The following is a 114,047-nucleotide window of genomic DNA, read 5'->3' as shown; positions in this document are numbered from 1 at the left end:
CCGCTGGCCATCGTCGACGCCGAGCCCCTGCCCCGGCAGGAGGAGGTCCTCTCCGACGCGGCGCTCGCCTTCGTGGCGGAGCTGCACCGGCGGTTCACGCCGCGCCGCGACGAACTGCTCGCCCGCCGCGCCGAGCGCCGCGCCGAGATCGCCCGTACCTCCACCCTCGACTTCCTCCCGGAGACGGCCGCGATCCGCGCGGACGACTCCTGGAAGGTCGCTCCCGCCCCCGCGGCCCTGGACGACCGCCGGGTCGAGATCACCGGTCCCACCGACCGGAAGATGACCATCAACGCCCTCAACTCGGGCGCGAGGGTCTGGCTCGCCGACTTCGAGGACGCCTCTGCCCCCACCTGGGAGAACGTCGTCCTCGGCCAGCTCAATCTGATCGACGCCTACACCCGCAGCATCGACTTCACCGACCCGAGGTCCGGCAAGTCGTACGCGCTGCGCCCGGCCGCCGAACTCGCCACCGTCGTCACCCGCCCGCGCGGCTGGCACCTGGACGAGCGCCACCTCGTCGACGCCGACGGCAGGCCGGTCCCCGGCGCCCTCGTCGACTTCGGCCTGTACTTCTTCCACAACGCGCAGCGCCTGATCGACCTCGGCAAGGGCCCGTACTTCTACCTGCCCAAGACGGAGTCGCACCTGGAGGCCCGCCTCTGGAACGAGATCTTCGTCTTCGCCCAGGACGCGCTCGGCATCCCGCAGGGCACCGTGCGCGCCACCGTGCTGATCGAGACGATCACGGCCGCGTACGAGATGGAGGAGATCCTCTACGAACTGCGCGACCACGCCTCCGGGTTGAACGCCGGCCGCTGGGACTACCTGTTCTCCATCGTCAAGAACTTCCGTGACGGCGGCGAGAAGTTCGTCCTGCCCGACCGCAACGCGGTGACGATGACGGCCCCGTTCATGCGCGCGTACACCGAACTGCTGGTGCGCACCTGCCACAAGCGCGGTGCGCACGCCGTCGGCGGCATGGCGGCGTTCATCCCGTCCCGCAAGGACCCCGAGGTCAACAAGGTCGCCTTCGAGAAGGTCCGCGCCGACAAGGACCGCGAGGCCGGCGACGGCTTCGACGGCTCCTGGGTCGCCCACCCCGATCTGGTGCCGATCGCCATGGAGTCCTTCGACAAGGTGCTCGGCGACCGGCCGAACCAGAAGGACCGGCTGCGTGAGGACGTGCACGTCGAGGCGGCCGACCTGATCGCGGTCGACTCCCTCGACGCCAAGCCGACCTACCCGGGCCTGGTCAACGCCGTGCAGGTGGGCATCCGTTACATCGAGGCATGGCTGCGCGGCCTCGGCGCGGTGGCCATCTTCAACCTGATGGAGGACGCGGCCACCGCCGAGATCTCCCGCTCGCAGATCTGGCAGTGGATCAACGCGGGCGTCGAGTTCGAGAACGGCGAGAAGGCCACGCCCGAACTGGCCCGCAAGGTCGCCGCCGAGGAGCTGGAGAACATCCGCGCCGAGATCGGCGACGACGCCTTCGCCGCCGGTCACTGGAAGCAGGCCCACGACCTGCTGCTCCAGGTCTCCCTCGACGAGGACTACGCGGACTTCCTGACCCTGCCCGCCTACCAGCAGCTCAAGGGCTGACCGGCGGCGGCGTCACGGCCGGACGGTCCGGGGGCATCGCCTCCGGGCCGTCCGGCCGTTCGCCTCTCCTCGCGCCCCTCTCCTCAGTCCTCAGTCCTCGCGCCCCAGGTGCACGGACCAGTCCTGCTCCGCGGCCGGCTTGCCGTGCAGATCCGGGACCCGCTTGAGCCAGTCCGGCCGCCCCCGCTGCGCACGCGCCGCGCGCCGCGCCTCCTCGGCGGCCAGCTCGTCGTGCCCCGGGAAGTCCGTGGGCAGCCAGGAAGCGGAGGCCCGCACGCGCGCGTGCAGATGCCGGACGTAGGTCTCGCGCACCTCCTCGGGCGTGTGGAACCCCGGCTCGTCGCGCAGCCAGCCGTCCGGCACCTGGGCGACGACCTCGCGCAGCAGCGCCTCGGTCACCCGCGGGGCCAGCTCGGCGTCGGCCGCGCGCACATCGGGCGCGTACCGGCCGAGCGCGTGGTGCCGGAAGTCGTACGCCTTGCCCGGTGCCGTCAGGTCCCAGCGGTGGTGGAAGACCAGCGCGGCGCCGTGGTCGATGAGCCACAGGCGCGGCGGCGCGACCCCGAGGGTCGGCCAGACCATCAGATTGGAGCTGTGGACCGTCCGGTCGACGTTCGCGGTCAGCGCGTCCAGCCAGACGATCCGCCCCGCCTCCAGCGGATCCACCCGGAACGTCCGCGCCACCTCCGGGGTGAAGTCCCGCGCCCCCGGCAGATAGTCCATCCCCAGGTTGACCCCCGCGCTCGCCCCGTGCAGCTCCCGCACCTCCTGGTACGGCTCGTGCGCGGCGATGGCCGGGTCGAAGTGCACCAGCACCAGCTCCGGGAACCGCAGCCCGAGCGCACGCGCCAGCTCCCCGACGATCACCTCGGCGACCAGCGCCTTGCGCCCCTGCGCGGACCCGGTGAACTTCACGACGTACGTCCCGAGATCGTCGGCCTCGACGATCCCCGGCACCGACCCGCCCGAGCGCAGCGGTGCGAGATAGCGGGTGGCGGTGACCTCGGTCAGCATGGCGGTACACCCCTCGTCCCCGGTCCCCGGCGTGCAGTGCGCATAGTGACCGAGCGTAACAGCCGGGGAGGACGCCTCGGGTACGGGCGCTTGACCTTACCCTCAAGGGCAAGGTCTAGCGTTCTTCGAGGTGAGAGGCATGCGGATCGGTGAGCTGGCCCGGCGAGCGGGTGTGACGACCAAGGCGGTGCGCTACTACGAATCGCTGGGGCTGCTCGCGCCGGTGCGGCTGGCCAACGGCTACCGGGACTACGACGAGCACGACGTACGGCTCACGCGGGAGATCCGGGCGCTGAGTCTCCTCGGCATCCCCGTCGAGGCGACACGGCCGTTCCTGGAATGCCTGGCCCTGGGGCACCGGCACGCGGACGACTGCCCGGCCGCGCTGGCCGGGTACCGGGACGCCATCGACGAGCTCACGCGGCGGATCGAGGGTCTCACCGCCCGCCGGGCGGCGCTGGTGACGCACCTGCACCGGGCCGCCCACCGCAGCAGCCGCCTCTCACCGGCCGAAGGAGAGGAACCGATGACCGACCACACGAGCCTGCCTGCCGGACTGCCCGTTCCCGAGGACGACGGCGCTGCCGCCCATCTGCGCGGGGCGCGGATGCCGCGGCTGGAACTCCGTGCCACCGACGGCGCCACCGTCAGCCTCGACGCGCTGGGGGCGGGGCGCACGGTGCTCTACGTCTACCCGCTGACGGGCCGCCCCGGCACCGATCTGCCCGAGGGCTGGAACTCCATCCCCGGCGCGCGTGGCTGCACCGTCGAGGCATGCGGCTTCCGTGACCACCACCAGGACCTGCTCGCGGCGGGCGCGGCCCGGGTGTACGGCCTCTCCGGTCAGGACGGCGACTACCAGCGCGAGGTCACCGAGCGGCTCCGTCTGCCGTTCCGGATGCTGTCCGATCCCGCACGGAGCCTGGGCCGGGCGCTGGGCCTGCCCACCTTCACCACCGGCGGGCTGACGCTGTACAAGCGGCTCACCCTGATCGTCAAGGACAGCCTGATCGAGCACGTCTTCTACCCGATCTTCCCTCCGGACAGGCATGCCGCCCAGGTCCTGGCCTGGCTCGGCGACAACGCGCACCGGCCCTGATGCGCCGGGACAGCTGTCCCCGACGGTTCACCGCCGGACCCGGCCGACGCGTGAGCCTTCGGGGGTGAGTGGCCGCCGTGCAGTCGGGCGGCACTCGCCTGATGTTCCGTCAATCTTGCGCTCGGGCTTGGCTGTTGTCTCTGTCGGTGGCGGCGTTCCCGCCTTCCGGGCCGCCGGGTGCTCCGGTCCCGGCCGGCTCCTCGGCCACAGGAGAACCGTCCAGACTGATCTTGCGCAGGACTGCCACCGCGGCCAGGGCCCCGCCGCAGACCACCGCCATGTCGGCGATGTTGAAGACCGGCCAGTGCGGCAGCTGGATCCAGTCGATGACCGCCCCCTGCAACGGGGCGGGCGGCCGGAAGACGCGGTCCACGAGGTTGCCCGTCGCACCGCCGATCAGCAGACCGAAGACCACGCCCCACAGGGGGACGCGGACCCGGCGCGCTCCCCAGAGCATGACGGTGATCACGACGAGTTTGGCCGCGCTGAACAACCATGTCGCGCCCTCGCCGATGGAGAACGCGGCGCCGGAGTTCGTCACCAGGGTGAACTTCAGGAGACCGCCGAGCGTGCTCACCGGGTCCGTCGGCGAGAACTCGGCCAGGGCGATCTGTTTGGTCGCCAGGTCCGCGGCCAGCGGCAGGGCGGCCATGACGGCGATGAGGCCGAATCGTCGACGGCTCCTCGCTTCGTTCGACTCACTCACCTGGTCCCCCCGCTCTCGACGTTGTCACGGTCGAGGCCGCGGGCCTCGTCGTGGTGATGCGCCTCCCGGCGCCCGGGGGCGAGGCCGGCGGAGGCATCGGCGAGGCGCGGCTCGTCGGGCCTCTCGCCACCACCCTCGTCCGGTGGGCGTGCCACGTCCTCGATGCCCGGGTGGCGGCGGGCCGACACGACGAGGCAGACCACGGCGCCGAGGAAGACCAGGACGGAGGTCCAGTCGTTCAGGCGCAGGCCGAGGAACGTGTGGGCCTCGTCGATACGCAGGTACTCGGTCCAGAACCGGCCGAGCGTGTAGGCGGCGACGTAGAGGGCGAAGGCCCTGCCGTGACCGAGCCGGAACCGGGCCGTCGCCCAGAGGACCAGGGCGGCGACGCCGATGTTCCACAGGGACTCGTAGAGGAAGGTGGGGTGATAGGTCGCGATGCCGGGCATGCCGGGCGGACGGTGGGCGCGGTCGATCTCCAGGCCCCAGGGGAGTGTGGTGGGGCGGCCGTAGAGTTCTTGGTTGAACCAGTTGCCCCAGCGGCCGATCGCCTGGGCCAGGGCGAGGCCCGGGGCGACCGCGTCCGCGAAGGCGGGGAAGGGGACGCGGTGGCGACGGCAGCCGATCCACGCGCCGACCCCGCCCAGGGCGACGGCGCCCCAGATGCCGAGGCCGCCCTCCCACACGTACAAGGCCCGGACGGGCTCGCCCTGGTCGCCGAAGTACGCGTCGGGGCTGGTGAGCACGTGGTACAGCCGGCCGCCGACGAGGCCGAACGGCACGGCCCAGACGGCGACATCCGCGATGACACCCTGTTGGCCGCCGCGTGCCACCCACCGCCGGTTGCCGAGCCAGACCGCCACGAAGACGCCCAGGATGATGCAGAAGGCGTACGCCCGCAACGGGATGGGGCCGAGGTGGAGCACTCCCGTCGAAGGGCTGGGAAGGTGGGCTAGATCCATGGTCACTCCGTAGGGGGCTCGGTCAGGCGGACCGGCGAACCAGGCATACGTCGTACGGCGTGCTGCGCTCCTCGATCAGCAGCCCGTCAGGTCGGGCGAACGCCCGGACCGGCTTCCGAGGGCCGCGCCGAGTGCGGCGATCCAGATCAGCAGCAGGGGCAGTGAGATGAAGGCCGCCGGGGTCAGGGCGGTGTGCAGAAGCAGGTAGCCGACACCGGAAGCGGTGATCGTGGCGGCGAGGAACCAGCCGATGACGACTTCCCAGCGCCGCAGCAGTGTGCCGTGCCGGTCGCGCGAGGCTACGCAGGTGGCGGCGGCGAGCACGGCGAGGGCGAGCATCTTGGCCCCGTCCGCACGCTGGACCACCTCGAACAGTGCACCGGTCCTGCCCGGTGACGCCGCATCAGCTCCGGACACCGCGATCAGTTCCAGGACCAGTTGCCCGCCTGCGAGCGCCCCCGCGGCCCTCGCCGCCCATCCCGCCGCACCGGCCGCGGTGCTGCCGGTGCGGCGGCCCCGGCCGGCCAGTCCCGATCCGACGACCAGCAGGGCGACAGCCGCCACGCCGTGGACCGACAGCGCCTGGACCACCGCCTGGACCGGCCGGCCGGCGTACGCGGCCGTGATCCCGGCATCCGTGTCACCGATGCCGGGGGTGGCTCCCCATCCGACGGCGAGCCCGAGGATCCAGGCCGCGGCGTGTACGTATCCGGCGGCGCGGACGGCGGAAGCGGGCGCGGGTCCCCTGGCCGAGATGGTCATGCGGTGTCATTTCGGGGCTTGTTCCGGATCATCCGGGCGAACGCCTCGCAGCCGGTACGCCATGCGGCGTCCAGATCAGCGCCGGGCGGGAAGCGGCCGTCGAGTTCGAGCACGACCATGCCGTGGGCGAACGCCCAGAACGAACGCGCGATGTCGATGTCGCCGTGCACCGCGCGGGCCAGCGGCATCGCCGCGCGGTCTTCGAGCCCTTCGGGCAGTGCGGTGCGGGCGAGCGGCCGGCTGTGGGTGATGCGGTAGAGGTGCGGGCTGGTGAGCGCATGCCGCCGGTAGGCGCGGGCGAGCACGAGCAGGGACACGTCGGCGCCGGTCCGGGCCTCGACGGCCTCCATGTCCTCTGCCAGGCGGGTCATCCCCTGCGCCTGGAGCCCGGCCTCGACAGCGGCCTTGTCGGGAAAGTGCTTGTACAGGGAAGGCGCCCGGATGCCGACGTGCTCGGCGATGCGCCGCATGGACAACGCGTCCGGCCCTTCGGCGTCGAGCAGTTCCCGGGCGGCGGCCATGATCTGCCGCGCGCGGTCAGCCACGGCGGGCCGAACGCGCGCTCACGACGCGGTACTCGCTTCGGCTCTCTCGCATGACGCCCCCTCCCTGCGGCTAACAGCGTTAGCCGCAGGCGCCAACATAGGGCCGCCGGTGGTGATCGTCAAGGAGAAGGCCGCCCGGGACAGGGGGCACCGTCGGCCTCGGTCACAGCGTCAGACGTGGAGTTCCGGCGGGAAGCCCGTCCAGCGCAGCTCGGCGGGGAGATGGCCGGTGTCGTTGAAGAGAAGAACCGCCGGGGGCCGCTCGGGCGTGTAGCGGATGACGGTGAGGGCCGCGTTGGCGTGGTTGATGCCCAGCCAGCGCCACTTCGGCGCCTCGAAGGCGGCCCGGACGAGCCAGCCGACGAGGAAGTTGTGGGTGACGACGAGTTCGTGGCGCGGTTCGTCCCCGGCGACGGGCCCGGTGAACTCCGCGAGCGCCTGCGCCGCCAGCCCGGGACCCTGTTCGCGTTCCTCGGCCGTGAACTGGTCCAGGAACGCGACCCAGTCGTCGGCGGCCTCCGGCGGCAGTTCCGCCCGTGTCGGCAGGTAAGGGACGTAGTCACCGGCCACTTCGGAACGGCGGCAGGGAACTGTGTCGAGCTGCTCACCGACCAGCCGGGCGGTCTGTTCGGCACGGGCGAGGGGCCCGTGGTGGATCGCCGCCAGCGGGATCCCGCGGAGCCGCTGCCCCAGCAGGGCGGCCTGGCGGCGGCCCGCGTCCGTCAGTTCGCTCTCGTCCGGCGACGCCTCGCCGTGACGCGCGAGATAGAGGTAGCGGGCGGCCGTACCGGTCATGGATGCGTCCTTCGGTGACGTGGATCTTGCGGACCCACGGAAGGACGCCGCCCCGTGCGCGCCGGTTCCACGAAGGCCGGCGCCGCCTCCGGCCAGGTGTGCCCGCCCCCGGGGACGGACGCTGGATCTTCGGGCGCGTCGCGCCTTACGGTGGCGCCATGACCAGTGACCGGACAGCCACCGCCGTGCCCGTCCCGGCTTTCGAACCCCCTTACTACGTCGCTGTCTTCACCACGGTGCGGACCCCGGAGCAGGACGGCTACCGGGAGACCGACGACCGTATGGAGGAACTGGTGCGGGAGATCCCCGGGTACCTGGGGGCGGACCATGCGCAGACCCCCGGCGGGCTGGGCATCACCGTCGCGTACTTCCGCGACGCCGACGCCCTCGCGCGGTGGCGGGGCGATGCCGAGCACCGCGCGGCGCAGCAGCGCGGGCGGGCCCAGTGGTACGAGCGCTACACGCTGCACGTGGCGAAGGTCGAGCGCAGCCACGGCTTCACGCGGGCCCAGGCGCCGGACGTGCGCGCGGACGGGGGGACCGCGTGACGGCGGACCGGTTCCCGGATCCCGGTGATCCGGAACGCGACCTCGACTGCGGGGGGGGCGGCCTGCCCGACGACGACTTCATCGGCCGGCCCTCCGTCCTGGTCTGCGAGCCGGTCGACGGCCCACCGGCCGACGGCGGCGCGCGGTACTGCCGCCCGCCTTGGCCGCCGACGGCCCCGCCCGCCCCTCCGAATCTCTGAGTCCCTGGGTCTTGGGGTCTTTGGGTCTCCGGGTCTCCGCCTCTCTGAGTCTCTGGGGCTTCGAGGCCCTTCGGGCGGCGCCCGTCTATGTGCCGGCCAGCGGGTTGGGCAGCGGGCGGTAGCGGGCGTCGGCGCCGTCCGCGCCCGTCCAGCGCAGCAGCAGGTTCGTCTTGCCGGGCAGGGTCGGCGCGGTCAGCAGGGCGGGCACCTCGGGCAGGGCGTGCCGGGACAGTTCGTGCCGGACGGCGGGCCACGGGTCGAAGCCGGGACGGCGTTCGGCGAGGGCGGCGGCGATCTCGGCGAGGTGGTTGACGACCAGGCAGTACACCAGGCGTTCCCAGCCGGCCGCCCGGTCCACCTCGGACAGCAGCTTGACGCCCTCCGCGTCCCGGAACAGCGCCTGCACGGGCAGCCCGGCGCCGTCGAGGGCGACCAGCGAGTTCTGTAGATGCGCCTCCAGCACCACCCCGTGCCGTGCGAAGGCGGTGAGGACCGGGGGCACCATCCGGCGCAGATACGCCGCCCACCACACCGCCGGATCCAGCGGGCCGTCCAGCGGGTTGCCGGTGAACTCCTCGGTCAGGGCGGCGGCGAGCAGCGGGGTCGCGCCGGGCAGCAGATGCCGCCGCAGCCCGTCGCGGACGACGACCGCGAGTTCCTCGAAGGCGAAGGCGGCGGTGCGGTGGCCGCGGTCGCTCAGCCAGGCGGCCGGTCCGCCGAGCCGGGCGAAGGCGGCCGTGACCGCCGTGTCGGTGCGGCGCAGCTTCAGCAGGTCGTGCCGCCACAGCCGCCGTACGTCGTTGGTGATGCGCACGTCCAGGCTGAACTTCAGGAACAGGTCGGCCTCCGGCGCGTGGACGGTGCGGATCGCGGCGGTGGGCCGCACGTCGAAGGCGGTCGTGCCCAGCCGCAGCAGCCGTCCGTCGGCGAACGCCCCGGCCAGGGCCTCGCCCGCCAGGTCGAGCTGCCAGGGGTGGGCGGGCAGCAGCCGGTAGCCGGGCGGGGCCTGGCCGAGGGCGTCCAGCGCCGAGGTGTCGCCCTCCTCCACGACCTGGTCCTCGCGCAGCCCGAGCAGCACCAGCGGGAAGCGGGCGTACGCCTCGGGCGCGTACGGCAGCCAGGAGGCGACCGGGCCGCCGCCGCGCGCCTTGGGCGCCGGGTGGCAGGGGTGCCCGGTGACGAGGGACTGCTCGGAGCGCGTGTAGAGATCGCCGGGCGGCGCGGTCCGCTCCCGGGCGGCGAGCAGTGCCGCCACCGCCTCCCGGCTGTCGATCATCTCGGCGGACAGTTCGTCGTTGGTGAGGCCGGTGTGGCGGCGCAGTTCGTCGGCGACCAGTTTGACCAGTTCGGTGTGGCCGAGGCGCTGCCAGCGGCCGTCCGCGGACACCTCGGGCGCGGCGGGCCGCCGCCCGGCGCGCACCCGCAGCAGCCGCCCGGTGCCCGGCAGCCGGTAGAGGGCGTGCCCGGCCGGTCCGCGCCGTCCGGCCGGTCCGGCCTGCCCGTTCCCGGGCTCCGGGCAGGGCCGGGCCACCTCGCGGATCAGGCAGTTCAGCAGGGGCGCGACGGCGTAGGCGTCGGCGCGCGCGCCGGTGTCGGCCGCGGCGGGTGCGCCGGTGCCGTCGGTGGGGGGCGTCAGCTCCATGCGTTCCATTCGTTCCATACGTCCACACGGTGCGAAGGTGATCAGTATGTCTGCCCGCGCGCTACCGTGGCGCCCGCGCGTCCGATCCGTACCCGAGGAGCCCGACCGTGCACCGTCTCCCGACCGCAGAGGCCGAGATCGGCGAGGAACTGGCCGTGGTGCGTCCCGGCCTCGTCCCACGGTACGCGCGCGAGCTGCCCGGCGCGCGAGCGGCCGTGCTCACCCGGCTGTGGCGGGCGCTGGCGCACGAGCCGCTGCCGTGGATCGGCGGCCGGGAGCGGGCGCGGGACGCCCTGGTGCTGCGGCTGTCCGACGGCCGGGTGCTGGAGGGGCCGCCGACCGACCCGTACGCGACGGACGCGTACGTCACGGCCGTGCGCCTGGACGGCGGGGTCCACGACGATCCGGCGCGGCTGACGGCCGCCCTCGCGGTGCCGCACGGCGGCGCGCTGGCCGCCGAACTCGCGCACAGCGCGGCGTCGTTGGCGCTGTCCCGGGCGGACCGGCCGACGTCCGGCGGGGGGCCGGTCCCGCCGGAGGAGTGGCCCGGCCGGGACTGGGAGTGGGAACAGCGGGTGGTCGACGGGCATCCCTTCCACCCCAACTGCCGTTCCCGGCCCGGTTTCTCGGTGGCCGAGCAGTTGGCGTACGGCCCGGAGCACCGGCCCGTGGTGGAGCTGCGGCTGCTGCCGGTCGCGGCCCGGGAGTGCCTGGTGACCGGGGAGTGGCCGCGGGAACTGCGGGACGGGGAGCGCCTGTTGATGCCGGTGCACCCGTGGCAGGCGGAGCATGTGCTCAAGCGGCCCGGCGAGGGCGACCGGCTCGCCGCGCATCCGCTGATGTCGCTGCGCACCCTGGCCCTGCCGGACGGCCCGCACGTCAAGACGGCGCTGTCGGCGCGGCTGACGTCGTCGGTGCGGGACATCTCGGTCGGTTCGGTGGCCGCCTCGGCGGTGCTGTCGGCGTTCGCGCAGGACCTGGCGGCCCGCACCGGCGGTCTGCTGCACCTCACCCGCACCCTCGGCGCGGCCACCGCGCACTCCCCCGATCTGGCGGCCCTGTGGCGGGAGTCGCCGCAGGAGTACGTCCGTCCCGGCGAGCGCGTCCTGCCGGTGGCGGCCCTGCCGGGCACCGGGCTGCCGGACTCCCCCGCCTGGCTGGCCGGCTTCACCCGGCTCGCGCTCACCGCCGGTCTCGGCCTGCTGGAGCTGGGCGTGGCGCTGGAGGCGCACGGCCAGAACCTGCTGGTGGTGCTCTCCCCCTCCGGTGCGCCGCTGCGCCTGGTCTACCGCGACCTGGCCGACATCCGGGTCAGCCCCGCCCGGCTGGCCCGGCACGGCATCGCGGTTCCCGCGCTGCCCGAGCGCAACCTCACCGACGACCCCACCGCACTGCGGCGCAAGCTGTTCGGCTCGCTGGTGGCGGGCGCGCTGGCCGGTGCGGCGGGCTCCGGTCCGGCGCTGGGCGCGGCCCTGGAGGCGGCCCTGCCGGATCTGCCGCGCACGGCGGACGTCCGCGCCCTGCGCGAGGAGCCGCTGCCCGTCAAGGCGTTGACGCTGATGCGGCTCTCCCCCGGCCGCAGCGGCGACATCTGGACCGAGCTGCCCCGGCCGGGCGCGACCGGACTGTGACCTTCCGTCCGGCTATGAGACAACTTTCCGGCCAAACAACGGCGTTGTGGTCCTCATCACGCCGCGGCGGTGTAGCTGTGGGGCGTTCGTCGGACACCCACGGCCCCGAGAGCGGAAGATGACTGACGTCGACAGCAGTGACGGTCTGATGAAGCCGATCCGTCCCGAACAGCTCGACCCGGGTGCGGTGATCGCGCAGTCGCTGGACAACCAATGGGTCCCGGCGCAGCTCACACGGCAGATGATCGAGCGGGGCGAGTCCCTCGACCAGGTCGGCCTGCTGCGCCGCCAGGAGGTGCGGGCCGAGTACTTCCGCAGCCTGATCAACGCCGGCCAGGTCGTGATCAACCGCGCGTACTTCTACAACAACGACGCGATCAACTGCGACCTCGTGGAGCAGGGCGAGTCCCGCACGGCGCACCAGCGGCTGCTCGCCTCGGGGGCGATCGTGCCCTTCCTGCTCGGTGAGCGGCATCCGGCCGAGGAGCCGCCGGACCGTCTGCATGTGCGGCGCGACGGGTTCACGGCCTGGCAGGAGACCCTGGAGGGGCTGCCCGCCACGGACCGGGTGCGCTGTGTGCGCATGTCCTGGGACGACTCGGCGGACGACCACGAGAACCGGGAGAGCACCCGGCTACGGCTGTTCCAGCCGTTCGCCGAGAAGGTGCAGGGCCTGACCGCCAAGGACATCGACGTCCTGGCCGCCCAGACGGGGGTGGCCCGCGAGGACGCGGACCGGTTCGGGCGGCGGCTCGGCGAGGTGGTCGCCTTCAGCAACGACCTCAGGGTCAGCCGGCGGCCCGTGGTGCGCAACGCCCTGTACGAGGAGTTCGTGACGGTCCCCGGGACCAATGTCGCCGAGGGCAGGTACGACCGGAGCAAGCCCTTCGCGGCGCAGATCAAGCAGCTCCTCGACCTCGTCTACAACGTCAACCTGGCGGACGCGCTGGGCCGTTACCCGCTCACGCCCGGCGACAGCCTGCGGCGCGTGGTGCTCCAGGAGGCCCGGGAGGCGCGGGCCGCCACCGGTTTCGTCGAGGACCCCGAGCATCTGCTGACGTTCCTGCGGCGGCACGCCTTCGCCGCGGTCCAGGACCGGCTGACGCCCGCCGCGGTCAACGCGCTCACCCTCCAGGACATCTGGCGGCTGCGGCAGACCTCCGTGTGGAACGAGTACGTGCGGGCGTTCGGCGCGCTCACCGCCGCTCCCGACACCTTCGACGAGCGGGTGGGGCAGGTCTTCGACCGCTACGTCGGGCTCAACTCGGAGATCCTCAGGCTGGCCAGGGAGCGCGAGCGGGCCAGACCCGCCCCGTGGCGGCCGGTCGTGGAGGTCGTCGTCACCGTGGGGGCGGCCGTGTTCACCGCCGTCAGCGGCAGCGACCTGTGGGAGGTGGCGGGTTCGGTCCTGCCGCTCACGGTCAGCGGTTCGCTGACGGGTTCGGTGCAGCTGGTGCTGCGCAACCGGATCGCCGGGCGGCAGGAACAGAGGTTCGCCCGGGAGATCGCCTCCGTGCGGCTGGCGAGTGAACGAGAATGGACCCAGTTCCACGATCTGGTGCGGCGCCTGCCCGGCTACCGGGACGCGTCGGGCCCCGCCCCGACCGGCACGGCGTCCGCCACCACCCAGGACAACGAAGACCTGCCCGAGTACTGAGAAGGCCGGAGTCAGCCCTTGCACTGCCCGCGGAGCATCCCATGAACCGGTACGAGGCCCTGCGGCGGGCCGTTCCGCGGTGGTTCCGCGACGAACCGGGAGGCATCGGCATCCTCACGGACCGCGCCCTGGTCCGCCGGGCCCGGCGCCAGGTCACGGCGGCCGCACGGCAGCCGACGAGCGGTTTCCCGGCGTCCCTGCGGGCCCGGCTCGCGGTGCTGCTGCGGCCGGTTCCCGCGGGCGTGGTGTCGGCCAACCGCCATCTGTGGTATCTGCGCGACCCGGTACGTTTCCCGGACGGGCGGCTGGGCCTGTACGACCGTCTGCTGCCGCCGCCGGACGCCTCCCCGGGCGTGGTGGTCCTGCCGCTGCTCGGCCCGGAGAGCGATGTCGTGCTGATCGAGCACTTCCGGCACGCCACGCGGACCCGGCACTGGGAGGTGGTGCGCGGCTTCGGGGACCCGGGGGCCACCGGCGAGGAGAACGTCGCGCGGGAGCTCCGGGAGGAGATCGCGGCGGTGCCCACGGCGGTGGTCCCGCTCGGCGAACTCCATCCGGACACCGGGCTGCTGGCCCACCGCGTCGAACTGTACGCCGCCCGGGTGGACGGCTTCGGCGACCCGGAGCGGGGCGAGGCGATCGACCGGATCCGCACGGTGCCGTGGACCGAGGCCGAGGCGATGGTGGCGGGCGGGCGGATCACCGACGGGTTCACGGTCGCGGTGCTCTACCGGGCGCGGCTGGCGGGCCTGTTCGGCAAGGAGCCGGGGCCGGGGGCGGAGTAGGCCGCCGCCGCTCGTTTTGGAGCAACCACCGTCGGGTCAATAGGATCCGCCGATGATCACAAGACAACGGCTGGCGGCAGGAGTCTGTGCTCTGCTCGCCGCCCTGACGGCCGGGATCGCCTTTCCCGCCGGCGCGGTCGCCGACGAACCGGACGGCCGGGCAGCGCCGAAGGTCGAACTCGTCCTGGACGTCAGCGGTTCCATGCGCGCACGGGACATCGACGGCGGGACGCGGATGGCCGCGGCCAAGCAGGCCTTCAACGAGGTGCTGGACGCGACCCCCGAGGAGGTCCAGCTCGGCATCCGCACCCTCGGCGCCAACTACCGCGGCGACGACCGCAAGACGGGCTGCAAGGACACCGCGCAGCTCTACCCGGTCGGCCCGCTGAACCGCACCGAGGCGAAGGCGGCGGTGGCCACCCTGGCGCCGACCGGCTGGACCCCGATCGGGCCCGCGCTGCTGAAGGCGGCGACCGATCTGGAGGGCGGCGACGGCGCCCGCCGTATCGTGCTGATCAGCGACGGCGAGGACACCTGCCAGCCGCTGGACCCGTGCGAGGTGGCCCGCGAGATAGCCGCCAAGGGCATCGGCCTGACCATCGACACCCTGGGCCTGGTGCCGGACGCCAAGACCCGTGACCAGCTCAGCTGCATCGCCGACGCGACCGGCGGCACCTACACCTCCGTCCGGCACAAGGAGGAACTGTCCGACCGGGTCGGCCAGTTGGTGGACCGCGCCGCCGATCCGGTGGTGACCCCGGTCGCCGCCCAGGGCGCCGCCGACTGCACCAGGGCGCCCGCGCTCAAGTCGGGCCTGTACACCGACCGCGAGGAGTTCGGGCAGCAGCGCTGGTACCGGGTGGACGTCGAGCCCGGCCAGGAGCTGCGGGCCTCGGTCAGCATCGCCGACGACCGCGCCGTGCGCCCCGACCACGGGATGCTGCTGCGGGCGGTGACCGTGCACGGGCGGGAGATCGTGCGCGGCGAGGCGGCCGGCACCGGCCGCACCGACGTGGTCTCCACGGGCCTGCGCTATCCGAAGCCGAAGAGCGACGACGACAACGCCCCGGCGGAGACGGTGTGTCTCCAGGTCACCAACTCCTTCGCGCCGACCGCCGGGGTGAAGACCACGCCGGGTCTGCCGCTGGAGCTGACCGTGGACGTGGTGGGCGCCCCCGACCCGTCGGGCGACGTGGCGGCGTTCGGACTCGGCCGCGGCTGGTGGCTGCTCGGCCTCCTGGTGCTGACCGGCTTCCTCGCCGGAGTGATCTGGGGCTGGCTCTCGCGCTGGCGCGTGGCGATCTGGAGGACCAACTGATGCGTCTCACCCGTGCGTTCGGCGCCGCACTGCTCGCCCTGGGGCTTGCGGCGGCCCCCGCGGTGGCCGACTCCTCGCCCTCGGCGAGCCCGTCCGGCGACAGCAAGGCCCCCTCGCAGGCGGGCACCTCCTTCCGTACGGCGACGGAGATCGAGCAGGGGCAGCGGGCCACCGCGAGCGCCTCCACCGGCGACTACCTGTACTGGTCGTTCCCCGCGGACGCCGGTCAGCGCCCCACCGTGCACGCGACGGTGAAGCTGCCCGAGCAGCACACCACGCAGACCTGGCAGGTCGACGTCTACGACGGGCTGCGCCGCCGCCAGTCGTGCCAGTACGGCGCCCAGACCCGCACCGCCGCCGCGGGCACCGCCTCGGTGGAGCTGGCCTGCGTCCTGCGCACGGTCCGCGCCTGGTCGGAGCCGTGGGCCAACGACCCGCTGCCCGGCACGTACTACATCCGGCTCACCGCGGTCGGCCTCCAGGCGTCCGACCTGGGCCTGCCGGTGAGCACGGAGGTCCGGGCGGAGTCCAAGCACATCGGCGGTCCCGCGGCCGTGGACGGTTCGCTGTCCCAGCCGCTGGTCCCCGGGATCGCGGTCACCTCGCAGCACGACGGCGGTGACAGCGGCGACGGCAAGAAGAAGACGGCGGTGCTGTCGAGCATCGAGCCGGACGGCGGCTGGTCGTCGGGCTGGTGGTCCGACCGGTGGGTGTGGTCCGGGATCGGCGCCGTGCTGGCCGCGCTCGCGGGCATCGGCGGCTACGCGCTGACCCGGGGGTCCGGGCGTCCCTCGCGGGTACCTCCGAATGCCTGACGCTACGTCATGTCACTGATGCGACAGGCCCGTTCCGCTCCGGCGGGGCGGGCCTTCGCCGTGCCTCCCGCAGGGACCGTCGCACCTCCCGCGGCGACCGTCATCCCTCCCGCAGGGACTTGGCGAGCGGGCCGTCCCCGGTGACGGTCACCCGGCCCTCGCGCACCGCGTCCGCGAGGTCCAGCTCCCCGCGCGCGAGCTCCGCGCAGGTGGCGGAGTCGAGGGACAGGCGGGCGTCGGGCTCCCGGGGGGCGGGCCCGTCGCCGTACACGGCACCTGCCTCGTCCCGCGGGTACAGATGGAAGACGCCTTTCTCCAGGCGTACTTCGACGAGGCCGTCGCCCGCCAGCGGGCCCAGCAGGGGCAGCGCGAACCAGTGCGCGCGCACCGCGTCGGTGGGGCGCGGCTCGCCCAGCTCCGCCCGCCCCCACTCCCCCAGCGTCCGCAGCACGGGCAGCAACGCGCGCCCGCGCGGGGTGAGTTCGTAGACATGGGCGGCCCCGGGCGGCGGCAGCCGGCGCCTGCTCGTCAGCCCGTCGCGCTCCATGTCCTTCAGCCGGGAGGCGAGGACGTCGGTGCTCACCCCGGGCAGATCGGCGTGCAGGTCCGTGTAGCGGCGGGGACCGGCGAGCAGTTCCCGGACGATCAGCAGGGTCCAGCGGTCGCCGACCGCGTCGAGCGCGCGGGCCGCTGAGCAGTACTGGTCGTAGCTTCGGCGAGGTGACATGCGACGCAGTCTAGACATGTTGTTGGACTTTCCAAGCTCGCACTTGGTAAAACCAAGCAACACCACGAACCGGAGGGGCGCATGGAGTTCCGGCAGTCGAGCAAGCTCAACGAGGTCTGTTACGAGATCCGCGGCCCGGTGATCGAGCACGCCAACGCGCTGGAGGAGGCGGGGCACAGCGTGCTGCGCCTGAACACCGGCAACCCGGCGCTCTTCGGTTTCGAGGCGCCCGAGGAGATCGTCCAGGACATGATCCGGATGCTTCCGCGGGCGCACGGCTACACCGACTCGCGCGGGGTCCTCTCCGCCCGCCGCGCGGTCGCCCAGCGCTACCAGGCACGCGGCCTGGAGGTCGGCGTCGACGACGTCTTCCTCGGCAACGGCGTCTCGGAGCTGGTCTCCATGGCCGTACAGGCGCTGCTGGAGGACGGCGACGAGGTCCTGGTCCCCGCCCCGGACTACCCGCTGTGGACGGCCGTGACCACCCTGGCCGGCGGCAAGGCGGTCCACTACCGGTGCGACGAGCGGGCCGACTGGTACCCGGACCTGGACGACATGGCGTCGAAGATCACCGGCCGGACCCGGGCCGTCGTGATCATCAACCCCAACAACCCGACGGGCGCGGTCTATCCGAAGGAGATCCTGGAGGGCATCCTCGACCTCGCCCGCAGGCACGGCCTGATGGTGTTCGCCGACGAGATCTACGACCAGATCCTCTACGACGACGCCGTGCACCACTCGACGGCCGCGCTCGCCCCCGACCTGGTGGTCCTGACCTTCTGCGGCCTGTCCAAGACGTACCGCGTGGCCGGGTTCCGCTCCGGCTGGCTGGTCGTGACCGGACCCCGGCAGCACGCCAGGGACTATCTGGAGGGCCTGACCATGCTGGCCTCCATGCGCCTGTGCCCCAACGCGCCCGCGCAGTACGCCATCCAGGCCGCGCTCGGCGGCCGCCAGTCCATCGGCGAACTGACCGTGCCCGGCGGCAGGCTGTACGAGCAGCGGAACATCGCCTGGGAGAAGCTCAACGAGATCCCGGGCGTCTCCTGCGTCAAGCCCCGGGGCGCCCTGTACGCGTTCGCCCGGCTCGACCCCGCCGTCCACAAGATCCACGACGACGAGCGGTTCGTCCTGGACCTGCTGCTCCGCGAGAAGATCCAGATCGTGCAGGGCACCGGCTTCAACTGGCCCACGCCCGACCACTTCCGCATCCTGACGCTCCCGCACGCGGACGTGCTGGAGACGGCGATCAGCAGGATCGGGCGGTTCCTCGACGGCTACCGGCAGTAGTGCCGGTGATCGCTCGGCGAGATCCCGTAGGCCGCCTTGAACGCCCGGGTGAAGGCGGAGGGACGGGGCATTCCGCACCGCGCGGCGACGGCGTGGATCGGCAGGGCGCCGAGGGCCGGATCGACGAGATCGCGGTACGCCTTCGCCAGCCGCTGCCGGCGGATGTACGCGGCGAGGGTCATGCCCTGCGAGCCGCTGGTGAAGAGCCGGTGCAGATAGCTGACGGAGACATGGTGCGCCGCGGCGACCTTCGCCGGGGTCAGGCCGGGGTCGTGCAGGTGCCGCCGGACGAAGGCGCGCACGTCGTGGAGCATGGCCCGGTGCCGCGTCTGTTCCGGCAGCGCGTCCTCGGCGTCCAGCTCCCGCGCCAGGCAGGCGGACAGCAGGTCGGCCGCCACGGCGCCGAGCCGGGTCGCCTCGGCGGGCCGGAGCGCGGGCAGCTGGCGGTCCAGGGTGAGCAGGAACGCCGCCAGCACCGCGCCCGTGCCCTGCTGTCCCGACAGCACCCGGCCGAGCAGGTGGCGGACCCGGTGCGCGGGGATGGGCAGGGCCGACACCGGCAGGTCGATGCCGATGCCCTCGGCGCGCGGGTGCCCCACTCCGGTGCCGGGGGTTCCGGCGAACCAGGAATCGTACGGCTGTGAGCTGGTCACCAGATGGAAATGGCCCGGCGTGAGCCGCTGTGTCCCTCCCGGACCGGCCGAGGCCACGGTTCCGTGGCCGGCCGTCAGCATCGTCAGGTGGTACAGCTCGTCGTCGCACCGGCGGATCATCCGCTCGGTCCGCCTGACCCGGATCGAGGGGAACGCCGTCCGCAGGACGGCCACGGGGCCGAGCCGCGCCTGCCGCACGGTCGCGCTGAAGGTGGTGACATGGTCACTGGTCATCTCGGCGGCCCGGGTCCGCCCCATCACCTCGCGCCAGTGCTCGAAGCACTCGACCCCGTCCAGGACGTCGCTCCCGGCCGTCTCGGGTGTCACCGGCATCTCGTTCTCCCATCGCCTCGCCCCTGCTCCTGGCGGCCGCGAGGAAAGAAGTAGTTCACAGGTGAACAAGCGTATCGGCTCGAATCCGCGTGTCCCGTGACGCGGAAGGTGGCCGTATCGGCTCCGGTGTGGACGCGATGGCAACAAGAGTCGACTCTGTGTCAACTCGGCGGAGCGGCTCCTTGGCATGCTTCCCCGTGCGGCCGCCGGTCCCGTACGGCTCGGGCCGTCGGGGGTCCACCTGTACGGGGGACAGGTGGACCCCCGGCCGGAATCGCGGTGAACGGCCCCGTACCGGCCGGACGGCGCACTCCCGGCTGCGAGCCCTCCCAGGCCGTGTCAGGGTGTCGTCGGCGGCGACGCGGCGACAGGGAAGGTACGGCCGGGCATGGGTGACCTCTTTCTCGTCCGGCACGGGGAGACCGAGTGGTCGCGCTCCGGGCGGCACACCGGCCGTACGGACGTACCGCTCACCGAGCACGGGCGCGAGGAGGCGCGACGGCTGGTGCCGCTGATCCGGTCGCACCGCATCGGCGCCGCGTTCGTCAGCCCGCTCCAGCGGGCCCGGGAGACGGCCGAACTGATCGGGGTGCCGGACGCCCGCGTCGACGCGGATCTGCGGGAGTGGGACTACGGGGGCTACGAAGGGGTGACGACGCCCGAGATCCAGCGGACCCGGCCCGGCTGGTTCCTGTTCACCGACGGGGTCGCGCCGGGCCCGCCGGAACACCCCGGCGAGACGGTGGAGCAGGTCGGCGAGCGCGCCGACCGGATGCTGGCCAAGGTGGACGCCGCGTTCGCGAACACCGAGGGCGTCGTGCTGCTCGTCGCGCACGGGCACTTCCTGCGGGTGCTGACGGCCCGGCGGCTGGGTCTGCCCCCGGCGTCGGGCGCGCTGTTCCAGCTCGCCACCGGCACGGTGTGCCGACTGGGCACCGAGCACGACCGGCCGGTGGTCGCGGGCTGGAACATCCGGCCGCCCGCACCGGCCGGATCATCGCACTGACGGCCCGTTCGGAAGGCCACGGCGCGTTGTCAGACCCGGGCCGTAGCCTTCTGAACGGGCCGGGGACTCCTTCCCGGCCCGCTCGTCCATACCGGGGCCCCGGGGAGGGAGCACGCCGTGACACAACCGCCGACCGCCGCGCAGCGCCGGGTCGTCGACGCCGCCGATCCGGTCACCGGGCGGCTGCGGGGCACCGAGGCGCAGCTCGCGGCCCTGGTGGCCCGCGGGCTGGCCTTCCGGCACCCGCGCCCGCCGCACGACCACTTCCTGACCCCGGCGGGCCACCGGATACGCGAGGCGGGACCCGCACCGGCGGTCCCCGCTCCCCCACCGGCGGCCCCCGGTCCCCCGGCGGACGTCCCGCCGCCCACCGGTGTGTTCGCCGCCCGGGTCGGCGGCGAGGAGGACCAGGAAGCGGCGGGGGCGTACGACGGGGCCGCGCGGGCGCGTGAGGTGCACAGCGCCTGGCAGGGGCTGCTGGAGCTGCGCCGGATGACCAACCCGGACGGCGCGGTGGAGCGGCCGTGCGGCTGGGAGCGCGCGCATCTGGTGCGGGCCGCCGCGCTGGCCCTGGAGGCGGCCGGGCTCCGTCCGGCGGGGGCGGCGGCGGACGGCTACCGGGTGCGGGCGACCCCGCAGCCCGAGGCGGTCGCGGTGTACGCGCCGGACGCGGAGCCGCTGGCGGCCTGCGCGGCGGCGCTGGAGCGGGCGGGCTGGCAGCCCGGCGTGTGCACGGAGCCGCGGACCCGGGTGCGCTACCTGCTGGCCTCCCCGCGCCGGGTGTGAGGGGCGTGCCAGGATCGGGGCGGTCGGAGGAGGACCGACGTCACAGGCGTGACGTGCGAGAAGGGGATGCAGTGAGCGAGCCGTTTTCCGTCCCGGTGACCGTCCGGGGATACGAGACCGATGTGCAGGGACACCTCAACCAGGCCGTGTACCTCAACTACGCGGAGCACGCCCGCTGGTCGCTGCTCCAGGCGGCCGGCATCAGCCAGCGCGACCTGATCGCCACGGGCGTGGGACCGGTGGCGCTGGAGACGACCATCGGCTTCCGGCGGGAGCTGCTCGCCGGTGACGAGGCCGTGGTGAGCTGTGTGTTCGAGTGGGGCGAGGGCAAGACGTTCCGGATACGCCAGACCGTCCGCAAGGCCGACGGCACGGTGGCCGCGGAGATCACCGCGGTCGGCGGGCTGCTGGACCTGACGGCACGCAGACTGGTGACCGCTCCCCGGGAGCGGTTCCGGGACCTCGCGAAGGATCCGGCGCTGCTGGGCCTGTGAGCCCGCCGCGCGGCGCCGCGCCGCGGGGGTGCGGCACCGGGCGGTGCCGTACCCCCGCGGGCGGGTGCGGTCAGTGCGTGGGGGCCGGCTGGGCGGCCTCCGCGATCTCCGTGCCGCTCTCCATCGGATGGGTGACGTCCTCCGCGTCCCGGCCCTTGCCGATGTGGTTGAAGAGCAGATTCAGCGCGACGGCCACGACGCAGCCGGTGGAGATGCCCGAGTCCAGGACGATCCGGGCGGTCTCGGGGAAGGCGTGGTAGAACTCCGGCGCGGTGATCGGGATGATGCCGGCGGCGAGCGAGACGGCGACGATCAGGACGTTGTTGTCCTTGTCCAGGCCCGCCCTGACCAGCGTCTGGATACCGCTGGCGGCCACCGAGCCGAACAGCACCACGCCCGCGCCGCCCAGCACCGGCCGCGGTACGACGGCGATGAGGGAGGCGGCGGCCGGGCACAGGCCCATCAGCACCAGGAAGCCGCCGCCCGCGGCGACCACGTAGCGGCTGCGGATGCGGGTCATCGCGACCAGGCCGATGTTCTGGGCGAAGGCGCTGCACATGAAGCCGTTGAACAGGGGGCTGAGCGCGGAGCCGAGGGTGTCGGCGCGCAGGCCCGCCGCGATGGTCCGCTCGTCCGCCGGGCGTTCGACGATCTCGCCGAGGGCGAGCATGTCGGCGGTGGACTCGGTCATGCATACCACCATGACGACGCACATCGACAGGATCGCGGCGACCTGGAACTGCGGGGCGCCGAAGTGGAAGGGCGTCGGGAAGCCGACCACGGCGGCGTCGGCGACCGGGCCGAAGTCCGTGGCGCCGAAGGGGATGGCGACCAGGGTGCCCAGGACCAGGCCGATCAGGACGGCGATCTGCTTGACGAAGCCGCGGGTGAAGCGGCGCAGCAGCAGGACCAGCAGGAGGGTGATGCCGGCCAGGGTCAGATTGGTGGCCGAGCCGTAGTCGTGCGCGGCCGGGTTCGGGCCCTGGGCCCAGCCGAAGGCGACCGGCAGCAGGGAGACACCGATGAGGGTGATCACGCTGCCGGTGACGACCGGCGGGAAGAAGCGGATGGCCTTGCAGAACAGCGGGGCGCAGAGGAAGCCGAGGAGTCCGGCGACGATGACCGCGCCGAAGATGACGGGCAGCGCGTCGGACTTGTCCTTGGTGGAGGCGACGATCGCGGTCATCGGGGCGACCCCGGCGAAGGTGACGCCGTTGACGAAGGGCAGCCGGGCGCCGATCTTCCAGATGCCGAGCGTCTGGAGGAACGTGGCGAGGCCCGCGGTGAACAGGCAGGCGCCGGTGAGGAAGGTGAGGTCACGGGCGCTCAGGCCGATGGCCGCGCCGACGATCAGGGGCGGGGCGACGACCCCCGCGTACATGGCGGCCACGTGCTGGAGGCCGCTGGTCGCCATCTTCAGGGCGGGGAGCTTCTCGTCGACGGGGTGGACGGGGGACTTGGCTGGCGCGGCCGGCGCGTCGGCGGTCGGTGCGGGCACGGCGGTTCCTCCGGTCGGTTGTCACGTCGGCTTTGACGTGGGTATCAAGGAGGTGATGCGTGGGCGTGGGGGGCCTCCCGCACGGGCGGGACCGGGAAGCTCACGAGCGGGACCGAGAGCTGGGGAGGGAGCGGCCGGCGGACGGGCCGCTCCGGGTGACGGTGACCGTCCCGGGGCGCGCGTGTGCACGCGCGCCCCGGGGGCGGCCGCCGTGGACCCCGCTCGGGTCCACGGCCACCGGCCGGGAGCCGTCCCTCCTGGCCGGAGTTCTTCGTCCGGCGGTCCGCGTCGTGCTGTGCGGACGGCCGGGGGGCGGGTCAGTGCTGCGCGGCGATCCGCGCCAGGCGGCGGGCCTCTTCGCGGGTGGCGTGCGCGATGGCGTCCTCGTCGGCGTGCAGCAGGCGGCCGTTCTCGACGATCTGCCGGCCGTTGACGAAGGAGGCGGTGACCGGGGCGGCGGCGCCGAAGACCAGGGCGGTCACGGGGTCCGCGATGGAGGCGTGGGCCAGGGTGTCCAGCTTCCACAGCACGAGGTCGGCGAGCTTGCCGGCCTCCAGGGAGCCGGTCTGCGCGGCCCGGCCCAGCACCTGGGCGCCGCCGTAGGTGCCCAGGCGCAGCGCCTGCCGGGCGTTCAGGGCCGCCTCGCGGTGCGCGCCGAGGCGGTTGATCAGCAGGGCGTTGCGCAGTTCGGTGTGGAGTTCGCCGGACTCGTTGGAGGCGGTGCCGTCGACACCGAGGCCGACCGGGACGCCCGCGGCGAGCATGTCGGGGACCCGGGCGATACCGGCCGCGAGGCGGGCGTTGGAGGACGGGCAGTGCGCCACACCGGTCTTCGTGCGGCCGAAGGCGGCGATGTCGGAGTCGGTCATGTGGACGCAGTGCGCCATCCACACGTCCTCGCCGAGCCAGCCCGTCGACTCGAAGTAGTCGGTGGGGCCCATGCCGAACAGCTCGTGGCAGAACTTCTCCTCCTCCACGGTCTCCGAACCGTGGGTGTGCAGGCGCACGCCGAGCCGCCGGGCGAGTTCGGCGCCCTGGCGCATCAGTTCGGTGGAGACGGAGAAGGGCGAGCAGGGGGCGACGGCCACCTGGGTCATGGCGTCGAAGGAGGCGTCGTGGTGCTTCTTGACGGTCTCCTCGGTGGCGGCGAGGGCGCCCTCCAGCGTCTCCACGGCGAAGTCGGGCGGCAGGCCGCCGTCCTTCTCGCTGCGGTCCATCGAACCGCGGGCCAGCGTGAACCGGACGCCCATCTCGGAGGCGGCCCGGATGATCGCGCCGGACAGGTCGCCGGAGCCCTGCGGGAAGACGTAGTGGTGGTCCATGGCGGTGGTGACGCCGCCGCGGGCCATCATGGCGAGCGACCCCTGCGCCGCCGCGTACACCATCTCCTCGTCGATGCGGGCCCAGGTGGGGTAGAGCGCGACGAGCCAGTTGAACAGGTTGTGGTCGGTGGCCAGGCCCCGGGTGATCCACTGGTAGAAGTGGTGGTGGGTGTTGACCAGGCCGGGGGTGACGAGGTGGCCGCCGGCGTCGATGCGCCGCGCCACGTCCGCCAGGCCCGCGGGGGCCGGTCCGGCGCCGACGGACTCGATCCTGTTCCCGGCGATGACGAGGTGTCCGGAGGCGTACTCGGTGTCGTTCGCGTCGACGGTCGCGATGGCGGCGTTCTCGATGACGATGCGCGGGGCTGCCGATGGTGCCATGGCGCTTCCTTGTCTTTCAGTGGCGGCCCGTGGGCGGGGATGGCCCACGGGGAGGGCACGGCAGGACCCTAGGAGGATTTGAGTGCCGGGGCCGTGCGGCTCCGGGTGCCGAGATGGTGGAAGAAGAGGTTGAGCAGGACGGCGACGAGTGCGCCGGCGCTGATCCCGGAGCCCAGGACGGTCTGCGCCCAGGCCGGGAACTCGGCGTAGAAGGTGGGCGCGGCCAGCGGGATGATGCCCGCGCCCAGGGCGACGGCGACCAGGATGATGTTGGAGCTGTCGTCGAGTCCGGCCTCGGAGAGCGTACGGATGCCGCTGACCGCGATGGAGCCGAACAGGACGATGCCCGCGCCGCCCAGCACCGGCATGGGCACCAGGGAGACCACCGCGCCGAGCACGGGGAAGGCGCCGAGGACGAGCAGGGCGGCGCCGGCGGTGGCGACGACGTAGCGGCTGCGCACCCGGGTCAGCGAGACCACGCCGACGTTCTGGGCGAAGGCCGAGGTGGGGAAGCCGCCGAAGACGGGGCCGAGCAGGGTGGCGATGCCGTCGGTGCGCAGTCCGCGGGTGATGGTGCGGGCGTCGGCGCGGCGGTCGCAGATCTCGCCGAGGGCGAGCATCCCGGCGCTGGACTCGGTCATCAGCACCAGCATCACGATGCACAGGGAGAGGATCGCGGCGGGCTCGAAGACGGGGGCGCCGAAGGCGAAGGGGGTGGGCAGCGCGGCGACGGGTGCGGAGCGGATGCCGCTGAAGTCGGCCATCCCGAAGGGCATGGCGGCCAGCGTGCCGATCAACAGGCCGAAGAGCAGCGCGACTTGCTTGACGAAGCCGCGGCCGAAGCGCTGGATCAGCAGGATGACGACCAGGGTGAAGGCGGCCAGCGCGAGGTTCCTCATGGAGCCGAAGCCGGCGGCGGTCTTGTCGCCGCCCTGGGCCCAGCCGACCGGTACGGGCATCAGGGTGACCCCGATGAGGGTGATCACCACACCGGTGACCAGCGGCGGGAAGTAGCGCAGCAGGCGTCCGAAGAACGGTCCGACGGCCAGGCAGAAGACACCGGCGACCATCACCGCCCCGTAGATGGCGGGGAGTTGGCGGCCCGGGGAGTTGGTCTCGGCGATCGCGAGGATGGGGGCGATGCCCGCGGAGGAGGCGGCGTTGACGAAGGGCAGGCGGTTGCCGACGAGGCCCTTGACGCCGATGGTCTGGAGGATGGTGGCCACACCGGCGATGAGCAGGGAGGCGGCGATCAGCCGGGTGCGGGCCGCGATGTCGAGCCCGCAGGCCTGGCCGATGATGAGCGGAGGAGTGACAACGCCCGCGTACATCGCGGCGATGTGCTGGAGCGCGGCGGGGACGAGCCGCGAGGGGTGGAGTTTCTCGTCCACCGGGTGCACGGACGTGACGGCGTCCTCGGTGTGCACCGGCGGGGTGGAACAGGAGCCTTTCGCCGGCTCCGTTGCAGGCTGTGCCATGGTGTTCCCTCCGGTGTGGCGTGCCGCCGGCCCGGTGGGGCCGGGCCGGCGGCACGCGTCCCGCGTCAGAGGTTGGTCATGTCGACCGGGATGAGTTGCTCGGCTCCGTCGCGCAGGATGGTGGCCTCGATCAGGCCGTAGGGGCGGTCGGCGGCGTAGTACACGGCGCCGTCCTTGGCCTCGTTGTCGATCCCGAACGGCGAGAGGTCCGAACGGAAGTGGTGCTTGTTGGGCATCGAGAAGCGGATCTCGTCGACCTCGTCACGGGAGTTCAGCACCCGTACGCCCATCTCGAACAGGGTCTGCTGGAGGGAGTACGAGTAGGTCTCGGCGAACGCCTGGAGGGCGTGCTTGCGCACCCCGCCGTAGGAGCGGTCCCAGTCCGGGGCGTGCGAGTCGACGCCGTCCCAGTTGTGCCGCCACCAGGTGGCGACGGTGGTGGCGAGGATGCGGTCGTGGTCCTCGGGCAGGGTGGTGTACTTGTCCTTCAGGAAGCCGAAGAACTCGGAGTTGGTCGAGTTCAGGACGGTGAGGTCCTTGAACCCGGAGAGCACCTGGATGCCGTGGCCGTCGTAGGTGATCTGCGCGACGCGGGTCTCCTGGCCCTTGCGGACGAAGGAGTGGGCGATCTCGTCGGCGCCGACGAAGCGGGCGCCGCCCTTGGAGGTCTCGATCCGCTCCCAGGAGTACTCCTCGATGCGGATGCGGGCCCGGTGGATGGGCTCGTTGTCGTCCACGAAGTGGCGGGCGAGCCTGACACCGAGGTCCTCGGCGCTCTGGATCCCGTGCTCCTTGGCGAAGGCGAACACCGTGTTCTTGGTGGTGTCGGTCGGCAGGACGTTCGCGTTGGAACCGCTGCGGTGGACCTCCTCCATGTCGCCGGAGAGGGCGACGGAGACGTTCAGGTCCTTGATGTGGTGCGTGTCGCCGTCCCGCGTGATCTTGACGACGCGGTTCTCTGCCTTGCCGTACTGGTTCTGTCCCAGGACGAAACGGGTCATGTGTCGGTCAGCTCCCTCGGTAAACGGAGTAGCCGAACGGGTTGAGCAGCAGCGGAACGTGGTAGTGCTCACCGGGCACCACCGCGAAGGCGATGGTCACCTCGGGGAAGAACACCGGCCGGCCGTTCTCGCTGTCCCGGAGCGCGGGGGCGTCCTGCTGGGCCGCGGCTTGTTTCTTGGCGAAGTACGTCTCGGTGTCGAAGCCGAGCCGCACGTGTGTGGTCCCCTCCGGCAGGGCCGGCAGGTCCTTGCACCGCCCGTCCGCGTCGGTCGCGGAACCGCCGAGCGTCTGCCAGTCGGCGTCCCGGCCCGAGCGGGCGGAGAGCTGGACGGCGACGCCCCCGGCGGGGCGGCCGACGCTGGTGTCCAGGATGTGGGTGGACACGGAGGCGGTGGTCTCGGTGCTCATGGTTTCCTCTTCGGGCGTCTTCGAGCAGGTGCTCAGGCGTCTTCGAGCAGGCGCGCGAGCCGGATGCGGTTGATCTTCCCCAGCTCGGTGCGGACGATCTCCCGTTCCTGCTCCGGCGCGTTGCCGATCCGCTCCTTCACCGCGTCCCGCATCTGCTCACCGGTCCGGCCGGTGGCGCAGATGAGGAACACATGGCCGAACTTCTCCTGGTAGGCCAGGTTCAGTTCGAGCATCTCCTCCTTGAGGGCCTCGGAGGCGCCGGCCATACCGCTCTGTTCGCGGGCCGAGGTCGGGTCGCCGGGCTTGGGGCGGCCGATCGGCGGGTGGCCGGACATGGCCTGTGCGAGGTCCGCCGCCGTCAGCTCGGCCATGGCGGCGTCACTGGCGGTGTACAGGTCCTCGGCACTGGCGTGGGGGCGGGCGGCGAGCAGCCGCTCGGCCCATGCCGTGGAGGCGCACGCCTCCAGGAGCGCGGCACGGGCCGCGGCATCCGGGAGAGTGTTGAAGCGGGCGAGGCCCGACGGCGTGGAAGTCGTAGTCACGGGAGCCTCCGTGGCCGCGAACGGCCTGTGTGCTGAACGGGCTGCGGATAGCTAACGCTCTCCGAAACACTGCGTCAACAGTTTGTTGAAAATTCCGCGCAAAGCCCGGAGCGGCCCCGCTGCACTCCTCCCGGTCGGGGCGGCTCAGCCCTCCTTGTCCCGGTTGAGGTAGTTGTAGACGGTGAAGCGGCTGACCCCGAGCGCGCTCGCCACGGTCTCCACCCCGTGCCGCACGGAGAAGGCGCCGCGCGCCTCCAGGACCCGTACGACCTCCTGCTTGGACCTGCGGTCCAGATCGGCGAGCGGCATGCCCTCACGGCGCTCCATGGCGGCCAGGATGTGGTCGAGGGAGTCGGCCAGCTGGGGCAGGCGCACACCGACGGCGTCCACCCCCTCCCAGGCGAGCACGACGTCGTCGGGTCCGGCCTGCTCCGGCGGGAGCAGCTCGCCGCCGATCGCGTCGATCAGCGGTTTCACGGCCGCGATGAACGGCTCCTGCCCGGTCACCTATCGCCCTCCCCGATCACGTTGACCTGGAGCGAGATCCGGGTGGCGCCCGCCGCGAGGCTCCTGCGCAGCAGGGTGTCCACGGCGCTCAGCACGGCGTCGGCGCCGCCTTCCGCGGTGTTGCCGAAGGGGCCGACGTCCACGGCGTCCAGGGCGGCGCCCTCCACGACCTCGCGGGCCACCACCGCGTGCGCGGGGGCCTGGTCCAGGTCGAAGGGTTCGGTCGTGAACTCCACTCTCAATCGCACGCGCTCAACCTAACGCGCAAGGCCGGTTTCCGGGCGGGTCCGGGCGATCCGGGGACCGTCCGCCGCCGGTGCCCTCTTGACAAGCCGCGACACCCGACGGCAGTCTTCCATTAAGCAGAAACGAACTTCCGTCATACGGAATAACGACACGGAAGGGAGCGCGGCCCCGATGGGATTCGCAGACCAGCGCTTCAACGTCAACCTGTCGATCCTCTTCACGGAACTCCCGCTCCTGGAGCGCCCCGCGGCCGCCGCCGCGGCCGGCTTCACCGCGGTCGAGCTGTGGTGGCCCTGGATCGACACCCCCACCCCCGAGCAGTCCGAGCTGGACGCCCTCAGGAAGGCGATCGAGGACGCGGGCGTCCGGCTCACCGGCCTGAACTTCTACGCGGGCAGGCTCCCCGGCCCCGACCGCGGCGCCCTGTCGGTGCCCGGCGAGGAGTCGGAGCGGTTCCGCGCCAACATCGACGTGGCCGTGGAATTCGCCCGCTCCCTGGGCTGCACGGCGCTCAACGCGCTGTACGGCAACCGGGTCGAGGGCGTGGACCCGGCCGAGCAGGACGCGCTCGCCCTGGAGAACCTGGTCCTGGCGGCCCGCGCCGCCGACCGGATCGGCGCGATCGTCCTGATCGAGGCGCTGAACAAGCCCGAGTCGCCGCTGTGCCCGCTGGTGAGCGCGCCCGCCGCCGTCGAGGTCGTGGACCGGGTGAACGCCGCGACCGGCCTGGGCAACGCCCGCTTCCTGATGGACCTGTACCACCTGTCGATGAACGGCGAGGACCTGCCCGCGGTGATCGACCGGTACGCCGCGAAGACCGGGCATGTGCAGATCGCCGACAACCCCGGGCGCGGCGCCCCCGGCACCGGTTCGCTGCCCCTGGAGGACCTGCTCGACCGGCTCGCCAAGGCCGGATACGACGGGTGGGTCGGCCTGGAGTACAAGCCCGGCGACCGGCCGAGCGCCGAGGCCTTCGACTGGCTGCCCGCCGGCGCCCGCGCGGCCCGCTGACCCTCCACAACACCAGAGCTTTTCAGAGAGGCACCCCCGTCATGAGCACTCTTCCCAAGGTTTCCTGGATCGGCCTCGGCATCATGGGCTCCCCCATGTCCGAGAACCTGATCAAGGCGGGCTACCAGGTCACCGGCTTCACCCTGGAGCAGGAGAAGCTGGACCGGCTGACCGCCGCCGGCGGCACCGCGGCCGGTTCGATCGCCGAGGCGGTCGCGGACGCCGACGTGATCATCACGATGGTGCCCGCCTCCCCGCAGGTCGAGGCGATCGCCTACGGTCCGGACGGCATCCTGGAGAACGCGCGCTCCGGCGCGCTCCTGATCGACATGTCCTCGATCACCCCGCAGACCTCGATCGACCTGGCGAAGGCCGCGCAGGACAAGGGCATCCGCGTGCTGGACGCCCCTGTCTCCGGCGGCGAGGCGGGCGCGATCGAGGCGGTGCTGTCCATCATGGTCGGCGGCGGTCAGGCCGACTTCGACGAGGCCAAGCCGCTCTTCGACGCCCTGGGCCGGACCATCGTGCTGTGCGGTCCGCACGGCTCGGGCCAGACCGTGAAGGCGGCCAACCAGCTGATCGTCGCGGTGAACATCCAGGCGTGCGCCGAGGCCGTGGTCTTCCTGGAGAAGTCCGGCGTGGACCTCGCGGCGGCCCTGGACGTGCTGAACGGCGGCCTGGCCGGCTCCACCGTGCTGACCCGCAAGAAGGACAACTTCCTCGACCGGGACTTCAAGCCGGGCTTCCGCATCGACCTGCACCACAAGGACATGGGCATCGTCACCGACGCCGCCCGCAGCGTCGGCGCCGCCCTGCCGGTCGGCGCCGTGGTCGCCCAGCTGGTCGCCTCGCTGCGCGCCCAGGGTGACGGCGGCCTGGACCACTCGGCCCTGCTGCGGGCCGTGGAGCGCCTGTCCGGCGCCCGGGTCTGACCGGCGCCCCCGCAGGCCGGTCCCACAGCTCCGGGGGGCGCCGCCGCCGACATCTGTCCTGTCGCGCCCAGGCGGCGGCGTCCACCCGGTCAGCCTCCGGCAGCAGCCCCGCGAGCGGGAATTCAACAAACTGTTGACGTCCCGAACGCCCAAATCTAGGCTCCACGAAGCGGAAACAAGTTTCCGCTGCCCCTCGCATGGAAGGTCCACGATGTCGCAGCGCGTGCTCACGACCGAGTCCGGCGCCCCGGTCGCCGACAACCAGAACTCCGCCTCCGCCGGCATCGGCGGCCCGCTCCTCCTCCAGGACCAGCACCTTCTGGAGAAGCTGGCGCGCTTCAACCGCGAGCGCATCCCGGAGCGCGTGGTGCACGCCCGCGGCTCGGGCGCCTACGGCCACTTCGAGGTGACCGACGACGTCACCGGGTTCACCCACGCCGCCTTCCTGGACACGATCGGCAAGCGCACCGAGGTGTTCGCGCGCTTCTCCACGGTGGCCGACAGCCTCGGCGGCGCGGACGCGGTGCGCGACCCGCGCGGCTTCGCGCTGAAGTTCTACACCGAGGAGGGCAACTACGACCTCGTCGGCAACAACACCCCGGTGTTCTTCATCAAGGACCCGATCAAGTTCCCCGACTTCATCCACTCGCAGAAGCGCGACCCGTTCACCGGCCGCCAGGAGCCGGACAACGTCTGGGACTTCTGGGCGCACGCCCCCGAGGCCACGCACCAGGTGACCTGGCTGATGGGCGACCGCGGCATCCCGGCGTCGTACCGCCACATGAACGGCTACGGCTCGCACACCTACCAGTGGACGAACGCCGAGGGCGAGGCGTTCTTCGTCAAGTACCACTTCAAGACGGACCAGGGCATCCGCAGCCTGACCGCCGAGCAGGCCCAGGAACTCGCCGGCAAGGACGGCAGCTCCCACCAGACCGACCTGCTCCAGGCCATCGAGCGCGGGGTGCACCCGTCCTGGACGCTGTACGTCCAGCTCATGCCCGCGGCCCAGGCGGACGGCTACCGCTTCAACCCGTTCGACCTGACCAAGGTGTGGCCGCACCGGGACTACCCGCTCCAGCGGGTGGGCCGCCTGGTCCTGGACCGCAACCCGGACAATGTGTTCGCCGAGGTCGAGCAGGCCGCGTTCTCCCCGAACAACTTCGTGCCCGGCATCGGCCCGTCCCCGGACAAGATGCTCCAGGGCCGGCTGTTCGCCTACGCCGACGCGCACCGCTACCGCCTGGGCGTCAACCACACCCAGCTCGCGGTGAACGCCCCCAGGGCCGTGCCCGGCGGCGCCGCCAACTACGGCCGGGACGGTCTGATGGCGGCCAACTCCCAGGGCCGGCACGCCAAGAACTACGAGCCGAACTCCTACGACGGCCCGGTGGAGACCGGCCGGCCGCTCGCGGCGCCGCTGGCCGTCAGCGGCCACACCGGCACCCACGAGGCACCGGCGCACACCAAGGACGACGACTTCGTGCAGGCGGGCGAGCTGTACCGGCTGATGTCCGAGGCCGAGAAGGAGCGCCTGGTCGCGAACATCGCGGGCGGTCTCTCGCAGGTCTCCCGCCAGGACGTCGTCGAGAAGAACCTCGCGCACTTCCACGCCGCCGACCCCGAGTACGGCAAGCGCGTGGAGGCGGCGGTCCGCGCCCTGCGCGAGGACTGACCCACCAGCCGCGTCCGGCCGCCCGACGGGGAGGTCGGGAGCCGGACGCGTACGCCCCGCGCGGGCGCCGGGCGACCCGGATGAGGGGTGGCCGCCCGGCGCCCCGCGGTCAGGGCGAGGACCGCGGCGGAATCCCCGTGGCCCGGCTTCCAGCGAAGCCGGGGACCCACGGGAGATGCGAGCCAGTGCGGTGGTGAAGGCAACGGACCCGTCTTCTCGACCAGAGGGAAGCGCTTCCGGAGCCGTCGCGCCCGCCGCGGTCCCAGCCCCTCCTCCCCCATCTCTCCCCTCCCCCTCTTTCTTTTCCTTCTCTGCTCTCCCCTGTTTCTCCTGCCCCCTGTTCTTCCGCCCCGCGCCCGCGCGAGGCGGTCCCGACTCCGTCCGGCGGCGCGAATGTCCTGTCGCGCCCAGTCTCGCGCCGCCGGGCGGGTTCCACCGCCGGAGAGCTCGCCGGGCCGGGCGGCTGCCGGATGCGGACGGTCCCGCATCCGGCGCCACCCGGCCCGGCGTCGTGCGTCCCGGGGTCCCGGGGTGCGGACCGGCCCGTCCGGCGGGAGTCTGGGGGCATGGCACACCCCACGCAGCATCCGCACATCGTGGTGCACTCCCCCGCGCTGGACGGCTCCCGCCGGGTCACCGAGGACGACGTGACCCTCGGGCTCGCCTCCCACCTGGACGACGTCATCGAGATCCTCCGGCTGGCGGACCTGGACCGCATCGAGGTCGAGGAGAGCGACCTCATCGAGTGGCAGGGCGGCGGCCCCGACGACTGGCCCGGCATGGCAGAGCACCCGGAGGACTGACCCGGCGCGTACGGCAGGGGGCGTAGGCCGGCTACGTCATGCTCAAATCAAGCTCTGAACCGGCCCCGGACAGGCTTCGGACACCCCCCGACCGGGGCACTCACTCAGGAGACGGGGCCCGCCGACACGGGGGCGGCGGGCCCCCGATCCCGTTGTCCGGCGCCCGATTTCACGGTGAACGTGTGGACAACGTATGTTGATCGAGCAGGGTGATCTCCGATTCGTCTCCATAGTGTGACTAATATGCACGCGTCGTAGCACGGATCAGAAATGACCGGCCGTCAGGCCGGCCCTCGTCAAGGAGCATCGCCCTGCGCACGCGCGCGTCACGGCGGACGAGCTCGAAGTCCCTCTCCCTGCGGACCGCTCTGCTCATCCTCGCCTTCGTCCCAGGTGTCGCCCTGGCCGCCCTCTGGGCGGTCACCAGCGGCCAGACCTTCTTCGACTTCCAGCGCCAGGCGGCCCAGGGGCGGCTGGCGGAGAAAGCCGGCCAGCCCTCCAACGCCGTCTACTACAACCTCCAGGAGGAACGGCGGCTCAGCGCCGAGCGGCTGGCCGGGCAGACCGGCGCCGCCGAGGCGCTCACCCGGCAACGGCACTCGACCGACGGCGCGGTGGCGACGTTCCTGTCGCTCTCCGACGACTCGGCCGTGGGCGACGCCCCCGCCGAGGTGCGGGACGCCGTCGCCGACGCCCGGCAGGCGATCGGGAAGCTGTCCGCGCAGCGGTCCCTCGTCGACGACGGCGACGCCGACCAGCAGGAGGCGGTGTACCGCTACTACACGGACCTGATCTCCGTGGACCTCAAGCTGTTCACGGCGCTGAGCCATGTCGACAACGGCCGGATCACCACCGCCTCGCAGCCGCTCGTCGACCTCTTCTGGACGAAGGAGATGGTCTCCCGCTCCGACGCGCTGCTGGCCCGCGGCTGGAGCCGGGGCAGGCTGAGCGCCAAGGACTACCAGCAGGTGCAACAGGCCGTCCTGGACCAGTCGTTCCTCCAGAACGCGAAGCTCACCCCCTATCTGCCCGCCGACCTGGTGGCGGTCTGGCAGAAGATGACCTCCGGGGCCGCCTGGCAGAGCAAGACCCGCGTCGAGCAGACCCTGCTGCACCCCGCGGCGCCCGACGCGTCGGGGAACGTCCGCCTGCCCGCCGACCGGCAGAAGCCCTGGCGGCTCGCGATGGACGCCCTCAAGCCGCAGCTCGAAGGAGTCATCGAGGAGCGCACCGACCAGGTCGTCGCCGAGGGCAAGGACAGCGTGCTCTCCCTGCTGCGCCGCCTGGTGCTGACCTCGCTGATCGGCCTGGCCGCCGTGGTCGCGGTCATCCTCACCACCTGGCGCCTGACCCGTAGCCTGCGGCTGCGCATCCGCCGCCTCCAGGAACAGGCCGAGGCGCTGGAGAAGGCGCTCCCCGAGGTCGTGGAACGGCTGGGCCGGGGCGAGGAGATCGACGTCGAGACCGAGGCACGGGCCATCCGGCCGCAGGCCGAGGACGGCGCGGCCGACGAGCTGACCCGGCTCGGACAGGCGCTCAACCTCGCGCGCACCAGCGCCCTCCAGGCCGCGGTCAACCAGGCCGACCAGCACCGCGGCTTCGAGCGGCTGCTCCAGCGCATCGCCCGCCGCACCCAGCAGCTCATCGGACAGCAGCTGAAGAAGCTGGACGAGATGGAGCGCCGCCACGAGGACTCCGAGGTGCTGGACGGCCTCTTCGACCTGGACCACCTCACCGCCCGGCTGCGGCGCTACGAGGAGAACCTCGTCATCCTCTCCGGCGGTACGCCGCACCGGCGCTGGCGCAAGCCGGTCGCCCTGCTCGACGTGATGCGCTCGGCCCAGGGCGAGGTGCAGGACTACCAGCGGGTCGTCCTCGATCTCGACGGCAGCCCATGGCTGGCGGCCCGCGCGGTGGGACCCGTCTCGCACGTGCTGGCGGAACTGATCGAGAACGCCCTCGCCTTCTCCCGTCCGCCGAGCCCCGTCGAGGTGCGGGCGGCGACGGTCAGCCGCGGCCTCGCCATCGAGGTCGAGGACCGCGGCCTGGGCATGGACGAGGAGCAACTGGCCGAGGCCAACGCCCTGATGCTCCGGCCGCCCCGGCTCGACATCCTGGCCCACGCCGAGGACATCCGGCTCGGCCTGCACGTGGTCGCCCGGCTCGCGGCGCAGTACGGCCTCGGCGTGGAGTTCCGCGCCTCCGCCTACGGCGGCACCCGCGTCGTCGTCCTGGTCCCGGGCGAGCTGACCGTCGCCGAACCGGCGCCGCGCGGCCCGGTGGGCGTACCCGCCCCGGAGCCGGTGCCCGCGACGGCGACGGCGACGGCGACGGCGACGGCCGGACCCCAGGACCCGCTGCCCTCGCGGCGCCAGGGCCAGGCCCTGGCCGCCGTCACGCCGCTCGTCCCGCACACCGCGGCGGCGCCCGCACCGGGCGAGCCGGCCGAACCGCCGTACGCCGCTCCCGGCCGGGACGACGACGCCTACGCCGGTGCCGGTACCGCCCACGGCCGGGACGACGTCCACGCCGGTCCGGGCGGGGAAGCCCCGTACCCCGGCGCGGAGCAGCCCCCCACCGGGCCCTCCGACCTCTTCACCCCGCCTGACGCGCCCTTCCCCGGCGCCCCGGACCACGCGCGGCACGAGATCCCGGCCCCGCTCCCGGCACCGGACGGCGGCCAAGCCGGGTACGGCCAGGCGGCGCACCTGCCCGCGGGCGGGTACGGCGACCCGGGCGCGTACGGCGACACGCATGCCTACGGCGCTCCGGGTGGGTACGGCGACCAGGGCCGGTACGCCGACCCGGCTCCGTACCCGCAGGGAGCGAACCCGTACCCCGTGCCGGGGCAGCCTGCGCACACCACGCCGCCCGCACCGGCGGAGCAGCCGGGATACCCGGTGCGGTACGTGACACCGCTGCCCTCCCACACGGGCACCAGCGCGCCGCTGCCGCCGCTCCCCGGTGCCGAGCCGCCGCTGCCGCGCCGCGTCCGGCAGGCCAGCCTGGTCGACGAACTCCGGCTGGACCCCGGCGCCCAGAACGACGCGGCACAGCCGCCGCGCTGGCAGGACGACCCGATGCTCCGGCCCGTACCGCGCCGTGCCGGAGCCACGATCGGCGCCTTCCAGCGCCGCTCGCGCGCGGCGCGGGCGAACGCCGAGCCGCCGGCCCCCGCGCCCGGCACGCCCGGCCACCCCACGAGAGATGAGGACGGATCATGACACGTACCACCGCAACCCACCAGGACCTCGACTGGCTGCTCGACGGTCTGGTCGACTCGGTCGCCGAGACCAGGAACGCGGTCCTGCTCTCCGACGACGGCCTGGTCGTCAGCCACTCGCGGAGCATCGGCCGGTCGGACGCGGAGCGGCTGGCCGCCATCTGCACCGGCCAGCAGAGCCTGGCCCGCGGCGTCGGCCAGCTCTTCCGCGGCGGTGCGGTGCACCAGGTGATCGTCGAACTGTCCGACCTGTGGCTGTTCATCATCTCCGCCGGACAGGGCACGCACCTGGCGGTGGTCGCCTCCCAGGACGTCGACGCCGAGGTGATGTCCCTGGCCATGCACAACCTCGTCCAGCAGGTCGGGCAGAAGCTGGGGACCGCGGTCCGCGGGGAGTTCGACGCCTTCGGGACCGGACCGCGCCCGTGAACACGCACTGGGAGCACGAGGACACGGGGGACGACGCCGAGGAGAGCATGGTGCGCCCCTACACCATCACCCGCGGCCGGACCGCTCCCGAACGCGACGACCTGACCCTGATCACGGTGCTCACCACGCTGGACGAACCCCTCGACGCACGGGGCGCCCCGCTGCGTCCGGGCAGGCTCCAGCCGGAGCACCGGCTCATCCTGGCCCGCTGCCGCCGCCCCGTCGCCGTGGCGGAGGTCGCCGCCGGGCTCGACCTGCCCGTGTCGGTGACCAAGATCCTGGTGGGCGATCTGATCAGCCAGGGCCTGCTGGGCGCCCGCGCACCGATCTCGGTGGCGTGGGCGGCGGGCGGCGCAGACCGGCGGCTGCTGGCCGCCGTCCGTGACGGACTTCGGAGACTGTAGAACACCATGAGCAACAGACAGGCGGACCCCGCCGCCGTCAAGATCCTTGTCGCCGGCGGGTTCGGCGTCGGCAAGACCACCCTGGTGGGCGCGGTCAGCGAGGTCACTCCGCTGCGCACCGAGGAGTACATGACGCAGGCCAGCGTCGGCGTCGACGACCTCGCGGGCATCCGCGAGAAGGAGACGACGACCGTCGCCCTGGACTTCGGGCGCATCACGATCAGCGACGAGGTGGTCGTCTACCTCTTCGGCACCCCGGGCCAGGAACGCTTCTGGTTCATGTGGAACGACCTCGTCAACGGCGCCCTCGGCGGTGTCGTCATCGCGGACACCCGGCGCCTGGAGACCAGCTTCGCCTCGATCGACTTCTTCGAGAGCCGGGGCATCCCGTTCGTGGTCGCCATCAACTGCTTCCACGGCCACAACACCCGTACAGCGGAGGAGATCAGGACGGCGCTCGACCTCGATCCGCAGGTCCCGCTGCTGATCGGCGACGTCAGGCAGCGCGAGTTCGCCAAGGAGACGCTGCTCGCCCTGGTCGACCACCTGATGAGCCTGCCGGTCCCGGCCGGCTGAACCGCCCCTGCGTTCCTTCTCTCTTCCCCACTTCCCCGCTTCCCCACTTCCCCTCTTTCTCGTTCTGGAGACACCCGAGATGACGACACCCCTGCACGTACTGATCCACGGTGGTGGCATCGGCGGACTCACTCTGGCCACGGCGCTGGCCCGGCGCGGTCACACCGTGGAGGTGGTCGAGGCCCGGCACGAACTGGACGCACTCGGGGTCGGCATCATCCAGCCGTCCAACGCGCTGCACGCCATGGACGAGATCGGGGTGCTCGACGACTGCCTGCGGGCCGGCTTCGAGTGGGAGGTGCTCACCATCGCCGACCCGACGGGCGCCACCCTGGCCGAGATACCGCAGCCGCGCATGGGCGACACCCCGTCCAACAACGGCATCCCGCGCCCGGCGCTGGCCCGGGTGCTCGGCGCCGCGGCGACGGCGGCCGGGGCCACGATCCGGTTCTCGGCCACCATCACCGAACTCACCGACGACGGCGCGGGCGTCGACGTCACCCTCTCGGACGGCTCGTCGGGCCGCTGGGACCTGGTGGTCGGCTTCGACGGCATCGGCTCGCCGCTGCGCTCCCGGCTCTACGGCGACCGGTACACCCCGCAGTACACCGGGTTCGCCAACTGGCGCGTGACCGTGCCGCGGCTGCCCGAGGTGCGGGGTGTGGTGATGGGGGTCGCCGGACAGGAGGCGAAGGCGCTGCTCACCCCGATCACGGACGAACTGATGTACCTGGGCGCGGTGTTCGCCGAGGCCGAGGACTTCCGGCCGGACCCGGAGCGCGCCCTGGAGCAGCTGCGGGAGCGGCTGGCCGCCTTCTCGGGCCCCGTGGCCCAGGCGCTCGCCTCGGTCACCGACCCCGCCGGTGTGGTCTACTCCCGCATCTCCCAGGTGACGGTCGAGGAGGCGTGGCACGTGGGCCGCGTCGTGCTGGCCGGTGACGCGGCGCACGCGAGCACCCCGCACCTGGCCCAGGGCGCGGCCATGGCGGTCGAGGACGCGGTGGTGCTGGCCCACGCGCTGGACGCGCAGGCCGATGTGCCCGGCGCGCTCAAGGCATGGGAGGAGCGGCGCCGGCCCCGGGCCATGTGGGTGCAGGCGCTCTCGCGCGCGGTGCTCAAGCAGGAGATGGGCGGCGCGACGACGCCCGAGGAGGACGAGCTGCTGGAGGTGGGCATCCCGGGCGCCGCGCACGTCCTGGTCAAGCCCTACTGACCGCCCGGCCGGGTACGGCCGACGGCCCGCCGCCCCGCACGGGGGCGGCGGGCCGTCGCCGTCTCACGGGCCCTTCGGCACCGCCCGGACATCGCCCGGACATCGCCCGGACGTCGCCCGGTCGACGGCCGTGCTCAGACCTTCAGCGGCTTGAGGGCCGTGGGCGCGTGCTGCGGCTCGGTGGCCAGTTCCTCGAACTCCACGACGTTGCTGATGTCGTTGGTGCCCGACATGGAGATGTTGGTGACGCGCTCCAGGATCGCCTCGACGACGACCGGCACGCGGTGCTCGGCGGCGAGCTTCTTGGCCTCCTCGAAGGCGGCGCCCAGTTCGTTCGGGTCGGTGACCCGGATCGCCTTGCAGCCCAGGCCCTCGGCGACCCGGACGTGGTCGACGCCGTAGACGCCCAGCTCGGGCGCGTTGATGTTCTCGAACTCCAGCTTGACCTGGAAGTCGATGTCGAACGCCCGCTGCGCCTGCCGGATCAGGCCCAGGTAGGAGTTGTTCACCAGGACGTGGATGTAGGGGATCTTGTGCTGCGCGCCCACGGCCAGTTCCTCCAGCATGAACTGGAAGTCGTAGTCGCCGGAGAGGGCCACGACCGGGGACTCCGGGTCGGCCTTGGCGACGCCGAGGGCGGCCGGGACGGTCCAGCCGAGCGGTCCGGCCTGACCGCAGTTGATCCAGTGCCGCGGCCGGTAGACGTGCAGCATCTGGGCACCGGCGATCTGGGAGAGGCCGATGGTGGAGACGTAGCGCGTCTCCGGGCCGAAGGCCTTGTTCATCTCCTCGTAGACGCGCTGCGGCTTGATCGGGATGTCGTCGAAGTGCGTACGGCGCTGGAGGGTGGCCTTGCGCTCCTGCGCGGCGGCGGCCCAGGCGGAGCGGTCGGGCAGCTTCCCGGCCGCCTTCAGCTCCCGGGCCACCTCGACGAACAGCTTCAGCGCGGCCTTGGCGTCGGAGGCGATGCCGTAGTCCGGGGCGAAGATCTTGCCGATCTGGGTCGGTTCGACGTCGACGTGGACGAAGGTGCGCCCGGCGGTGTAGACGTCGAGCTTGCCGGTGTGGCGGTTGGCCCAGCGGTTGCCGATGCCGAGGACGAAGTCGGACTCCAGGAAGGTCGCGTTGCCGTAGCGGTGCGAGGTCTGGAGGCCGACCATACCGGCGTTCAGCTCGTGGTCGTCGGGGAGGATGCCCCAGCCCATCAGGGTCGGCACGACCGGGGTGCCGGTCAGCTCGGCGAACTCGACCAGGAGGTCGGTGGCGTCGGCGTTGATGATGCCGCCGCCGGCCACGATCAGCGGCCGCTCGGCGGCGGTCAGCATGCCGATCGCCTTCTCGATCTGGGCGCGGCTGGCGGCCGGCTTGTAGACGGGCAGCGGCTCGTAGGTGTCCGGGTCGAACTCGATCTCGGTGAGCTGGACGTCGATCGGCAGGTCGATGAGGACCGGGCCGGGGCGGCCGGAGCGCATCAGGTGGAAGGCCTGCTGGAAGACGCCGGGGACCTGGGCGGCCTCCAGGACGGTGACGGCCATCTTGGTCACCGGCTTGGCGATGGAGGCGATGTCGACGGCCTGGAAGTCCTCCTTGTGGATCACGGCGGTCGGGGCCTGGCCCGTGATGCACAGGATCGGGATGGAGTCCCCGATGGCCGAGTAGAGGCCGGTGATCATGTCGGTGCCGGCCGGTCCCGAGGTGCCGATGCAGACGCCGATGTTGCCCGGGTGGGTGCGGGTGTAGCCCTCGGCCATGTGCGAGGCGCCCTCCACATGGCGGGCGAGGGTGTGGCCGATGCCTCCGGAGGCCTTGAGCGCCGCGTAGAAGGGGTTGATCGCCGCGCCCGGCACACCGAACGCGTCCGTGACGCCCTCGCGCTTGAGGATCTCAACTGCCGCGCGGGCAGCGGTCATTCGAGCCATCGAGTACTCCTGCTTCGGCTGTCTTCTGCTGTCTCGGCTGCCGGATTCGCACTCCGTCGCGCCCCGCGGTGAGCTTCTTCCGTACTTCCGTATAGCGGAAAGTAGTTTCTACGATCTGGAAGCAATGTAAGCGGGCGCCCGAAGGGCGTCAAGGGAGAAGGCGGCGGACCGGCCGCGGCAGGGCAGGCGTGAGCGCCCGCCGGGCGGCTGCCCGGCGGGGCCGAGACGCGCGGACGCGCGCGAAGAGAAGGGAGGAGCGGGGAGGAAGAGGGGAAGGGAGGAAGAGAGAAGGCGGGAGGAGCGGCGGCGGCGCGGAACGGTGCGGTGCGTCGTGGTGCGCGGGGCAGGCCGGGGCGACGGTCGCCACGCGCCCAGCCTGCCCGCTCTCCCGCCCCCACACGGCGGGATCCACGGTCGGGCCCGGAGGGTTCCGGGTGTCAGGAAACTTTCCTAACAGAAGAGGGATACTGAAACCGGACCCACCCCGTCAAGGGATACGACCGGATGCCCGCGGGATCCGCCGGGACCGTTGACAGGCGCGCGCCACAGGGCGTACCTATTCCGTCGGCGGCCTGGCGCGGACGTTCCGAACCCGACGCGCTCACCCGTCCGCACCCGTGCGGACAGCGGTGCCCCGGCCGTCCGCGGTCCCATGCCGCTTTCCTTGCCTGTTGCTGCACGCGCACGTCCCGCGACGCACCCCCACACCGCGCCGCACCGGACCCCGGCCTGCCGCAAGTCGCCCAGGCGCTGCTCACCTCTGTTGTCCGGGGGCCCCTCGCCCCTCCTCAAGGAGATCAGCATGACGCCTACCCCACCCCTGAGGCCGCCCGTGCGCCCCGGCCGCCGTGCCCGGCGCACCGCCGTCGCGGCCGGCACGAGCATGGCGCTGGCCCTGCTCGGCCTGACCGCCGCCGCCGGCGCCCCCACCGCGCAGGCCGAACCGTCCGCAGCGTCCGCCGCCGTGCCCGCGACGTTCACCGCGAGCGGTGTCCCCAAGCTCGACCACGTCGTGGTGGTCATGGAGGAGAACAAGTTCTACGAGGACGTGATCGGCAGCTCCCAGGCGCCGTACATCAACTCCCTCGCCAAGCAGGGGGCTTCGTTCTCCGACTTCCACGGCGTCGTCCACCCCAGCCAGGGCAACTACGTGGCGCTCTTCTCGGGTTCCACGCACGGCATCAAGGACGACGACTGCCCGCACGACTACTCCTCCGACAACCTCGGCAACCAACTCCTCACCCACAGCAAGACGTTCGTGGGCTACTCCGAGGACCTGCCGTCCGACGGGTCGAAGGACTGCGGTGACGACGGCGACAGCGGCTACGCGCGCAAGCACAACGGCTGGGTCGACTTCAAGAACGTCCCGGCCTCCTCCAACCTGCGCATGAGCCGCTTCCCCTCGGACTACAGCAAGCTGCCCGACGTCTCGTTCGTGACGCCGAACCTCACCAACGACATGCACGACGGCACCGTGCGCGAGGGTGACGACTGGCTGCGCAAGAACCTGGACGGGTACGTCCAGTGGGCCAAGACGCACAACAGCGCGCTGGTGCTGACCTGGGACGAGGACGACAGCGACGACGACGTCAACCACATCCCGACGCTGGTGGTCGGCGCCCATGTCAAGCAGGGCTACAAGGGCAAGAGCCGCGGCGACCTCTACTCGCTGCTGCGCACCCTGGAGGACATGCACGGGCTGCCCGCGCTGGGCGAGGCGGCCTCGCGCCAGCCGCTCACCGACATCTGGGACGACGGCGGCACCACCCCGCCCGGCTCCTCGGACGACCTGGCGCTGAACCGGCCCACCAAGACCTCCTCCACCGAGAGCACCTCCTACTCCGGCGCCAAGGCGGTGGACGGCGACCCGGCCACCCGCTGGGCCAGCAAGGAGGGTTCGGACCCGCAGTGGATCCAGGTCGACCTGGGCGCGGACACCGACATCAACCGGGTGAAGCTCACCTGGGAGGACGCCTACGCCAAGGCGTACACGGTGCAGACCTCGAAGGACGGCTCCTCCTGGTCGACGGTGTACTCCACGACCAGCGGCGACGGCGGCACCGACGACCTCACGGTCAGCGGGAAGGGCCGGTACGTGCGCGTGAACGGCACCAAGCGCGCTACGTCGTACGGGTATTCGCTGTACGGCTTCGAGGTGTACGGCAAGGCGGGCTCCGCCACCACGCCGCCGGTGGAGTCCGGGGCCGACCTGACCGACCCGGCCAAGAAGGAGATCGCGATGGAGCTGGTCTCCAGCGCGGAGAACTCCTCCCTGGACTGGAAGGCCCAGTACACCTACATCGAGGACATCGACGACGGCCGCGGCTACACCGGGGGCATCGTCGGCTTCTGCTCGGGCACCGGCGACATGCTCGACCTGGTCGAGCACTACACCGACCTGAAGCCGGACAACGCGCTGGCGAAGTACCTGCCCGCGCTGCGCAAGGTCAACGGCAGCGACTCGCACTCCGGTCTGGGCTCGGCGTTCGTCTCGGCCTGGCACACCGCGGCCAAGGACGCCGTGTTCCGGCAGGCGCAGGACGACGAGCGCGACCGGGTCTACTTCGACCCGGCCGTCCAGCAGGCCAAGGCCGACGGGCTCCAGGCGCTGGGGCAGTTCGCGTACTACGACGCGATCGTGATGCACGGTCCCGGCGACGACGCCACCAGCTTCGGCGGCATCCGCGCGACCGCGCTGCGGCACGCCAAGCCGCCGTCCCAGGGCGGTGACGAGACGGCGTACCTGAACGCGTTCCTGGACGCGCGGGTGGCCGCGATGAAGACCGAGGAGGCGCACAGCGACACCAGCAGGGTCGACACCGAGCAGCGTGTCTTCCTCAAGGCCGGCAACCTCCGGCTGAACCCGCCGCTGAAGTGGAAGGTCTACGGCGACCCGTACGAGATCGACGGCTGACCCGACCGCACGCCCCGGGCCCGCCGGCCGCCGCGCCGGCGGGCCCCTGTCCGGGCGACACCCCCCACGACGGGACAGGCACGAGAGGACACGTCAGCCATGTACATCTCATCGAGCCGGGCGACCGCGACCCCCTGGTCCCCCGGAACCGGCACCGAAACCGACCCGGCCACCGCCACCGCCACCGGCACTGGCACCGCCACCGGCGCCGCAGGTCCGGAAGGCCCGGCCGGTCCGGCCGGTCCGGCCGGGCCGGGAGCACCGGCGGAACCGGGTGCCCCGCCGAAGGCCACGGCCCGGACCCGTGCCACCGCCCGGGTCTCCCCCAATGTGCTCGCGCTCGGCTCGGTCAGCCTGGTCACCGACATCTCCTCCGAGATGATCACCGCGGTGCTGCCCATGTACGTCATCTTCACCCTGGGCCTCAGCCCCCTCCAGTTCGGCGCGCTCAACGGCATGTACGTCGGGGTGACCGCGCTGGTGCGGGTGGCAGGCGGGCACGCGGCCGACCGCTGGCAGCGCCGCAAACTGGTCGCGGGCGGCGGCTACGCGCTCTCCGCGGTGTGCAAACTGGGCCTGCTGGCGGCGGGTTCCTCGGTGCCGGTGCTCGGTGCCGTGATCGCCGCCGACCGCACCGGCAAGGGCCTGCGCACCGGCCCGCGCGACGCGCTGATCTCGCTGAGCAGCACCCCGCAGACCCTGGGCCGCTCCTTCGGCGTGCACCGGGCGCTGGACACCGTGGGCGCCTTCCTCGGTCCGCTGGTGGCCTTCGCGCTGCTGCTGGCCACACCCGGCCGCTACGACACCGTGTTCGTGGTGAGCTTCGGCATCGCCGCGCTCGGTGTGCTGATGCTGGTCCTGCTGGTCCGCGAGCGGCGCACCCCGGCACCGGCCGGAGGGCCCGCCGAACGGGCGGGCCTGCGCGATGTGCTGGCCCTGCTGCGCCACCGCGCCTATCTGCGGGTGGGCCTGGCCGCGGTGCTCCTGTCCGCGGTGGTCATCGGCGACTCGTTCGTCTATCTGCTCCTCCAGGAGCGGCTGGGCGTGCCCGAGCAGTACTTCCCGCTGCTGCCGCTCGGCACGGCGGGCGGCTATCTGCTGCTCGCGGTGCCGATGGGGCGGCTGGCCGACCGGGTGGGACGGCTGCGGGTGTTCGCGGCCGGCCATGTCGCGCTGCTGGCGGGCTGTCTGCTGCTGTTCCTGCCGTGGGGCGGGATCGCGCCGATCGTCGCGGTGCTGGCCCTGCACGGCGTGTTCTACGCCTCGACGGACGGGGTGCTGATGGCCGCGGTCGGCCCGATGGTGCCGGAGCGGCTGCGCGCGGGCGGCCTGTCCCTGATCCAGACCGCCCAGTCGGTGGCCGCGCTGGCCGCCTCGGTGCTGTTCGGGGCCTGCTGGTCGCTGTGGGGGCTGCGCACCGCGCTGGCCGCCGCGCTGGTCGCGCTGGCCGTGGCGAGCGCGCTCGCGGTGTGGATCCTGCCCTGGCGCACCGAGCGGCGAGGTCTCGACGGAACGGCCGGGAACGCCGAGGGCACCGGAACCGGAACCGGCACCGAGGCCGTGGCCGGAGCCGTGGCCGGGGACCGGGAGAACAGCGAGGGGAACGCCGAGTGAGCGGCAAGGCAAGGCTGTTGACGGTCGTCGCGGCCGTCCTGCTGGTGGTGGGCGCCAGCACCGGATATGTGTGGCACGTACGCGGCGGCACGAAGGCGGACACCGGGAGCGGGACGGTCCGGCTGGACGCGCGGGGGCGGATCCTGTTCCGCGACACCGCCCCGGGGTCCGGGTTCGGCAAGGTGGCGACCGTGCCGCTGGACCGGCCCGGTGCCGCCCGCACGGTCGGCGGCACCCGCTGCGACCGGGTCTACGCGGCCCGGGGCACCGGCGTGTGCCTCCAGCGCACCGGCCCGGTGCCGGGCACCTATGTCACGGTGCTGGACCGCGAGCTGAACCGGGTCCGCCGGGTGCGCACCGAGGGCTTCCCCAACCGGGCCCGGGTCTCCGGGGACGGCCGGATGCTGTCGTGGACGATGTTCGTGCGCGGCGACTCCTATCTGCGCGACGACTTCTCCACCCGCACCGGCATCCTGGACACCCGGACCGGCAGGCTGACCGGGAACATCGAGCGGATCCCGCTCACCCTGGACGGCCGCCCCTACGAGGCCGCCGACGTCAACTACTGGGGCGTGACGTTCGCGTCCGACGACAACACCTTCTACGCCACGGTGCGCACCGCGGGCCGCACCTATCTGGTCCGCGGCGACTACCGCGCGTGGACGGCGCGGACCCTGCGGCAGAACGCCGAGTGCCCGTCGCTGTCGCCGGACGGGACGCGTCTGGTGTTCAAGAAGCGGGTCGGCGCGGGCGGGCGGCCGTGGCGGCTGTACTCGCTGGACCTGGCGACCATGCGGGAGACACCGCTGGCCGAGGCGCGCAGCGTGGACGACCAGGCGGCCTGGCTGGACGGGCACACGGTGATGTACGGGCTGCCCCGCCACGGCGGCGGCTGGGACGTGTGGTCCGTCCCGGCCGACGGGAGCGGGGCGCCGCGGCTGCTCATCCGTGACGCGAGTTCTCCGGCGGTGCTGCCGCGATGACGGCGCCGGGCACGGCGGTGGTGGCGGCCCCGCCGTGCCCGGCGCGCAGTTCGACCTTGCGCACCTTGCCGGACACCGTCATCGGGAAGGACTCCAGGACGCTCAGCCGGCTGGGCACCTTGTAGTGCGCGAGCCGGCCCCGGCAGAAGGACCGCACCTCCTCCAGGGTCGGCGGGTCGGCCGCGTCGAGCGGGATCACACAGGCGAGGACCTCCTCGCCGTACTCCTCGTGCGGTACGCCGACGACCTGGACGTCGCGGATCTTGGGGTGGCCGTACAGGAACTCCTCGATCTCGCGCGGGTAGATGTTCTCGCCACCGCGGATGATCATGTCCTTGATGCGGCCGACGATCTCCACATAGCCGTCCTCGCGCAGCACGGCGAGATCGCCGGTGTGCATCCAGCGGCCGGGGTCGACGACCTCGTCGGTGCGCACCGGGTCCTCCCAGTAGCCGAGCATCACGCTGTAGCCGCGGGTGCACAGTTCGCCCGCCGTGCCGCGCGGCACGGTGGCCCCGGACGGATCGACGACCTTGACCTCCAGGTGCGGCAGCACCCGGCCGACGGTGGCGGTGCGGTGTTCGAGGTCGTCGTCGGCGCGGGTCTGGAGGGACACCGGGGAGGTCTCGGTCATGCCATAGCAGATGGAGACCTCGGCCATGTGCATCTCGGCGACCACCCGCTTCATCACCTCCACCGGGCAGGGGGAGCCCGCCATGATGCCGGTGCGCAGGGTGGACAGGTCGAAGGAGGCGAAGCCGGGGAGGTTCAGCTCGGCGATGAACATGGTCGGGACGCCGTAGAGCGAGGTGCAGCGCTCGCGCTGGACCGCCTCCAGGGTGGCCTCGGCGTCGAAGGACGGGGCGGGGACGACGACGCACGCGCCGTGCGAGGTGGCCGCCAGGTTGCCCATCACCATGCCGAAGCAGTGGTAGAACGGCACCGGGACGCAGATCCGGTCCTGCTCGGTGTAGTTGACCAACTCCCCCACGAAATAGCCGTTGTTGAGGATGTTGTGGTGGGAGAGGGTGGCGCCCTTGGGGAAGCCGGTGGTGCCCGAGGTGTACTGGATGTTGATGGGGTCGTCGCAGGACAACTCGGCTGCGCGCTCGTCGAGTTCGTCCGCGTGCTCGGGTGTGCCGCGGGCGATCAGCTCGTCCCAGGTGGGGTCGCCGATGTAGACGGTCCGGGTCAGCCGGGGGCAGGCGCCGCGCACCTCCTCGACCATCGCCCGGTAGTCGCTGCTCTTGTACCGCAGCGAGGCGAAGAGCAGGGAGATGCCCGCCTGCTTCAGGACGTACTCGACCTCGTGGGTGCGGTAGGCCGGGTTGATGTTGACCATGACGGCGCCGATGCGGGCGGTGGCGTACTGGACGAGCATCCACTCGGCGCAGTTGACGGCCCAGATGCCCACCCGGTCGCCCTTGGCGACGCCGGTGGCCAGCAGCGCGAGCGCCAGCCGGTCGACGTCGGCGGCGAACTCGGCGTAGGTCCAGCGCCGCCCGGAGGGGACGTCGACCAGGGCCTCCCTGCCGGGCCAGGCGGCGACGGCCCGGTCCAGGTTCTCGCCGATGGTGTCGCCGAGCAGGGCCGTGCCGCCGGTCCCGTGGCTGTACGACAGTGCGGAAGTCACCGGAAGTCCTCCTCGCGGTACTCGTGGTCGGAGCCCTGGGCCGTGGCCTCGCGCAGCTCGATCCGGCGGATCTTGCCGGAGACCGTCTTGGGCAGGTCCCCGAACTCCAGGCGGCGCAGCCGCTTGTAGGGGGCGAGGACCTTGCGGGAGTGCTCGAAGAGCACCTTGGCGGTGTCCGGGCCCGGCTCCCAGCCCTCGGCCAGCACCACGTACGCCTTGGGCACGGCCAGGCGCACCGCGTCGGGGGCGGGCACCACGGCCGCCTCCGCCACCGCCTCGTGCTCCAGCAGGGCGCTCTCCAGCTCGAACGGGCTGATCTTGTAGTCGGACGCCTTGAACACGTCGTCGGAGCGGCCGATGTAGGTCAGATAGCCGTCCGCGTCGCGGGAGGCGACGTCCCCGGTGCGGTAGTAGCCGCCGGCCATGGACGCGGCGGTGAGGTCGGCGTCGCCGTGGTAGCCGGCCATCAGGCCGACCGGGCGGGCGGACAGGTCGAGCGCGATCTCGCCCTCGGCGGCGCCCGGCGCCCCGGAGACCGGGTCGAGCAGTTCGACGCGGAAGCCGGGGCTGGGCCGTCCCATGGAACCCGTCTTCAGCACCTGGCCGGGGCTGTTGGAGACCTGCACGGCCGTCTCGGTCTGCCCGAACCCGTCCCGGACGGTGACGCCCCAGGCCCGCCTGACCTGCTCGATGACCTCCGGGTTGAGCGGTTCACCGGCCGCGGCGACCTCGCGCGGCGGGGTGGCGAGACGGCCCAGGTCGGCCTGGATCAGCATGCGCCACACGGTCGGCGGGGCGCAGAAGGTGGTGACGCCGACGCGGTCCATCTCGGACATCAGCCGGCCCGCGTCGAAGCGCGTGTAGTTGTGGATGAAGACGGTCGCCTCGGCGTTCCACGGCGCGAACAGGTTGGACCAGGCGTGCTTGGCCCAGCCGGGCGAGGAGATGTTCAGATGCACGTCGCCGGGTTTCAGGCCGATCCAGTACATGGTCGCCAGATGCCCGATCGGGTACGAGGTGTGGGTGTGCTCGACCAGCTTGGGGCGGGCGGTGGTGCCCGAGGTGAAGTAGAGCATCAGCGGGTCGTCGGCGAGGGTCGGGCCGTCCGGCAGGAACCCGGCCGGTGACGCGTACGCGTCCTCGTACGGCTCCCAGCCCTCCTCGGGCAGCCCGCCGACCGCGATCCGGGTGTAGGCGCCGGGCACCTCGGCGAACTTGGCGGTGTCCTCGGCGCGCGCGATCACGTGCCGGACCCGGCCGCGCTCGACGCGGTCACGCAGGTCGGCGGGGCCGAGCAGCGGGGTGGCCGGGATGACGACCGCGCGCAGCTTCATCGCGGCGAGCGCGGTCTCCCACAGCTCGGCCTGGTTGCCCAGCATCACCAGGATGCGGTCCTCGGCGCCGACGCCCCGCGCGCGCAGCCGGTTCGCGACCCGGTCGGAGCGCTCGGACAGCTCGGCGAAGGAGAGCCGGACCTCGGTGCCGTCCTCCTCGGCGATGTGCAGGGCGGTGCGGTCGTTGCCCTCGGCGATGACGTCGAACCAGTCCAGCGCCCAGTTGAACTGCTGGGGCCGGGGCCACTCGAAACCGGCGCAGGCCGTGGTGTAGTCCTCTCGGTGCGCCAGCAGGAAGTCCCGTGCCCCGCGGAAGGTCTCCGTCGCCGTCGTCATCTGTCCTCCATGTGCGGTCCAGCATCCGGACCATTGCCGTGCGGCTCGGCTCCATCGTGTAATCCGTGATGCAGGTCTCACTACCCCCGAACGGGGGTGTGGTGGGCGCGGGACCGTGACGAAGGGGCGAGCGGGTGACGGCGGACGGGTCCGGGGCGGCGGAGATCCGGGGTGCGCTGGTACGGCTGCGGCATGCGACGGGCCTTCCGGTCGCCTTCGGCGGCCTGGTCGAGCCGGGCCGGCCACGGGTGCGCATCAGCGAGCTGACGGGGACCTCGACGCTCGCGCTGAGCGCGCTCGCGGTGGTCTCGGGCAACGGTCTCGGCGGGCGGGCGGTGGCGCTGGCCCGCCCGTGCGCGGTGACGGACTACTCGCTGTCCCGGCAGATCAGCCACGAGTACGACGGGCCGGTGGCCGCCGAGGGCCTGCGGTCGATCCTGGCGGTGCCGGTGGTGGTACGGCGCCGGGTGCGGGGCGTGCTGTACGGCGCCCTGCGCACGGCCCACCCGCTGGGCGACCGCACGCTGAGCGCGGCGGTGGCGGCGGCCCGGGACGTGGAACAGGCGCTGGTGGTGCGCGAGGAGGCGCAGGGGCTGCTGGCCGCCGCCGCGCCGGAGCCGGGGGCCGGGTCCGGGACCGGGGAGAGCGGGGCCGTCTGGGAGCAGGTCCGCGAGGCCCACGCGGCGCTGCGCGCCCTGGCCCCGCGGATCGGCGACCCCGCCCTGCGCGCCGAACTGCTCGCGGCGTGCGGGCTGCTGACCGTGGCGGAGGAGCCGGAGTCCGGGGTGCGGCTGGCGCCCCGGGAGGTCGACGTGCTCGCCTGTGTGGCCGCCGGTGCGACCAACGCGGGCGCCGCCGCCCGGCTGGGCCTGGGCGCCGAGACGGTGAAGGGCTATCTCCGCTCGGCCATGCGCAAACTGGGCGCGCACACGCGTGGCGAGGCGGTCGCCGCGGCCCGCCGGGCGGGGGTGCTGCCGTAGCCGGCGGGCGCCGCCACGGGCGCGGAACCGTGCCCCGCGGGCGCCGCGGCGGGCGGGGAGCGGTGACCCGTGAGCGCCGCGGCGGGCGGAAATGCGCGGCACCGGGAGTACCGTCGGCCAGATGGTCGCGGTACGGTCGGGGGACCGTGCGGAGGGCGAGCGTATTCCCTCGGCACGGCCCCGAATTACGCCGTGCCGCCGCCGCTGTTATTTCCCTCACCACCCCGGGAGTCCGGAATTCACCGGCTCGATGCCTAGAATTTGGCCCGGACACGACACGAGGGGAGCGGTGACCGTGCGACGGGACTCCAGGGATCCTGCGGGCTGCCGCTCCGACCTGGTCATCGGCCGGGCCGAACCGTCCGCCGCCGCCCGTGAGCAGCTCGGACGCGGCGGGAGTGTGCTGCTGCACGGACCGGCCGGAATAGGAAAGTCGACGGTGCTGCGGGCATTGGCGACGGAATACTCCGCCGCGGCCCGCACCGTTCTGCGCTGCTCCGCCACCGAGTCCGAATCCCATCTGCCGTTCCTGGCCCTCGCCGATCTCTTTGGTCTGGTCCTTCCGGAGGTGGCCGGGGAACTGCCCGCGGCCCAGCGCACCGCACTGGAGTCGGCGCTCACCGGACGCGGCGAGTCCACCCTCCAGCGCGACGGGCTCGCGCTGCGCCTGGCGGTGCTCTCCACCCTGCGCGCGCTCGCCGCGCGCGGCCCGGTCCTGATCGTCGCCGACGACCTCCAGTGGCTGGACCCGGCCAGCGCGGAACTCCTCGGGTTCGCCGCCCGCCGGCTGGGCGGCACCCCCGTACGCATGCTGTGCGCGGTGCGCACCGAGGACCAGGACTACGCCCGCCAGCTGCGCGCCTGCCCGCCCGACACCCTCTCCGTGCGGCTGGGCCCGCTCTCCCGCGCCCAGGTCTCCGCGCTGCTCGACCACCGCGGCTACACCGGGCTGCCCCGCTCCACGGTCCGCGAGATCCACCGCACCAGCGGCGGCAACCCGCTGTTCGCGCTGGAGCTGGGCCGGGCGCTCGCCGAGAGCCCCGCCTCGCCCCGGCCCGGCGAACCGCTGCCGGTGCCGACCTCGCTGCGCGCCCTGGTGCTCAGCCGGCTGGAGATGCTGTCCGAGGAGGCCCGCCGCACCCTCCTGGTGGCCAGCGCGGGCGCCCGCCCCACCCCGGCGCTGCTGCACGCGGCCGGCCGGGAGAACGCCGAGGCCGAGTGCGCCCAGGCCGCCGGGCTCGGACTGCTGGCCACCGAACCGGAGGGCCCCGCCGTCCGGTTCGCGCATCCGCTGATCTCCGCCGCGCTGTACGCCGAGGCGCCCGCCCAGGAGCGGCGGGCCGTGCACGCGGCGCTGTCCACCGCGGCCTCCGACCCGATCGAACGCGCCCGCCATCTGGCCCTGGCCACCACCGGCACCGACCCGGACGTGGCCGCCCGGCTGGCCGAGGCCGCCGCGCTGGCCCGCGACCGCGGCGCCCCCTCGGTGGCCGCCTCGCTCGGGCTGCTCGCCGCCCGGCACACCCCGGCCGACGGTGAACCGGGCCCCGACGAACGGCGGTTGGCGGCCGCCGAGGACGCCATCACGGCCGGTGAGGTGGACCTCGCCCGGGACATCGCCCGGGAGGTGCTGACCCGGGCCGCCGTGCCCGCCCAGCGGGTGCGGGCCTGGATGGTGGTGGTCGAGGCCGCCGGGCAGGCCCTCGGGGACGTGGACGCGGTCTTCCCGCAGGCGCTCGCCGACGCCGGTGACGACCCCGGACTGCTCGCCCAGGTCCACTACCAGCTCGCCTGGCGGGCCCTGGTCGTCGAGGGCGACTTCGCCGAGGCCCGCCAGGAGGCCGCGCACGCCGCCGAACTGGCCGCGCGCGGCCGGGACCGGCGCACCGAGCTGATGGCGCTGGCCTTCCAGGCGTCCACCGAGACCCTGATGGGCCATCCCGACGCATCGGAGACCATCGCCCGCGCCACCCAGGAGCCCCAGGACCCCTACGTGGCCTGCCACCACAACGGCGTCGGCTCGGCCCGCTACCGCTGGCTGCTGATGAGCGACCGGCTCACCGAGGCGCGGGCCACCATCACCGCGCTGCTCGGCGAGGTGCGGCGGCGCGGCATGGTGGAGAGCGAGGTGCACTACCTGCGGCTGCTCGCCGAGACCGAACTGCGCGCCGGGCACTGCGGGCGCGCCCTCGACCTGGCCCGCGAGAGCCTGCGGCTGGCCCGGGACACCGGGATCGGCGAGGGCGCCTCCGCCATGCTGGCCTGCTTCGCCGAGGCGTCCGGCGGGGACACCGAACGGGCGCTGGGCCTGGCCCGGGACGCGGTCAGGCTCGCCGAGGAGGACGGCGACCAGATGTACCTCTCGCGCGCGCTGGCGGCCCTCGGCTACGCCCAGTTCGTCGCGGGCGACGCGCGGGCGTGCGCGGCGACGCTGCGCCGGGTGCGGGAGCTGGAGCAGGGCCTCGGCATCACCGACCCGGCCCGGGGCCGCTGGCACGGCGACCTGGCGGAGGCGCTGGTGCTGGCCGGCGAACCGGCCGAGGCCCAGCAGGTCATCGACACGGCCCGCACCCACGCGCTGCGGCTGGGCCGCGAGAGCGTGCTCGCCGTGCTGGACCGGGCGGAGGCGCTGGTCCGCGCGGCCCACGGCGAGACCGAGGCGGCCGTGGCCCGGCTGACGTCCGCGCAGGACCGGCTGGCCAAGCTGGGCAACGGCCTGGAGGAGGCGCGGGCCGCCTTCGCGCTCGCCGGGCTGCACACCGTCCCGCGCGCGCCCGGTGCCGCCCGCGCGCCGGGCCCCGCGGCCCCGGGCCCGGCCGCGTACGACGAGGCGGCGCGCCTGTTCCGGCGCTGCCGGGCCCGGCCGTGGCTGCGCCGGGTGGACACCGCCGCCTCGGCCCGTCCGGCCCGGCCGGAGCCCGAGGCGGTGCCGCCGGTGCTGGACGGACTGGCCTCGATGGAGCGTCAGGTCGCCTCCCTCGTCATGGAGGGCGCGACCAACCGGGAGATCGCCGGGCGGCTCTTCATCAGCGTCAAGACGGTGGAGGCGACCCTGACCCGGGTCTACCGCAAGCTGGGCATCCGTTCGCGCGTCGACATCGTCCGTTTGGCGGCAGGCCGGCGCGCGAAGTGAGCACGGCCCGGGTTGACTGACCGGGTGGAACACAGTGCGGACGGCCGCGGTCACCGGTGCGGGGCCATCGAGGGTTTTCCCTGTGGGGGCGGGCTAGGGGGTTCCCTCATTGGGGCCGTGCGGGACGGGCCCTAGCGTGAAGGACGTGCCGCTCGCCCGGATCCACGGGAGTCCGGACCGGGTCCCTCGGCCCGCCCGGTCCCCCGCACCTGTGCGACCCCCCACCGGCCAGCCCACGAGGAGACGCATGTTCGGCCTCACCCGCGTCCGACCCAGGCGACTGGGACGCGCCGCCGCCGCACTGTCGGCCGGTGCCGCCACCGCGCTGCTCACCGCGCCCGGAGCGGCCGCCGCCGTACCGGAGTCCGTCGTCGGCGGCACACCGACCACGACCTCGGCGTACCCCTTCGTCATGCAGGTCACGGACGCGTCCGGCAAGCAGTTCTGCGGGGGCACGCTGGTGGCGGCCAGGAAGGTGGTCACCGCGGCGCACTGCGTGGCCGGGGAGAGCGCGGGCGGGGTACGGGTGGTCGGGGGCCGCACGAACCTGCACGGCAGCGACGGCAGGGTCGGCAAGGTCAGCGGCATCTGGGTCGACCCGGACTTCACGGACGCCGCGAGCGGTTCCGACGTGGCCGTGCTGACGCTGGCGGCGGCGATGCCGTACACCCCGGCGCCGTACGTCTCGGCCGCGGACACCTCGGTGTACGCGCCCGGCAGCACCGGACGGGTGCTGGGCTGGGGCACCACCGCCGAAGGCGGCGGCGCCTCCGAGCAGTTGCGGACGGCGACCGTCCCGGTGATGTCCGACACCGGGTGCGCGGACGCCTACGGCTCCGACTTCGTCGCGAGCGACATGGTTTGCGCCGGGTACGACTCCGGCGGCACAGACACCTGCCAGGGCGACAGCGGCGGTCCCCTGCTAGTCGGGGGCGTCCTGGCAGGGATCACTTCATGGGGCGACGGCTGCGCCCAGGCGGGCCGGCCGGGTGTCTACACCCGGCTGGCCACGTTCTCGGACCTGGTCACCGCGCAGCTCGGCTCCTGAGGTCTCCCGGGGCTGGTCCCCCGGGGTGCGACCAGGGGGCGCTGCGGGCCTCCACGAGCGGCCCGCAGCGCCCCCTCTCCAACACCCGGCGCCCCGGCTGCGGCACGGTTGTGCGGCCGCTCGCCGTCCAGGCGGCGGTGTTCATACCGCCCGGCCCGTCCAGCCGGTTCAGCCCGTCCAGCCCGTCCAGCCCGTCCAGCCCGTCCAGCGCCGGACGGTGATCTCGACGACCGGGCCGTCCGGCGGGCGGGCCGCGTACTGCGGGTAGGTGTGCCGCAGGAGTTCCAGCGCGCGCCGACGGGGAGCCGACGTACCGTCAGGGCTGTCCGGCGGCAGGATCCGGGCGTGGCCGTCGGCGCGGGCCCACCACAGGCGGGTCCAGTCCTCGTCGTAGGCGTCGGCGAGCAGGCAGACGGCCGGGTGGGCGGCGATGTTACGCAGGCGTCGCAGGGCGGTGGTGGTCTTCGGCTTGTGGTCGACCGCCGTCACGATCGTGTCGCCCCGCACGGCGAACACCACCGGCACCAGGTGCGGGCGGCCGGCCGGGTCCACCGTGGCCAGGTGCGCCACCCGCGCGGCCGCGAATCGCCGCCGGGCCTCCCGCGCGTCCAGACGTGGCACGTCGGGGCCTCCTTCACCGCCGGGTGAGCGCGTCCCGCCCCCGGGTACCCCCTCGGAGCCGTACGGGGCGGACAATGAGGTCCGGACGCCGAGACGAGGGCGACGAAGGGAGACGCATGCCGGGGCTCGCGGTTCCGTTGTGGGACGTGGCCAATGGACAGGGGCTGCGCCAGCTCGCCGAGCTGGGGCTCGCGCTGCTGCTGTCGAGCCTGATCGGCTGGGAGCGGGAGGCGCACCAGAAGAGCGCGGGGCTGCGTACCCACACCCTGGTCGGGGTCGCCAGCGCGCTGATGATGGAGGTGTCGCAGCACGGCTTCACCAATGTGCTGGGCCTGGACCACGTGTCCTTCGACCCGTCCCGGGTGGCGGCCCAGATCGTCTCCGGCATCGGCTTCATCGGCGGCGGTCTGATCTTCGTACGGCGGGACGCGGTGCGCGGGCTGACGACCGCCGCCACCATCTGGCTGACCTGTGCCGTGGGCATGGCCTGCGGGGGCGGTCTGCCGGTCCTGGCGCTGGCCACGACGGTGCTGCACTTCCTGGTGGTGCGCGGCTATCCCCGGCTCTCCGGCCGGCTCACCCGCCGCGGTGTGCCGGGCACCGTCGAGGTGCGGCTGACGTATCTGACGGGCCGGGCGCTGCTGCCGCGGCTGATGGAGCGGTGCACCGGCCGGGGCTTTCGCATCCTGGAGTTCAAGGCCGACCGGCTGCCCGGCCGCACCGACGCCGCCGCCCGGGTCCTGCTGCGCCTGGAGGGCACCGCCGACACCGGGCTGCTGGCGTCCGAGCTGTTCCAGGAGGACGGCGTCGTCGACGTGGAACTGGACCTCGGGGCGGAGGACGAGCAGGACGCCTAGCCCCCGGCTCCCCCGGCTCCCCTCCGGCTCACTCGCTCCCCGGCTCCCCGGCCGAGCTGTCGCCCGCGCGGGCCGGACGGGGCCGAGGCGCCGACCGCGCTGCCGGGGGTGCGCGAGAGGGGTCCGCGGCGGGTCCGTCACGGTTAGCCGCAGGACGGTACGGGCACCCGGAACGGGACGCGGCAGGCAGCTCGGTCCCCGTAGGAGCAACAGTGTCGACATACCGACTTCCCGATCACGAGCAGCGGATCCTGGACGAGATAGAACGCGCCCTGAGCCGTGACCGCAGACTGGCCCGGCGGCTGAGCGCCACGCACCGGCGCCGGGGCCCCGACCCGGCCCGGGTGGCGGCCTACGCGCCGCGGCCCGTGACCGTGATCGCGCTGCTCGCGGTGGCCGTGGCCCTCCTCGCGGCCGGGGTCGCCACCGGCGAGCCGGGGGTGGTCTGGGCGTTCGCCGCGGTGTGGCCGGCCGCGCTGTTCGCGGCCCTGCGTCTGTGGTGCCATCGGGCACGGATCCGCTGAGGGGTGCCGCCCCGGGTACGTCCGGCCGGACGGCCTCAGGGGGCGGTGGCCCCCGCCCCGGCCGTCAGCAGGCGCAGCGCCTCGTGGGACGGGCTGCCGGGCTCCGCGGTGAGCACCATCAGGCGCTGGCCCGAGCCGTCCGGGCTGTTCCAGGTGTCGCAGTCGAGCGTGAGGTCCCCGGCCACGGGGTGCCGGTACAGCTTGGTGCCGTGGCTGGAGGTGGTGACGCGGCGTTCGGTCCACCAGGTGCGGAAGTCGGGGTCCGCGGCGGAGAGTTCGGCCACGAGCCGCCCGAGGCCGGGGTCGTCGGGGTCGGCCGCGCCGCCCATGCGCAGGGCGGCGACGGCGTCGCGCGCGTCGTGCCGCCAGTCGCGGTGCAGTGCGCGCACCACCGGGTCGGTGAACATCAGGCGCACATAGTTGCGCCGGTCCCCCGGTATCTCCGCGAAGTCGGTGTAGAGGGCCACCGCCGCCGCGTTCCAGGCCAGGACGTCCAGCCGCTGGCCCAGGATGATCGCCGGGGCACCGGGGAGCTGGGCGAGCAGGCGCCGCAGCGCGGGCCGTACGCGCTGGGCGGGGCGCCGCCGGTCCGGGCGGGCGTCGGTCTTGCCCGCCAGCCGGTACAGATACGTCTCCTGGTCCTCGTCCAGGCGCAGCGCGCGGGCCAGGACGGCGAGCACGGACGCCGAGGCGGCGACCCGGCCCTGTTCCAGCCGGGTGTAGTAGTCGACGCTGATCGCGGCGATCCGCGCGACCTCCTCGCGGCGCAGCCCGGCGACCCTGCGGCGCGACTCGGCCGGGGGCAGCCCGCACTCGTCCGGTGCCAGCGCGGCCCGGCGGGTCTTGAGGAAGGCCCCGAGTTCGCGGGGGTCGGCCGCCGTGTTCATGGCTCCATTGTCACCCGGCGCGGGCGATGCCCGGCCGCCCCGGCCCGTCCCGGCGGCACGGTCAGTCGGCGGGCGAGGCAACCGGCCATGCGTCGGCTCAGGGCGATCCCGTGACGTAACGGCACACATCACCCCATCGACGTCCGGTCATACGTGCGGCGCTCAACTATTCGACCCCGCTATACACTGCGTCTATAGCGCCTCTGTAAAGTCCCCGGCATGCCTTCCTTGACCAAGAAGACCAGCACGAACGGGAGAACCGCGCAATCGGGGACGAGGTTCCGCGCGATCGTCGCCCTGGCCGCCGCGGCCGGCCTGACCCTGGCGCTGAGCGGCTGCACCACCGTGGACGCCACCAGTCCGAGCACGGCCAGGACCCAGGCGGCGGCCGGCGCGCCGGGCCGGTTCGGCACCGTGGACTGTCGTCAGGCCAAGTGCATCGCCCTGACCTTCGACGCGGGGCCCAGCGAGAACTCCGCGCGGCTGCTCGACATCCTGAAGGAGAAGAAGGTGCCCGCCACCTTCTTCCTGCTCGGGGCGCGGCACATCGACACGTACCCGGAACTGGTCAAGCGGATGGCGGCCGAGGGCCACGAGGTGGCCAGCCACACCTGGGACCACAAGATCCTCACCGAGATATCCGAGGCCCAGATACGCGACGAGCTGAAGCGGCCCAACGACGCGATCGAGCGCCTCATCGGGCACAAGCCCACCCTGATGCGCCCGCCGCAGGGCCGGACCGACGACACCGTGCAGCGGATCTCCAAGGAGATGGGCATGTCGGAGGTCCTGTGGAGCGTGACCGCCAAGGACTACACGACGACCGACTCCGAGCTGATCAAGAAGCGGGTGCTGGACCAGTCGTCCCGTGACGGGATCATCCTGCTGCACGACATCTACAAGGGGACGGTGCCCGCCGTCCCCGGCATCATCGACGCGCTGAAGGAGCGCGGGTACGTGTTCGTCACCGTGCCCCAGCTCCTGGCCCCGGGCAAACCGGTGCCGGGCAAGGTCTACCGGCCCTGACCGTCCGCATCCGGGGCCGGGGCCGCGTCGCGGGGGCCGAGCACGCGCAGGAACCGCAGCCCCGGCCGGCCGGTGACGCTCACCTCGCCCGTCACGGCGAAGCCGTTGCGGGCGAGCACGGTCCTGGACGCCGGGTTGTCCAGCGTGGTGACCGCGGTGAGCTGCCGCAGCCCGTACGCGGCGGCGGCCAGTCGGCACACCTCCCGTACGGCGGCCGTCGCGACACCCCGGCCCGCGGCCCGCTCGCCGACGCGGTACCCCAGTTCGGCGCTTCCGTCGGCGACGTCGACGAGGTTCACCCGGCCGAGGATCGTGCCCCCGGTGTCCAGGACCAGATGGAAGTGGCAGGCACCGGCGTCCTGTTCGGCGAGCCGGGCCCGGTGCACCTCGGCGAACCCGGCGAAGTACGCGTCCCCGCGGTCCGAGATCGTGCGGGTGAACCACTGCCGGTTCTCCCGCTCGAAGGCGAGCAGCGCGTCGGCGTGGCCGGGGCGCAGCCGCTCCAGTGTCAGCATGGGCCCAGCGTACGGCCGCCCGGGTGGCCCGGCCGCGGACAGGTGGCCGCGGGGCCGCGGCTGTCTACGATCGTCTGGTGGTCACCTTCTGCCTGGAACGCACGCCGCCGCTGTCCCCGGGCGAGACCTGGCGGCGGCTCACCGAGTGGCCGCGGCACGGCGGCGCGGTCCCGCTGACCCGCGTCACCGTGCTCACCCCGGCGCCCACCGGTGCGGGCACCCGCTTCGTGGCCCGGACCGGCCTCGGCCCGCTGGGCTTCGACGACCCCATGGAGGTCACCCTCTGGCGCCCGCCCGCCGGTGGTGAGCCGGGCCTGTGCCGACTGGAGAAACGGGGCCGGGTGATCCTCGGCCGGGCGGAGATCGAGGTGCGGCAGGACCCCGGCGGCCGTACGCGCGTGCGCTGGCGGGAGGAGCTGCGGGTGCGGTTCCTGCCCGCCCTCTTCGATCCGCTGCTGGACCGTGCGGCGCGGGCGGTGTTCGGCCGGGCGGTGGACGGGCTGCTGCGCCGCCCCTGAACGCGCCTGCCGTCCGGGGCGCTACGGCCGCCCGTCCACCGCCTCTTCCCGCTCCGGCAGCGGCGCCCACGGTCCGCGGGCGGCGGTCGCCAGGAGCAGCCGCTCCCGGGGCGGTTCGGGGCCGACGGGGCGCCAGAGGAGGTCGGTGTCGGTGGCGGCACCGGCGCGGGTGCGCAGCGCGACCACGTCGTCGTGGCCGAGCAGCGCGTGCCGGAACAGACCGTGGCTGCCGGTGTCCTCGACGAGGAGGCCGGGATGCCAGCCGTGCCGCGCGAGCCGCTCGCGGACGGCCGAGGCGTAGCCGGGGGCCCGCCGCCCGGGGAACCAGAGCAGCCGCTGCCCCGCCAGATCGTCCCAGGTCAGCTCGGTGTGTCCGGCCAGCGGATGGCGGTGGCCCAGCAGCACGCCGAGGGGCTCGTCGGCGAGGGTGCGCAGATCGAGGCCCGCCGTGTCGTCCACCGGTGCGCGCAGGATGCCGTAGGCCAGGGCTCCGGTGCGCAGCAGTTCGCCCTGGCGGGCGGAGTCGGCCTGTTCGTGGACCAGCCGCAGGGGCCGGGCACCGGTCAGGATCCACTCTGCGCGGCGCAGCACCTCCCCCGGTACGCCCCGGCACACGCCGAGCGCCGCGGTCACCGGGACGGCGCGGGCCGCGGCGACCGAGGAGCCCAGCGCGTCCAGCGCCCGGCGGACCCCGGTCAGCAGCAGCCGGCCCGCCTCGGTGAGCTCCATGCCCCGGGGCAGCCGCCGGAACAGCGGTGCGCCCACGCGCCGTTCGAGCTGCTTGATCTGCTGGCTCAGGCTGGGCTGGGCGATCCGCAGCCGCCGCGCGGCCTCCGTGACGGTGCCCGCCTCGGCGACGGCGGCGAAGTACCGCAGCGCGCGTAGCTCCAGTTCGGGGATCTCCTCCGGCGGACCCATAGGTTCCAGCCTATAGGTGCCTCGGTGACCGGTCCTGGTGCGGGGCGGCCCGGGTGCCCTTGAGTGGAGCCATGTACGTCATCGTGTTCCGATACCAGGCCCCGCTGGAGACCGTCGACTCCCTCAAGGAGGCGCACTACACCCACCCCGAGGGGGTGTTCGCACAGGGCCTGGCCCAGATCGCCGGGCCGCTGGAGCCGCGCCGGGGCGGGGTGGTCCTGGCCGAGGGCCCGCGCGCGGCGGTCGAGGCCGCCGTCGCCGCGGACCCGTTCGTCACCAGCGGCGCGGCCACCGCGGAGATCCTCTGCTTCCGCCCGGTGTGGCGACGCGAGGGCGCGGACGCCGGTTCCTCCTGACCGGACGGCACCGCGCTGCGCAGGGTGGCGCGCGCCCGCGATCGGCCGGTGTCCGGCCGGTTCTGCGACCGGACACCGGCGGGGGCACACGCTTCGGTGCGCCGCCCTTGCCCACGAGGCGGCAGCCGACAGGTCCGCGCGCTCCCCTCGGTGCAGCCGATGTGCCTGGTCATCGCGGCGACGCCACCGGTGACGGGCTCGATCGCCCAGGAGGGCGCCGAGGCGATCCCGCTGGAGCGGGTCGCGGTCGGCCCGGTGGGCGCTGCTTCTCCGCTGCGGCTCTGCTGCGGTCGGCTCAGCGGACCGTCGGAGCCGGCAGCGCGACCACTTCGCGCAGCTCGGCGGTGGCCTGGGCCATGAGCTGGGCGAGGGTGGTGTCCGGCTCGGCGAGCCAGCGGGGCATGGCGCGCCGGTGGATCGCCAGCACCACGTCGATGACGAAGCGTGCGGAGCCGGGCTCGACGCCGCGGCGCTCGAGCGCCGGTGCCAGCGCGTCGGCGATGTCGGCGAGCTTGATCAGATCGCGCTCGGCCAGTGCCGGGTTGGCGGCGATCACTCTTCCCCGGCGCAGCAGGAACTCGCGCGGGCGGAAGATCTCCTCGGCGGTCCCCAGCGCGGTCAGCAGCGCCTCGATGGAGGTGACCAGATCCAGGAAGCGGCCGAGTTCAGCCGGTCCCGCCGCCCCGGCGGCAAGCTCCTGCTCCTCCCGTGATCGCACGGCCGGCCTGGTCGGGCGAGAGGAGTCCGCGCACCCCCGGTGATCACGCGGTGACCGCGCCCGTTCCCGGCCAGGGTTCCCCACAAGATCGCGGCGTCACACCGGAGGACGACATGGCACCGGAGTACTAGGCGACCGAGCCGATGCGGGCGGCGGGCCGGGTCGCCGGGTCGTGGTGGATGGGGGTGTGCGCGCCGGTCAGCGAGACGCCGCTGCCGCCGCGGCGGCCGGCCACGATCTCGGCGGCGATGGACAGCGCGGTCTCCTCGGGGGTGCGGGCGCCGAGGTCGAGGCCGATGGGGGACCTGAGCCGGGCGAGTTCCAGTTCGCCGACGCCGACCTCGCGCAGGCGCGCGTTGCGGTCCAGGTGGGTGCGCCGGGAGCCCATGGCGCCGACGTAGGCGACCGGCAGCCGCAGGGCGAGTTCCAGCAGGGGTACGTCGAACTTGGCGTCGTGGGTGAGGACGCACAGCACGGTGCGGCCGTCGACCTGGGTGTCCGCCAGGTAGCGGTGGGGCCACTCGACGACGATCTCGTCGGCCTCCGGGAAGCGGGCGCGGGTGGCGAAGACGGGGCGGGCGTCGCAGACGGTGACGCGGTAGCCGAGGAAGCGGCCGATCCGCACCAGCGCGGACGCGAAGTCGATCGCGCCGAAGACGATCATGCGGGGCGGCGGTACGGAGGACTCGACGAGGAGGGTGAGCGGGGAGCCGCAGCGCGATCCCCGCTCGCCGATCTCCACGGTGCCGGTGCGCCCGGCGTCGAGCAGGGCGGCGGTCTCGGCGGCCGCCGTGCGGTCCAGTTCGGGGTGGCCGCCGAAGCCGCCCTCGTGGCTGCCGTCCGGGCGCACCAGCAGGGCGCGGCCCATCAGTTCGGCCGGTCCGGACACGATCCGGGCCAGTGCCGCCGCCCGGCCGCGGGCTGCGGCGGTCAGCGCGGCGGCGAGCACCGGACGGACCGGGTCGCCGGCCCGTACCGGTGTGACCAGGATGTCGATGACTCCGCCGCAGGTCAGGCCGACGGCGAAGGCGTCCTCGTCGCTGTAGCCGAACCGCTCCAGGACGCTCTCGCCGTCCTGGAGGGCCTGTCGGCACAGCTCGTAGACCGCGCCCTCCACACAGCCGCCGGAGACCGAGCCGATCGCGGTGCCTTCGGCGTCCACCGCGAGGGCGGCGCCGGGCTGGCGCGGGGCACTGCCGCCGACGGCCACCACGGTGGCGACGGCGAAGTCACGGCCCTGCTCGACCCACCGGTCCAACTCCTCGGCGATGTCCAGCATCTGTCGTTCTCCTTACAGCGATCGGGTGGAGGGCGCGGGGCTCGGTCAGTGGACGCCGAGCCAGCCCTCGATCGGGTTGAGGGCGAAGTACACGAGGAAGACCGCCGTCAGGACCCACATGAAGGCCCCGATCTCCCGGGCCTTGCCCTGGGCGACCTTGATGACCGTGTACGAGACCACACCGGCGGCGACGCCGGGCGTGATGGAGTACGTGAACGGCATGATGACCACGGTCAGGAAGACCGGGATCGCGGTGGCGCGGTCGCCCCAGTCGACGTGCCGGGCGTTCATCATCATCATCGCGCCGATGACGACGAGGGCGGCGGAGGCGACCTCGGAGGGGACGATCGCGGTGATCGGGGTGAAGAAGAGGCAGGCCGCGAAGAAGAGGCCGGTGATCACGGAGGAGAAGCCCGTGCGGGCGCCCTCCCCCACGCCGGTGGCGGACTCGACGAAGACGGACTGTCCCGAGCCGCCCGCGACACCGCCGACCACGCCGCCGGCGCCGTCGATGAACAGCGCCTTGGACAGGCCGGGCATCCGGCCCTTGTCGTCGGCGAGGTTCGCCTCGGTGCCGACGCCGATGATGGTGGCCATCGCGTCGAAGAAACCGGCCAGGACCAGCGTGAAGACGATCACGGTGACCGTCATGACGCCGACGTCGCCCCAGCCGCTGAAGGACACATGCCCGAAGAGCGAGAAGTCGGGCATGGACACGGGGCTGCCGTGGAGTTCGGGGGCGCCGTTCACCCACTGCTTGGCGTCGATGACGCCGGTCGCGTTCAGGACCGCCGCCACGGCGGTGCCGCCCACGATGCCGATGAGGATGGCGCCGGGGATGTTGCGGGCCTGGAGCGCGAAGATCAGCAGCAGGGTGGCGGCGAAGAGCAGCACCGGCCAGCCGGACAGCTCACCGCCGGGTCCGAGGACGACGGGGCCGCCGCCGGGCGACGGGTTGCGGCCGACGAAGCCGGCCTTCACCAGGCCGATGAAGGCGATGAACAGGCCGATGCCCATGGTGATGCCGTGTTTGAGCGGCAGCGGGATCGCGTTCATGATCATCTCGCGCAGGCCGGTGACGACCAGCAGCATGATGACCACGCCGTAGGCCACGCACATGCCCATGGCCTGCGGCCAGGTCATGTTCGGCGCCACCTGGGTGGAGATCACCCCGGACACCGAGAGTCCGGCGGCCAGGGCGAGCGGCACCTTGCCGACGAAGCCCATGAGCAGCGTGGTGAACGCCGCGCCGAGCGCCGTCGCGGTGATCAGGGCCTTCTGGCCCAGGGTGTCTCCGGCGACGTCCTTGCCGGAGAGGATGACAGGGTTGAGCAGCAGGATGTACGCCATCGCCATGAAGGTGGTGACGCCGCCGCGCACTTCACGCGCGATCGTGGAACCCCGCCGGGTGATGTGGAAGTACCGGTCGAGCCAGGACCGCCCTGCCGGGACGCGGCTGCCCGCGCCCGCGTCTTCGGCGGCGGTCCTCGGCTCCACAGACTGCTGGGTCATGGGGCCAACTCCCAAGGTTCATAGGTGCACCCGTGAAAGCCCTTCCTGGGCACGGGATTTGGGAATGGACGGCCCGGGGGACGGCCCGAGACGAACTGGTGCTGGTACTTCAAGGGCCGCGAGCGGAGCGGAACTCGAAGGGTGTGCGGGGGGAGTGCTCCGGGCGGCGCGGAAGTGTGACGTTCCGGTGCGCCGCCCGGAGGGTCTGCCGGTTCTCCGGTCCGGGCCGGCCGGAACCCGTGGGCCCGGCCGGTCCGTGCTGGAGTCCTACGCCCTGCCGGTCAGGTGCTCCGGACGGACGGGGGTGCGGGGGAGTTCGAGACCGGTCGCGTTCCGGATCGCCGCGAGGACGGCCGGGGTGGACGACAGGGTGGGGGCCTCGCCGATGCCGCGCAGCCCGTACGGGGCGTGCTCGTCGGCGAGTTCGAGCACATCGACCGGGATGGTCGGCGTGTCGAGGATGGTGGGGAGCAGATAGTCCGTGAAGGAGGGGTTGCGGACCTTCGCCGTCTTCGGGTCGACGATGATCTCCTCCATGATGGCGATGCCCAGGCCCTGGGTGGTGCCGCCCTGGATCTGCCCGATGACGGAGAGCGGGTTGAGCGCCTTGCCGACGTCCTGCGCGCAGGCCAGTTCGACGACCTTGACCAGGCCGAGTTCGGTGTCGACCTCGACGACGGCGCGGTGCGCGGCGAAGGAGTACTGCACATGGCCGTTGCCCTGGCCGGTGCGCAGGTCGAAGGCTTCGGTGGGCCGGTGGCGCCACTCCGCCTCGATCTCCACGGCCTCGTCCTCCAGGACGTCGGCCAGACCGGCGAGGACCTCGCCGCCGTCGGTCACCACCTTGCCGCCCTCCAGCAGGAGTTCGGCGGTGGCCCAGGCGGGGTGGTAGGAGCCGAACTTGCGCCGGCCGATCTCCAGGACCCGTTCGCGCACCAGCTCGCAGGAGTTCTTGACGGCGCCGCCGGTGACGTACGTCTGCCGGGAGGCCGAGGTGGAGCCCGCCGAGCCGACCTGGGTGTCGGCCGGGTGGATGGTGACCTGGGTGACGCCCAGCTCGGTGCGGGCGATCTGGGCGTGCACGGTGACGCCGCCCTGGCCGACCTCCGCCATGGCCGTGTGCACGGTGGCGACGGCCTCGCCGCCCACCACCTCCATGCGCACCTTGGCGGTGGAGTAGTCGTCGAAGCCCTCGGAGAAGCCGACGTTCTTGATGCCGACCGCGTAGCCGACACCCCGGACGACGCCCTCGCCGTGCGTGGTGTTGGACAGTCCGCCGGGCAGCTGGCGCACGTCGGCGCCCTCGCTGGACTCCCACTGCCGCTCGGGCGGCAGCGGCATCGCCTTGACGCGGCGCAGGAGTTCGGCGACCGGGGCCGGGGAGTCGACCGGCTGCCCGGTCGGCATGAGGGTCCCCTGCTCCATGGCGTTGAGCCGGCGGAACTCCACCCGGTCCATGCCCACCTTGTCGGCGAGCTTGTCCATCTGCGCCTCGTAGGCGAAGCACGCCTGGACCGCGCCGAAGCCGCGCATGGCGCCGCAGGGCGGGTTGTTGGAGTAGAGGGCGATGGCCTCGATGTCCACGTCGTCGATGACGTACGGTCCCGCCGCCAGCGAGGAGGCGTTGCCGACGACCGCCGGGGAGGCGGAGGCGTAGGCGCCGCCGTCCAGCACGATCCGGCACTTCATGTGGGTGAGCTTGCCGTCCTTGGTGGCGCCGTGCTCGTAGTGCAGCCGGGCCGGGTGACGGTGGACGTGCCCGAAGAAGGACTCGAACCGGTTGTAGACGATCTTGACGGGCTTGCCGGTGCGCAGCGCCAGCAGACAGGCGTGGATCTGCATCGACAGGTCCTCGCGACCGCCGAAGGCGCCGCCGACGCCGGCCAGGGTCATGCGGACCTTGTCCTCGGGCAGGCCGAGGACGGGCGCGATCTGGCGCAGGTCGGAGTGGAGCCACTGGGTGGCGACGTAGAGGTGGACGCCGCCGTCCTCCTCGGGCACGGCGAGACCGGACTCGGGGCCGAGGAACGCCTGGTCCTGCATGCCGAAGTAGTAGTCGCCCTCGACGATGAAGTCGGCCTTCTTCGCGGCCTCGTCGGCATTGCCGCGCACGATCGGCTGGCGGTGCACGATGTTGGGGTGCGGGACGTGGCCGATGTGGTGGTCGTCGCGCATCTCGTGGATGAGGACGGCGTCCGGCGCGGTCGCGGAGGCCTCGTCGGTGATGACGGGCAGCTCCTTGTACTCCACCTTGATCTTGGCGGCGGCGCGCCGCGCGGTCTCGGGGTGGTCGGCGGCCACGATGGCGACCGGCTCGCCGTGGTGGCGCACCTTGCCGTGGGCGAGCACCGGGGTGTCCTGGATCTCCAGGCCGTAGTGCTTCATCTCGGCGGGCAGGTCGTCGTAGGTCAGGACGGCGTACACGCCGGCCAGGGCGAGCGCCTCGGAGATGTCGATGGAGACGATCTCGGCGTGCGCGACGGTGGAGCGCAGGATCTGGCCCCAGAGCATGTCCTCGTGCCACATGTCGGACGAGTACGCGAACTCGCCGGTGACCTTGAGGATGCCGTCGGGCCGGAGCGTGGACTCGCCGACACCGCCCTTGGTGCGGTAGCCCTGGGTGAGTTTGGTGGGAGCACCGTTGGCCGTGGTCATGTCAGACCCCCTCGGACTGGCGGGCGGCCGCCAGGCGCACCGCGTCCATGATCTTCTCGTAGCCCGTGCAGCGGCACAGGTTGCCCGACAGTGCCTCGCGGATGTCCGCGTCGGTCGGGTTGGCGTTGCGTTCGAGCATCTCGTCGGCGGCGACCAGCAGGCCGGGCGTGCAGAAGCCGCACTGGACGGCGCCCGCGTCGATGAACGCCTGCTGCACCGGGGACAGTTCGGTGCCCTCGCCGGTCTGCGAGTCGGTGCCCTGGGCGCGCCAGCCCTTGGCCTCGTCCAGCGAGGTGCCGCAGGCGCCGCTCGCGCAGCCGGCGCCCTCGGCGCGCTGCCGGGCGAAGTCCGCCAGGCCCTCGACGGTCACGACCTCGCGGCCCTGCACCTGTCCGGCCGCGACCAGGCAGGAGCAGACCGGCACGCCGTCCAGGCGCACCGTGCACGAGCCGCACTCGCCCTGCTCGCAGGCGTTCTTGGAGCCGGGCAGGCCCAGGCGCTCGCGCAGCACGTAGAGCAGGGACTCGCCCTCCCAGACGTCGTCGGCCTCCTGCGGGCGTCCGTTGACGGTGAAGTTGACGCGCATCACGCAGCTCCCTCGGTGGCGCGGCGGGTGCCGCGGTACGACTCCCAGGTCCAGGTGAGTGTCCGGCGGGCCATCACGCCGACCGCGTGGCGGCGGTAGCTCGCGGTGCCCCGGACGTCGTCGATCGGGTTGCAGGCGGCGGAGCACAGCTCGGCGAACTGCTTGGCCACCGACGGCGTGATGATCTTCCCGTTGTCCCAGAAGCCGCCCTCCTCCAGGGCCGCGGCCAGGAACTCCTCGGCGGCGGCGGCGCGCACCGGGGTGGGGGCGGCCGAGCCGATGCCGGTGCGGACGGTGCGGGTCTCGGGGTGCAGGGCGATGCCGAAGGCGCAGACCGCGATGACCATGGCGTTGCGGGTGCCGACCTTGGAGTACTGCTGCGGGCCGTCCGCCTTCTTGATGTGCACGGCGCGGATCAGCTCGTCCGGCGCGAGGGCGTTGCGCTTGACGCCGGTGTAGAACTCGTCGATCGGGATGCGGCGGGTGCCGCGCACCGACTCGGCCTCGACCTCGGCGCCCGCGGCGAGCAGGGCGGGGTGGGCGTCACCGGCGGGAGAGGCCGTGCCGAGGTTGCCGCCGACGCCGCCGCGGTTGCGGATCTGCGGGGAGGCCACCGTGTGCGAGGCGAGCGCCAGGCCGGGCAGCTCGGCACGGAGAGCGTCCATGATGCTGGTGTAGGGCACCGAGGCGCCCAGCCGCACGCTGTCCTCGCCGACCTCCCACTCGTAGAGGTCTCCGATGCGGTTGAGGTCGAGGAGGTACTCGGGCCGGCGGTGGTCGAAGTTGATCTCGACCATCACGTCGGTGCCGCCCGCGATCGGTACAGCGGTGGGGTGCTCGGCCTTCGCGGCGAGCGCCTCCTCCCAGCTGGCGGGGCGAAGGAAGTCCATGACCGGCTCTCTTCTTCGTCTCGGAAGGTCGTACAGATTGAGCCAATCCGTGTGCGGCGGGCCAGGCTCGTTCATGTGCTGTTCACGTGGAGTGGAGTCAGTACACAACCGAGTACTCCGGCGGGGTCAGTCACCGAAACCATGAAGGGTTTGGCTGGCCGCGGGATGCATCTTGTAGATTCGTATGAACGAAGGCCGTCACCCGCATCTTCGTTTCCCCCGGGAAACAGAGGTCACGGCCCGGCGGGGCCCCACCAGCGGCCCAGTCGCCGGCCGGCCATCGGGCGGACCCCGCGCCCACAAGATCCATCATAGTTTTCGAGACAAGAGAACGGCGGCGACGAGACATGCGGCTGCGCGCACTGCTGGACACCGACGCGCTGGGCCTGAAACTGCTCGGCGGCGAGGAGGAGCTGGACCGCACCGTCCGCGGTGTGATGACCACCGACCTGCGCGACCCGAGCCGCTACCTCGCCGGCGGCGAGCTGGTGCTGACGGGCCTGGCCTGGCGCCGGGACGCGGCCGACGCCGAGCCGTTCGTCCGCACGCTGGTGCAGGCCCAGGTCGCCGCGCTGGCCGCGGGCGAGGCCGAGCTGGGCGAGGTGCCCGAGGACCTGGTGCTGGCCTGCGCCCGGCACCGGCTGCCGCTGTTCGCGGTGCACGAGTCGGTGGCGTTCGCGACGATCACCGAGCACGTGGTGCGGCAGGTCTCCGGCGAGCGGGCGGGCGATCTCGCGGCCGTGGTGGACCGGCACCGCCGGATGATGACCGCGGGACCGGCGGGCGGCGGCCCGGACGTGGTCCTGGACCTGCTCGGCTCCGACCTGGACCTGCGGGCCTGGCTGCTCTCCCCCGCCGGACGGCTGATCGCCGGGCCCAGGCTGGGCGGGCCCGCGCTGCCCCCGCAGACCTGCCGGACGCTGGCCGCCGAGCAGCTGGCGGCCGCCCGCACCGGACGGCGCGGACCGCACCGGGTCACGCTGGAGGGCACGACGTACTCACTGTTCCCCATCCGCGGCGGCGGGCGCTCCCCGCAGGCCGGGCGGGACGTGCGCGAGACGGTGCTGTCGGACTGGCTGCTGGCCGTCGAGGCGGACGCCGGTGACTGGGCCGAGGAGCGGCTCGACCTGCTCCAGGGCGTCACCCAGCTGATCGTGGTCGAGCGGGACCGGCGGGACGCGGCGCGCACGGTGCGCAGACGGCTCGCGCAGGAGGTGCTGGAGCTGGTGCAGAGCGGCGCGCCGCCCGCCGAGATCGCGGCGCGGCTGCGGGTGGCCGCGCCGGTGCTGCTGCCCGGCCTCGGCTCGGCCCCGCACTGGCAGGTGGTGGTGGCCCGCGTCGAGTGGGACGGCCGCGGCGAGGAGAGCGGCCCCATCGCCCAGTCGCTGCTGGAGGAGATCCTGGTCGACCCGCACAGCACCGGCCCCGAGCCGTCCGACCGGATAGCCGTCGCGCACAGCGGCGGCGAGGCCATCGCCCTGGTGCCGCTCCCGGCCGTCCCCGCCGAGCAGGAAGGCCCGGGGGCCGGGATCCTCGCCGACGCGCTGCTGCGCTCCGTACGGGACCCGCTGGCCGCCGGTCTGGACGACGACGGGCGGCTCACCCTCGGCGTCAGCGCGGCCGTGCACTCCGCCGAGGGGCTGCGCGGCGCCCTGGAGGAGGCCCGGCACGCCCGCCGGGTCGCGGCGGCCCGCCCCGGCCGGGTCTGCGCGGCCGGGCACCAGGAGCTGGCCTCGCACGTGCTGCTGCTGCCGTTCGTCCCGGACGACGTGCGCCGCGCCTTCACCGCGCGGCTGCTGGACCCGCTGCGCGACTACGACCGCAGGCACCGCGCGGAGCTGATCCCGACCCTGGAGGCGTTCCTCGACTGCGACGGCTCCTGGACGCGCTGCGCGACCCGGCTCCACCTGCACGTCAACACGCTGCGCTACCGGGTGGGGAGGATCGAGCAGTTGACGGGTCGTGACCTGTCGCGCCTGGAGGACAAGCTGGACTTCTTCCTGGCCCTGCGCATGAGCTGAGGCCGGTGCGCGGGCGGCCGTCGGCGGCGCGTACCGGCCACCGTCCCACGACTTTGTGAAATCCTTCACCCGCCCCCTTGGCCGGGCCGCCGGATCCATGCTGAGATGCGGCCACCACTCAAGGCTCGAAGGCGTGCTCGGGGAGGGCAACGTGGCGCATACCGCCATGTCTGGTAACGGAACGACCGCTGGTGACGATCCACTCCAGACCGCGGTATGGCGGCTGCGCTCACGCGCGTGCTGGGCCGACGCGGCCGCGCTGCTGCCGGTGGGCACCGCCGCCGCCGCGCTCCAGCGCACCGTGCTGCTGGTGGAGCGCTGTCTGTACACCGAGGCGGGCTGGGAGGAGGCCGAGGACGCGCTGCGCACCGCGGAGGCGCTGGCCCACTCCGACGAGGAGCGCGGCGCCGCCGCTTGTGAACGCGGGTACTTGGCCTACTCCGCGACGCTGCACGGCGTGCGGGACCGGGCCGACGAGGCGCGCTCGGCGCTCGGCCGGGCCGCCGCGCTGATCGAGCCGGGCGGGGCGGGGCGGGCGCTGCTGGACTTCCGGCGCGGGCTGGTCGCGGAGAACCTGACCCGCTCCGCGCAGGCCGCGCTCGCCGCCTACCGCCGCGCCCACGCGGGCGCCACCGCCCGCCCCGACCCGCTGCTGCTCTCCTTCACCTGGCGCCATCTGGCCGGACTCGCCCTGCGCGAGGGCGAGTTGGCCGAGGCCCGGCACGGGTTCGCCGAGTCCCTGCGGATCCGCGAGGAACTGGGCTATCTGGTCGGCACCGCCCCCGCCCTGGTCTCCCTGGCCGACACCGAGGAGGAGCCCGAGGCGTCCCGGCTGCGCGAGGAGGCCCGCCGGCTGTTCCGCCTGCTGGGCGGCGTGCCCACCTGGCTGTCCCGGCAGCTCGCCCCGCCACCGGGCGCGGCCACGGCCTGACCCCCGGGACCACGGCCCGGTCCGCCGGGCGCGGGCCCGTCCGGCGGGCGCGGGCCGATCCGGCGGCGCGGGCCGATCCGGCGGCGCGGGCGCCCGGTCCGCGCCGGTCAGCCCGGAGCGGCGAAGTGGGCGTCCACCAGGGCGCGCACCGTGGCGCCGTCGCGGGCGATCAGGGCGTCCAGGAGGGCGCCGTGCTCGGCGGCGTCGGCGATCAGGCCGGCGCGGGCGATGCGCGCGCGGGCGCCGGGCGGCGGCCACTGCGCCCGCCGGTGCAGATCACCGGCGACCCGGACGAGCTGCTCGTTGCCGGACAGGGCCAGCACGGCGCCGTGGAAGGCGCGGTCGGCCTCGGCGTAGGCGGCCGGGCTGCCCGAGGACGCGGCCCGGACGGTGGCCTCGGCCAGCGGGCGCAGCCCGGCCCAGCGTCCGGCGGGCACGGTGCCGGCCAGCCGGAGCAGCACGGGCACCTCGACCAGGGCCCGCACCTCGGCCAGCTCGGCGGCCTCGCGGGCGTCGCGCTCCACGACGCGGAAGCCCCGGTTGGGCACCACCTCGACGGCGCCCTCCAGCGTGAGCTGCTGCATCGCCTCGCGCACCGGGGTCGCCGACACCCCGAGCCGTTCGCCGAGCGCGGGCGCCGAGTACAGCCCGCCGGGCCGCAGCTCCCCCGTCACCAGGGCCGTGCGCAGCGCGTCGAGGACCTGCCCGCGCACGGAGGCGCGCCGCACCTCCCGGGGCGCCGGTACCGCCGGTGCCGCCGGTGCCGCCGGTGCCGCCGGCGCCGCCGGTGCACTGCGCGGAATTCCCGCCCCGGCGGGGGCCGGTATGCCCTGCTCCACGGTCCTCCTCCGGGTCCGCTCGCCTGTTCCGCCCTGGCATGAGGCCATATGACGCCATTCAGGGGGACGAGTTGTCACTCGTCCGTCAAGGCACCCTAGGCGCAAGGGGCCGAGGGTTCACATTCCGGAGAAGTTGAGTAAGGTAAGGCTTACCTCTCACCCAGCAGCCCTTCGAACGCTGATCGGCGGTCCCGCATGCCTGCGCACCCTTCGGCCGTGGCGGACGCCTACGCCCGCCTCACCGAGGCCCTGCCCCACTTCACGGTCGTGGAGACCGGACCGGCGGGCGAGGCCCCGGCCGGGGGCGCCTGGGTGTCGGCCGCGGCCCTCGCGGCGGGCGGCGACGCCCTGGACGCGTATCTGGCCTGGGACGACGCACAGGTCCTGCGGGACTACGGCGCCCCGGCCCGCCCGGACGTGGTGGCGAGCTTCGGACTGCACCGGTACGCCTGGCCGGCCTGCCTGCTGTTCACCGTCCCGTGGTTCCTGCACCGCCGCGTGCCGTACCTGCCCCCGGAGTGCGTCTGGTACGACCGCACCGCCGGCCGCATGGCCGTACGCCCCGGCTCCTTCGCCTGCCTGCCGGACGACCCGGCGGCAGCCCTGCCCGGCGCCCGCGTGGTGCCCGACGAGGACGCCCTGCGGGCCGAGGTGCGGGCGGCCGTCGCCGAGCACCTGGAACCGGTGTTCGCCGGATTCGGGCCGCGCACGCGGCGGCGCGGCCGGGCCATGTGGGGCATGGCGACCGACGAGGTCGTCGAGGGCCTGCACTACGTCGCCCAGTTGCTCGGCGAGCAGGAGCGGGCCCGGCGGGAGCTGGAGCTGCTGCTGCCCGGCACCACCCGCCCCTTCGTCGGCTCGACGGCCTTCCGCGAGCCGGCCGCCCCCGGCGACACGGCCTCGCCCGCCCGGGACCGGGTCAGCTGCTGCATGTTCTACACCGTGCGCCCCGAGGAGATCTGCGCCGGCTGCCCGCGCACCTGCGGCACGGCCCGGACCCCCGAACTCGCCGCCACCGCAGCCGCTTGAGCCTTCTGACGGACCGTCAGGCGGTACGGAGCACCGCCGTGCGTCCCGTAAGATCATCCGCGAACAGGGCACCTTTGCGGGCGCCGCGGTCACGGGAGATTCACGCTTTCCCCACCCGGCACGGGAACTTTCCGCGGAACCATCCGTACGGGTAGTCTTATTCGAACTCAACTCCCGCCCCTCATGCGGCAGTTCGAGCAGAACGCCGTCCTCGGGCAGCCCCTTGCACCCCCTTGGCGGTCTCTTGCCCCGAAACCCCCTGAGGGCCGGTGGGATTGGGACACTATGGCGGGCGTTACGCCCTATCCCCATGCAAGGGACCCCAGATGAGACTGACCGACATATCGCTGAACTGGCTGCTTCCGGGCGCCGTACTGCTCCTGGGCGTGCTGGCGGCGGTGGCGGTGCTCGCGCGCGGCAAGCGGTCCGAAGGGAAGACGAACACGGACGACTCGTGGGAGCGCAGCGAGGAGCGCCGCAGGCGCAAGGAGGCCGTCTACGGCACCGCCTCCTACGTCCTGCTGTTCTGCTGCGCGGCGGTCGCCGCGGCCCTCTCCTTCCACGGCCTGGTCGGCTTCGGCGAGCAGAACCTCGGCCTGACCGAAGGCTGGCAGTACCTGGTGCCGTTCGGCCTGGACGGCGCCGCGATGTTCTGCTCCGTGCTCGCGGTGCGCGAGGCCAGCCACGGTGACGCGGCGCTCGGCTCCCGGCTGCTGGTGTGGCTCTTCGCCGCTGCCGCCGCCTGGTTCAACTGGGTGCACGCGCCCCGGGGCGTCGACCACGCGGGCGCGCCCCAGTTCTTCGCCGGCATGTCGCTGTCCGCGGCGGTCCTCTTCGACCGCGCGCTGAAGCAGACCCGCCGGGCCGCCCTGCGCGAGCAGGGCCTGGTTCCGCGGCCGCTGCCGCAGATCCGTATCGTCCGCTGGCTGCGGGCCCCCCGGGAGACCTACCGCGCCTGGTCGCTGATGCTCCTGGAGAACGTGCGCAGCCTGGACGAGGCGGTCGAGGAGGTCCGCGAGGACGCCCGGCAGAAGGAGGAGAACCGGCGGCTGCGGCGCGAGCACGACCGGGTGGAGCGCGCCCAGCTCAAGGCGATCAGCCGGGGCCACCGCGGCTTTCCCGGCCGGGGCGGCCGGCAGGGCGAGGCACAGGCCCTGGAGCGCGGCTCCTCCCAGGCCGTCACGGAGCCTGCCATAGCGGCGGAACCGCTCCCGGTGCGCGCCCGGCCCTCGCTCCAGCCCGTCCGCAAGGGCGGTGACGCCATCACCGTCGACCTCACCGCGGAGGACGACACACAGGCGCTGCCGCGTCTGGACTCGCTGGAGCGCAAGCTCAAGGACCTTGAGCAGCAGTTCGGCTGACGGGCCGTACGGTCGCTGACGGACCGTGGAGGAAGGGGGCGCGGACCACGGGGTCCGGGCCCCCTCCCCGTTGTCGGGGTTGTCGGGGTCGTCGGTGTGGTCGGTGCTGCCCGCGCCGCCCCGCCGTCCGGCTCCCGTCTCCCGTCCCGGGTCAGGCAGCCCGCGCGCCCAGCTCGAACCAGACGGACTTGCCGACCTCGTGCGGGCACACGCCCCAGTCGTCCGCGAGGGACTCGACCAGCACCAGCCCCCTGCCGTTGGTGTCCTCGGCGGCGACCGGCACCCGTGGCCGCGGTCCCCGGGCCACGAAGTCCCGTACCTCCACGCGCAGTCCGTCCGGGGACACGGTGGCCGTCAGGATCGCGTCGTCGTCGGTGTGCACCAGCGCGTTGGTCACCAGTTCGCTGGTGAGCAGTTCGGCGACCTCCGACCGCTCCGGCGGCCCCCAGCGGTGCAGCAGCTCGCGCAGCGCCCGTCTGGCCTCGGGCACCGCCCGCAGATCCGCCCGGCCCAGCCGTCGTCTCAGCTGCGACGCCGCCGCCCGGTCGACCGCCCGGTCCGCCTCTCGTTCCGCCGCACGGTCCGCCTCTCCGAATGCCTCGTCCCCCGCCGTCCTCACCGGGGAGGCCCCCGCCGTCATGGGCCCGCCCCCTCGTGCCTGACTCGTCATCTCCCCCGCCCGCGTGCCGATGTCGGTTCCCCTCCAGCTCGAACACGTTCACGGGAATCCATGCCCCGTGAGGTCCGGGCCAGTCATGTCGAATCGTCAACGACCGTGTGTTCGGCCAAGTCCGGGCACTCCGGACACCGCCCCCCAGGGGTGTTCCGGACCGCCCTGCCATGGACCCGGGGCACGGCAGGTGCCCCGCCGGACGCACCCGGGATGCCCGGCCGCCCGGCCCGTGGTTCCCGGGCCGGGCCGCCGCCGCTCACGCCCGGCCGTTTCCGGCCACGCGCGGGCCCGTACGGGCACTTATGGTCGCTCAGGTGTGCGACAGCCGGGCGGCCCCACCGCGGCCGGAAGTTGGCCGGAGTACGACGCTCTCCACGGGCGTTCTCAGGGCCGCGGCACGTTGCGCAGGTTCGACCGGGCCATCTGGAGCATCCGCCCCACCCCGCCGTCGAGCACGATCTTGGACGCCGACAGGGCGAAGCCGGACACCATCTCGGCGCTGATCTTCGGCGGGATGGACAGGGCGTTGGGGTCGGTGACGACATCCACCAGCGCGGGGCCCTTGTGCTTGAACGCGTCCTTCAGGGCGCCCGCCAGCTCCTTGGGCTTCTCCACCCGGACACCGTGCGCGCCGCAGGCACGGGCCACGGCGGCGAAGTCCGGGTTCTTGTTGGTGGTGCCGTACGAGGGCAGGCCCGCGACCAGCATCTCCAGCTCCACCATGCCGAGCGAGGAGTTGTTGAACAGCACCACCTTCACCGGCAGGTCGTACTGGACCAGGGTCAGGAAGTCGCCCATCAGCATGGCGAAGCCGCCGTCCCCGGACAGCGAGACCACCTGCCGGTTCCGGTCGGTGAACTGGGCGCCGATCGCCATCGGCAGCGCGTTCGCCATGGACCCGTGCGAGAAGGAACCGATGATCCGGCGGCGCCCGTTGGGCGAGAGATAGCGGGCGCCCCACACGTTGCACATGCCGGTGTCGATGGTGAACACGGCGTCGTCGGCGGCGAGGTCGTCCAGCACCGCGGCCACGTACTCGGGATGGATCGGGACGTGCTTGTCGACCTTGCGCGTGTACGCCTTGACGACCCCCTCCAGCGCGTCCGTGTGCTTCTTGAGCATCCGGTCGAGGAACCGCCGGTTCGTCTTCTCCCGCACCCGGGGGATCAGACAGCGCAGCGTCTCCTTCACATCGCCCCACACGGCCAGGTCGAGCTTGGACCGCCGGCCGAGCACCTCGGGCCGCACGTCGACCTGCGCGATCTGCACGTCGTCGGGCAGGAACGCGTTGTACGGGAAGTCCGTGCCGAGCAGGATCAGCAGGTCGCACTCGTGGGTGGCCTCGTAGGCGGCGCCGTAGCCGAGCAGCCCGCTCATCCCGACGTCGTACGGATTGTCGTACTGGATCCACTCCTTGCCGCGCAGCGCGTGCCCCACCGGTGACTTGACCTTCCCGGCGAACTCCATCACCTCGGCGTGCGCGCCCGCCGTGCCGCTGCCGCAGAACAGGGTGACCTTGTCGGCCGCGTCGATCATCCGGACCAGCCGGTCGATCTCCGCGTCGCCGGGCCGGACGGTGGGCCGCGAGGTCACGATGGCGGTCTCGGCGGCCTTCTCGGGCGCCGGCTCGGCCGCGATGTCACCGGGCAGCGTGACGACGCTGACCCCGCTGCGGCCCACCGCGTGCTGGATGGCGGTGTCCAGCAGCCGGGGCATCTGCTTGGCGCTGGAGATCAGCTCGCTGTAGTGGCTGCACTCCTGGAACAGCCGGTCGGGATGCGTCTCCTGGAAGTACCCGAGGCCGATCTCGCTGGAGGGGATGTGCGAGGCGAGGGCGAGCACCGGGGCCATGGAGCGGTGGGCGTCGTACAGGCCGTTGATGAGGTGCAGGTTGCCGGGGCCGCAGGAACCGGCGCAGGCCGTCAGCTTCCCGGTGATCTGCGCCTCGGCACCGGCCGCGAACGCGGCGGTCTCCTCGTGGCGTACGTGGATCCAGTCGATGGCGGAGTTGCGCCGGACCGCGTCGACGACCGGGTTGAGGCTGTCCCCGACGACGCCGTACAGGCGTTTGACACCGGCACGGACGAGGATGTCGACGAACTGCTCTGCGACGTTCTGCTTGGCCATGCTCCCGGTACCCTTCGGTCTTCGGCCGACTGCGGCCGACCACTGCGGACTCCTGGGTCCATGAATTCACAGCCCCGCCGCTCACGCCTCCCAGATGGCGGCCGCGCTGCGGTCGTCCGCGTAGCCCTTGACCCGCACCTGGGCGTCCGCGAGGAACGCGGCGAGACCCGGGACGGCGGGACCGGCCCACCGCCGGGCGAGATACGCGCCCGCCTCCGCCTCGCCGCGCAGCGGCTCGGCCAGGCCGCCGGTGCACATCAGGAGGGTGTCACCCGGCCGGGCTACCCAGGCGTGGAAGCGGAAGGGCTCCGCGTGGGGCGGCCGGGACTCCTCGGCGTGCGCGGACCGCGGGTCCTGCGGGGCCGGGACACCGAGGTCCAGGGTGAACGGGCCGCCGGTCGGGGCACTCTGCCCGGACGCCTCCGCGGGCACGGACGGCTCGGGCGGCTCGGGCGGCTCGGGCGGCTGCGACGGGTGCGGGGGCTGCGGCCGTCGGTGCGGGCCCGGCTGTCCGGACGGGTCCGGTTCGTCGGTGACACGGGGCTCGATGTCCTGCCAGGCGCCGTCCCGCAGCCGGAAGAGGCCGCCCTCGCCCACCCCGAAGAAGACCCGTGTCCGGCAGTGCGGGTCGGCGGGCAGCAGCAGACAGCGCAGCGTGGCCGTGTACTCCTCCGGGGACAGGCCCTGTTCCACCGCGCGGGCGCGGAGTCTGCCCAGGCTGCGGTCGGTGAGCCGCTGGAGACCGGACTTCAGCTCACCGCGCCGGGCCGCCCGGATGTCCTCGGCCAGCCGGACGTGACTGCGGCCGACCGCCCGCGCGATCCACCGGCACACCTCGGCCGCCGCGCGGTGCGCGCCCGGTCGCGCGCGCACGCCGGTGGCCATCGCGACGAGGATCAGCGCCTGCTCGCCCGCGCCGAAGCGCGCGGTGAGCAGCGCGTCCCGGCGCGGCTCGCCCCGGTAGCGCGGCGAGTCGCCGCGGACCGAGACGGCGCGCAGCGTGCAGGCGCCGTACCGGGCGCCGTCCACCACCGTGTCCGGGACCAGGTCGTCGAGCGCGTCCGGGTCGGCGGCCGGGAGCGCGGTGGGCTCGGCGTCGTAGGTCGGCGGCCCGGACCCCACATGGGCGACGACGACCGGGCCGGGGCCCGGCGGCCCGGCGGGTGGGGGCGGGGACGCGACCGGTGGGGCCTCCCAGGGGGCCCGCTGCCACCAGGAGGCCGGGCCGGGCTCCTGGGCGGCCGGGCCGGGCTCCGGGCCGGCGGGTGCCGCGGCGGGGCGCGGGGCCGCCGCCGGGGATCCGGTGACGGCGCCACCGCCGGATGCCGTCAGGCGCATGGTCGGCGGACCGTCCGCGAGCAGGTCCAGATACAGGTCTGATTCCGGGTCCGGTTCCGGTTCCGGGTCCGGAACCGGGCAGGCGTCCGGGTCCGGGTCCGGGCCCGCGGCCCGGTCCAGCGCCCCGGACGCCGAGGCGAAACGGTCGTCCAGGGAATCGGCCGCGGCCGTGGGACCCGTGTCCGCGGTGGAGTCGTCGTACAACTGCCGCCACCAGTCGTCCTCATGACCGGTGGGCCTTCCCCCCTGCTGGCTCATGCCCCCGATTGTTCACCGCGCGGGCCGGGGGAAAACGGGGCATCGGGAAAATCCGGCCCCGGCGGACGGCCGGAACGGTCTGCCGGGCTACGTACCGAACTCATGTACGGAAAGTGCCGCCGGGCGGTCCCACCCCCCACGGGAGAACCGCCCGGCGACGTCTGGTGGACCCGGATCCGGGTCAGGTTCCGGACGGCCGGAACCCGGTCGTCCAAGAGGTCCGCGGCCGCCGGTCGCGACGGCCGGACCGCGCCGTACGGCGAGCCGCGCGCCGGTGTGCGCGCTGAGGCGTGCGCCGGAGTGGCCGGCCGTGTCCTCGCAGGCCACCCGCGTGGGCCACCCCGGCGAGGCCGGCTGACGAGCCGCCGTCACCGGCTCCTCGGTGGTGCCACCTTGTCAGGATGACCGGGGCTACGGCGATGATGTTGGGCGGCGGGTTTGCGCCGTGGCTGTTTCCCGCCACCGCGGCACGCCGCCGGTCGGCGGCGGATGACCGGCGACAGGACCCGAAGAGCCGGAAGAGGAGGAACCGCAGCTGATGCTGGCAGCGATAGGGCTGGACGAGAGGCACGAGTCGGCGTACCGGGCGCTGGTGGCCGTGGGCGCCGCCGATGTGCCCGACCTCGCCCGGCGGCTGATGCTCGGCGAGCACGACACCGAGCGTGCCCTGCGCCGTCTGGAGCGGCACGGGCTCGCGGCCCAGTCCTCGGCCCGGCCGGGCCGCTGGGTCGCCGCCCCGCCCGGGGTGGCGCTCGGCGCCCTGCTCACCCAGCAGCGGCACGAGCTGGAGAAGGCGGAGCTGGCCGCCGCGCTGCTCGCCGAGGAGTACCGCGCGGCGGCGGCCGAGCCGTCGGTGCACGATCTGATCGAGGTGGTCACCGGCGCCTCCGCGGTCGCCCAGCGCTTCCTCCAGCTGCAACTGGGCGCGGCCGACGAGGTGTGCGCCCTGGTCACCGGCAATCCGATGGTCGTCTCCGGGATGGAGAACGACGCCGAGGAGCAGGCGGCGGGCCGCGGTGTGCGCTACCGGGTGGTGGTCGAGCGCGCGGTGCTCGACCTGCCGCACGGCATCACGGAGCTGACCGCCGCGCTGGGCCGCGACGAACGGGTGCGGGTCGTCGACGAGGTGCCGACCAAACTGGTCGTCGCGGACCGGGCGCTGGCCATGGTGCCGCTCACCTCCCGCATGGCGGAGCCCGCCGCGCTCGTCGTGCACTCCAGCGGTCTGCTGGAGCTGCTGTCGGGGCTGTTCGAGTCGGTGTGGCGGGGCGCGCTGCCGCTGCGCCTCGGCGCGTCCGGTGTCGTCGAGCAGGGCCCGCACGCCCCGGACGCCACCGACCTCCAGGTGCTGTCCCTGCTCCTGGCGGGGCTGACGGACGCGAGCGTCGCCAAACAGCTCGACCTGGGGCTGCGGACGGTGCAGCGGCGGGTGAAGCGGCTGATGGAGCTGACCGGCGTGAGCACCCGGCTGCAACTGGGCTGGCACGCCTACGAACGCGGCTGGGTGGCCCGGGAGCCGCACGACATGTGACCCGGCGGCGGGCGGCCCGTACGGCAGGCGGTCCGGCCGGGCCCGCCGCCGTACACCGTGCGCACCGGGGAGGCCGCGGTGCACCGGCCGCTGCCGAGGTGCTTGGCTGCTGCCATGACCGAATTCACCGAGGCGGAGCGCGCCTATCTGAGGACCCAGCGGCTGGGGCGGCTGGCCACCGTCGATCCGCGGGGCCAGCCGCAGGCCAACCCCGTCGGCTTCTTCCCGCAGGACGACGGCACCATCCTGATCGGCGGCCAGGCGATGGGCCGGACGAAGAAGTGGCGCAATCTGCGGCAGAACCCCAAGGTCGCCCTGGTCGTCGACGACATCGTCAGCCTCGACCCCTGGACGGTGCGCGGCGTGGACATCCGCGGCGAGGCCGAACTTCTCACCGGCCCGCACACCCTGGGGCCGCGGTTCAGCGAGGAGGTGATCCGCGTCCGTCCGCGGTGGATCCACAGCTGGGGGCTGGACGACGGCCGGGACGGCTGACCCCGGGGGCCCGGCCCGCGGCGGCGGTACGCCCTACGGCAGCGGTACGCCCTCCAGCGCGAGCAGCCGCACCTTGCGGTCCAGTCCGCCGGCGTACCCGGTGAGCGAGCCGCCGGCACCGATCACCCGGTGGCAGGGGCGCACCACGAGCAGCGGATTGGCGCCGATGGCGCCGCCGACGGCGCGCACGGCCGCCCGGGAGGCCCCGATCCGCGCGGCGATCTCGCCGTACGTCGTGGTCGTGCCGTACGGGACGGCGTCCAGCGCGGCCCACACCCGCTCCCGGAACGCGGTGCCCTCGCTGCGCAGCGGCAGGGCGAACTCCCTGAGTTCACCGGCGAAGTACGCCCGCAGCTGCTCCTCGGCCGCCCGGAACGGACCGGCGTCGTGCCGCCACCCGTCCCGCACGGTGCGTCCGCCCTTCTGGCCGGGCACGGACAGGGAGGTGAGGACGCCGTCCGCGTCGGCGGTCAGGAGCAGTTGTCCGAGCGGGCTGTCGCAGCGCGTCCAGTAGGTCGCTGCCGCCTCGGCTAGGGGGGCGCCGGGGGTCTCGATGACGGTCTCCGTGGTGGTCACGGTGGCCGCGGTGGTCATGGTGGTCGTGGTGGTCACGGTGTCTCCAAGTCGTCTGCCACCCGCAGGTGGAGCAGTGCGTACGAGCGCCAGGGGCGCCAGTGGTCGGGGGCCGGTGCGCCGGGCGGGGCCACGTCGGGGTCGCCGAGGGCGCGGGTGCGGACGGCGGCGGCCGTGGCGGCGTCCAGGCCGGGCACGGCGAGCAGCGCCCGGTGCGCCTCGTCCCGGTCGGCGCCGGGATCCAGCCGCACCGCGCCGTCGGCGAGGGCGGCGGCCAGCGCGCCGAGGGTGCCCCCGGGCTCGGCGCCCGCGAGCACGGCGGGTTCGGGGAACAGATGGGTCAGCGTGCCGCAGGGCGCGTCGAGCGCCTTGCCGTAGCGCCGCACCAGTTCCCCGGCCGCCTCCGGTCCCGTCAGTGCCCGCAGCGCCGTCTCGTCGGGGTCGGCGGAACCCGGCGACCGCAGTCCCGGCCTGGCCGCGACCAGCGGGGCCAGCCGGGGGTCGGCGCCGAGCCGTTCGTCGACGGCGTACGGATCGGCGTCGAGGTCGAACAGCCGCCGCAGCCGCTGCACGGCCGTCGTCAGGTCGCGCGGGTCGGTCAGATGCAGCCGGGCCTCCAGCCAGCCGCCCGGGTGGGCGCCCGAGGCGGTGCGCGGTCCGCCGGGGCGCTCGTCGACGGCGACGATCCCGGTGCCGTGGGGCAGCCGCAGGGTCCGCCGGTACGTTCGCCCGCCCGGCCGCCCGCTCATCTCCTCGACGCCGGGCACGGCCTCGCGGCTCAGCAGGTCGAAGACGGGTCCGGCCTGGTAGGGGCCGCGGTGGGCGAGCCGCAGCGGTATCCCGGCGGTGGGCGCGGCCGCCCGCCGGTGCCTGGTGCGGGGCGCGGCGGCCCGCAGCTCGCTCGGGGTCGCGGCGTAGACCTCCCGGATCGTGTCGTTGAACTGCCGCACGCTGGCGAACCCGGCCGCGAAGGCGATCTCGGTCACCGGCAGACCGGTGGTCTGGAGCAGCACGCGCGCGGTGTGCGCGCGCTGCGCGCGGGCGAGCGCGACCGGCCCGGCGCCCAGCTCGGCGGTGAGCTGGCGCTGCACCTGCCGTGCGCTGTAGCCGAGCCGGGCGGCGAGCCCGCCCACGCCCTCGCGGTCGATCACGCCGTCGCCGATCAGCCGCATGGCCCGGCCGACCACGTCGGCCCGTACGTTCCACGCGGCCGAGCCGGGCACCGCGTCCGGCCGGCACCGCCGACAGGCGCGGAAGCCCGCGCCCTGGGCGGCGGCGGCCGTGGCGTAGTAGCGCACATTGCGCTGTTTCGGGGTCACGGCCGGGCAGCTGGGACGGCAGTAGATCCCGGTCGTCTCGACGGCGAAGAAGAACTCTCCGTCGAACCGGCCGTCCCGGCTGCGGACCGCCTCGTACCTGGTGTCCTCGTCCATCACACCGTCCAGTGTCCGCCCCCGGGCCGACCTCGGCTGGCGGGAATCGGACACGGGCTTCGCGGCCGCTGACAGGACCCTGCCGTGGCCCCCCTCCCCGCTATCCCCAGCGCCCGCGCTTGGCCTCCATGGCGGCCCGGCCCTCCGCCCCCTTGCGCTTCCAGTCGCGGCGGATCTCCGCCCGCAGCCGCGCGTCGGTCTTGGCGACGATCCGCTGGTTCTCGCGCATCAGCTTGCGGTAGCTCTCCAGCCGCCGCTGGGGCAGTTCCCCCGAGTCGATGGCGGCCAGCACCGCGCAGCCCGGCTCGCCGAGATGAGCGCAGTCCTGGAACCGGCACCCCCCGGCCAGCTCCTCGATCTCGGCGAACACCTGTCCGACACCGCTCTCGGCGTCCCACAGGCCGACCCCGCGCAGCCCCGGCGTGTCGATCAGTACGCCGCCACCGGGCAGGGCGAGCAGATTGCGGGTGGTCGTGGTGTGCCGGCCCTTGCCGTCGATGTCGCGGGCGGCCTGCACCTCCATCACCTCCTCGCCCAGCAGCGCGTTGGCGAGGGTCGACTTGCCCGCCCCGGACTGCCCCAGCAGCACGGACGTGCCCCCGCTGACGGCGGCGAGGAGCGCGTCGAGCCCGTCCCCCGCCATCGAGCTGACCGCCAGCACCGGAACGCCGGGCGCCGCCGTCTCGACGTCCTGGACGAGGTACGACAGCGCCACCGGGTCGGGCACCAGGTCCGCCTTGGTCAGCACGACCAGCGGCTGCGCGCCCGACTCCCAGGCCAGCGCGAGGAACCGCTCGATCCGGCCGAGGTCCACCTCGACGGCCAGTGACACGGCGACGATCGCGTGGTCCACGTTGGCGGCGAGGATCTGCCCCTCGGACCGCTTGGAGGAGGTGGAGCGCAGGAACGCGGTCCGGCGCGGCAGATACGTACGGACGTAACGCGGGTTGCCGCCGGGTTCGACGGCGACCCAGTCACCGGTGCACACGACCCGCATCGGATCGTGCGGCGTCACGAACGCGGTGTCCGCGCGCAGCACACCGCCCGCGGTGACCACGTCGCACTGCCCGCGGTCGACCCGCACCACCCGCCCGGCGAGCAGCCCCTGCTCGGCGTACGGGCCGAACTCCGCCGCCCAGCCCTCGTCCCAGCCGTAGCGGACGAGCGCCGCCTCTCCCGCGGAGGAGGGAGCGGAGGAGGGAGCGGAGGAGGAAGAAGACGCGGAGGAAGAACTGGCGGAAGAAGAAGCAGAAGACGAAGAAGAAGCAGAAGACGAAGAAGAAGGCGAAGAAGAAGAATGGAGAGACAAGGGGAACCCTTCACAGGGCGGCCCCGGCCTCGCGCGGATGCGCGCGAGGAGAAAGGTCAGCCGGAGACCGCGGAGATGCAGTGGATGCTCTGGTGGTTGCGGGCAGCGCCCATCACGGAGACAGCCATGGGTCACACCTCCTGGTATCGGTCCGGTCGACAGGGGCGGCAGCCGATGGCCACCGCCCGTTGCGTCCCTCACCCTAGGGACTCGTTCCTCCCCCGCGCCACGGGATTTCCCTCAGCCGACGGCCAGCAGGACCACCAGCCCGATGAACGCGGCGAACGTGCCCGCGATGGCCCACAGCACCCAACTGGCCAGCCGCGACGGGGGCGCGGCTCCTCCTTCGGTCTCCCGCGACGGCAGCCCCGCTTGCGTACCGGCGGGGCTGTCACGCTGGAGCACATCGCCCAGGACCTGCTGCCACAGAGCGGGCGGCAGGTCGGGCACCGGATGGCCCCTCGGCTTGAGGAACGCACCGCTGAGCCAGTTGCCCAAGGCGATCCCCTGGGCGTGGTCCATTGTGTGCAGCAGCCGCTGGAGATCCTGGAAGTAGCGCACGTCCCTGGCCCATGGGGCGACGGCCCAGTGGAACACCGCCACCGCCCGCTCGGTCATCTCCACCAGGGAGATCTCCTCGGCCCCCGGGCCCTGCGGTCCGAAGTACAGGTTCTTGTCCAGCGCCTCCACGCACAGTTGGTGGTGCATCTCCTCGCGGCGCTTCTTCCAACGCCTGGGCTTGCCCAGCTCGGTCAGCAGCAGTCCCAGGGAACTCTGCGGAAGCTCCCCGAAGCGCAGTTCGTCCAGCAGGAACTCGTCGGGCTGCTCCCTCAGGGCCGACGCCAGGGTGTCGCGCCACTGATCATCACCGGGCCGGCGATCGCGCAGCACCTGGCTGAGGTAGGAGGCCCCCCGGGCGGCCGGGACGCCCGCTCCGCCCGGCGCCGGGCCGTCCCCGGGCACGGGCGGCCGGGTGGCGGCGGATCCCGGTGCGGGCGCGGGTGCGGGTGCGGGTGCGGGGCCCGGAGGGTACGTCGGGTGGTACGAGGCCGGGGGGTGGGCCTCAAAGTGTCCGGCCGCCGTCTGTCCGGGCGGACGGGTGGGAAGCGGGGGTGGCGGGGGCGACGACGGCGGCGGCGGTGCGGATCCCGGGTGCCCGGCGGGACCGGAACCCGTCGGTCCTGGCCTTGCCGGTCCGGGCCCGGCCGGACCGGGCCCGGCTTGCCCCGGCAGTGCCGTGGGCGCGCGCCCACCGACCCAGCCGGTACGGCCGAACCGGTCCGGCTCGGCAGCAGGACCGGCCGGGGCGGTCGGGGCGGCCGGGGCGGGCCGGTCGGCCTCGCCGATCGCGCCGTCTCGGGGAACCCGTCCGGTCCCGCCGCTCCTGTCGCCCCTGCCGTCCCTCTCGTCCCTGCCGTCCCTCTCGTCTCTGTCGTCCCGGGCGTTCCTCTCGGTCCGGGCGTCCGGTTCGCGTGGGTCGAGCCGTGCGGGAGGGACGGACCGGTCGGAGCGCTCCCGGCGCTCCGGGCGTTCGAAGCCTTCGGGCCATTCGGCCGGGCGGGGCCGGGCGGCCTCCTCGGGGCGTTCGCCGCCGAGGAGGCCGGACCGGGGCGCGGGGCGGGGGGCCACGAGCCGCGAGTCCAGGATGTCCCGGAGGTGGGCTCTGCGGAGGGGCCAGTCCAGGGAGCGGCCGTCGGGGAGGTCGTCGAGCAGGTGGGGGACGCCCGGGGGGCCTTCCGGGTGGGCGAGGAGGTACTTGACCAGTTGGGCGGCGGCCTCGTGGCCGAAGTGGGGGTCATCCGGCCTGCGGCCCATGACCCGGGCCAGCGGGCCCGAGCCGCCGGTGTCGGTTTCCCAGCGCGGTACGGCGGTCAGCCGCAGCGGGTGGGTGTCCGTGGTGTCGTACGTGGCGAACGTCCACTCGTGGCCGAGCCAGGAGCCGAAGAGCAGGAACAGGCCGAGATAGACCAGCGGCACGGCGGCCCGGTCCGGCCAGGCGATGGGCGTGCGCTCCTCCAGGAGCAGCGAGACCCGCTGGGTGGGATCGCGCAGCAGCTCCGCCGTGATCTGGGTGAGCGCGTGCCGGACCTCGGGCAGCCCGCCCAGCATGTCGGGCAGCCGGGCAATGGCCAGGTCGTTGAGTTCGGCGGCGTCGACCACCGACTTGTGTCCCGAGGCCCGCTCGGCCTGTTCCCGGGTGCTCCAGCCGCCGTGGGCGAGGCCCAGGCACTGGCGGGTCTTGAGGGTGCCGGGCGGACCGACCAGGACATGGCTGACCGTGCTGGGCCGGCCGCCCGGGTCGGTGGTGGGCCAGCGCTGGACAAGCATGACGTGCCCGTCGCTGGACACGGTGCGGACGACGCTCGGGCGGGCCGCCGCGCCGGACATCCACAGCAGCGGGCCCAGTTCACGGCCCAGTTCGGCGGCCCGCTCGGGTGAGCAGGAACGGGCGACGGCGTTCATGCCGGTGCCCTGCCGTCCATGATTGCCGTCCCAGCGGAAGACGACCTGGTGCACCGGGTCCCGGTCCTGGAAGTCGCTCACTGATCGTCCCCTCCGGCCGGTCCTCCGGCTCCCGCGGATCGTGCTCTCCGCCGCTGCCCGGGTACGGTCTCGAACCCGGGTGTCTCCCCCACCGCGAGCGCCTCCGCGCCCCCGGGCACCTCGATCAGCCCGTGCATCGCCAGCAGCGCGAGCAGCGGTTCCAGCACCCGCCGGGGTCCCGTGCCCGCCGGGTAGCGGCCGCGGTCCTCCTGGCCGCCGGTGGCGGAGGCGATGTGCAGGGTGCAGCGGCGCATCGTGTCGAAGGGCCGCAGCCACGCCTGGCCCGCGTACCGGCGCAGCAGGCTGTGCACGTCCCGGCTCTCCGCGCGGACCAGCGCGGGGTCCAGGGCGGTGGCGGGCGGGCGGGTCAGCCAGCGGTCGACGGGCGGCTGGAACCGCAGCAGGTCGGCCTTGCCGAGCACCATGGCGGCCGGGACGTCGAGGTACGGGCCGTTCTTCGGCAGCCGGTCCAGGACGGTGCCGAAGGCGAGGTCGCCGTCGCGGTTCACCTCCACCCCCCAGCGCTGCCTGGCGTGGTCCAGCGTGGGCAGCGGCAGCGCCAGTGCCGGGTCCACGACGAAGACCAGGGCGTCGACGCCGAGCAGGAACCGCAGGGCCGAGTCGGTCCGCACCAGGTCCTCGCCGCCGAGGTCGAAGAAGGCGACGGGACGCACCTGGCCGCGGGCGTCGGTGATCAGCAGGGACTCCACGAAGCGGGCGAAGTCGTCCAGGCCGAGGGCTGCGGTGTGGTCCAGCACGTTGCCGTTGCGCAGCGGCTGCACGCGTTCGCGGACGAAGCGGGCGTGCTGTTCCGGGTTGACCGACTGCCAGGTCAGGCCGAACGGCTCCAGGCCGCCGTCGGTGATCGCGGCGATCATCTGGGTGAGCAGATGGCTCTTGCCGGTCGAGGACTGCCCGACCATCGCGACGGTCAGCGGCCGGCCGTTCATCAGGTACGGGACCGGGATGACGTGTTCGGGGAAGTCCTGGTCGGCCGTGCACTTCTGGACCGCGCCGCGCATGATGTCGTCGCGCACGACCGGGTTGGTGATGCCGGAGACGTCCAGCGGCTTGCGGTACTGCATCTTGTTGTCGGCCACGAACAGCTTGGTCAGGTCGAGCTGGATGGTCTGGAGGCAGTAGGGGCACAGGACTTCGCCGGTGCCGCGCCCGGCGTCCGGGCCGCTGTCCTCGTGGGGGCGGGCGAGCGGGGCCTGCCGCTTGAGGCGCAGCGCCTCCTCGAACGCCTCCCGGTGCGGGCGTGTCTCGTCGGCGGGCACGAGGAGCCGGAGGCGGTCGACCTCTCCCGGCCGCAGCACGTCGAGCACCTGCGCGGGTGTCGGCCGGCCGCCCGCGCGCGGGGCGAAGGCGGCGCGGAACGTCCTGTCGAGCACCCGGTGTTCGCCGAGGTCGGCGGGCGGCCCCTCGGCCGGTCCGTCCCGTCCGGTCACCAGCCGGTAGAGCAGCTGTGCCGCGCTCCACACCGCGTCCCGCGAGTCCACCGTGCCCTCGCCGAGGCGCTGTTCGGGCGAGGCGTACGGTGCCGCGCCCCACGGGGCCCGCTGCCGTCCCGCCCGTTCGACCGCGTCCAGGCCCCAGAGCTGGAGTTCGCGGCTGTTCCACAGGACCGTCTCCGGAGAGATCCCGCGCGGCACCAGGCCCTGCCCGTCCAGCAGGACCAGGGCCCGCATCAGGGCCCTGGTGAAGTCCTGCTGTTCGCTCGCGGGGATCACCTGGGTCAGCGCCACGCGTTTCCCGCGCGGCGGGGCGTACAGCAGGAAGGGCTCCGCCGTGTCCAGTTCGTACCCGACGACCTGGGGGAACAGCGATTCGCAGCCGGTCCCGGCGAACGCGCGGTGCAGGTGCAGCGCGGTGCCGGTCTCGTTCTCCAGCAGGGTGCGGGTGGCCGGGTTGGCGGCGCCGGGGGCGGCCAGGCGCACCTGGACGCACCGCTCCGCCCTGTCGTCCAGGATGCAGTTGCGGATCAGCGGGGGCAGCAGCCGGTCCCGGCGGGCCTCGGGGCCGAAGCGGGCGGGAGTGCTGCGGCGCCGCCCCTCGGGGGTGGTGAACGCGAGCTTCACGGGCGGCGGCCCGCCCTGTCCCGCTCCGGTGGGGCGCGTGGTGCTCGTCACCGGCGGTCCTCTCCTTCGTACCCGTACCCGTCGGTGCCGTACCCGCCGGTCCCGTACTCGCCGGTGCCGTACTCGCCGCCGTACCCGCCGGTGCCGTACTGGCCGCCATCGTGCTCGTACGACGACTCCGCCTCGTACGACGGCCGTGTCCCGTACGGTTCGGGCGTGCCGTGCTGGGAGCGGACGCTGTCCACCACGTCCGCCCGCAGCGGGGTCAGCCGGACCAGGCCGGCGTACCGTCCCGACGACGTCCACAGCACGTTCACGGGCTGGCCGGAGCCGTCCGCCTCCCAGGCCCGCTCGATCTCGGTGCGCACCGCCCGCGGCGCGAACCTGATCCACACCCCCGCCCCCGGGTCCCGGTTGAGCAGGGCGCCCTGCTCGGGCGAGGACAGCTGGACCACGGCCTGCCGGTCCGCCTCCGCGCCGACCAGCCGCGCGGGCCGGTACGGGTCGGTGCCGAGCAGCCCGGCCGAACCGGGGCGGGCCCGGCGCGGCGCGGCGAACGGCGGCGCGGCCAGGACGCCGTTGCGGCCGAGGTGGTACCGGGCCGCGGACAGCAGCAGCCGGACCCGTTCCTCGGTGCGGCCGACGGCGGAGGTGCCGCCCTGGTCGTGCGTGACCGAGCCCCAGTAGGGGGCCAGCGCCTCCAGGGCGGCGTCCGTCAGGTCCCCGGCCAGGGTGGTGACCAGGTCGGGGCCGCCCTCGCCGTTCTCCCGGTCCAGCCAGCGCGGTGCCGCTTCGGTGTCCTGCGGGGCTCGCGCCTCCCCGGCCCGGCCGTCCGCCGGGCCCGCGTCCCCTGAGCCGTCCGCCGCCGGTTCCCCCTCGGGGTCGTCGAAGGGGTCGCTCCCGGCGGCGTACATGCGCGTCCAGTCGGCTTCCTCGTCGTCGTACCCGCCGGTGTCCTTCAGCGTGGAGGGCTCGTCGATCCAGCCGTCCTCGGCGGCCACGTCGCCGGTGGTGCGCGTGGCGCCGCCGTCCGGGGCGCGCCGCTCGTCGGGCCGTGCCTCGGCCTCGGTCTCGGCGGCGGCGGCCGTCGCCCGCAGCACCCCGGCCACGGACCGGGCCGCGTCCGCGCAGTACAGGCGCTCCTCGACGGCCCAGTGCTCACGGACCGCCTCCGCCAGCAGCGCGTCGAGGCTGTCCAGGGAGCGCCGCAGTACGGCGGTCACCCGGCCGGGGCCCCAGGCGTCGGCCGCCGCCCGCCACAGCCTGCGCGCCGTCTCCGCCGCGAGGGCGAGCCCCAGCAGCAGCCCGATGGTGCCCAGCCAGACCGGCGGCTCGGTCGCGTACGCCGCGCCCGCGGCGGCCACCGCGCCGCCGAGCGCCGCGACCCGGGGCGCCACGGCCCAGCGGCCACGGCGGCCCGAGCCCCGCAGCCGGGACGTGCCGAGCGCCGCCACGGCGGCGAACAGCGCCGGTACGGCCAGCGCCAGCGGGAGGAACGGCCAGCACCACAGGGCGCCGAGCACCCCGGCCCCGGCGGCGGCGAGACCGGCCAGGGGCGGTACGGGGATGGCCGCGGCGGCCCCGGACGGGTCACCTGGGGGCCGGCCCGGCGGCTGTGGAAGGGCGGCGAGCTTCGGCAGCAGCGCCGAACCCGGCAGCGGCTCCACGCGTCCGGCCAGGCCGGTGAAGCGCTGCGCCACCGCGCGCAGGGAGAAGCCCTGCTCCAGCAGTCTGACCGCGAAGTCCTTCAGGCCCGCGCCGATGGCCTGGCGCGCCTGGTCGGCCTGTTCGGCGGCGCCCCGCGCGGCCGGCACCCGCAGGCCGAGGGCGGCGAACCGGGCGGTGGAGTCGGCGGTGGACCGCGCCGACCCGCCGCCGCTGCGCAGGGCCGTGTCCACCAGCTCGCGGTACTCGCCGAGGGCCTGGCGCGCCTGTTCGACGTCGGCCTCGAAGGAGGCGCGGCGCGCGGGCCGCAGCAGTCCGGGGACGCTCCCCAGCCCGGCCAGGGCCTCCTCGGCGTGGTCGAGGGCGTCCGCGCAGGCGCGGTGCGCCTCGTCGGCGACCCCGCCGCGGGTCCGGTGCGGCTGGTCCCGGCCGCCCCGGGCCGTGACCAGGTCGCGCAGCGCCACGGGCAGGTCGACGCCGGAGGAGGCGGCCGCCATGACGTCCGTGGGCAGTTCGGTGTCCTCGCCCGCGAACCGGGTGAGCGCGGCGCGCCAGGCCCGGTCGCGCACCTCCGGCGGCAGGTCCTGCTCCAGCAGCCGTACGCCGGGCGCGGCGGCGGCCTCGGGCAGCGAGTGGATCCTCTCCAGCACCTCGTCGTAGAGGTCCGGCACCGACAGCACGTCCACCAGGACCGCGAGGGCCTCCGGGTCGTCCGGCGCGGGGTGTTCCAGCGCGGTGCGGGCGGAGCGCAGGTCACCGGCCCAGAGCAGGCCGGTGTTCGGGGAGCGCAGCGCGGCCGGCCGGCGCAGTCGGCGGTCGGGCTGGAACGCCTCGTCGTCACGGGCGTACGAGCCCGGGGCGCTGCCCACCAGCAGCACCAGCAGGCTGACCTCGCCCACGGCCGGATAGCCGACGAGCAGCTTGTACTGCTTCTGGTGGTCGATGAGTCCGGCCGGGGTGTCGACCACCAGGAATCTGGGGCTGTCGGGTTCCGGCCGTCCGGCCCGGCCCAGCTGCCGGGCGACCCGGGCCCGCAGCGCCGCCGCGTTGTCCAGTTCGGCGGCCCCGGCGCGCAGGTCCAGGTGGATGATCTCGCACGGGTCCTCGGGGACGCCGGAGGTGCCAGGAGTGCTCACTGGGCGTCACCGTCCCAGGGGTTGGGGCGGCCACGGTCGCGGGCCCGGTCCCCGTCGTCGGCGTACGCCCCCGGGTCGGCGGGTTCGTCCCACGGCGCCCGGCGGAGACGGACATCCGCGTCTGCGGGATCGTCCCGGTCCCGGCGGCGGTCGTCCGTGCGGTACTCGTCAGTGCGGTACTCGTCCGCACGGCGGTCGTCCGTGCGGCGGTCGTCGGTGCGGTACCCGCCCTCGGGGCGGTCGTCGGTGCGCCGGTCGTCCTCGGCGGGGCGGCGGGTACCGGTCTCGGGTTTGCCGAAGGAGAGGCGGTCGCCGCTCCGGTCGCGGTCGCCGCTCTCGGGCGGGTCGTACTCTCCGCGGCGCCGTTCGTCCTCGCTGCCGCGCCGTTCGTACGTGTCGTGCGTGCCGTACGCACCGTGCGTGCTGCGGGCGCGGTCGTCCCGCTCGTCGCGGCGCCGGTCGGAGGCGTACCGGTCACTCTCGTACCGGTCGCCCTCGTACCGGTCCTCGCGGACCGGCGCCGGGTCGCGGTGTGCGGCGCGGGGGCCGCCGCCGTCGCGGCCCGCGGTGCCGTAGTCGTCGGTCGGTTCGGCCCACACGTCCCGGGTGTTCCGGGTGTCCCGGGCTTCCCAGGTGTCTCCGACGGCTTCCTCGCGCTCGGCGCGCCGGGTGACGGGTGCCGTGCCGAAGTCGTCGTCCTCGGGCACCGCGCGGCGCGGCGCGGGGAGGGCGTCCCGGTCCTGGCGGGAGCGGGCGGGCAGCCCGCCGCGTACGTGCTCCAGCAGGGTGCGCAGGGTCGGCTGGACGGCGCGCTGGTCGCCGAACTCCTTGTCCAGGGCGGCCGGAAGGGTCTCCGCCCAGAACTCCCAGAGCGGCCGCACCCAGCCCTCGACGCGTTCGCCGCCGCGCTCACGGCGGTCCGCCAGCAGTTCGAGCTGGCGCGGGGCGATCTTCTCGACCAGGTCGACGAAGAGGGGGTGGGGTTCGCTGCCCGTGCGGGCCAGGCCGAGCGGCTGGGCGCCCATCAGCTCGCGGCAGTAGTCCTCCACGGTCGACTCGTCGTCCAGGACGGTCCAGCGCTCGTAGGAGCGCAGCAGTTCCGCCCAGCTCGACACGCCGCCGGGGAAGTCGCCGAGGCGCAGCCGGACGCCGGGCACGTCCGGGGCCTTCTCGGGGAACAGGCGCAGCCTGACCCGCTGTGGCGAGGCCGGTTCCCCCTCCAGTACGTCGACCTGGCCGTTCCACAGGCAGCACAGCAGCCGGTGCAGGATGGTGCGCCGGTCCTCCTCGGCGCTGACCATCCAGGTGTCGCGGAAGCCGAGCCGCTGGCGCCACCGCAGGACGTCCTGGGCCTGCTCGTTCTCCTTGGCGCGGGCCCACTGGCGCAGCACCTTGCGGGCCTCGGGCACCTGGGTGAGGCTCATCTCGCTGCGGAAGAGGACGACGGTGACGGAGTCGCTCTCCACGCCCCGGTACTCCACGGAGTTCTTGGCGTCCGAGGGCAGCCGCAGCGTCTTGCCGAGGAACTCCTGCACCTCGTCCACGGCCGTCACCCGGGGGTGGGTGACCAGGACCCGCAGCGGTCCGGTGCCCTCCGGGGCGAAGCCCACCGGCAGCAGCCCGGCCAGCTTGCGGCCGAACATGTCGAGCGCGTCCTTGCTGACCTGGTCGCGGGCGTCGGTGTCGCCCGCCGCCGCGGCCAGCAGGGTGCCCATGGCCGGGAGCAGCGGACGTTCCTCCAGATGGGTGCCGCTCTCGGCGAACAGCCGGGTGACCCGGCCCTCCAGCTGGCTCTTGATCCGGGCGACGGCGCCCTCCGGGTCGCGGCGGCTGACGGTGTGCACCTGGCGCCAGGTGTCGCCGTCGATCAGCTTGAGCAGCAGCGTGGAGACGTGGTCCTGATCGCGCAGTCCCTCGCGGCGCAGCAGCCGGTCGACCACGTCGTCGTAGAAGTGGTTGAGGTTGCGCTGCGGCGGCAGCAGGTAGGAGATGCCGGTGCGGTCGTCGTAGAGTTCGCGGCCCTTCTGCTGGGCCGCCTTGGGCTCCTGGTCGCTGTGCCGCCGGAAGGCCCGGACCAGGCGGTCGAGGTCGACGCCCGCCACGTCGGCCTGCGGCTGCCAGTGCTGCTGCTGGTCGCGCCAGGCCTCGTGCCAGATGGAGCGGCAGCGCCACTGGTACCAGGTGTTCTGCTCCTGGAGGGCGGCCTGTACGTCGTCGTCGCCCCAGCGCGCGGGCGCGAGTCCGCCCAACTGGCCCTTGATGCGCGGGATCTTGGGGGGTTGCTCGGTGACGCCCGGCGGGCGCTGCGGGGCGCGGGCGCGGTTGTCCAGCATGCCGAGGAAGCCGAGCCGGGTGATCTGCTCGTCGCTGTCGGGCACGCCCCTGACGACGCGTTCGACGAGGAACGGGTCGGCGCTCTGGAGGAGTTTGTCGATGGCGGGGCGCGGGGAGAAGCGGTCGGCCATCACGGCGGCCTGCCGGCCGGCCTCGGCGCGCAGGTCGGACAGCAGGGCCTGCATGTCGGCGACGCGCTGGCCGAGGGCCTGTTCTATGTTCCGGCCGCCGCGGGGCAGCGGTTCGGGTTCGGGCACGGGCAACTGGCGTCGTTCCCACAGCTCTTCGAGGTGGGAGTCCGCGAAGAGCCGGCGGATCATCGGGGCGGCGCCCTCGCGCAGTTCGACGCGCGGGCGTTCCACCAGGTGCGTGACGGCCTCGCGCAGCATGCGTCCGGCCACGAGGTCGGCGAGCTGGTCCATGGGGGCGGTCATGGCGGCGACCAGGCTGGTGGACACGCCCCGCCTGCCGATGCCGGTGGGTGAGATGGAACTGCGGGCCACACCGCGGTTGATGAAGCTGGCGGCGAAGGTCTGGTAGTCGTCGTCGGTGGCCATCTTGCGGCCCTGGGTGCCGCGGCCGTCGCCCAGTTCGGTGCCGATCAGCGACATCACCAGGGAGACGATGGAGCGGCGCAGGTCGTCGGCGCGGATCCCGGCGGTGGGGCTGAAGAGGAACGCGGTGGGCAGGATGCCGGTGCGCAGCCGGATCGGCGTGGTGCCCGGGTAGCGGATGCCGAACTTGGCCTCGTGGTCGAGGTCGCCGATCTCGGCGCGTTCGCTCGGCGCGTTCTGCTGGTCCACCAGGCGGAACAGGTCGACCAGGGCGCGGGCGGCGTTGAGTTCGGCCTCGCGGCCGCCGCCGGTGGCGGCGGAGAACGAGGACGGCATCACCACGAGCGGGTAGATCTTCACGCCGTCGAAGCGGCGTAGCTGGAAGGCGTAGTTGATGAGGTGGAGGTAGTCGAGGAAGATCCCGGCGCCGGTGCCGCCGGCCACCGAGAAGGCGACGAAGACGTCACAGCCGTTGACCTTGCCGCCGCCCAGCTCGCTGAGGTCGCCCGCCGCCTTGGCCATGGCGTCGATCGCCTGGAGCAGGGGTTCGAGGACCGGGGCGAGGCTGTGGCGCAGGGTGGCGAAGAGGGCGGCGCGGCCCACGGTGGGCAGTTGGCCGGCGCCGTTGTGCAGCGGGGTGACCTCGGGTTCGCCGATGATCGGCGGGAGCCAGCCGGCCACCTCCTCGCGCAGGCTGGCCCGGAGCATCTTGGTCACCTCGGGCGAGCTGTCGAAGTTGGGCAGCAGGTTGTGGGTGGCCCGTGAGGTGCGGGAGTAGGCGGCGCGCAGCGACGGGTCGACATTGAACTGCGGCAGTCGCTGGAGGTCCGACTCGCTGTAGTCGGCGTACACGAACTGGAGGCAGTCGGGCAGTTGGAAGGGGGCGTGGCCGCTGAGCCGGCTGAGCGCCATGCCGTCGGGGCCGCACAGTTCGACGCGGAGCCGGCGTTCCAGTTCGGCGCCGACCAGTCCGCCGGTGCCGCCCAGGCCGACGAAGAGCATCGGCTGGAAGATCTTCATGGTTTCCTCCCCGCTCGCGGCCGGGCCGGCCGCGGTTCGTGCTCGGTGCGTTCGTGGATGGCGTGCGGCGCGGCGGCCGCGGTGTCCGCCGCGCGCCGGACGCTCACAGGTAGTCCTCGTAGGCGCCGCCGCCGCTGCCGCCGTCGGGGGCGGGGACGGTGGCGGACCGGGACGGTCTGCCGCCCGAGGGGGTGTCCTCGGCCAGTTCCAGATGGAGCAGATCGGTGAGCGCGACGCGGCCCCCGGCCCGCAGCGGGGTCCGGCCGCCCTGGGTGCGCAGGACCGCTCCGCCCTCGGGGTTGCGCCGGACGGCGTACGGGCCGTGGGAGCGCTTCTCCAGGCGGGGGCTGCGGTGCGCCTCGGCGACGGCGAACTCGTACCACTGCTTCTTGTTGCCGTGCCCGGCCTTGTGCTCGCTCAGCACGTCGCCGTCCTCGGAGACCAGGCGCAGCCTGAGGCCGTACGGGTCGCGGCGGCGGCGGCGCAGCCCGATCCAGGCGGCGACGAGGGCGGCGGCGACCACGAGGGCGACGGCCGCGCCGACGAACGCCCACCAGAACCGGTCCCAGATGCCGGGTTCGGGGGTCACCCGCAGGGACAGCGGGGACGCCACGAGAGCGCGGTCGCCGTCGGTGGTGTCGGTGACCCGGACGGTGGCGGCGAGGCTCAGTCCGTCGCCGAGGCGGTTGCCGAAGACGCTCGCCGGGGCCACCTCGACGCTGACCTCGCGGGTGCCGGACTCGCCGGGCTTGAGGGTGAGCTGCGCGGGGCTGAGGGTGAGCAGCCCGGTGCGGACGTCGGCGGTGGTCAGGCGCAGGGTGTGCGCGGTGGAGGTGGTGTTGTGGACGGCGAGGGTGCCGGTGACGGTGGCGCCGGGGTGGGTGTCGGCGGCGGGCAGGTCGAGCGCGGCGGTGACGGGCGGTGCGCCGGGCGCCACGTCGACGCCCAGGTCACGGGTGTCGGCCTTGAGCCCGGAGGCGGTGAGGGTGGCGCTCACCTTCAGGGTCCCGCGGGCCGCGGCGGGGATCTGCACGGTGCCGGTGAAGTCGCCGTCGCCCGCGGTGCGGTCGGGTGCGGTGCCGTCGTCGGCCAGGCGCAGCGGCAGCGCGGTGATGCCGGTTCCGGTCAGTTCACCGGCCACGCGCAGACCGGCGTAGTCGCGCGGGTCCTTGATCTCGTAGCCCTCGCGGGTCTGGAGGCGCATGGTGACGGTGACCTTGTCGCCGGTCTGCGGCGAGGGCGGGTCGGCGGTGAGGGCGCCGCGCAGTTCGCCCTGCCACAGCACGCTGACGGCGACGGGCAGGGAGCGGTGCCCCTCGGGTGCCTCGGCCTTGACCTTCCAGGTGCCGGGCAGCGGGTCGACGATCTTGAGGGCCTCCACCGGCCCCGAGCCGCCGGCGAGTTCGAGGGCGGAGTTCTCGTAGGTGCCGTGGGTGGGCACCTTGTGGCCCCGCGGGTCGAAGTAGGTGATCCGGACGGCGGGGTCGCCCTTGTCGACGACGATGCTGCCCACGGTCGCCAGCGGGGAGATGCCGATCTCCAGGGTGGCGGGCGGCCGTTTGCTGGGGCCCTGTTCGTGGCGCAGGCAGTGCGCGGCGGCGAAGATCTCCTCCAGGGTGGCGCCGATGTCCTTGGCGCCCGACACCTTGTGCGCCTTGGGCGCGGCGGAGGGCAGGGCGACGCAGCCCTTCTGGTAGCCGCCGGCGGCCATCCGGTCGAGCTGCTGCCTGTCCGGGTCGGGTCCGAAGCCGAGCGGCCAGACCTGCACGCCGTGGGCGGCGGCGTTCGCCAGTTCCTGCTTGAGCTGGCGCTCGCCCTCGGCGGTGCGGTGGGCGGGGTCGCCGTAGGCGGGGCTGCCGGTGACGTCCAGCTTCCCGTCGGTGAGCAGGAACAGCACGCGGGGCTGGGCCGGGTCGGTGCCGTCGGTGAGGTCGTGCACGCCCTGGCGTATCGCGCTCGGGAAGTCGGTGCCGGTGCCCTCGTCCTTCTTGCGTGCGCGCAGCTTGCCCACACAGGCGTCGATGCTCTCGCGGCCCGCCGCGTCCAGGCCGGTGCGCGGGCAGACCGGGTCCACGGCGCGCTGGTCGGCGGACTCGGCGGCGGCGAACCCGTAGACCGTGACGTGCGAGTCGGAGGAGACGTCACCGAGCGCGATGCGCGCGGCGGCGGCCTTCTCGGCCTTCAGGTCGTCGGCGGCGAGGCTGGCCGACTCGTCCACGGCCACGGCGTAGTTGACGGCCGGGAACGCCGGGACGGCGTCCGCCGCCGGCACCGGGTCCCGGCCGGCAGGTGCCAGCAGCGACATGAGCACCGCGGTGCCGCCCAGCACCGAGACCGCGGCGCGGCGCACCCGGCTCCCGCCTGTCTGCCGTCTTCCCGTGACTCTTCCCACGGCGTCCCCTGTTTCGTCGTTCGTGTCTGTCTTCGGTGCGGGTGCGGGCCCCGCCGCGCGCGTCAGCGCGAGGCGAGGCCCCAGACCAGTGCCAGTGCTGAGGAGGGGGCGAGCGCGCCCACTCCCCAGCGGATGGCCCGGTACTTGGCGGACAGGATCGAGCTGACGTCCACCGCCTGGACGAGCAGCCATCGGGTGGGGTCGCGGCCGGCCTCGGCGACCCGGGCGGACAGTCCCGCGAGGTCGCGGGGTGCCACCAGGTCTCCGAAGTACGTCACCCCGTCCCCGCCGCGTACGGTGCCGGTGCGCGGCAGCAGCGCGCCGACCAGCGCGCCGACCGCGACGGCCCAGAACACCCCGGCGAGCACGAGCCACACGTCGGCGGGGCCGTGCCAGCCGGGCGTGCCGTGCCAGCCGACCAGGAACGCGGGCAGTGCCAGCGTCCCGGACAGCAGGACGGCGGCTTTCGAGTCGGCCCGTCCGATGTCCTCGCGGACCGTGCCGAGCAGCCGCTCGGCGATGCGCTCCTCCGCCCGGTCGTGGCTGTGCCGACCCCCGTTCGGCACGGGCACGACCGGGTCGGAGGAGGTTCGGGGGCCCCCGTCGGCGGTCACCGGTCCTCGTCCGCCCAGGACCAGCCGTCGTCCCGGGGGCGGCGCGGTGCGCGGTCCGGGTCGTCGTCGTAGGGGTCGTAGGGGTCGTACGGCTCGGGCCGGTGGACCCGCGGGGGCGGGTCCTCGTCGAAGCCGTCGGCCGGGCGCCGGTCCGTGCGGCCGGGCCGGTCGCCTTCGCGGTCGCTCTCGCGGCCGGATCCGCGGTCGGGCCCGCGGTCAGGTCCGCGATCGGATCCGCGGTCGGCTCCGCGGTCGGGTCCGGGCTCGTCCCACGGCGACCGGTCGCGCGGCGGCCTGCGCCGGGGCGGGTCGTCCGAGGCCCAGTCCGGGGTGAACGGCCGCTCGCCGCCCGGCTCCAGCGAGCGCGGCCGGCGACGGGCGGGGACCGCGCCGATGGGTCCCTGGAGGGGGCGTCCGCGGCCCTGGTTGAGCAGGTTGAGGACCTGGGTCTCCACGTCGGCGGCGTGCAGTTCGCCCGCCATGGCCATGGAGTACAGCCGGTCCAGGCGGTCCTTCTCGTCCTGCCTGCCCTCCTGGCGGATCTTCTCCAGGAAGTCCTTGGCCCCGTCCGGGTCGGCGGCCAGCATGTAGGTGAGCTGTTCCATGTCGCCGCCGCGCAGCATCCGCCGGAACTCCTCCTGGCGCACCCGGGTCACCTCGGCGTCGGCGTACACCTCGCGCTTCTTCTGCGCGTACGTGATGGCCTCGTCGTCCACCCCGAGCCGGACGTAGAGCCGTACCCGCAGCCCGAGTTCGGAGCCCAGGTCGCTCCAGCGGCCGCCGACGCACTCCTGGGTCACGACCCGGTTGGCCTGGTCGGCCTCGGTGACCTGGTAGCCGAGGGTGACCTCGCGCAGCCGTTCCAGCACCGGCGCGGTGAGCCGTTGGGCGACATCGGTCACCACGTTCACGGCGACCAGGTGCGGGTCGGTGGCCTCCCACTCGATGTCCACCTCGGCCTTGAAGAAGCTGGTCCCGCCGGCCGCCGGCAGTTCCAGGCCGAGGGGGCTCACGAACGTGCCCTGGGCGATCTCGCACACCGTGTACGGCCGGGCCAGGGCGCGCTTGCCGACGTGCTGGATCCCGGCGACGGTGATCACGCTGTAGCCGCCGTTGCGGTAGAAGACCACGGAGGCCCGCTGCGCGCTGACCGGCGGATACCCGCCCGTCGGCGCGTACTCCCGCAGGAACGGACCCGCGGGCGGGCCCTCGTCCCCGGCGGCCCGCTTCTCGTCGTCAGCCATGCCTCTCCTCCTCGCGCGTCCTCTCCCGGCGGGTCCGCTCCGTGCGGGTCCGCTCCTCGCGCGGCGCCGGAGGGCGCGGGCGCGGGGGCGGGGTCACGGCGAGCCACCACAGGTCGCGCGCGCGTGCGTCGGGGAGCGGCTTCTCCGGGTCGTTCATCATGCGGCGCAGCAGCCAGTCGAGACGCCGCCGGTCGTACTCGTCGGCGGCCAGCGCGGGCAGCAGCGCCGCCAGCCCCGGCCGGGTCCACTCGGTGCCGTCCTTGCGCACCGCCGACCGCAGCAGGGCCTCCAGCGCGTCCGTGGCCACCTCCTGGGAGCGCGCGGTGTTCTGCGCCGTCCACATCAGGTCGGCCATGGGCCCGACGAGTTCGGGCCGGTCGACGGCGAGGACGAGCGGCAGCGGCCAGTCGTCGCGGCCGGCGGGCCGCGCGTCGGGGGCGTCCATCAACAACTCGTCGACCGTGGTCAGGGCGAGCCGGACGGTGGTGATGAGGCCGAGGTCCTGGTACGGCTCGCGCTTGTGGTGGGTCCACTCGGCCGTGCGGGCGAGCACCTGGGCCGCGTCCGGCAGCGTCAGCAGCCGTACGACGTTGAAGCCCGCGACCGCGAGCTGGTCGCCGTCGCCGTGGATGCCGATGCGGGCCAGGGCGTCCAGGGTCTCGTCGGTGCTCTCGGCGGCGTTGCCGTAGCCGAGGGCCACCGCGGCACTCCAGCGCAGCGTCTTGGTGCCGTGCCTGCTCCAGTCGCCGACGATCCGGTGCACGGCCTTGCGGTGCGAGTCGTGCCGGGCGGCCTGGTCGAGCATGGTGGCCGCGAAGATCCGGCGCTGCGAGGTGGGTGCCTCGGCGAGCGGGCGGACCAGTTCGGTGTAGCCGTGGTCGAAGTCCCTTACGCACAGCTCGCCGGCGGCGACGGCGGCGCGCATCCACACCTGGGGGCGGGGGTCGTCGGCGAGCTGGCGCAGCCAGCGCACCACCGGGCCGCGGGCCGGGAAGTGCCGGTCCCACAGTTCGGTGAGGACCGCCGCGGGCAGCGCGGAGCCCCGGTACCAGATCAGCCGGGCGGGTACGTCGACTCCGGCGACCTCGACCCGGCCGCCGCGCACCTCGGCCCGGGACAGCGCGACGTCGGCGTCCGGGTCGTCGCAGAACAGCGGGCGGGCCGGGGTGTTGTCCGGGTCGCACTGCACGGACAGTTCCCAGGTCAGCAGGTGGGCGGCGGCGGCCACGGCGCTGTGCGGGGCGCCGCCGAGGACGGCGAGGGCGATCCGGAAGGCCACCGGGTGGAACAGCTCGGCGGTGCCAGGCCGTCCCGCCTTCCCGTCCGTACCGGCCGCGGGGGCGGGCGCGGTGAGCGCGCGGTCCACCCCGGCGAACCACTCCTGCGCCTGGGCGGCGGCCAGGCTGCGGCAGCCGGACAGCAGGTCCTCACGGGTGACGTCGCCGAGCACGTGCCCGGCCAGCAGCGAGGCGAGCAGTTCGGTCTCGGCGGGGCGCAGGTCGTCCAGGCCGAGGGCGTCCTCGACATCGGCGCGGCCGTACAACTCCTCGGCGCGGGTGAGCAGTTCGGCGGGGTCCGTGCCGTCGGCGCCCGGCGCGGCGGCGTGGTGCTCCAGCCGCTCGCGCAGCCGGGTGCGCAGGAGTTCCGCGGTGGGCGCGGGCGGGCAGAGCATGCCGTACCGGCCCGCGAGCAGCGGTCCGGCGGCCGAGCCGACCGCGACGACGACCACCGCGAAGGCTTCCCGGCGGGCCAGGGCGGCGGCCAGTTCGTCGAGGTCCATCTCGGCCGGGAGCGGGGCGCCGGGCCGGGCGAGGGAGACCTCCAGCAGGTAGCCGCGGCCGTCCGCGTCCTCGTCGGCGCGTGACTCGCCCAGGGAGGCGGCCAGTTTGTGCAGCCCGCCGTCGTCCGGGTCGACGCGGCGCACCCGGTGGCCGTTGTCGGTCTGCGCCGCGGTGGCGGCGGGCGCGTCGGTGGTGACCTCGTCGAGCAGGGAGAGCGCGGTGCTGGTGCGGCCGGTGCCGGGAGCGGCGCCGAGCACCAGCAGGCGGCGGGCCCGGAGCGCGGTGCGCAACTGGACGTAGCCGTCGGGCTCCACATGGATCCGGCGCAGCCTGCGCAGTTCCTCGTCGGGTACGGGACCGCTGCGCATGCCCGCCCCGACGCGGCGGCTGTCCAGCATCAGGTTGACGTCGCCGATGAGGGCGCTGTGGAAGTAGGAGCGGTCGAAGCTGGTGAAGTCGCGTCCCACGTCGAACAGTTGCTGGACGGCGCGGCGGGCGCGGGCGGCGGCGGCGAGGTCGGTGGGGGCGTCCTCGCTCTCCTCCTCGGCGAGCGGGTCGCGGGTGAGTTCCTTGAACCGCCCCGCGGCGCGCTCGCGTTCGCGTTCGCGCTCCTCCCGCTCCTCCTGCTCCTTGTCCTTGCTCTTTTCGCCGCTCTTGTCGTCGCTCCTGCCCTTGTCGTCGTCCTCGTCGTCGCCCTTGCTCTTCCCCTTGCCCCTGCCCTTGTCGCCGTCGCCGTCCCCGGCGGCGCCCTTGCCGTGGGCGTCCTGCCCGGCGGCCGGGCGCCGGCCCGCGCCGGATCCGCCGTCGTCGCGGGACCGTTCGCGCCTGCCGCGCCGCTCGTCGCCCTGCGGCGAGCGGCCCCCGTCCGGCTTCTCCCGGCGTTCGGGGCGCTCCGGCGCGTCCTGGGCCGGGCCGTCCGCCTGCGGTTCGTCGCTCACTCGGCTCAGCCCCTCCCCCGGTCGGCGTCGCGGTCGGTGACGCGGCCGATGTGCACGCGGTCGTGGTAGACGTTGCCGCGGTGCTCGGACATGTCGCCCTGGACGGTGTACTGCGTCCGGGGCGCCTCGGAGGGTGATGCCTCCGACGGGACGTCATCAACCGTCTGTGCGGCATCCGTTCGCTCGTTCCGGGGCGCCACAGGTGCGGCGGGCGGGTCGGCGGGCGGGTCGGCGGGGAGCTGCGGGGCGGGTCTGCCGGGCAGGTGGAACCAGGCGGTGACCTCGCCCTCCTTGAGGCCGAGCCGGGCGGCGGTGTGGCGCTCGGGTTCGATGAACTTGCCACCGCTGCTGACCACGTCCTCGTACAGGGACGAGGAGGTCACCAGGACCAGGTCGGCGCCCTCGGCGTCCAGCAGCCGCCGGGCGGGCGCGGAGTCGGCGAGCCGGCAGGCGAGGTCGACCGCGCGTCCGCTGATGCCCCGCTCGTCGTGGCGGACCGGGCCGACGTGCATGCCGATGCGCAGTCCCAGCGGGACGCGCAGCCCGCGGTTCTCGTCCCGCAGCTTCTCGTGCACCTCGACGAGCCACAGGCCGAGCATGCGGCTGGCCGCGATCCGGCCCTGCACCGCCACCAGAACGCCGTCGCCGCGGTCCTCCAGGTGCAGGGCGTCCCGGGCGACCGCGGCGTGGGTGAACGCCGTCTCCAGCACCCGGTAGATGCGGGCGCGCATCCGCTGCTTGTCGACGTCGTCGTACTGACCGGATCGTCTGGCGTCGACACTGATCACCAACTCGTAGTGTTCCTCGGTGAGTCCGGTGGCGTCGTGGTTCACCCGTGTCCCCCTGCGGTGTTCTGTGCGCTTGCCGAAGAAGAGGTGGCGGTCCTCCCGTCCCTCCGAAGCCTCCTCCTGGGGGCGGGGGGACGTCTGTAGCCGTTTACACACGGCGGGGATCTACTCCTGGTGGCCGTCCGCGAGGAGCGCGAGCAGCCCGGGGTCGAGGATCTCCACCATCCGGTTGCCGGTGCGCACGACGTTCTGGGTGCGCAGCAGGCGCAGGGCCTTGGCGACGGCCTCGCGGGTGGCGCCGACCGTGGCGGCCAGTTCGTCCTGGGCGAGGTGGACGACGGGTCCGGCCGGGCGGGTGCGGTGCGCGGGGCCCGCCCGGGAGGCGGGGGCGTAGGGGCCCGAGGGCGCGGCCGAGGAGAGTTCGGTGAGCCGGCTGGCGAGGCGTTGCAGCACGGTGAGGGAGGCGAGCGCGGACCGTTCCTGGTCGGCGCTGCGGAGCCGGAAGGTGAGCTGGCGTATGACCAGGCCGCTGACGCGGGGCTGGAGGGCGAGGAAGCGGCGGAAGGCGTCCCCGGGTATGACCTGGGCGTCGACCGGCCCGAGCGCGCGTACGGTGGCGCTGCGCGGATGCGGGTCGAGGGCGGCCATCTCGCCGAGGAGTTCGCCGGGGCCGCGCAGTCCGAGGATGAGCCGGGTGGCGCCGCGGTCGGTGGAGACGGAGACGGTCACCCAGCCGGATATCATGATCATCACGTGGGTGGACCGGTCGCCCTCGGTCAGGAGACGGCCGTCGGCCGGATAGCTCCGGCGGCTGCCGAGCGCCATCACGCTCTCGCGCTCCGGGGCCGTCAGCGCGTGCGCGAATGCCAGCTCATCGCCGAGCAGCCCCATGCCACGCCCCCCGCCGCAGTCCGGATGCCTGTGCCTCGTTGGCGATGATGGTGACAGAGAGTCGATTCAGGACGAGTGAATTACGCCACATTGGCATACCGGTCGGTAACAGCGGACTCGGCAGGTAGATCGCTTCCGGGGCGCCGCTCCCGCTGCCGCCCCGGCCCTCCGCTCCCGCTCCCTGCCCGTGGCGCGGCCCGCCCTCGCCCGGACGACGGTGAGGTCAGCACCGGCGCGGCGGCTCCCCGCGGCGCGGTCGTCGCGAACCGGCCGATGACCCGCCTTTGGCGAAAACTCAGGTTTTCCCGCCACGGAAGCGGTGACGGCGGCGTGGCGAGCGCGTGAGAGTACGGTGACGCACCGGCCACCGGACGCGTTCCGCTTGCGATGCCGGGACGCGGACCCGCCCCGCCGCTCGGTCCTGCCGGGGCGCTGCTGCCCGTCCGGCTCGCCCCGCGCCGTGAACTGGTCGTGGCCGGACCGGTCGACGCCGCCGAGGACCCGGACGGCATGTACATCACCCCGGAGGAGAACACCCGTTCGGTGCGCACGGCACCGTACGGCACCGACGGGCAGCGCCTCCTCGTGGTCACCGGCGAGCACTCCATCCCGGGCACCGGCGACAGCCGGGCACGCCTCGACCGGCTGACGCTCAGTCCTGCCGGGGCGTGATCCGGCGGCCGGTCAGCCGCTCCGGGCGAATCCTGATCCACAGGTCGCGGGGGCCGCCCGCCCAGGGCGTGGAGCGGGCCCGCTCCTCCAGGCGGCGGACCGCGTCCGGGTCGGTGACGGCCTCGCCGCGGCCGACGGCGAGCACGCTCCAGCCTCGGCTCATCGCGTCGTCGATGTGGTCGACCTCGAAGGCCGCCTCGGCGCCCGCCGCCTCGGCGGGGGCGGAGCCGGGGGCGGTGCGGAAGACCAGGTCGCCGTCCACCACGTCGTAGTTGACCGGGAAGACGGCCGGGCCCCGGGACGTGGAGAGCGCGAGCCGGCCCACGCCGTGCGTGGACAGCAGTTCGCGGCACTCCTCGGGGCCGAGGTCGCGCAGTTCGGGCCGCAGCAGGGCGTACCCCTGGCCGGGCGGGAGGTCCTGGTCGCCGCCGCGCAGCGCGTCGAGCGTGGTGCCCAGCACGTCGGCCAGGCGCAGCAGCGTCGTCGGGTTGGGGTCGGAGGGGTACTCCTCCAGGTAGGCGAGGTACTGCGGGGACATCCGCGCCCGGTCGGCCGTCTCCTCGACGCTGAGCCCGCACCGCTCCCGGGCGGCCGTCAGCCGGCGCCCGATGTCCCCGGGGCGCCCCGGACGCGCGTCGCCGGGCGGGGCCTCGAAGGAGCCGTGCGCGGAGCGGGAAGCCGGGGCGTCGTCCGGCCCGGACAGGTGGTCGATGCGCGCGTCGGGGCCGGGGAACACCAGCGTCACCTCGCCCGTGTCGGACCAGCGCACGTCGTAGGGCGGCGTGCCGTCCGCGTGGTGCAGGGCGACGATCTCCCCGTCGCGCCGGGTGGCACCGGTGGCCGGGCTCTCCACGACGAGCCGGTCGCCTGGCTGAGCGTGCATGGCCGCGCCCTCCCTCGTCAGGGGTCGGTCCGCTCTCCAGGATCGCCCGCGCTCCCCTCCGGCGCCAACGGACCGCTCAGTCCGTCGCGCAGTCCTGGCCGTCGAGCGTGAAGTCGTACGGCGCGGAGTTGCCGCCGTGCCGGGAGCCGAGGAAGCCGAAGGTGACGGTGGAGCCCGCGGCGACGGAGGCGTTGTACCGCGCGGCGGTGACGGTGACGCGGGAGCCGCTCTGGCCGGCCGTGGCGTCCCACACGCGGGTGACGCGCTGGCCGTCGCCGAAGGTCCAGGCGAGCCGCCAGGTGTCCAGCGGGCGGCCGGTGGTGATCGTGACGGCGGCCTCGAAGCCGTCGGTCCACTGGTCGACGACGTGGTAGCCGACCCGGCAGGCCGCCGGGCCGGGCCCGGTCGGTCCGGGCGTACCGGCGACGGCCGAGGGGGTGCCCTGGGGCTCGGGGCCGGGGTCGTCCCCCGCGGGCGCGGGCGCCGCGGCGCCGGTGGCGGAACCGCCGGGGCCGGACGCGGACGCCGAGGAGGCCGGGGCCGGGCCGCCGGGGGCCTGGTCCGCCGTGTGGTCGGCGGGCGGCGGGGTGATGGCGGCGGCCGTCCGGCGGCCCGTACCGCCGTGCGCGGCGTCGCTCGCCGCGCCGTCGAACGGCATCAGCGACACCGTCAGGGCCACCGCCGACAGCGCCACGGCCGCGGCCAGCAGCCCGCCGCGCACCAGGCGCGCCCGCAGCGCCCCCGGCTGCCCCGGGTCACCGTCCGCCGCACCGGGCGCGGGCCTGCGCGCGCCGAGGCGTACGTCGGCGGCCCGGCGGCGGCGCTCCAGATAGGCGAGGCCGCCCCAGCCGATCACACCCGCGGCGAGGGCGACGGGCAGGGCGCCCGCGCGCGGCTGGAGGCAGGCGGCGGCCTCCGCGCAGCGGGCGCAGGTGGCGAGGTGGCGGGAGAGGTCCTCGGGGACCCTGAGGGGCGCGGCGGAGCGGGTGACCGCGTCCAGCAGCCGGGCGTAGCCGCGGCACTCGCTGTCCAGCGGCGCGTCGAGGTGGGCGCGGCGGCAGCGGTCCCGGAACCGGGCACGCACCTGCTCCAGTTCCTCCGACACCCCGGCCGGGTCGAGTCCGAGCCGCCGTGCCACCACGACCAGGGGCAGCGCCTCCACCTCGGCCAGCCACAGCAGCGCCGCGTCCGCCTCCTGGAGGTCGCGCAGCCCGCGCAGCGCCAGCGGGCGGTGCCGGGGCGGGCCCGGATAGCGGGCGGCCTGCGGGGAGTTGAGCCACAGCCGCAGGTCGTTGTCGAGCCGGTCGCCGAGCCCGGCACGCTCCCAGGCGGCCGCGGTGGTGCGCACCGCGGTCAGCATCAGCGGTACGGCGGGCAGCCGGGGCGTACGGCGGCCGCGTAACGCCCCGGCGTCGGCGGCGCGCACCTCGCGCAGGCCGAGCGCGAAGGACTCGGTGGCCAGCTCCCCGGCCGCCGCAGAACCGGAGGTGCACAGGCCGGCGTAGGAGAGCACCGCGTCCCAGCACTCGGCCGGCAGCGCGGCCTCGGCGGTGTCCTGCGGGCTCGGCTGGTCGGGCATGGGGCTCCTGCGTCCACGGGCGGGAATCGACCGGCCCCGGTCCTGGGCCCTGACGGCGGGCGGTGCGCGGGGATGCGCGAGCTTTTCACGTCCGCGGCACGGCTGACAAGGCGCGTGTCCGCCCGCCGCGGCGCACGGGCGCCCGTGCGGGCGCCCGCCCGCACGTCAGCCGCTCCGTGCCGCCTCGCGGGGCGCCCGCCGCGTGTCACCCTCCTGTGTGTCTCCCGTACGGGCGACTGTGTGTCTCCCGTACGCACGGGGGTCCCCCGGCGCGTGGGTGTCCGCCGGACGCGGACCCCGGCGCGCCCCCCTCCGGTACGTCCGCCGCGCGGGCTCCGGACGCGCCGTCAGGCCCCGGCCCCGCTGGGCTCCGCCGTGTCCTGCCCGGTGCTCTCCGGCTCGTCGTCGCGCGCGGGCAGGCTGTCCATGAAGGAGCTGACGGAGAAGACCGCACGGCCGGGTCCGGGCGGGCCGTAGCCGGGGGGCGAGGAGAGGCCGAAGTCGTCCATGGTGGCGCGGTAGGCCTCCAGCAGGCGGATGTGGTACTCCAGCGGCGCGCCCTGCGGGTTGGCCTTGCCGAGCGGGGTGGTGGGCTCGGGGCACCAGGTGGTGAAGCGGGGCGTGATGCCGTGGGACATGAAGAAGCGCAGGCCCTCGGTGGTGGACGCGATGGCCTCGTCGACGGTGGTGAAGCCGAAGGGCTCGGCCATCTCCACGCCCGCCACGAAGTTGGGGATGACGTTGCGGGCGCCGAAGATGTCGGCGGAGTCGAGGATCCGCTTGTGCCACTCGTCGCGGCCGACGTAGCGCTCCTTGCCGGGGCAGTACATCTTGAACAGATACTCGTCCCACACCTCGAAGTTGGGGTGGTAGATCTGCACGCCGTAGTCCTTGAACCGCTGCACGTCGTCCCGGGGCAGCGCCTGGGCGACGACCTTGCCGATCCAGCGGCCGGGGAAGCGCTCCTCGATGGCCTTGGCGTAGTGGCCGTAGAAGTCGGCCTCGTCGCGCCCGGCGACGGTCTTGGTGATGGCGCCGCCGGTGAGGGTGTAGGCGGTGGACGCCTTCTGGGTGTCGTACCGGTCGATGATCTCCAGCGCCTCCAGGACCTCCTCCACGTCCTTGACGCCGGTGTAGGGACGGCCGGCCGCCTTGTGCTGGCGCCAGTTGTGGTTGATGTCGCAGTACTGGCACTCCTCCTTGGCGCCGAAGTACTGGCAGACCCGGAAGACGGTGAGGTAGATCAGGTAGCCCCACTGGATGGTGGGCGCCACCTCCATCACGGACTTCCCGTTGGAGAGGGTGTGCCGGTAGTACTCCGGCATGGGCGGCACACCGACGTCGGCGATCCGCTTCCCGTCGAGGTAGAGCCCGAGCAGGCCCTCCTCGTCGGCGGCCACCCGGTAGGGCGAGGCGGGATTCACCCGTACGGAGACGACGGTGCGCCGCAGGCCGTACGGGCCGCCGGTGAGGATGATCTCCTCGGGCGGGCGGCGCAGCGCGGCCTCGCCCAGCTCCGGCAGGGTGCCGTGGTCGAAGGAGAAGATGAAGTACGACTTCGGTTTCACCTCCCCGCTCTCGTTGTCGCTGAGCGCGGAGGGGTCGAAGGCCACACCGCCTCGCAGCAGGTCCTCCTTGAAGACCGCTTCGCGCGGCACGTGCGGGAAGCGCTCCATCAGATCCTCGACCAGCGCGGTACGGCTGCCCATCCCGACTCTCCTCCCAGCTCCGACGTACGACTCCTCACGGTATGCCCCCGCGTGCGGGCGGGCGGTGCCGGGGCCCCCGACGGCGCACGGCGCGCTCCGCACGGCACCTCGCCGGGCGGCTCGCCCGCCACCCTGCCCGCCAATTAGTATGTTCGGTTGACAAATATGGCGGGAGGGGCGGGGACGATGACCGGGACCGTGACCAACTGGGCGGGCAACATCACCTACAGCACCGGGCGGGTGCACCGCCCCGGGTCGGTCGACGCCCTGCGGGCGCTGGTCGCCGGGAGCGCGACGGTGCGCGCCCTGGGCAGCGGGCACTCCTTCAACACGATCGCCGACCCGGGCACCGGCGGCGTGCTCCTCTCGCTGGCAGCGCTGCCGCCCGAGGTGGAGGTGGACACCGCGGCCCGCACGGTCCGGGTCGGCGGCGGGGTGCGGTACGCGGAGCTGGCCCGCCGGGTCCACCGGCACGGTCTCGCGCTGGCCAACATGGCGTCGCTGCCGCACATCTCCGTGGCCGGGTCGGTGGCGACCGGCACCCATGGCTCCGGTGTGGCCAACGGACCGCTGGCCGCCGCCGTCCGCGAGGTGGAACTCGTCACGGCGGACGGCTGCACGGTACGGATCGGGCGGGGCGACGCCCGTTTCGGCGGGGCCGTCACCTCCCTCGGGGCGCTCGGCGTCGTCACCGCGCTGGTCCTCGACCTGGAGCCGGCCTACGCCGTGGAGCAGCGTGTGTTCACCGAACTCCCGCTGGAGGGGCTGGACTTCGAGGCGGTGGCCGGTGCCGCGTACAGCGTCAGCCTGTTCACCGACTGGCGGGACGCGGGGTTCCGGCAGGTGTGGCTCAAGCGGCGCACCGACCAGCCCCCGGCCGACTTCCCGTGGGCGGCGCCCGCGCAGACCGCGCTGCACCCGGTGCCGGGGATGCCGGCGGACAACTGCACCGCGCAGCACGGTGTGCCGGGCCCCTGGCACGAGCGGCTGCCGCACTTCCGGGCGGAGTTCACCCCGAGCAGCGGCGCCGAACTCCAGTCGGAGTACCTGCTGCCGCGCGGCGACGCCCTGGCGGCCCTGCACGCCGTCGACGCCGTCCGGGACACGGTGGCACCGGTGCTCCGGACCTGCGAGGTGCGCACCGTCGCGGCCGACGGGCAGTGGCTGAGCCCGAGCCACGGGCGGGACACGGTGGCGCTGCACTTCACCTGGGTCGAGGACACCGCGGCGGTGCTCCCGGCCGTGCGGCGCGTGGAGGCGGCGCTGGAGCCGTTCGGCCCGCGGCCGCACTGGGGCAAGGTGTTCGTCCTGCCGGCTGCCGTGCTGCGCGGGCGCTATCCGCGGCTGGCGGACTTCCGGGCGCTGGCCCGTGAGCTGGATCCCGCCGGGAAGTTCACCAACGCTTTCGTCCGCGACCTGCTCACCGGCTGAGACACGGGGCCGCCCCTTGATTCCTGGTGCCCCAAGGCTGCATCCTAGGGTCTCTAGGCAACAGTGTCGCTGGGACAGCCCGAGGGGACGGATCCGTATGGCCCGAGCCGGACTCACCGCCGACCGCGTCGTCGCGGCGGCGGCCGAACTCGCCGACGAGGCCGGGCTCGACGGCGTCAGCCTGTCCGCGCTGGCCCGGCGCTTCGGCGTCAAGGACGCGAGTCTGTACTCGCACGTGAAGAACCTCCAGGACCTCCGCACCCGGCTGGCCCTGCTGGCCGGCGGCGAGATGATCGAGGCGATCGCCGCGGCCGTGGCGGGCCGGGCCGGCAAGGACGCGCTGGCCGCGTTCGCCGGTGCCTACCGGGAGTACGCGCACCGCCACCCCGGCCGGTACGCGGCCACCCGGCTGCGGATCGACCCGGCGCTCGTCACCGACCTCTCCGCCATGCGGCGCACCGCCGAGATCACCTACGGGATGCTGCGCGCCTACGGCCTGGAGGAACCCGACCTCACCGACGCGGTCCGCCTGCTGCGCAGCACCTTCGACGGCTTCTGCGCGCTGGAGGCCGCCGGCGGCTTCAACGCGGCCCGGGACGTGGACGCGTCCTGGGACAAGGCCGTCGACGCGCTGCACACCGCCCTCACCCACTGGCCCAGGGAGCATCCGCGACATGACTGACACCGGCGGCACCGGCACGCACCACGACGTCCGGGGCAGCGGCCCCGTCCTGCTCGTCCTGCCCGGCGGGGCGGGGCACCCGATGGGGCTCGACGCGCTGACGGCCCGCCTCGCCCGGCGCTTCACCGTCGTCACCCACGACCCGCTCGGCCTCGCCCACGGCCGCCTCGGGCTGCCCGTAGCCGACCAGCGGCCCGGGGACTGGAGCGGGAGCGCGCTGCGGGTGCTGGACGAGGTGTCGCCCGGCGGCGAGCCCGCGTATGTGTTCGGCACGAGCGCGGGCGGTGTCGCGGCCCTCGATCTGTGGGCCCGGCACCCGGAGCGGCTGCGGCACGTCGTCGCGCACGAGCCGCCCTGCGTGGCGGCACTGCCGGACGGGGCGGCGCTGCGGGACCGCTTCCGCGAGGTCCGCGCCGTCCACCGCACGGCCGGTCCGGCCGCCGCCGCGTCCCTGCTGACCGCCGTCCTGGAGGAACGCGAGGAACGCGCCCCCGGCCCCGCGCCCGAGCCCGGCGCCGCGCCCGCCGCCCCCCGGCCGCTGACCCGCGAGGAGGAACTCGCCTCCCCCATGGCGCTCTTCCTGGCCCATGTCCTGGTGCCCTTCACGGCCCACGGCCTTCCCGTACCGGCACCCGGCGCGGGCGCGTCCCTCACCCTGGCCGCCGGGGAGACCTCCCGCGGCCTGCTGCTGCACCGCACCGCGACGGCCCTCGCCGACCGCCTGGGCGCGGACCTCGCCGAGTTCCCCGGCGGCCATCTCGGCGCGCTCGAACACCCGGAGGACTTCGCGGACCGGCTCACCGCCGTCCTCGACCGGGCCCAGGCCCGCCCGGAGACCGGACGCGGCTGAGACACCGCACGCACACCCCTGTCCGCCCCTCCGGGGACGACCATGGACAATACGTCCATGCGCATCCGAGCCGTACGCCCCGCCGAACTGCCCCTGCTCCAGGACATCGAGAGGGCCGCGGGGCTGTGCTTCGCGGACATCGGCATGCCGGAGATCGCGGCCGACGAGCCGCCCGCGCTGGACGAGCTGGCCCGCCACCAGGAGGCCGGTCTCGCCTGGGTGGCGACCGACGAGGCCGACGCCCCGGTCGCCTATCTGATCGCCGACCGCGTGGACGGCGCCCTGCACGTCGAACAGGTCTCGGTCCACCCGGCGCACGCCCGCCGCGGCATCGGCCGGTCGCTGCTGGACCACCTGGCGGACCGGGCCAGGGCCGAGGGCGCGACCGCCCTCACCCTCACCACCTTCGCCGAGGTGCCGTGGAACGCCCCCTACTACGCGCGCTGCGGCTTCGCACCCCTGGCCGACAGCGCCCTCACCCCCGGGCTGCGCGAGATCCGCGCCCACGAGGCCGCCCTCGGCCTGGACCGGTGGCCGCGGCTCTGCATGCGCCGCGCCCTGTGACCCCGGCCGGGCCACCCTGCCGGGGCGCTCAGTCGAGACAGAACTCGTTGCCCTCGATGTCCCGCATCAGGATGCACGACTCCTCGTACTCGTCGGCGAGCAGCACGCGGTCACGGGTCGCGCCCAGCGCCACGAGCCGCTCGCAACCCGGTTCTTGACGACCTTGCCCTCGGGAACACGCTGGAATTACAGCCGCGGCCCCACACCCGAGGGATCACCGCAGCCTAACCCCGCACCCTGCCGCCCGGACGGCAGCGACCGCCCGTACTCGTCCCAGCTCCCGAACCCCTCCGGCGGCGACGGCACGACATACCCCACCGCCAGCCGGGCAGGTCTTTGCCCTTGCGCCGGCGGTGGGGCATGACGAGCCCGGTGCCGGGGTAACCGCCGTCGGCGATCGTGAGGGTCTTGCCGACGGCGGTCTTGGCGCCGGATTCCTCCCACGCCTTGCAGTCGTTGCGGATTCCGGGCAGCGGCCGGCCCACCGCGACGACCAGGCGGGTGTCGGCGTCGACGACAACCTGGTGGTTGGTGGAGTACCGGTAGTTCTTGGACTGCTCGGCCACGGAGTGGTCGCGGGTGGGGACCAGGGTGCCGTCCACGATGAGTACGGTGCCGTTGGTGAACCGCTTGCGGGGCTGGAGAGCAAGCATCGGCCCGAGGTGGTCGGTGATCCGGTCAGCCGCCGACTTGGACGCCCCGGACAACGGAGCGAGCTGGCGCATGGTCGGGTTCGTGCGCCAGTACGCGGCGACCAGCAGGGCCCGGTCCTCCAACGGCGGGCCCCACGGCCGTCCCTTGCGGACCGCGTCTGCACCCTCGCGTCGCAGAACTGTCACCGGCTTTCCGAACTCCGCGGGCTCAGCCCGGTGAACGGGGCTGTCCAGGACGGCTCGGACGCCGTGATCACACCAGCCACAGCGAGATCGTCTCGAAGATCGACGGCATGGCACGATGACCGGCATGTCAGGTCAGGTCTGGGTGTCACTCATATCGCT

General features: G+C 73.8%; 92 protein-coding genes and 4 pseudogenes (1 of these 96 running past the window's edge). 44 read left to right on the top strand and 52 right to left on the bottom strand.

Annotated elements, in window-relative coordinates; translation table 11 throughout:
- Window positions 1-1,605, top strand: the 3' portion of a protein-coding gene (gene aceB / locus ACWDYF_RS00480; RefSeq protein ID WP_381739977.1) for a malate synthase A. The gene continues 21 nt to the left of window position 1, outside the view; only the last 1,605 of its 1,626 coding nucleotides appear in the window; the start codon falls outside the window, past its left edge; its stop codon occupies window positions 1,603-1,605.
- 90 nt (window positions 1,606-1,695) lie between these two features.
- On the opposite strand, the gene ACWDYF_RS00475 is transcribed toward aceB, so the two are convergent.
- Window positions 1,696-2,619, bottom strand: coding sequence for a HipA family kinase (locus tag ACWDYF_RS00475; protein ID WP_389464574.1), 924 nt, complete (start codon window positions 2,617-2,619; stop codon window positions 1,696-1,698).
- Between the two features lie 139 nt (window positions 2,620-2,758).
- On the opposite strand from ACWDYF_RS00475, the gene ACWDYF_RS00470 reads away from it, so the two are divergent.
- Window positions 2,759-3,718: a MerR family DNA-binding transcriptional regulator gene (locus ACWDYF_RS00470; RefSeq protein ID WP_389464576.1), complete on the top strand. Its 960-nt coding sequence runs from the start codon at window positions 2,759-2,761 to the stop codon at window positions 3,716-3,718.
- Window positions 3,719-3,827: 109 nt separating this feature from the next.
- Here the strand turns inward: ACWDYF_RS00470 and ACWDYF_RS00465 are convergent, their stop codons facing one another.
- The 5 genes from ACWDYF_RS00465 to ACWDYF_RS00445 form a co-directional block, all read right to left on the bottom strand.
- Window positions 3,828-4,424 carry a signal peptidase II gene (locus tag ACWDYF_RS00465; protein WP_389464577.1) on the bottom strand — a complete coding sequence of 199 codons (597 nt, stop codon included), beginning with the start codon at window positions 4,422-4,424 and terminating at the stop codon, window positions 3,828-3,830.
- Complete coding sequence (gene lgt, locus ACWDYF_RS00460; RefSeq protein WP_389464579.1) at window positions 4,421-5,386, bottom strand: prolipoprotein diacylglyceryl transferase; 966 nt, start codon at window positions 5,384-5,386, stop codon at window positions 4,421-4,423. The genes ACWDYF_RS00465 and lgt overlap by 4 nt, the downstream gene beginning before the upstream one ends.
- Window positions 5,387-5,461: 75 nt before the next feature.
- Window positions 5,462-6,148 carry a hypothetical protein gene (locus ACWDYF_RS00455; protein WP_389464581.1) on the bottom strand — a complete coding sequence of 229 codons (687 nt, stop codon included), beginning with the start codon at window positions 6,146-6,148 and terminating at the stop codon, window positions 5,462-5,464.
- Window positions 6,145-6,693, bottom strand: a complete 549-nt coding sequence (locus tag ACWDYF_RS00450) for a TetR/AcrR family transcriptional regulator (protein ID WP_389464583.1) — start codon at window positions 6,691-6,693, stop codon at window positions 6,145-6,147. The genes ACWDYF_RS00455 and ACWDYF_RS00450 overlap by 4 nt, the downstream gene beginning before the upstream one ends.
- 171 nt (window positions 6,694-6,864) lie before the next feature.
- Window positions 6,865-7,488, bottom strand: coding sequence for a histidine phosphatase family protein (locus tag ACWDYF_RS00445; protein WP_389464585.1), 624 nt, complete (start codon window positions 7,486-7,488; stop codon window positions 6,865-6,867).
- 158 nt (window positions 7,489-7,646) lie between these two features.
- Here ACWDYF_RS00445 and ACWDYF_RS00440 point away from each other — a divergent pair, with 158 nt between their 5' ends.
- Window positions 7,647-8,036: an antibiotic biosynthesis monooxygenase family protein gene (locus tag ACWDYF_RS00440; protein ID WP_389464587.1), complete on the top strand. Its 390-nt coding sequence runs from the start codon at window positions 7,647-7,649 to the stop codon at window positions 8,034-8,036.
- Between the two features lie 285 nt (window positions 8,037-8,321).
- Here ACWDYF_RS00440 and ACWDYF_RS00435 read toward each other — a convergent pair whose 3' ends face one another.
- Entirely contained in the window at window positions 8,322-9,887 is a 1,566-nt protein-coding gene (locus tag ACWDYF_RS00435) for an IucA/IucC family protein (RefSeq protein ID WP_389464631.1), read from the bottom strand.
- A 98-nt stretch (window positions 9,888-9,985) separates the two neighbouring features.
- On the opposite strand from ACWDYF_RS00435, the gene ACWDYF_RS00430 reads away from it, so the two are divergent.
- The 5 genes from ACWDYF_RS00430 to ACWDYF_RS00410 all read left to right on the top strand — a co-directional run bounded on the left by ACWDYF_RS00430 (window position 9,986) and on the right by ACWDYF_RS00410 (window position 16,084).
- Window positions 9,986-11,509 carry an IucA/IucC family protein gene (locus tag ACWDYF_RS00430; protein WP_389464588.1) on the top strand — a complete coding sequence of 508 codons (1,524 nt, stop codon included), beginning with the start codon at window positions 9,986-9,988 and terminating at the stop codon, window positions 11,507-11,509.
- 118 nt (window positions 11,510-11,627) lie between these two features.
- The gene (locus tag ACWDYF_RS00425) at window positions 11,628-13,166 is read left to right on the top strand and encodes a hypothetical protein (RefSeq protein WP_381739961.1); all 1,539 of its coding nucleotides are present in this window, start codon (window positions 11,628-11,630) and stop codon (window positions 13,164-13,166) included.
- 41 nt (window positions 13,167-13,207) lie between these two features.
- Window positions 13,208-13,951 carry an NUDIX hydrolase gene (locus ACWDYF_RS00420; protein ID WP_389464590.1) on the top strand — a complete coding sequence of 248 codons (744 nt, stop codon included), beginning with the start codon at window positions 13,208-13,210 and terminating at the stop codon, window positions 13,949-13,951.
- A gap of 52 nt (window positions 13,952-14,003) precedes the next feature.
- On the top strand, window positions 14,004-15,269 hold the full coding sequence (locus ACWDYF_RS00415) for a VWA domain-containing protein (RefSeq protein WP_389464592.1): 1,266 nt from the start codon (window positions 14,004-14,006) through the stop codon (window positions 15,267-15,269).
- Window positions 15,269-16,084, top strand: a complete 816-nt coding sequence (locus ACWDYF_RS00410) for a hypothetical protein (RefSeq protein ID WP_389464594.1) — start codon at window positions 15,269-15,271, stop codon at window positions 16,082-16,084. Before ACWDYF_RS00415 ends, ACWDYF_RS00410 begins: the two co-directional genes overlap by 1 nt.
- Window positions 16,085-16,184: 100 nt before the next feature.
- On the opposite strand, the gene ACWDYF_RS00405 is transcribed toward ACWDYF_RS00410, so the two are convergent.
- Window positions 16,185-16,811: a winged helix-turn-helix transcriptional regulator gene (locus ACWDYF_RS00405; protein WP_389464596.1), complete on the bottom strand. Its 627-nt coding sequence runs from the start codon at window positions 16,809-16,811 to the stop codon at window positions 16,185-16,187.
- 81 nt (window positions 16,812-16,892) lie between these two features.
- Here ACWDYF_RS00405 and ACWDYF_RS00400 point away from each other — a divergent pair, with 81 nt between their 5' ends.
- Entirely contained in the window at window positions 16,893-18,101 is a 1,209-nt protein-coding gene (locus ACWDYF_RS00400) for a pyridoxal phosphate-dependent aminotransferase (protein ID WP_389464598.1), read from the top strand.
- Here the strand turns inward: ACWDYF_RS00400 and ACWDYF_RS00395 are convergent.
- Entirely contained in the window at window positions 18,089-19,087 is a 999-nt protein-coding gene (locus tag ACWDYF_RS00395; protein WP_389464600.1) for an AraC family transcriptional regulator, read from the bottom strand. The genes ACWDYF_RS00400 and ACWDYF_RS00395 overlap by 13 nt on opposite strands.
- Before the next feature lie 388 nt (window positions 19,088-19,475).
- Between ACWDYF_RS00395 and ACWDYF_RS00390 the strand changes: the two genes are divergently transcribed.
- From ACWDYF_RS00390 to ACWDYF_RS00380, 3 genes are all read left to right on the top strand, one after another.
- Complete coding sequence (locus ACWDYF_RS00390; protein WP_018571618.1) at window positions 19,476-20,093, top strand: histidine phosphatase family protein; 618 nt, start codon at window positions 19,476-19,478, stop codon at window positions 20,091-20,093.
- A gap of 117 nt (window positions 20,094-20,210) precedes the next feature.
- Window positions 20,211-20,879, top strand: a complete 669-nt coding sequence (locus ACWDYF_RS00385; RefSeq protein WP_389464602.1) for a hypothetical protein — start codon at window positions 20,211-20,213, stop codon at window positions 20,877-20,879.
- A gap of 71 nt (window positions 20,880-20,950) precedes the next feature.
- Entirely contained in the window at window positions 20,951-21,373 is a 423-nt protein-coding gene (locus ACWDYF_RS00380) for an acyl-CoA thioesterase (protein WP_389464604.1), read from the top strand.
- A gap of 70 nt (window positions 21,374-21,443) precedes the next feature.
- Here the strand turns inward: ACWDYF_RS00380 and ACWDYF_RS00375 are convergent, their stop codons facing one another.
- The 8 genes from ACWDYF_RS00375 to ACWDYF_RS00340 all read right to left on the bottom strand — a co-directional run bounded on the left by ACWDYF_RS00375 (window position 21,444) and on the right by ACWDYF_RS00340 (window position 28,759).
- Window positions 21,444-22,787 (bottom strand): nucleobase:cation symporter-2 family protein, encoded by a 1,344-nt coding sequence (locus ACWDYF_RS00375; RefSeq protein ID WP_389464633.1) that lies wholly within the window; start codon window positions 22,785-22,787, stop codon window positions 21,444-21,446.
- A gap of 401 nt (window positions 22,788-23,188) precedes the next feature.
- Window positions 23,189-24,574, bottom strand: a complete 1,386-nt coding sequence (locus ACWDYF_RS00370; protein WP_381739943.1) for an 8-oxoguanine deaminase — start codon at window positions 24,572-24,574, stop codon at window positions 23,189-23,191.
- Window positions 24,575-24,642: 68 nt separating this feature from the next.
- Entirely contained in the window at window positions 24,643-26,052 is a 1,410-nt protein-coding gene (locus ACWDYF_RS00365; protein WP_381739942.1) for a nucleobase:cation symporter-2 family protein, read from the bottom strand.
- Between the two features lie 65 nt (window positions 26,053-26,117).
- Window positions 26,118-27,053 carry a factor-independent urate hydroxylase gene (gene pucL, locus ACWDYF_RS00360; RefSeq protein ID WP_381739941.1) on the bottom strand — a complete coding sequence of 312 codons (936 nt, stop codon included), beginning with the start codon at window positions 27,051-27,053 and terminating at the stop codon, window positions 26,118-26,120.
- Between the two features lie 7 nt (window positions 27,054-27,060).
- Entirely contained in the window at window positions 27,061-27,462 is a 402-nt protein-coding gene (gene uraH / locus ACWDYF_RS00355; protein WP_018571610.1) for a hydroxyisourate hydrolase, read from the bottom strand.
- A gap of 32 nt (window positions 27,463-27,494) precedes the next feature.
- Window positions 27,495-28,004: a 2-oxo-4-hydroxy-4-carboxy-5-ureidoimidazoline decarboxylase gene (uraD, locus tag ACWDYF_RS00350; RefSeq protein ID WP_018571609.1), complete on the bottom strand. Its 510-nt coding sequence runs from the start codon at window positions 28,002-28,004 to the stop codon at window positions 27,495-27,497.
- A gap of 144 nt (window positions 28,005-28,148) precedes the next feature.
- Window positions 28,149-28,511 carry a helix-turn-helix domain-containing protein gene (locus ACWDYF_RS00345; RefSeq protein ID WP_018571608.1) on the bottom strand — a complete coding sequence of 121 codons (363 nt, stop codon included), beginning with the start codon at window positions 28,509-28,511 and terminating at the stop codon, window positions 28,149-28,151.
- Entirely contained in the window at window positions 28,508-28,759 is a 252-nt protein-coding gene (locus ACWDYF_RS00340) for a hypothetical protein (RefSeq protein ID WP_037874618.1), read from the bottom strand. The genes ACWDYF_RS00345 and ACWDYF_RS00340 overlap by 4 nt, the downstream gene beginning before the upstream one ends.
- A 169-nt stretch (window positions 28,760-28,928) precedes the next feature.
- Between ACWDYF_RS00340 and ACWDYF_RS00335 the strand changes: the two genes are divergently transcribed.
- From ACWDYF_RS00335 to ACWDYF_RS00295, 9 genes are all read left to right on the top strand, one after another.
- Window positions 28,929-29,768, top strand: a complete 840-nt coding sequence (locus tag ACWDYF_RS00335) for a TIM barrel protein (RefSeq protein WP_018571606.1) — start codon at window positions 28,929-28,931, stop codon at window positions 29,766-29,768.
- 41 nt (window positions 29,769-29,809) lie between these two features.
- Entirely contained in the window at window positions 29,810-30,700 is an 891-nt protein-coding gene (locus ACWDYF_RS00330) for a 2-hydroxy-3-oxopropionate reductase (RefSeq protein ID WP_018571605.1), read from the top strand.
- A 211-nt stretch (window positions 30,701-30,911) separates the two neighbouring features.
- Window positions 30,912-32,375 carry a catalase gene (locus ACWDYF_RS00325; protein WP_018571604.1) on the top strand — a complete coding sequence of 488 codons (1,464 nt, stop codon included), beginning with the start codon at window positions 30,912-30,914 and terminating at the stop codon, window positions 32,373-32,375.
- Window positions 32,376-32,941: 566 nt separating this feature from the next.
- On the top strand, window positions 32,942-33,178 hold the full coding sequence (locus ACWDYF_RS00320; RefSeq protein ID WP_018571603.1) for a hypothetical protein: 237 nt from the start codon (window positions 32,942-32,944) through the stop codon (window positions 33,176-33,178).
- A 305-nt stretch (window positions 33,179-33,483) separates the two neighbouring features.
- Entirely contained in the window at window positions 33,484-36,402 is a 2,919-nt protein-coding gene (locus ACWDYF_RS00315; protein WP_451584256.1) for a nitrate- and nitrite sensing domain-containing protein, read from the top strand.
- Complete coding sequence (locus tag ACWDYF_RS00310) at window positions 36,399-36,830, top strand: roadblock/LC7 domain-containing protein (RefSeq protein ID WP_018571600.1); 432 nt, start codon at window positions 36,399-36,401, stop codon at window positions 36,828-36,830. The genes ACWDYF_RS00315 and ACWDYF_RS00310 overlap by 4 nt, the downstream gene beginning before the upstream one ends.
- Window positions 36,831-36,877: 47 nt before the next feature.
- Entirely contained in the window at window positions 36,878-37,234 is a 357-nt protein-coding gene (locus tag ACWDYF_RS00305) for a DUF742 domain-containing protein (RefSeq protein ID WP_037874664.1), read from the top strand.
- Window positions 37,235-37,240: 6 nt separating this feature from the next.
- Window positions 37,241-37,810, top strand: coding sequence for a GTP-binding protein (locus ACWDYF_RS00300; RefSeq protein ID WP_018571598.1), 570 nt, complete (start codon window positions 37,241-37,243; stop codon window positions 37,808-37,810).
- A gap of 79 nt (window positions 37,811-37,889) precedes the next feature.
- Entirely contained in the window at window positions 37,890-39,023 is a 1,134-nt protein-coding gene (locus ACWDYF_RS00295) for an FAD-dependent monooxygenase (protein WP_381739934.1), read from the top strand.
- A gap of 134 nt (window positions 39,024-39,157) precedes the next feature.
- Here the strand turns inward: ACWDYF_RS00295 and gcl are convergent, their stop codons facing one another.
- Entirely contained in the window at window positions 39,158-40,942 is a 1,785-nt protein-coding gene (gene gcl / locus ACWDYF_RS00290; protein WP_389464609.1) for a glyoxylate carboligase, read from the bottom strand.
- Between the two features lie 652 nt (window positions 40,943-41,594).
- Between gcl and ACWDYF_RS00285 the strand changes: the two are divergent.
- The 4 genes and pseudogenes from ACWDYF_RS00285 to ACWDYF_RS00270 all read left to right on the top strand — a co-directional run.
- Window positions 41,595-42,635 (top strand): annotated as a pseudogene (locus tag ACWDYF_RS00285) (alkaline phosphatase family protein); the annotation flags it as partial.
- Window positions 42,633-43,856 (top strand): chitosanase, encoded by a 1,224-nt coding sequence (locus tag ACWDYF_RS00280; RefSeq protein ID WP_389464637.1) that lies wholly within the window; start codon window positions 42,633-42,635, stop codon window positions 43,854-43,856. The pseudogene ACWDYF_RS00285 and the gene ACWDYF_RS00280, both read left to right, overlap by 3 nt.
- Window positions 43,857-43,955: 99 nt before the next feature.
- Complete coding sequence (locus ACWDYF_RS00275; RefSeq protein WP_389464611.1) at window positions 43,956-45,470, top strand: MFS transporter; 1,515 nt, start codon at window positions 43,956-43,958, stop codon at window positions 45,468-45,470.
- Window positions 45,467-46,453: a TolB family protein gene (locus ACWDYF_RS00270; RefSeq protein WP_389464612.1), complete on the top strand. Its 987-nt coding sequence runs from the start codon at window positions 45,467-45,469 to the stop codon at window positions 46,451-46,453. The genes ACWDYF_RS00275 and ACWDYF_RS00270 overlap by 4 nt, the downstream gene beginning before the upstream one ends.
- On the opposite strand, the gene ACWDYF_RS00265 is transcribed toward ACWDYF_RS00270, so the two are convergent.
- Window positions 46,413-48,086, bottom strand: coding sequence for an AMP-binding protein (locus ACWDYF_RS00265; RefSeq protein ID WP_381739927.1), 1,674 nt, complete (start codon window positions 48,084-48,086; stop codon window positions 46,413-46,415). The genes ACWDYF_RS00270 and ACWDYF_RS00265 overlap by 41 nt on opposite strands.
- Window positions 48,083-49,756 (bottom strand): AMP-binding protein, encoded by a 1,674-nt coding sequence (locus ACWDYF_RS00260; RefSeq protein ID WP_389464613.1) that lies wholly within the window; start codon window positions 49,754-49,756, stop codon window positions 48,083-48,085. The genes ACWDYF_RS00265 and ACWDYF_RS00260 overlap by 4 nt, the downstream gene beginning before the upstream one ends.
- A gap of 134 nt (window positions 49,757-49,890) precedes the next feature.
- On the opposite strand from ACWDYF_RS00260, the gene ACWDYF_RS00255 reads away from it, so the two are divergent.
- The 3 genes from ACWDYF_RS00255 to ACWDYF_RS00245 all read left to right on the top strand — a co-directional run bounded on the left by ACWDYF_RS00255 (window position 49,891) and on the right by ACWDYF_RS00245 (window position 54,917).
- Complete coding sequence (locus ACWDYF_RS00255) at window positions 49,891-50,736, top strand: helix-turn-helix transcriptional regulator (protein ID WP_381739924.1); 846 nt, start codon at window positions 49,891-49,893, stop codon at window positions 50,734-50,736.
- A gap of 289 nt (window positions 50,737-51,025) precedes the next feature.
- The gene (locus tag ACWDYF_RS00250; RefSeq protein WP_389464615.1) at window positions 51,026-53,869 is read left to right on the top strand and encodes an ATP-binding protein; all 2,844 of its coding nucleotides are present in this window, start codon (window positions 51,026-51,028) and stop codon (window positions 53,867-53,869) included.
- Between the two features lie 247 nt (window positions 53,870-54,116).
- Window positions 54,117-54,917: a S1 family peptidase gene (locus ACWDYF_RS00245; protein ID WP_018571588.1), complete on the top strand. Its 801-nt coding sequence runs from the start codon at window positions 54,117-54,119 to the stop codon at window positions 54,915-54,917.
- A 168-nt stretch (window positions 54,918-55,085) separates the two neighbouring features.
- On the opposite strand, the gene ACWDYF_RS00240 is transcribed toward ACWDYF_RS00245, so the two are convergent.
- Complete coding sequence (locus ACWDYF_RS00240; protein WP_389474297.1) at window positions 55,086-55,538, bottom strand: TIGR03668 family PPOX class F420-dependent oxidoreductase; 453 nt, start codon at window positions 55,536-55,538, stop codon at window positions 55,086-55,088.
- A gap of 116 nt (window positions 55,539-55,654) precedes the next feature.
- Between ACWDYF_RS00240 and ACWDYF_RS00235 the strand changes: the two genes are divergently transcribed.
- Window positions 55,655-56,395, top strand: coding sequence for an MgtC/SapB family protein (locus tag ACWDYF_RS00235; RefSeq protein WP_018571586.1), 741 nt, complete (start codon window positions 55,655-55,657; stop codon window positions 56,393-56,395).
- A gap of 212 nt (window positions 56,396-56,607) precedes the next feature.
- Window positions 56,608-56,919, top strand: coding sequence for a DUF3040 domain-containing protein (locus ACWDYF_RS00230; protein ID WP_389474299.1), 312 nt, complete (start codon window positions 56,608-56,610; stop codon window positions 56,917-56,919).
- 35 nt (window positions 56,920-56,954) lie between these two features.
- On the opposite strand, the gene ACWDYF_RS00225 is transcribed toward ACWDYF_RS00230, so the two are convergent.
- Entirely contained in the window at window positions 56,955-57,806 is an 852-nt protein-coding gene (locus tag ACWDYF_RS00225) for a helix-turn-helix domain-containing protein (protein ID WP_389474301.1), read from the bottom strand.
- Between the two features lie 219 nt (window positions 57,807-58,025).
- Here ACWDYF_RS00225 and ACWDYF_RS00220 point away from each other — a divergent pair, with 219 nt between their 5' ends.
- Window positions 58,026-58,832: a polysaccharide deacetylase family protein gene (locus ACWDYF_RS00220; protein WP_389474303.1), complete on the top strand. Its 807-nt coding sequence runs from the start codon at window positions 58,026-58,028 to the stop codon at window positions 58,830-58,832.
- On the opposite strand, the gene ACWDYF_RS00215 is transcribed toward ACWDYF_RS00220, so the two are convergent.
- A complete protein-coding gene (locus tag ACWDYF_RS00215) occupies window positions 58,820-59,347 on the bottom strand; it encodes a GNAT family N-acetyltransferase (RefSeq protein ID WP_389474306.1) in 528 nt (175 codons plus the stop codon). The two genes, ACWDYF_RS00220 and ACWDYF_RS00215, sit on opposite strands and share 13 nt — an antisense overlap.
- 77 nt (window positions 59,348-59,424) lie before the next feature.
- Between ACWDYF_RS00215 and ACWDYF_RS00210 the strand changes: the two genes are divergently transcribed.
- Window positions 59,425-59,865 (top strand): SRPBCC family protein, encoded by a 441-nt coding sequence (locus ACWDYF_RS00210; RefSeq protein ID WP_018571581.1) that lies wholly within the window; start codon window positions 59,425-59,427, stop codon window positions 59,863-59,865.
- A gap of 21 nt (window positions 59,866-59,886) precedes the next feature.
- On the opposite strand, the gene ACWDYF_RS00205 is transcribed toward ACWDYF_RS00210, so the two are convergent.
- Window positions 59,887-60,783: a LysR family transcriptional regulator gene (locus ACWDYF_RS00205; RefSeq protein WP_389474308.1), complete on the bottom strand. Its 897-nt coding sequence runs from the start codon at window positions 60,781-60,783 to the stop codon at window positions 59,887-59,889.
- A gap of 71 nt (window positions 60,784-60,854) precedes the next feature.
- On the opposite strand from ACWDYF_RS00205, the gene ACWDYF_RS00200 reads away from it, so the two are divergent.
- A complete protein-coding gene (locus ACWDYF_RS00200; protein WP_381739912.1) occupies window positions 60,855-61,139 on the top strand; it encodes a YciI family protein in 285 nt (94 codons plus the stop codon).
- Between the two features lie 295 nt (window positions 61,140-61,434).
- Here the strand turns inward: ACWDYF_RS00200 and ACWDYF_RS00195 are convergent, their stop codons facing one another.
- The 6 genes from ACWDYF_RS00195 to ACWDYF_RS00170 all read right to left on the bottom strand — a co-directional run bounded on the left by ACWDYF_RS00195 (window position 61,435) and on the right by ACWDYF_RS00170 (window position 68,779).
- The gene (locus ACWDYF_RS00195; protein WP_389474311.1) at window positions 61,435-61,857 is read right to left on the bottom strand and encodes an acyl-CoA-like ligand-binding transcription factor; all 423 of its coding nucleotides are present in this window, start codon (window positions 61,855-61,857) and stop codon (window positions 61,435-61,437) included.
- A 127-nt stretch (window positions 61,858-61,984) separates the two neighbouring features.
- Entirely contained in the window at window positions 61,985-63,136 is a 1,152-nt protein-coding gene (locus ACWDYF_RS00190) for an XdhC family protein (RefSeq protein WP_381739909.1), read from the bottom strand.
- Window positions 63,137-63,181: 45 nt separating this feature from the next.
- Window positions 63,182-64,648 carry an NCS2 family permease gene (locus ACWDYF_RS00185; protein ID WP_018571576.1) on the bottom strand — a complete coding sequence of 489 codons (1,467 nt, stop codon included), beginning with the start codon at window positions 64,646-64,648 and terminating at the stop codon, window positions 63,182-63,184.
- A 267-nt stretch (window positions 64,649-64,915) separates the two neighbouring features.
- On the bottom strand, window positions 64,916-67,303 hold the full coding sequence (locus tag ACWDYF_RS00180; RefSeq protein ID WP_389474314.1) for a xanthine dehydrogenase family protein molybdopterin-binding subunit: 2,388 nt from the start codon (window positions 67,301-67,303) through the stop codon (window positions 64,916-64,918).
- A gap of 1 nt (window position 67,304) precedes the next feature.
- A complete protein-coding gene (locus ACWDYF_RS00175; RefSeq protein WP_018571574.1) occupies window positions 67,305-67,889 on the bottom strand; it encodes a (2Fe-2S)-binding protein in 585 nt (194 codons plus the stop codon).
- Complete coding sequence (locus tag ACWDYF_RS00170) at window positions 67,889-68,779, bottom strand: FAD binding domain-containing protein (RefSeq protein ID WP_018571573.1); 891 nt, start codon at window positions 68,777-68,779, stop codon at window positions 67,889-67,891. Before ACWDYF_RS00170 ends, ACWDYF_RS00175 begins: the two co-directional genes overlap by 1 nt.
- A gap of 347 nt (window positions 68,780-69,126) precedes the next feature.
- On the opposite strand from ACWDYF_RS00170, the gene ACWDYF_RS00165 reads away from it, so the two are divergent.
- Together ACWDYF_RS00165 and ACWDYF_RS00160 are read left to right on the top strand one after the other, a co-directional pair.
- Window positions 69,127-70,800, top strand: coding sequence for a PucR family transcriptional regulator (locus ACWDYF_RS00165; protein ID WP_389474317.1), 1,674 nt, complete (start codon window positions 69,127-69,129; stop codon window positions 70,798-70,800).
- A gap of 166 nt (window positions 70,801-70,966) precedes the next feature.
- A complete protein-coding gene (locus tag ACWDYF_RS00160) occupies window positions 70,967-71,731 on the top strand; it encodes a hypothetical protein (protein ID WP_389474319.1) in 765 nt (254 codons plus the stop codon).
- A gap of 107 nt (window positions 71,732-71,838) precedes the next feature.
- On the opposite strand, the gene ACWDYF_RS00155 is transcribed toward ACWDYF_RS00160, so the two are convergent.
- On the bottom strand, window positions 71,839-72,618 hold the full coding sequence (locus ACWDYF_RS00155; RefSeq protein ID WP_389474321.1) for a GntR family transcriptional regulator: 780 nt from the start codon (window positions 72,616-72,618) through the stop codon (window positions 71,839-71,841).
- Window positions 72,619-72,765: 147 nt separating this feature from the next.
- Here ACWDYF_RS00155 and ACWDYF_RS00150 point away from each other — a divergent pair, with 147 nt between their 5' ends.
- Together ACWDYF_RS00150 and ACWDYF_RS00145 are read left to right on the top strand one after the other, a co-directional pair.
- A complete protein-coding gene (locus ACWDYF_RS00150) occupies window positions 72,766-73,599 on the top strand; it encodes a (2Fe-2S)-binding protein (protein ID WP_389474323.1) in 834 nt (277 codons plus the stop codon).
- A 326-nt stretch (window positions 73,600-73,925) separates the two neighbouring features.
- Window positions 73,926-74,960: a DUF2637 domain-containing protein gene (locus tag ACWDYF_RS00145; protein WP_018571568.1), complete on the top strand. Its 1,035-nt coding sequence runs from the start codon at window positions 73,926-73,928 to the stop codon at window positions 74,958-74,960.
- 151 nt (window positions 74,961-75,111) lie between these two features.
- Here the strand turns inward: ACWDYF_RS00145 and ACWDYF_RS00140 are convergent, their stop codons facing one another.
- The 3 genes from ACWDYF_RS00140 to ACWDYF_RS00130 form a co-directional block, all read right to left on the bottom strand.
- Window positions 75,112-75,600, bottom strand: a complete 489-nt coding sequence (locus ACWDYF_RS00140) for an ATP-binding protein (RefSeq protein ID WP_381739902.1) — start codon at window positions 75,598-75,600, stop codon at window positions 75,112-75,114.
- 417 nt (window positions 75,601-76,017) lie between these two features.
- A complete protein-coding gene (locus ACWDYF_RS00135) occupies window positions 76,018-77,760 on the bottom strand; it encodes a pyruvate dehydrogenase (RefSeq protein WP_018571566.1) in 1,743 nt (580 codons plus the stop codon).
- A gap of 81 nt (window positions 77,761-77,841) precedes the next feature.
- Window positions 77,842-79,356 (bottom strand): protein phosphatase 2C domain-containing protein, encoded by a 1,515-nt coding sequence (locus tag ACWDYF_RS00130; protein WP_389474327.1) that lies wholly within the window; start codon window positions 79,354-79,356, stop codon window positions 77,842-77,844.
- 538 nt (window positions 79,357-79,894) lie between these two features.
- On the opposite strand from ACWDYF_RS00130, the gene ACWDYF_RS00125 reads away from it, so the two are divergent.
- Both ACWDYF_RS00125 and ACWDYF_RS00120 read left to right on the top strand, forming a co-directional pair.
- Window positions 79,895-80,887, top strand: a complete 993-nt coding sequence (locus ACWDYF_RS00125; protein WP_018571564.1) for a helix-turn-helix transcriptional regulator — start codon at window positions 79,895-79,897, stop codon at window positions 80,885-80,887.
- Window positions 80,888-81,001: 114 nt separating this feature from the next.
- Complete coding sequence (locus ACWDYF_RS00120; RefSeq protein WP_389474330.1) at window positions 81,002-81,382, top strand: PPOX class F420-dependent oxidoreductase; 381 nt, start codon at window positions 81,002-81,004, stop codon at window positions 81,380-81,382.
- A 33-nt stretch (window positions 81,383-81,415) separates the two neighbouring features.
- On the opposite strand, the gene ACWDYF_RS00115 is transcribed toward ACWDYF_RS00120, so the two are convergent.
- The 13 genes from ACWDYF_RS00115 to ACWDYF_RS00055 all read right to left on the bottom strand — a co-directional run bounded on the left by ACWDYF_RS00115 (window position 81,416) and on the right by ACWDYF_RS00055 (window position 104,679).
- Window positions 81,416-81,976, bottom strand: coding sequence for a methylated-DNA--[protein]-cysteine S-methyltransferase (locus ACWDYF_RS00115; RefSeq protein ID WP_389474368.1), 561 nt, complete (start codon window positions 81,974-81,976; stop codon window positions 81,416-81,418).
- A gap of 14 nt (window positions 81,977-81,990) precedes the next feature.
- Window positions 81,991-83,388, bottom strand: coding sequence for a bifunctional transcriptional activator/DNA repair enzyme AdaA (locus ACWDYF_RS00110; RefSeq protein WP_381740345.1), 1,398 nt, complete (start codon window positions 83,386-83,388; stop codon window positions 81,991-81,993).
- 100 nt (window positions 83,389-83,488) lie between these two features.
- Window positions 83,489-84,697, bottom strand: a complete 1,209-nt coding sequence (gene rsgA / locus ACWDYF_RS00105; RefSeq protein WP_389474333.1) for a ribosome small subunit-dependent GTPase A — start codon at window positions 84,695-84,697, stop codon at window positions 83,489-83,491.
- Window positions 84,698-84,937: 240 nt separating this feature from the next.
- Window positions 84,938-87,241, bottom strand: a complete 2,304-nt coding sequence (locus tag ACWDYF_RS00100) for a hypothetical protein (protein ID WP_389474336.1) — start codon at window positions 87,239-87,241, stop codon at window positions 84,938-84,940.
- Window positions 87,238-89,373: a hypothetical protein gene (locus tag ACWDYF_RS00095; RefSeq protein WP_389474338.1), complete on the bottom strand. Its 2,136-nt coding sequence runs from the start codon at window positions 89,371-89,373 to the stop codon at window positions 87,238-87,240. The genes ACWDYF_RS00100 and ACWDYF_RS00095 overlap by 4 nt, the downstream gene beginning before the upstream one ends.
- A complete protein-coding gene (locus ACWDYF_RS00090) occupies window positions 89,370-92,123 on the bottom strand; it encodes a hypothetical protein (protein ID WP_389474340.1) in 2,754 nt (917 codons plus the stop codon). Before ACWDYF_RS00090 ends, ACWDYF_RS00095 begins: the two co-directional genes overlap by 4 nt.
- Window positions 92,120-96,031 carry a tubulin-like doman-containing protein gene (locus ACWDYF_RS00085; protein WP_389474342.1) on the bottom strand — a complete coding sequence of 1,304 codons (3,912 nt, stop codon included), beginning with the start codon at window positions 96,029-96,031 and terminating at the stop codon, window positions 92,120-92,122. Before ACWDYF_RS00085 ends, ACWDYF_RS00090 begins: the two co-directional genes overlap by 4 nt.
- A 103-nt stretch (window positions 96,032-96,134) precedes the next feature.
- Window positions 96,135-98,381 (bottom strand): choice-of-anchor X domain-containing protein, encoded by a 2,247-nt coding sequence (locus tag ACWDYF_RS00080; protein WP_389474344.1) that lies wholly within the window; start codon window positions 98,379-98,381, stop codon window positions 96,135-96,137.
- A gap of 104 nt (window positions 98,382-98,485) precedes the next feature.
- Window positions 98,486-98,989: a Pycsar system effector family protein gene (locus ACWDYF_RS00075; protein WP_234029438.1), complete on the bottom strand. Its 504-nt coding sequence runs from the start codon at window positions 98,987-98,989 to the stop codon at window positions 98,486-98,488.
- Window positions 98,990-99,033: 44 nt separating this feature from the next.
- Window positions 99,034-100,281, bottom strand: a complete 1,248-nt coding sequence (locus ACWDYF_RS00070) for a hypothetical protein (RefSeq protein WP_389474346.1) — start codon at window positions 100,279-100,281, stop codon at window positions 99,034-99,036.
- Window positions 100,274-103,000 (bottom strand): hypothetical protein, encoded by a 2,727-nt coding sequence (locus ACWDYF_RS00065; protein ID WP_389474349.1) that lies wholly within the window; start codon window positions 102,998-103,000, stop codon window positions 100,274-100,276. Before ACWDYF_RS00065 ends, ACWDYF_RS00070 begins: the two co-directional genes overlap by 8 nt.
- A 5-nt stretch (window positions 103,001-103,005) precedes the next feature.
- Complete coding sequence (locus tag ACWDYF_RS00060) at window positions 103,006-103,833, bottom strand: nucleotidyl cyclase domain-containing protein (protein ID WP_389474352.1); 828 nt, start codon at window positions 103,831-103,833, stop codon at window positions 103,006-103,008.
- A gap of 120 nt (window positions 103,834-103,953) precedes the next feature.
- Window positions 103,954-104,679, bottom strand: coding sequence for a Crp/Fnr family transcriptional regulator (locus ACWDYF_RS00055; RefSeq protein ID WP_381739879.1), 726 nt, complete (start codon window positions 104,677-104,679; stop codon window positions 103,954-103,956).
- Between the two features lie 429 nt (window positions 104,680-105,108).
- On the opposite strand from ACWDYF_RS00055, the pseudogene ACWDYF_RS00050 reads away from it, so the two are divergent.
- Window positions 105,109-105,327 (top strand): annotated as a pseudogene (locus ACWDYF_RS00050) (FAD-dependent oxidoreductase); the annotation flags it as partial.
- Between the two features lie 4 nt (window positions 105,328-105,331).
- Here ACWDYF_RS00050 and ACWDYF_RS00045 read toward each other — a convergent pair.
- From ACWDYF_RS00045 to ACWDYF_RS00035, 3 genes are all read right to left on the bottom strand, one after another.
- A complete protein-coding gene (locus tag ACWDYF_RS00045) occupies window positions 105,332-106,234 on the bottom strand; it encodes a pyridoxamine 5'-phosphate oxidase family protein (RefSeq protein WP_389474354.1) in 903 nt (300 codons plus the stop codon).
- A 76-nt stretch (window positions 106,235-106,310) separates the two neighbouring features.
- Window positions 106,311-107,813 carry a cellulose binding domain-containing protein gene (locus tag ACWDYF_RS00040; RefSeq protein WP_389474356.1) on the bottom strand — a complete coding sequence of 501 codons (1,503 nt, stop codon included), beginning with the start codon at window positions 107,811-107,813 and terminating at the stop codon, window positions 106,311-106,313.
- A gap of 347 nt (window positions 107,814-108,160) precedes the next feature.
- Window positions 108,161-109,522: a radical SAM protein gene (locus tag ACWDYF_RS00035; RefSeq protein ID WP_381739873.1), complete on the bottom strand. Its 1,362-nt coding sequence runs from the start codon at window positions 109,520-109,522 to the stop codon at window positions 108,161-108,163.
- Between the two features lie 186 nt (window positions 109,523-109,708).
- Between ACWDYF_RS00035 and ACWDYF_RS00030 the strand changes: the two genes are divergently transcribed.
- The 4 genes from ACWDYF_RS00030 to ACWDYF_RS00015 all read left to right on the top strand — a co-directional run bounded on the left by ACWDYF_RS00030 (window position 109,709) and on the right by ACWDYF_RS00015 (window position 113,049).
- Window positions 109,709-110,953 carry an FAD-binding protein gene (locus ACWDYF_RS00030; RefSeq protein ID WP_389474358.1) on the top strand — a complete coding sequence of 415 codons (1,245 nt, stop codon included), beginning with the start codon at window positions 109,709-109,711 and terminating at the stop codon, window positions 110,951-110,953.
- A gap of 97 nt (window positions 110,954-111,050) precedes the next feature.
- Window positions 111,051-111,635 carry a TetR/AcrR family transcriptional regulator gene (locus ACWDYF_RS00025; protein WP_018571548.1) on the top strand — a complete coding sequence of 195 codons (585 nt, stop codon included), beginning with the start codon at window positions 111,051-111,053 and terminating at the stop codon, window positions 111,633-111,635.
- A complete protein-coding gene (locus tag ACWDYF_RS00020; RefSeq protein WP_389474364.1) occupies window positions 111,628-112,485 on the top strand; it encodes an alpha/beta fold hydrolase in 858 nt (285 codons plus the stop codon). Before ACWDYF_RS00025 ends, ACWDYF_RS00020 begins: the two co-directional genes overlap by 8 nt.
- A gap of 57 nt (window positions 112,486-112,542) precedes the next feature.
- Window positions 112,543-113,049, top strand: coding sequence for a GNAT family N-acetyltransferase (locus tag ACWDYF_RS00015; RefSeq protein ID WP_389474366.1), 507 nt, complete (start codon window positions 112,543-112,545; stop codon window positions 113,047-113,049).
- A 28-nt stretch (window positions 113,050-113,077) separates the two neighbouring features.
- Here ACWDYF_RS00015 and ACWDYF_RS00010 read toward each other — a convergent pair.
- Together ACWDYF_RS00010 and ACWDYF_RS00005 are read right to left on the bottom strand one after the other, a co-directional pair.
- Window positions 113,078-113,397: pseudogene (locus tag ACWDYF_RS00010) on the bottom strand (VOC family protein); the annotation flags it as partial.
- Window positions 113,367-113,968: pseudogene (locus ACWDYF_RS00005) on the bottom strand (transposase); the annotation flags it as partial. The pseudogenes ACWDYF_RS00005 and ACWDYF_RS00010, both read right to left, overlap by 31 nt.
- Window positions 113,969-114,047: the final 79 nt, after the last annotated feature.

This window comes from Streptomyces sp. NPDC003284, assembly GCF_053589675.1.
Note: the sequence above shows the minus strand (reverse complement) of the source record. Positions and strands in the feature narration are given on the sequence as shown.

Excerpts from the sequence above, each read along its gene's own strand:
- ACWDYF_RS00475 (WP_389464574.1), bottom strand. The coding sequence starts at position 2,619 with ATGCTGACCGAGGTCACCGCCACCCGCTATCTCGCACCGCTGCGCTCG.
- ACWDYF_RS00470 (WP_389464576.1), top strand. The coding sequence starts at position 2,759 with ATGCGGATCGGTGAGCTGGCCCGGCGAGCGGGTGTGACGACCAAGGCG.
- lgt (WP_389464579.1), bottom strand. The coding sequence starts at position 5,386 with ATGGATCTAGCCCACCTTCCCAGCCCTTCGACGGGAGTGCTCCACCTC.
- ACWDYF_RS00455 (WP_389464581.1), bottom strand. The coding sequence starts at position 6,148 with ATGACCATCTCGGCCAGGGGACCCGCGCCCGCTTCCGCCGTCCGCGCC.
- ACWDYF_RS00445 (WP_389464585.1), bottom strand. The coding sequence starts at position 7,488 with ATGACCGGTACGGCCGCCCGCTACCTCTATCTCGCGCGTCACGGCGAG.
- ACWDYF_RS00440 (WP_389464587.1), top strand. The coding sequence starts at position 7,647 with ATGACCAGTGACCGGACAGCCACCGCCGTGCCCGTCCCGGCTTTCGAA.
- ACWDYF_RS00435 (WP_389464631.1), bottom strand. The coding sequence starts at position 9,887 with ATGGAACGCATGGAGCTGACGCCCCCCACCGACGGCACCGGCGCACCC.
- ACWDYF_RS00425 (WP_381739961.1), top strand. The coding sequence starts at position 11,628 with ATGACTGACGTCGACAGCAGTGACGGTCTGATGAAGCCGATCCGTCCC.
- ACWDYF_RS00420 (WP_389464590.1), top strand. The coding sequence starts at position 13,208 with ATGAACCGGTACGAGGCCCTGCGGCGGGCCGTTCCGCGGTGGTTCCGC.
- ACWDYF_RS00415 (WP_389464592.1), top strand. The coding sequence starts at position 14,004 with ATGATCACAAGACAACGGCTGGCGGCAGGAGTCTGTGCTCTGCTCGCC.
- ACWDYF_RS00410 (WP_389464594.1), top strand. The coding sequence starts at position 15,269 with ATGCGTCTCACCCGTGCGTTCGGCGCCGCACTGCTCGCCCTGGGGCTT.
- ACWDYF_RS00405 (WP_389464596.1), bottom strand. The coding sequence starts at position 16,811 with ATGTCACCTCGCCGAAGCTACGACCAGTACTGCTCAGCGGCCCGCGCG.
- ACWDYF_RS00400 (WP_389464598.1), top strand. The coding sequence starts at position 16,893 with ATGGAGTTCCGGCAGTCGAGCAAGCTCAACGAGGTCTGTTACGAGATC.
- ACWDYF_RS00395 (WP_389464600.1), bottom strand. The coding sequence starts at position 19,087 with ATGCCGGTGACACCCGAGACGGCCGGGAGCGACGTCCTGGACGGGGTC.
- ACWDYF_RS00390 (WP_018571618.1), top strand. The coding sequence starts at position 19,476 with ATGGGTGACCTCTTTCTCGTCCGGCACGGGGAGACCGAGTGGTCGCGC.
- ACWDYF_RS00375 (WP_389464633.1), bottom strand. The coding sequence starts at position 22,787 with ATGGCGACCAGCGGCCTCCAGCACGTGGCCGCCATGTACGCGGGGGTC.
- ACWDYF_RS00370 (WP_381739943.1), bottom strand. The coding sequence starts at position 24,574 with ATGGCACCATCGGCAGCCCCGCGCATCGTCATCGAGAACGCCGCCATC.
- ACWDYF_RS00365 (WP_381739942.1), bottom strand. The coding sequence starts at position 26,052 with ATGGCACAGCCTGCAACGGAGCCGGCGAAAGGCTCCTGTTCCACCCCG.
- pucL (WP_381739941.1), bottom strand. The coding sequence starts at position 27,053 with ATGACCCGTTTCGTCCTGGGACAGAACCAGTACGGCAAGGCAGAGAAC.
- uraH (WP_018571610.1), bottom strand. The coding sequence starts at position 27,462 with ATGAGCACCGAGACCACCGCCTCCGTGTCCACCCACATCCTGGACACC.
- ACWDYF_RS00335 (WP_018571606.1), top strand. The coding sequence starts at position 28,929 with ATGGGATTCGCAGACCAGCGCTTCAACGTCAACCTGTCGATCCTCTTC.
- ACWDYF_RS00330 (WP_018571605.1), top strand. The coding sequence starts at position 29,810 with ATGAGCACTCTTCCCAAGGTTTCCTGGATCGGCCTCGGCATCATGGGC.
- ACWDYF_RS00325 (WP_018571604.1), top strand. The coding sequence starts at position 30,912 with ATGTCGCAGCGCGTGCTCACGACCGAGTCCGGCGCCCCGGTCGCCGAC.
- ACWDYF_RS00320 (WP_018571603.1), top strand. The coding sequence starts at position 32,942 with ATGGCACACCCCACGCAGCATCCGCACATCGTGGTGCACTCCCCCGCG.
- ACWDYF_RS00310 (WP_018571600.1), top strand. The coding sequence starts at position 36,399 with ATGACACGTACCACCGCAACCCACCAGGACCTCGACTGGCTGCTCGAC.
- ACWDYF_RS00305 (WP_037874664.1), top strand. The coding sequence starts at position 36,878 with ATGGTGCGCCCCTACACCATCACCCGCGGCCGGACCGCTCCCGAACGC.
- ACWDYF_RS00300 (WP_018571598.1), top strand. The coding sequence starts at position 37,241 with ATGAGCAACAGACAGGCGGACCCCGCCGCCGTCAAGATCCTTGTCGCC.
- ACWDYF_RS00295 (WP_381739934.1), top strand. The coding sequence starts at position 37,890 with ATGACGACACCCCTGCACGTACTGATCCACGGTGGTGGCATCGGCGGA.
- gcl (WP_389464609.1), bottom strand. The coding sequence starts at position 40,942 with ATGGCTCGAATGACCGCTGCCCGCGCGGCAGTTGAGATCCTCAAGCGC.
- ACWDYF_RS00280 (WP_389464637.1), top strand. The coding sequence starts at position 42,633 with ATGCACGGGCTGCCCGCGCTGGGCGAGGCGGCCTCGCGCCAGCCGCTC.
- ACWDYF_RS00275 (WP_389464611.1), top strand. The coding sequence starts at position 43,956 with ATGTACATCTCATCGAGCCGGGCGACCGCGACCCCCTGGTCCCCCGGA.
- ACWDYF_RS00260 (WP_389464613.1), bottom strand. The coding sequence starts at position 49,756 with ATGACGACGGCGACGGAGACCTTCCGCGGGGCACGGGACTTCCTGCTG.
- ACWDYF_RS00245 (WP_018571588.1), top strand. The coding sequence starts at position 54,117 with ATGTTCGGCCTCACCCGCGTCCGACCCAGGCGACTGGGACGCGCCGCC.
- ACWDYF_RS00235 (WP_018571586.1), top strand. The coding sequence starts at position 55,655 with ATGCCGGGGCTCGCGGTTCCGTTGTGGGACGTGGCCAATGGACAGGGG.
- ACWDYF_RS00225 (WP_389474301.1), bottom strand. The coding sequence starts at position 57,806 with ATGAACACGGCGGCCGACCCCCGCGAACTCGGGGCCTTCCTCAAGACC.
- ACWDYF_RS00220 (WP_389474303.1), top strand. The coding sequence starts at position 58,026 with ATGCCTTCCTTGACCAAGAAGACCAGCACGAACGGGAGAACCGCGCAA.
- ACWDYF_RS00215 (WP_389474306.1), bottom strand. The coding sequence starts at position 59,347 with ATGCTGACACTGGAGCGGCTGCGCCCCGGCCACGCCGACGCGCTGCTC.
- ACWDYF_RS00205 (WP_389474308.1), bottom strand. The coding sequence starts at position 60,783 with ATGGGTCCGCCGGAGGAGATCCCCGAACTGGAGCTACGCGCGCTGCGG.
- ACWDYF_RS00200 (WP_381739912.1), top strand. The coding sequence starts at position 60,855 with ATGTACGTCATCGTGTTCCGATACCAGGCCCCGCTGGAGACCGTCGAC.
- ACWDYF_RS00190 (WP_381739909.1), bottom strand. The coding sequence starts at position 63,136 with ATGCTGGACATCGCCGAGGAGTTGGACCGGTGGGTCGAGCAGGGCCGT.
- ACWDYF_RS00185 (WP_018571576.1), bottom strand. The coding sequence starts at position 64,648 with ATGACCCAGCAGTCTGTGGAGCCGAGGACCGCCGCCGAAGACGCGGGC.
- ACWDYF_RS00180 (WP_389474314.1), bottom strand. The coding sequence starts at position 67,303 with ATGACCACGGCCAACGGTGCTCCCACCAAACTCACCCAGGGCTACCGC.
- ACWDYF_RS00175 (WP_018571574.1), bottom strand. The coding sequence starts at position 67,889 with ATGCGCGTCAACTTCACCGTCAACGGACGCCCGCAGGAGGCCGACGAC.
- ACWDYF_RS00170 (WP_018571573.1), bottom strand. The coding sequence starts at position 68,779 with ATGGACTTCCTTCGCCCCGCCAGCTGGGAGGAGGCGCTCGCCGCGAAG.
- ACWDYF_RS00165 (WP_389474317.1), top strand. The coding sequence starts at position 69,127 with ATGCGGCTGCGCGCACTGCTGGACACCGACGCGCTGGGCCTGAAACTG.
- ACWDYF_RS00160 (WP_389474319.1), top strand. The coding sequence starts at position 70,967 with ATGTCTGGTAACGGAACGACCGCTGGTGACGATCCACTCCAGACCGCG.
- ACWDYF_RS00155 (WP_389474321.1), bottom strand. The coding sequence starts at position 72,618 with ATGGCCTCATGCCAGGGCGGAACAGGCGAGCGGACCCGGAGGAGGACC.
- ACWDYF_RS00150 (WP_389474323.1), top strand. The coding sequence starts at position 72,766 with ATGCCTGCGCACCCTTCGGCCGTGGCGGACGCCTACGCCCGCCTCACC.
- ACWDYF_RS00145 (WP_018571568.1), top strand. The coding sequence starts at position 73,926 with ATGAGACTGACCGACATATCGCTGAACTGGCTGCTTCCGGGCGCCGTA.
- ACWDYF_RS00140 (WP_381739902.1), bottom strand. The coding sequence starts at position 75,600 with ATGACGGCGGGGGCCTCCCCGGTGAGGACGGCGGGGGACGAGGCATTC.
- ACWDYF_RS00135 (WP_018571566.1), bottom strand. The coding sequence starts at position 77,760 with ATGGCCAAGCAGAACGTCGCAGAGCAGTTCGTCGACATCCTCGTCCGT.
- ACWDYF_RS00130 (WP_389474327.1), bottom strand. The coding sequence starts at position 79,356 with ATGAGCCAGCAGGGGGGAAGGCCCACCGGTCATGAGGACGACTGGTGG.
- ACWDYF_RS00125 (WP_018571564.1), top strand. The coding sequence starts at position 79,895 with ATGCTGGCAGCGATAGGGCTGGACGAGAGGCACGAGTCGGCGTACCGG.
- ACWDYF_RS00120 (WP_389474330.1), top strand. The coding sequence starts at position 81,002 with ATGACCGAATTCACCGAGGCGGAGCGCGCCTATCTGAGGACCCAGCGG.
- ACWDYF_RS00115 (WP_389474368.1), bottom strand. The coding sequence starts at position 81,976 with ATGACCACCGCGGCCACCGTGACCACCACGGAGACCGTCATCGAGACC.
- ACWDYF_RS00110 (WP_381740345.1), bottom strand. The coding sequence starts at position 83,388 with ATGGACGAGGACACCAGGTACGAGGCGGTCCGCAGCCGGGACGGCCGG.
- ACWDYF_RS00085 (WP_389474342.1), bottom strand. The coding sequence starts at position 96,031 with ATGAAGATCTTCCAGCCGATGCTCTTCGTCGGCCTGGGCGGCACCGGC.
- ACWDYF_RS00070 (WP_389474346.1), bottom strand. The coding sequence starts at position 100,281 with ATGGCTGACGACGAGAAGCGGGCCGCCGGGGACGAGGGCCCGCCCGCG.
- ACWDYF_RS00055 (WP_381739879.1), bottom strand. The coding sequence starts at position 104,679 with ATGGGGCTGCTCGGCGATGAGCTGGCATTCGCGCACGCGCTGACGGCC.
- ACWDYF_RS00045 (WP_389474354.1), bottom strand. The coding sequence starts at position 106,234 with ATGCACGCTCAGCCAGGCGACCGGCTCGTCGTGGAGAGCCCGGCCACC.
- ACWDYF_RS00040 (WP_389474356.1), bottom strand. The coding sequence starts at position 107,813 with ATGCCCGACCAGCCGAGCCCGCAGGACACCGCCGAGGCCGCGCTGCCG.
- ACWDYF_RS00035 (WP_381739873.1), bottom strand. The coding sequence starts at position 109,522 with ATGGGCAGCCGTACCGCGCTGGTCGAGGATCTGATGGAGCGCTTCCCG.
- ACWDYF_RS00030 (WP_389474358.1), top strand. The coding sequence starts at position 109,709 with ATGACCGGGACCGTGACCAACTGGGCGGGCAACATCACCTACAGCACC.
- ACWDYF_RS00025 (WP_018571548.1), top strand. The coding sequence starts at position 111,051 with ATGGCCCGAGCCGGACTCACCGCCGACCGCGTCGTCGCGGCGGCGGCC.
- ACWDYF_RS00020 (WP_389474364.1), top strand. The coding sequence starts at position 111,628 with ATGACTGACACCGGCGGCACCGGCACGCACCACGACGTCCGGGGCAGC.
- ACWDYF_RS00015 (WP_389474366.1), top strand. The coding sequence starts at position 112,543 with ATGCGCATCCGAGCCGTACGCCCCGCCGAACTGCCCCTGCTCCAGGAC.